The following is a 112,195-nucleotide window of genomic DNA, read 5'->3' on the forward strand; positions in this document are numbered from 1 at the left end:
CCCGGAGCGCCTATGGTACTGCCTTCATCGGTGGGAGAGTCGGTCGCCGCCAACCTTATCATCCATCCAGCCTCGCGGCGTTCCCCCTCACCGGGTGAATGCGCGAGGCTGAATGCGTTTATACCAGGCACATATCTGTCTGCCCGTGGCTGGATAGGTAAGGCGGTAACCCTTGAATTGCTTTTGAGTATATATGCAATTGGTTAACGTTTCTATAAAGGTATACCGCTGTTTGAGAGTAGTAACCGGTGGTCGTAGATGATGGAGGCGTGATTTAACCCCAAACTGTCCACCTTGTATACTATCAGTAGGACCAGCATCAAGACTTGTTACGTGTGTTTGTGTTTATCTTCACGGACTTGCTAACTCGCCTACATGTTATTTACCCATCCCTGGTTTCTCTTAGGACTGCTCGCAATAGTTATTCCGGTAGCTATTCATCTGTTTGAACTGCGTAGGCCGCAACGGATTATGTTCTCCAATGTGGAGTTTATCCGTGAGGTGAAACTAGTGACTGCCCGACAGCGCAGAATTAAGAACTTGCTGGTGCTGTTGTCTCGTGTTGGGCTAATCGTGGCTCTGGCGTTATTGTTTGCGCAGCCATATATACCCGCGCCGGAAAAAATACAGACAAACAATACTGCGGTGCGCGTGCTACTCGATGATTCTCCGAGTATGCAGCAAACAACGGAAAGTGAGCAATCGGTGTTGGAGTACGCTATTGAGCAGAGTGTGGAATTGCCGTTGGCATTTCCGCCGACAACCCGTTACTGGGTATGGCCAGGCAAGCAAGAGGCGTTGAATGCGGCTTCTTATCGAGTACAGGTTGAGCAAACGCAAATCAGTGGCCAAGGCCAAAGTCTTGCTACTACGCTGCTTCAGGCTACACAGCAATCTGGTCGTGTAGCAGGGCCATTATTTGTTTTTTCTGATTTTCAGAAGAATGGTCTTACTGGTTCTGCCTTAACCGGTTTGGATACGGCCCAGCAAATCTTCCTGGTTCCTCTGGCCGGCAAGCCGGGCCCCAATGTATTTGTGGACAGTGTGTGGCTGGATGATGCTTTCGTGCGTACGGGAAGTGACCTGACTGTGCGCGTAAGATTACGCAATGGAGGGCAATTGGCAGCCGAGAATACCCAGATTAAGCTGTTCATTGGAAAGCAACAGGCGGCCTCATTTCAGCTGTCTATACCGGCGCAAAAAGCCGTGACGACTTCAGCTCGTGTTCGGTTGTTGAGTGTTGGGGCGCAGGCGTGCCGTGTAGAGGTGGCGGATCATCCAGTGGACTTTGATAATGCCTACTATTTTACGTTGCAGCCAGCGCAGCAGATCCGGATAACGGAAGTAGGAAACGAAGCACAGTTAGGCGCTTTGTATACCAATGAGCCGTTATTCTCTTACCAATTTACCCCCGCGCAGGCCGCCGATTATCGTAAGCTGGCCACGGCTAATTTGCTGGTGTTGCGCGAGGCAGCAGCAGTAGGGGCGGGGTTGCGCGAAAACCTGCGGCGAGCTGTGCAACAGGGGGCGACGTTGGTTATTGTGCCAGCGGGTAGTACCAATAGCCGGGAATCGTACGGGCAGCTATTCAAGGAACTAGGTCTGGGGACGGTGCAGTGGCAGCCAAACTCCTCAACTGGGCCAGTGCTTCAGGATATTGCGCTGCCAAGCGCGCAGAATCCGTTTTTTCGGGATGTATTTGCCGGAGTGAATCCGCGGGCGGGCATGCCGAAAGCCGCTCCGGTATTGCGGTGGGCCCGCTCGGGAACTGAGGTGTTGCGCCTACGTGATGGGGAGGGCTATCTGGCGGGGTTTCCAAGTGGGAAGGGACAGGTATACGTGTTTACGGCTCCCTTTAGTGCGCCTTATTCCGACTTTGCTCAGCATCCGCTATTTGTGCCGGTACTATACCGATTGGCCATGCAAAGTTATCAGCAGGAGCAGCAGCCGGCGTACCGGCTCAACCAAGGCGTGGTAAACCTACGTCTGCCGAAAGCTGCGGGTAGTGAAAATGAGCCGGCCTACCGGCTGGTACAGGACAGTCTGACGTATATCCCGGTACAACAACTGGTTAATGGCGTACTCCGGCTGGAAGTGCCACCCGGAATGCGGCGGCCTGGGTTTTATACCCTGCAAATAAATGGGAAAACGCTGGCTACACTGGCCTTCAACCTCGATAAGCGCGAGTCAGACCTGCGGAGCTATTCGGCGTCAGAACTGCGGCAGCTGATTGGGCCGAACCGGCCGAACATACAGGTGTACGAAACCGGCCAGAACCAGACGGTAGCGGCCCGCTACAAAGCACAGCGGGTAGGGGTACCGCTGTGGCAGTACTGTTTGTGGGCGGCTTTGGGCTTTTTGCTGCTGGAAGGGTTGTTGCTGCGGTGGAACCGGCGGGCAGCACCGGTGGCTTCCCCGGCAATGGCGGCCTAGCGCGGCGCATTGCCGTGTTAGGGCGTATCTTGCCGCCTTATCAGCTTTTGGCTTTGGAATCTACTTCTTCAACTCCCAACCCCGTACTGCGCACGGCGGTACTGTGCGGGGCCGTAACAGGGGCCTTGTGCGTGGCCTGGGTCCTGTTTCTGTACCTGACTGACAACAATCCGTACGGCCCTAAACGCACGCTGGCCGATTTCTTCACGCCTATTGCGGCTGTGGTCAGTCAGGTTCTGCTGCGCCGCTATTACGTGCCTGAGGGGCCCGGCCTTGGCAAAGCCATTGGCGTAGGGATGCTCACCTCTTTGCTAGCAGCCCTAGTGGCCTCTGCAGGCATGTATACCTTCTCGCGCCTGACCGGCCCAGGAATGATTGAACAGCACTTGGCTGAGGCGCACAAGATGCTGGAAGCTACCAAGGCCATGTACCTGAAAGAGGCCAACGGTGCCCAGCAGTATGCGGCAACGTTACACAACCTGGCCCGCACGCCGGAAGGGTTTGCGCAGGATGAGCTGTTCAAGAAAAGCTTTATCGGGGTGTTGCTGAGTATTCCTGTTGGCGTGTTTTTGCGGAAATAATCTACCTTCCCGCATCCATTCACCTAACCTGTTCTCCGCTATGGAACACACGTCTACGCCCGCTGTTACCCCCGTTGCCACTGGAATCCGATATGGGTTGTTCGTTGGTATTATTGCCTCCATCCTGTCGTTCATCCAGTTTGCGTTCATCAAAGACCCGGAAACTCCCTTTCGGTGGTTGAGTACTGTCGTTTGCATCATCGGCATCTATATGGCGCACAAGCAGTTCAAACAGTCAAATAGTGGCTTTATGTCCTATGGGCAGGGATTGGGAATTGGTACAATTCTGTCGGTCGTAGCGGGTCTTATCAGTGGAGTATTTGGCTACCTCTACGTCGCCTTCATTGACCCGGAGTATATGAACCGCGCAATGGAAGTGCAGCGTGCTAAAATGGAAGCCCAAGGCTTGGATGATGCGCAAATTGAGCAAGGGATGATGTGGGCTCAAAAGTTCAGCACCGGTCCAATAGTGATTCTCTTTAGCCTCATTATCGTAGTAATCATCGGGTTTGTTATTTCCCTCATCATTTCCGCTTTCACCAAAAACACCCGTCCTGAGTTTGAGTAAGCGTCTTTCGCAGTCCTTTCCCGTTGAGCTGTCCCTCGTGATTCCCCTGCTCAACGAAGCCGAGTCGTTACCGGAGCTGACCCGCTGGATCAACCGGGTGCTGACCCAGCACGGGCTGACTTACGAGGTGATTCTCATTGATGACGGCTCGACGGATGACTCCTGGGAGGTTATCGAGCAACTGGCTGCCACCGATACGCACTTGCGCGGCATCCGCTTCAACCGCAACTACGGCAAGTCGGCGGCCCTGAACGTGGGCTTCAAGGAAACCACCGGCCGGGTGGTTTGCACCATGGATGCCGATTTGCAGGACTCGCCGGAGGAACTGCCGGAGCTCTACCGCATGATTACCCAGGACGGCCTCGACCTGGTGAGTGGCTGGAAGAAGAAGCGCTACGATCCGCTCAGCAAAACCATTCCCACCAAGCTCTTCAACGGCGCCACTCGCTGGATTTCGGGCATCCGGCTGCATGACTTCAACTGCGGCCTGAAAGCCTACGACAGCCGGGTGGTGAAAAGCATTGAAGTGTACGGCGAGATGCACCGCTACATCCCCGTCATTGCCAAATGGGCCGGGTTCCGGCGCATCGGCGAGAAGGTAGTGCAGCACCAGGAACGCAAGTACGGTACCACCAAATTCGGGCTGGAGCGGTTCGTGTACGGCTTTCTGGATTTGATGAGCATCACGTTCGTAAGCCGGTTCCGGCGGCGGCCTATGCACTTCTTCGGGGCGTTGGGCACAGTGTCGTTTCTGATTGGGATGCTGATTACGCTGTGGCTGGTGGGGGAGAAGGTGTGGCACTCCTGGATCATGAATTTGGCCACCCGCGACGTTACGGCCCAGCCGCTGTTTTTTCTGGCGCTGGTGGCGGTGGTGATTGGGGTGCAGCTGTTTCTGGCGGGTTTTCTGGCTGAAATGGTGCAACTCAACGGCTCCAACCGCAACGACTACCTCGTGAAGGAGCGGCTGAATCTGAAGTAGATAAATCAACAGCAGCAGAACGTCATGCTGAGCTTGCCGAAGCATCTCTGCCGCAGTGCTAACTTTTTGATTAGCCTCGGTAGAGATGCTTCGGCAAGCTCAGCATGACGTTCTTCTTTTGTAAGTTTCCTGTATGAACGTAGTTATCATCGGGCCAGCATACCCGTTGCGGGGCGGGCTGGCCACCTACAACGAGCGGCTGGCACGGGCCTTCCGCGAGGCCGGCGACGAGGTGCGCCTCGTGACGTTTTCCTTGCAATACCCCGATTTCCTGTTTCCCGGCCAGACGCAGTTCAGCACCGAGCCGGGGCCCGCTGATCTAGATATTGAAGTCAGCCTGAACTCGGTGAACCCCGTGAGCTGGTACCGGGTGGGCAACCGCCTGCGCCGGGAACAGCCTGATCTGGTAATTTTCCGGTTCTGGCTGCCGTTCATGGGGCCGGCCCTGGGCACGGTGGCCCGCCTCATCCGGCGCAACCGCCACACCCGCGTGGTAGCCATTACCGATAACGTCATTCCGCACGAGAAGCGGCCCGGCGACCGGCCGCTCACGCGCTATTTCCTCTCCGCCTGCCACGGCTTCGTGACGATGAGCCGCTCCGTGCTGGCCGATTTGCGCCGTTTGCACTTCCGGCAGCCGGCCCTGTACCGCCCGCACCCGCTCTACGACAACTTCGGACCTCTCAAGCCCAAACCCGAGGCCCTGGCGGCTCTGGGCCTCGACCCTGCGTTTGGTTACCTGTTGTTTTTTGGCTTCATCCGTGCCTATAAGGGCCTCGATATTCTGCTGCAAGCCTTTGCCGATGCGCGGCTGGCCCAACTCCCGCTCAAACTCATCATCGCCGGCGAGTATTACGAGGATGCTGCGCCCTACGAGGCCCTCATCAAGGAACACAACCTGGAAAGCCGCCTCGTGCGCGCCACCGACTTTATCCCGAACGAGCAGGTGGTGGACTATTTCTGTGCCGCCGACATCATTGTGCAGCCCTACAAAAACGCCACTCAGAGCGGCGTCTCGCAGATTGCTTACCATTTCAGCCGCCCGATGCTGGTGACGGACGTAGGAGGCTTGGCCGAGCTGATTCCCAATGGCGAGGTGGGCTACGTGGTGCCGCCCACTCCCCAGTCCATTGCTGATGCGCTGGTGGATTTCTACGAACACCAGCGCGAGCAGGAATTCACCGCCGGCGTGTGGGCCAAGAAAAAAGAGTTTTCCTGGGACGTGATGGTGAAGGCTCTAAAGGAGGCAGCCTGCTAATCTATGGGCATTCCCGATAAAGAACGTCGGCGACCAGTATGGGTAGCACTAGCCGATTTATACTTAGATACTGAGCTGCAGGAGCAGGATTTTCAGCGTATCGCTACTATATGCGCGGAGAGTAGTTTCTCGTGGGCTGAAATTCGGCTAATAAACTACAACGAGGTAACACCAGCGCTGTGGTTTAACGTGCAAGACATAGCAGGTGAGTGGGCTGGCTGGAATGAAGAATGGCTCGTGATGCACATTGAACAGTGTTACAGGCCTGCACCACGTGAGTGGTTTGGCTCTGCGAGGTGCTGGCAGAAACGTGTAGATTTTTTTACGCAACAACCATTGGCCCGCGTAGCTGCTTACTTACGCTAAACGCACACTCGCCCGTACAGCCTCGAATACCTTTTCAGCCGGCAGTTCTTCCATGCAGCTGGTGGGGCCTAGCTTGCACGAGCCCCGGTAAAAGCACACGCACTGCTTATCGGGCTGCACGAGTTGGCCGCGGCCGTAGAGGTCGAATTCGTAGGGGTTGAAGATGTTGTTCATCAGGATGGTGGGCTTGCGCAGGGCAATGCTGATGTGCATGGCCATGGTTACCTGCGTCACGATGCCGTCCATCTGGTGCATCAGGTTGATAAACTGGGGCAGGGAGAAGGTGCCTAGGTAGGCCGCACCGGTGGTGGCGTGGAGGCGTCGGTTGCGTTCCTCCTCGGCCTCGCCGCCCAGTAACACGGGGGCGTAGCCGGCCTGCTGCAGTTGGTTGATAAGGGTAGTCCACTTGTCATCCGACCACAGGCGCGTCGTCCACCGGTCGCCGCAGCCGGTGTTGAGGCCGATGCGGGGGCGGCCCTGGGGCAGCTGGCTCCAGTCGTAGCCTTTGTCCTCGTGGGTGTCGAACACGTACTCCTCGTGCTGGAACTCGTAGCCGCACAGCTCGAAGATTTCCTGCACGTAGGGCTTCTGGTTCTGTTGGCTCAGCTCATCGAACACGCCGGTGAGGTACTTGTGGTTGGCCAGCTCGTTGGCGGGCCAGGCCACGCCGTACTGCGGGTGCAGCTGGTAGCCGAACTTCTGGTGGGCCCGGATGCTGCCCAGCAGCGCGCAGGCCTCCTTGTCTTTGTCGAGGTTAAACAACAAATCGAACTCCCGCTGCTGCAGGTGCAGCACGCTGGTAAGCTCCAGCTTCAGCACCTCATCAATCCAGCCGCCGCTCTGGGGCAGAATGGCGGGGGTGAGCGTGAGCCAGGTGATGCGGGCATCCGGGTACTCCTGGCGCAGCCGCCGCAGCAAGGGCGTGGTCCGGATAACGTCCCCAATGGCCCCGAGCTTGATGATGAGAATGCGCTGCTGGGTGGGCGCGTACATCGGGCAGCCCTGGCACTGGTAGCCGTGCTCCTTATTGGGGCGGCAGGGAATATCACCACGGAAGTGGCGGCAGTCGGGGTGAACGGTTACGCCGTTGAGGTGGGGCATTGGGGGAAATCTTGACGCAAAAAGGAAGGTCTGTCATGCTGAGCGTAGTCGAAGTATCTCTGCCGCTTCGTTGCAATACGAATCAGTTAGTCAGAGGCAGAGATGCTTCGACTCCGCTCAGCATGACGTTCTATATACTATTGGGAACACTAAATCTACACGCCCACGTACGTGCTGGGCGTGATGGCGCGCAGCTCCTGCTTCACGGCTTCGCTCACGTCCAGACCGTCCACGAACTCGCTGATGGTAGACTGGCTGATGGCCGAGCCGGTGCGGGTGAGGGCCTTGAGGGCGTTGTAGGGGTCGGGGTAGTTTTCGCGGCGCAGGATGGTTTGCAGCGCCTCGGCTACCACGGCCCAGTTGTCGTCCAGGTCGCGGCGGACGGTGGCTTCGTCGAGGGCCAGCTTGTCTAGGCCGCGCTGCAGGGCGGTGAGGGCAATGAGGGTGTGGCCCAGCGGCACGCCCAAGTTGCGCAGCACGGTGGAGTCGGTGAGGTCGCGCTGGAGGCGGCTGATGGGCAGCTTGGCCGCGAGGTGCTCCAGCACGGCGTTGGCCAGGCCCAGGTTGCCCTCGGCGTTTTCGAAATCAATGGGGTTCACCTTGTGGGGCATGGCCGAGGACCCCACCTCGCCGGCCTTCACCGTCTGGCGGAAGTAGCCTAGCGAAATGTACTGCCACACGTCCCGCGCCAGGTCAATGAGAATGGTGTTGATGCGCTTGAGGCCGTCGCAGAGGGCGGCCAAGTGGTCGTAGTGCTCAATCTGGGTGGTGGGGTGGCTGCGCTTGAGGCCCAGGCGGCCTTCTACAAATTGCTGGGCAAACTGGTGCCAGTCGGTGCCGGGATAGGCCACGTGGTGGGCGTTGAAGTTGCCAGTGGCCCCGCCGAACTTGGCTCCGAACGGCACCTGGCCCAGCAGCTCCACCTGGGCATCGAGGCGGGCCACAAATACTTCCACCTCCTTGCCCAGGCGGGTAGGGGAGGCCGGCTGGCCGTGGGTGCGGGCCAGCATCGGCACGGCAGCCCAGCTCTGGGCGCGGGTGGCCAGCTGGTTGCGCACCTGTGCGTAGGCCGGCAGCAGCGTATGGATGAGGGCGTGCTGGAGGCTGAGCGGAATGGCGGTATTGTTGATGTCCTGCGAAGTCAAACCGAAGTGGATAAACTCCAGGTACTGGCCCAGGCCCAGCGCCGTGAACCGGTCCCGCAGGAAGTACTCCACGGCCTTCACGTCATGGTTCGTAACCCGTTCGTGGGCCTTCACAGCCTCGGCGTCAGCGGTAGTGAAACTAGTATAAAGGCCGCGCAGCTGCCCGAAAACTGCCGGACCGACGCCCTGCAGCTGGGGCAGCGGCAGTTCGCAGAGGGCAATGAAGTACTCCACTTCCACCAGCACCCGGTACCGGATCAGGGCCAGCTCGGAGAAGTAGGCAGCCAGCGGGGTGGTCTGGCGGCGGTACCGGCCATCGAGGGGCGAAACGGCAGTGAGCGGAGTGAGGGTGCTGTAATCAGGGGCGGCGGACATACGCAGGAAGAAGGAAAATGGCCAGGGACGAGCCAAAGGTAGCGGAAGGCGCGGCGTGGGCCAATCGGGGCGCGGGCCTTTTTCGTTACCTTTGCTATCCGGGCGGCGGCGGGTTCGGCCCGAATCTGGCTCCGGCCCGCCGCCCCTTCCTTTCTCTCCGATCTGTGCGCGTGACTTCAGCTACCAAGAAAAAAATCGGCCTCGGCCTCGGCGTTCTGGCCCTGCTTCTGCTTATTGGCCTCGGTATTTTTCTCGCCAAGCGCCAACAGCTGCTCGATTACGCGCTGCTGCAGGTGAAGGCCAAGGTGGAACGCAAGTTTCCGGTGGTGCTCACGCTGGGCCCGGCCCGCTTCACCGACCTGAACACCGTGCAGCTGGAAGGCGTGAGCCTGACGCCCACTGCCTCCGCCGATACGCTACTGCGCGCCCAGGTAGTGCGCGCCTCCCTGAGCGTGCGCAGCCTGTTTGCGGGCCGCCCCGTATTCAGCAACCTCGAAATCGACAGCGCCCGCCTCACCGCCCGCAAAACGGCCGGCGGTCAGGATAATTACTCCTTCCTCTACAAGACGAAGAAAACCCGGCCCGCCGTTGCGCGCGACACCACCAAGGGCACCAACTACGGCCTGCTCGCCAACCAGCTGCTGGAAGCCACCTTCGACAACATTCCTGAGGAAGCCGATTTCCAGCACTTCCTGGTGACCTACGAAAGCCCCCGCCACCGCGCCCGCCTCACCATGCCGCGCCTGGCCATTGAGGATGGCAACATCAACGGCCAGCTTACGGCCGTTATCGACTCGGTGGAAAACCGCGTGGGCGTGGAAGGCCACATCGACGCCGGCGACTATGAGGTGGATGCCAACGTATTTGGGTTGGACAAGCGTCCGGTGGTGCTGCCCTACGTGCAGAGCCGCTACGGGGCCCGCGTGCAGTTCGACACGGTGCGCGTCAGCCTCTCAGAAAAGGATTTGAGCGGCGACGACGAGCTGCTGCTGAAAGGCACCGCCTCGGCCGCCAATTTCATCGTGAACCACCCCAAACTCTCGGACAGCGACGTGCGTTTCCCGCGTGGGGGCATTGATTTCGTAATGAAGCTGGGCCAGGCCTCATTTGCGCTGGAGAAAGGCACGCGGGTGCTGCTCAACAAAATGGAGCTGTTTCCGGAGTTGACGATGCGCCGCCTGCCGGTGCCGGAGCGCGTGATTGGCAAGGATATCAACGGCCTCACCAACCGCAACCAGCTGCTGGCCGGCGTGCAGGTGAAGCTGAACGTGGAATCCAGCGAAACCAAGGCCAACGACTTCTTCGCCTCCTTGCCCGAAGGCATGTTCGAGAGCCTCGAAGGCACCCAGGCCGAGGGCACGGTGCAGTACCACCTCATGGCCGATCTGGACATGAATCAACTGGACAGCCTCAAGTTCGATTCGGGTTTGCGGGCCACCAAGTTCCGCATCACCCGCTTCGGCCGCGAAAACCTGAACCAACTCAACGAGGAGTTTCTGCACACCGCCTACAACGACAAGGGAGACACGGTGAAGACCTTTCTGGTAGGGCCTTCCAACCCCGAATACACGCCCTATAACCAGGTTTCCGATTACCTAAAGTACGCCATCATGACGGCCGAGGACCCGCGCTTTATGACGCACCGGGGCTTCATGGAAAAGGCGTTTGTGAAGTCGGCCATTCAGAACCTGAAGGAGCGGCGCTTCGCCCGGGGCGGCAGCACCATCAGCATGCAGCTGGTGAAAAATGTGTTCCTGACCCGCAAGAAAACCCTGGTGCGCAAGGCCGAGGAGGCGCTGATTGTCTGGATTATCGAAAATACCCGTTTGGCTACCAAGGAGCGGATGCTGGAGGTGTACCTGAATATTATTGAGTGGGGACCGAAGATTTACGGCGTCCACGAGGCAGCCGAATTCTACTTTGCCAAGGAGCCGCGCAACCTTAATCTGTCGGAAAGCCTGTTTCTGGCCAGCATTGTGCCGCGGCCCAAGTACTACCGCAACGGCTTCAACCAGTACGGTGAGATGCGCGTGAGCGGGCGCTACTTCCACCGGCTCATTGCCCAACTGATGGCCCGCAAAGGCTACATCTCGCAGAGCGAGTACGAGAACGTGGGTACCTCCGTGAACTTCCAAGGCCCGGCGCGCCAGTACATCGTGCGGGCCACCCGCGACACGGTGCGTGCCACCGTCGCGGCCGATTCGTCGCAGTACGAGCCCCTGAACCTAATTGACCTGCTCGGCGGCGACACCGCCCCCGATGCCGGCGTGAACACCAACCAGCCCGCCCCGCCCGCCGCCCCACCAACGGGGAATTAGCACGCGTCATTGCGAGGCGGAGCCGAAGCAATCCTTCCTATACGCCGCTCAAAACGCTGACCTATTTAAAGGCCCCTGACGCCAGCAAGGACGTCAGGGGCTTTTTATATTCTGAAGCTTTGCGCTTGGAAAAGGAAGGATTGCTTCGGCTCCGCCTCGTCATGACGGGCGTTATTCCTGCTCCGCCTCTTCTTTCTTCGGAAACAGCAACGACAGGCCAACGGAGCCGGCCAGAATCAGGCCGACGACGCCCAGGGAAATGCCCATCGGAATGTGCAGGAATTCGGTGGCCAGCAACTTGCCGCCGATGAAGATGAGGATGAGCGAGAGGCCGTAGTGCAGGTAATGAAACAGCCGCATGAGGCTTTCCAGCGCGAAATACAACGCCCGCAGCCCCAGCAAAGCAAACACGTTGCTGGTGTACACGATAAATGTGTCGCGCGAGACGGCCAGGATGGCAGGGATGGAGTCGGCGGCAAATACCACATCGGTGGTTTCGACCATCACCAGCACCACCAGTAGGGGCGTAGCGAACAGCATCCCGTTCTGACGCACGAAAAACCGGCCTTCGTGCAGGCGGTTGGTGATGGGCAAATGGCGGCTCAGGAACTTGACCACCGGGTTATTGTCGGGGTCGATTTCCGGCTCCCCGCCGCTGGTGGCCATCTTTACTCCGGTGTACACGAGGAAGGCGCCCAGTACGTACAGCAGGAAGTGGAACTTAGCCAGTAGCGCCGCCCCCGCCAGAATAAACGCCGCCCGCAACACCAACGCCCCGATAATGCCCCAGAACAGAATCTTGTGTTGATACTGCGGCGGTACCTTGAAGTATGTGAAAATGAGCAGGAACACGAACAGATTATCCACGCTCAACGATTTCTCGATGAGGTAGCCCGTGAGAAACTCCAGGGCCGCCTGTTTGCCCATCCAATGGTACACGGCGTAGTTGAAGCTTAGCGACAGGGCAATCCAGAACGCACTCCAGCCTAGGGCCTCCCGCATGCGCACTACGTGCGCCTTGCGGTTGAGCACGAGCAAATCGAGGAGCAGCAGGGCCACCACGCCCACATTGAAGCCAACCCAGAACAGCGGGGATATTTCCATCGGGGTAAGATACGCGACCCGCTGAAAAAGAACACCCCAAAATCAACTGATTTCGGGGTGTTTACTATTCTGAGGTAGCCGGTAAGGCCGCCAGGGCCGGGGCGGTATCTACCCGCTCAAACTGCCGGAACCAGCTGTGAATTTTCATCTGCAGCACCCCGAAAAAGGCTTCTTTTACGATGCCTTTGCTCATTTTGGAGGAGCCGCGGGTGCGGTCGGTGAAGATGATGGGCACTTCCTTGAGCCGGAAGCCGTACTTGTAGGCCAGCCACTTCATCTCAATCTGGAAGGCGTAACCCACGAACCGGATCTGGTCGAGCGGGATGGTGCGCAGTACGCGAGCCGTGTAGCACTTGAAGCCGGCCGTAGCGTCGCGGATGGGCATGCGGGTAACCAGGCGCACGTAGGATGAGGCAAAATACGACATCAGCACCCGGTCCATCGGCCAGTTTACCACGTTCACGCCCTGAATATAGCGGGAGCCAATGGCCAGGTCGTAGCCCTGGTGGGCGCAGGCGTCGTAGAGGCGAATGAGGTCGTCGGGGTTGTGGGAGAAGTCGGCGTCCATCTCAAACACGTACTCGTAGCCCTGGGCCAACGCCCAGCGGAAGCCGTGAATGTAGGCCGTGCCCAGGCCCAGCTTGCCCGCCCGCTCCTCCAGAAATAGGCGGCCCGGAAACTCACTCATCAGCCCGCGCACGATGGCGGCCGTACCGTCGGGTGAGCCGTCGTCGATGATGAGCACATCGAACGCCTGCGGCAACGAGAAAACCTTACGGATGATCAGCTCCGCGTTTTCTCGCTCGTTATAGGTCGGTATCAGGACAACCCCGTCATTCATTGCCGCAAAGGTAGAAGTTTGTTTTGGTGTACCGTCGCAAATAACGAGGCCCGTTACCGGGGATTTTCAGCATAAAGCAAGGATGCGAAAATGGGGGCAACGGTTGCCGGAGCCCCGTGCCGCTTTCCATAACACGCAGCTGCCGGAATCTGGTTTACGATAGAGCAGTTTTCTGCAACGACCTGGCTACCTGGCGGCCAGGGTGGCGGCTAGCTGCCGGGCGTGGCGGATGCAGTCGGGGACGCCCACGCCGGCCCGCCAGTTGGCCGTGGTGTGCAGGCCCTGGGCCCGCAAGGCATCGGCGGCGGCATGAGCGGCCGGAATGCGCGCGTCGAACTGCGGAATGGCACGCTCCCAGTAGTAGCGGTACTGCCACACCGGCACGGCTCCGGACCGGATACCGTAGAAGCGGCTCAGCTCCTGATGCACGGCGGCTTTCTGTTCGGCCTCGGGCTGGCGGGCCTCGGCTTCGTACTGGCTGCCGCCCACAAAGGTGGTAAATAGCACCTGCCCGGCCGGCGCGCGGTCCGGGAAGATGGAGCTGGTCCAGATGCTGCCGGCCGCGTAGGGCTGCTCCGCTTTCGGATGCAGCGCCCCAAAGCCATCGAGCGGATGCGTCACGTCGGCACGCTGGTAGGCGGTGTAAATGGCCGTCATGGGCGGGTAATACACCGCCGCCAGGGCCGCAGCGGCTTCCGGAAACTGCGCCTGCAATAGAGGGGCAGCGGCATAGGCGGGCAGAGCCAGCACCACGTGCTGGTAGAGGCGCGGCGCGGGGCCGGCGGTGGTTTCCAGCTCCCAGCGGCCGTCATCGGCGCGGCGGTGCAGGTGGGTGGCAGCCTGCCCGAAGTGGGCGCGACGCAGCTTGCGGGCCAGCGTATCGGTGAGCGTCTGCAGGCCGCCGGTCAGCGACACGATACGGCGGCGACCGGCAGGGCTCTTGCTTTTCATCAGCCCCCGGATGACGGAGCCGTGCTGCTGCTCCATGGCCGCTAGCTGCGGAAACGTCTTGTGCAACAGCAGCCGGGCCGGGTCGCCGGCATAGATGCCCGAAATAAACGGATTGAGGGCGTACTCCACCACCTCCGCCCCAAACCGGCGCGTAAAGAACTGGGCCAGGGTTTCCTCCGGGTTAACCGGCGCGGCCGGCTGAAACAGCTCCCGTACCAGCCCCAGCCGGGCCTTCAGGCTGAAGAACGAGCTGGTCAGCAGCTTCGGTGGCGACGCGGGCAGCTGCTGGTAGCGGCCCTGACGCAGCACGTAGCGGTTCTGGCTCATGGCAGCGGCATTCAAGAGCTGATTGGTCAGGCCGAGGCCGTCCACCAGTTCGCGCAGCTCGTCGGAAAGCTGGAGCGAGTTGGGGCCGGTTTCGAGCAGGTAGCCGTCGCGCGCTTCCGTGCGGATGGTGCCACCCGGGCGGGTACTGGCGTCAAACAGGTCGTAATCGAGGCCGGCGCGCTGCAGGTACCAGGCCAGCGTGAGGCCCGAAATACCGCCGCCCAGAATGGCAATGGCCATGAGGAGAAAGTGAGGTGAGGAGCGGGCAAAGATACGCCTTGGCCGCCGGAGCGGAGCGCCGGTTTCCAACCGTCAACCTTCCCATACCTTTGCCCCGTCATTACCTTATCACCCCAACAATGAGCAAAGCAGTATTTCTGGACCGGGACGGAGTGTTGAACCAGGAGATAGGGGAGTACGTGTGGGAGGTGGAGAAATTTGTGGTGCTACCCGGCGTGGCCGAGAGCTTGGCCCGGCTGAAGGCGGCCGGCTTCCATCTCATCGTGGTAACCAACCAGGCCGGCATTGCCAAGGGCCTGTACACGGCGGCGCACGTAGCAGCCTGCCACCAGAAGCTGCAGGAGGCTACCGGCCACCTCATCGAGGCCTTCTATTTTGCGCCCGGCCACCCCAGCGTCTCGGAGACGCTGGCGCGGAAGCCGGGGTCTTTGATGCTGGAAAAGGCCCTGGCCCGCTTCCGGCTGGAGCCGGCCCGCTGCTGGCTGGTGGGCGACCGGCTGCGCGATATGGAAGCCGGGCACCGCGTCGGCGTGCGCGGCATTCTGGTCGGCCCGGACGCCCAGACCGGCTACCAGCCCCACGTAGCCGACCTGGCCGCCGCCACCGACCTGATTCTGGCTGCTGAGGAATAAAGTAGTAAGATATAAGTATTGAGATACATATTTGATAGTCAGGAATTTGGATAAAATATAGCTCCTCGTTATGTATGTCTCGCTACGTTAGATAGCCCAAAAAAGGCCCGGGGCCGCTTTCCAAGTTAAGGAAGCGGCCCCGGGCCTTTAGGTGTGAACGGAAAAAAAGGACGGGTTACTGTTGCACCGGATTGTCGGTAGCCTGGGCCAGGATTGGCGAGGCTACCTGCGTGGCGGGCTTGGTAGCGGAGTAGGCCGGGCATTGGCTGCGGCAGGAAGTAGAGCCCAACGCCAGGAGACTACCCCAAAGAAGAAGTTTTTTCATGGTAAAAGACAAAATGATGGAATTAGCAACGTGAGGCAAGTGCTTCACTAGTAACCACGTTTGTCTTCTAACGATTCCAGATTATCAAAATTGTTTAATTATATACTTATTTCATTGTTGAAAAAATACAAAGGGGCTTTTCTCAAGTGAGAAAAGCCCCTTTGTATATGATATCAGAACAGCCCGGATGGGCTGGCCGGCTTATTGTCGCTCGGTAGTAGTGCCGTATTGGGCCATAACGGGGGACGAAATGCGCGTGGCGTCTTTCGTGCTGGAGTACGCCGGGCACTGAGTCTTTTTGCTGCAAGCGCTCAGCCCGAGGCCGGCTACGCAAGCAAGGAGTAGCATTTTTTTCATGAGAGCAACGAAGTGAATGGGCTCAGCCCGGGTATGATAGGTACGGCAGTAAAGGTAGAGGAAGCAACGGCGGCTTGCAACTGCCCCGGGTTCGGACTCGGCCAACAACCCGCCCGGGCCGCCAAAGCAAAGGGGCGCCCCGACCGGAGCGCCCCTTTGCTGGGCTAGGACTGATAGCCCAGAATCTTCATCATCGATTCGCCGGTCTGCTCCTCGGCAAACACCCGGTCGGTGAGGGTGCCTTCCTCGTCGCGGTCCAGAATGACCATTTTGGGGGCCGGAATCAGGCAATGCTTCACGCCGCCGTAGCCCGAGAGGCTTTCCTGGTAGGCCCCGGTGTGGAAGAAACCCACGTACAGCGGCTTGGCATCCTGGGGCTTGCGCTCGGGCAGGAACACCTGGTAGATGTGCTTTTCGGCGTTGTAGTAGTCCTGGGAGTCGCAGGTGAGGCCGCCGAGCTGGATTTTCTTGTACTGCTTGTTCCAGCCGTTGAGGGCCAGCATGATAAAGCGTTGGTTCAACGCCCAGGTATCGGGCAGGTTGGTGATGAACGAGCCGTCAATCATGTACCACAACTCCTTGTCGTTCTGCAGCTTCTCATCCAGAATCGAGTAGATGGTCGCGCCCGACTCGCCCACCGTGAAGATGCCGAACTCGGTGAAGATATCCGGCTCGGGCACGCCTTCTTCCTCGCAGATGCGCTTGATGGTACGCAGCACCTCGGCAATCATGTAAGGGTAATCGTACTCCTTCTGGATGCTGGTCTGGATGGGCAGGCCGCCGCCGATATCCAGGGTCGTGAGGGTGGGGCACACTTTGCGCAGCTCGCAGTATTTGTGCACAAACCGGCTCAGTTCCGACCAGTAGTAGCTGGTATCCTTGATGCCGGTGTTGATGAAGTAATGCAGCATCGTGAGCTCGAAGCGCGGGTCGTCCTTGATCTTCTGCTCGTAGAGCGGCAGGGCGTCGGTGTAGCGGATGCCCAGGCGGGAGGTGTAGAACTGGAAGCGCGGCTCCTCGTCGGAAGCCAGGCGCATGCCCACGTTGCACTTCTCGCGCACGTTGTCGTGGTAGTAATCCACCTCGTTGGGCGAGTCCAGAATGGGCATGCAGTTCACGAAGCCGTCGTTGATGAGGCGGGTGATTTCGTGCTTGTACTCCTGGGTTTTGAAGCCGTTGCAGATGATGAACGTGTCCTTCTGCACCTTGCCCTTGGCGTGCATGGCCCGGATGATGTTGGTATCAAACCAGGAGGACGTTTCGATGTGCACGCCGTTTTTGAGGGCTTCCTCTACCACAAAGCTGAAGTGCGAGGCCTTGGTGCAGTAGGCGTAGGAATACTTGCCCTGGTAACCGGTCTGCTCAATTCCGAGGCGGAACCATTCCTTGGCCCGCTGAATCTGGGACGAGATTTTGGGTAGGTAGGCCAGACGCAGCGGGGTGCCGTGCTTTTCCACCAGGGCCATCAAATCAATGTCGTGGAAGCGCAGCTCGTTATCCTGTACCTGAAACTCATCGGTGGGGAAATCGAACGTCTGCGAAATCAGGTCGTGGTAGGTATCCATTGAAGGAAAATGGGGGAAGTTGTGAGGGGTTGGGCCGAAAGAACGCCGACTGGTAGCAAGCTCCGCCGTGGACTCTTTTTCTTCGCAAAGCTTTTGCCGAACTTGCGTGGGCAAAGATACCCCCTCGCGGGGGTTTTGGTTGTGCTCTGTTCGTTGGTTGCGCCGGAAGGCCCGCGCGCGTCAAGCCTGAGAGGGACCCCACCCACTCAATCGGCAAGCATCTAAACCACTTAACCCTTTTTCTGCCAATGTAATATGCGACGCATCAAGCTTCTGGAAGTCCGCTCCGAACTCGGGGCCGGAACCCGTGGCGCCAGCCTGGGCGTGGACGCCCTCAAGGTGGCCTGCCTTAACAAAGGGTCTGACTACTTCCGCCGCTTCAACTCGGTGAGTGTGCCCGATCTGAACCACGTGCTCTTCGAGAAAAACCACTTTCCGAAGGCCAAGCACATCGATTCCATTTACACGGTGCAGAAAGGCATTGCCAGCACCGTGGAGCAAACCCTGCGCTTCGGCGAGTTCCCGCTGGTACTGGCCGGCGACCATAGCAACGCCTCCGGCACCATTGCGGGTATCAAAGCGGCCTACCCGCACAAAACGCTGGGCGTGGTGTGGGTTGATGCTCACGCCGATATTCACTCGCCCTACACCACGCCCTCGGGCAACATGCATGGCATGCCGCTGGCTATTTCGCTGGGCGATGATAACCGCGAGTGTCAGCGCAACCAGCCCGAGCCGGAAACCGAGTTTTTCTGGCAGAAGCTCAAGAACCTGGGCGAAGCCGGCCCCAAAGTCACGCCCGAGCACCTGGTGTACGTGGTAGTGCGCGACACCGAGCACGAGGAAGACGCCATCATCGAGCGGCTGGGCATCAAGAACTACAAGCTGGACGAGGTGAAGGAGAAAGGCACCCGTCAGGTAGCCCGCGAGATTTACGAGCGGCTCCGTTTCTGCGATATGGTGTACATCAGCTTCGACGTGGACTCCCTGGATTCGCGCTTCAGCAAGGGCACCGGCACGCCCGTGGTGGATGGCCTGAACGTGGAGGAAGCCATCAGCCTGTGCCGCGCTTTGCTGGATAACGACCGGGTGGTGTGCTTCGAGATGGTGGAAATCAACCCCACGCTGGACTCCGAAAACACCATGGCCCAGAACGCCTTCGACATCCTGGAAGCCGCCACCGACGCCATCCAGAACCGGCTGCGGCTGGAGGAAGTGGTGAGCCGGTAGCCGGCTCGGCGCAAGATTGAACGCGTAATAGCCGTTTATTGCGCGTTCAACCTTGGTTTCTTCTCTATGAAAACGCTTCACTGCCTGGCATTGAGCCTGCCCGTTCTGCTGGCCGGCTGCACCGCAACCCCGTCGACAACCGCCCCACCAGCTGCTGCCGCCGGAGAGCCCGCCACTACTGCCGCTGCCGCCCCGGATTCCGTGACGGGCACCATCACGTACCGTAACCGCATGGCGCTGCCGCCTACGGCCGTGGTGCGGGTGGTATTGCAGGATGTCTCGTTGCAGGACGTAGCCGCCACGGTGCTGGATTCCGTAACTATCCGGCCCAACGGGCGGCAGGTGCCGTTTGCTTTCGGGCTGCACTATGATCCGTCCCTGATCAAGCCGGGCAATACCTACACCGTGCAGGCCCGCATTACCGGCGGCGGCCGGCTGCTGTACCTGAATGACGAGGCCTATCCCGTTATCACCGGCAGCCACCCCAAGCGGGTGGAGATGGTGCTGCGGCTGGCACAGTAGGCTCCGGCAAACTCCCTTGAAAAAGCCCCATCGATGCGCGTCGATGGGGCTTTGGCCGTTATTCCTGAGCCGGCAGTACCAGCACCGGCACCGGGCTGCGGCGCACCACCTCGGCCGTGACGCTGTGGTGAAACAGCTGCCCCAGAAAGCTGCGGCGACGGGCAATGAGCAGCAGCACATCATACTCCGGAGCCAGCTGCAGGATGCCCTCGGCGGGCCGGGCGGCCGTTACCGTGCGGCTGTGCACGGTGAGCAGGTCGGCGGTGAGGCCGGTACGCGTGACGGAATCCAGCGCCGTGGTGTCGGCCGTGGCCGAGTTGTTGGGGGTGACGTGCAGGATGGTCAGCTCGGCGTGCAAAGCGTTGAGCAGGTGGCGGGCGGTGCCGGCAAACTGGCCCAGGGTAAATTCCTCGCCGTCGGTAGCCAGCAGCACGCGGCGGGGCAGGCCGGGGTTGCGCACCGTGTGCGGCACTACCAGCAGGGGGTAGGGAGCCGTGCGCAGAATATCCAGGGCCGTTGTCGTCACCAACTCATCAGGCGTGCCCGACGCATCGTGGCGGCCCAGCACCACCAGGGCCGGATGGTGGCGGCTCACGGCATCGGCCACGGCAAACGCCACCCGGCCGTGCCCTACTTCCGCCACCACCGGCACCGATAGGTCGCGGGCCAGACTGCTTAGGGCCAAATGAATGGCTTCGCGGCTGAGGTTGGAAAGCTGCCCGGTAAACATTTCGGGGTCCAGCACCGAGTCGCGGCGTACGTGCAGCAGCACCAGGCGGGCGTCCAGCGGAGCGGCCAGGTTGGTGGCGTAGTTCAGGGCCGCGTCGGCCGCCTGGAAAAAATCGGTGAGAATCAGCAGGGAAGTGGCCATGATGCGGGGAACAAGCGAAGTGCGTAACGCGGGCAAGTACGCTAACGGCTGGCCGGCACGCAAGCCGAAAAGCCAGGTAAAAGCATGATATTCATCATCTTTCCGCTGAAGGAAAGCCCATGCACCAAGTGCGTCAAGGCAGAGTCGGTATTGGCGGCAACGGCTGAAACCGGGCCGCCAGGATGGTTGACGGGTAAAGCGGGTGGGCCGAAACCGGACCTGCACTTTTTCGGGCAGCTTCCGGCGCAGGTTTCTACCTTTGTAAGGTCGGTGGCTCTGAGTGGAGCCGCTGGCCTTCTGTTATGACTCCGATTTTTGGACTACTCCGGCCCCGACGATTTCGGGCGTAAGCAGCCGCTTGCGCCGGACGCGGCAGGCGTTTCGGCAGCTGCCGGCGCCGCCTGAGTCCGGCGACTTCTCGCGCTTACGCCTGCCGCGCCGCTAGTTATCCAGTCAATCATCCCGAAGCCTGCTTTCAGGCTTCTTTTTCAGCGTTTCGCTCTTCCAGTGCAGCAACTCGAACAAACCCTCAAAGCCGCCCTCGGCACGGCTATCCAGACTGTATTCGGCACCGAGGTGCCCGCCGCCCAGCTCACGTTGCAGCCCACGCGCAAGGAGTTTGCCGGCCAGTTTACGCTCGTCACGTTCCCGTTCACCAAAACCCTGGGCAAAGGCCCCGAGCAGATCGGGCAGGCCGTAGGGGAGTGGCTGGTGGCCAACTCGCCGCTGGTGAGCGGCTACAACGTGGTGAAAGGCTTCCTGAACCTGGAAATTGCCGATGCCGAGTGGCTGAAGCTGTTCACGGCTTTGCGCCAGCAGCCGGCCGGCACGCCCGTCACTACCGACGGCCCGCGCAACGTGGTGGTGGAGTATTCTTCGCCCAACACCAACAAGCCCCTGCACCTGGGCCACCTGCGCAACAACTTCCTCGGCTACTCGGTGGCCGAGATTCTGAAAGCCACCGGCGCCACCGTCACGAAGGCCAACCTGGTCAACGACCGGGGCATCCACATCTGCAAATCCATGCTGGCCTACCAGCAGTACGGCCAAGGCGAAACCCCGCAGAGCGCCGGCATCAAGGGCGACCACCTGGCCGGCAAGTACTACGTGCTGTTTGAGAAGCACTACCGCGAGCAGGTGCGCCAACTGGAAGCCGAAGGCGTAGCCCCTGACGTGGCCAAGCGCCAGGCCCCGATGATGCTGGAAGCCCAGGACATGCTCCGCGCCTGGGAAGCCAACGACGAAGCCGTGGTGAGCCTCTGGAAGCAGATGAACGGCTGGGTGTACGAGGGCTTTGACGCCACCTACACCAACATCGGCGTCGATTTCGATAAGTATTACTACGAATCGGGGACCTACCTGCTGGGCAAGGAGCGGGTAGAGGAAGGCCTGCAGAAAGGCGTGTTCTTCAAGAAAGAAGACGGCTCGGTGTGGGTGGACCTCAAGGAGGAAGGCCTCGACGAAAAGCTGCTGCTGCGCGCCGACGGCACCTCGGTGTACATCACCCAGGACCTAGGCACGGCCGAGCTGAAGTACCAGGATTTTGGCTACGATTTGAGCGTGTACGTCATTGCCGACGAGCAGAACTACCACATGCAGGTGCTGCGGGCGGTGCTCCAGAAGCTGGGCAAGCCCTACGCCGACGCCATCTACCACCTCAGCTACGGCATGGTGGATCTGCCCTCGGGCAAGATGAAAAGCCGCGAAGGCACCGTGGTAGACGCCGACGAGCTGGTGCGCGAAGTGGTGGAAGCCGCCAAAGCTGCCACGCTGGAGAAAGGCAAAACCGAGGGCCTTTCTGACGACGAGTTGGCCCAACTCTACCATATGCTGGGACTGGGCGCGCTCAAGTACTACCTGCTGAAGGTGGACCCTAAGAAGCGCATGCTCTTCAACCCCGAGGAATCGGTGAAGCTGGAAGGCGACACGGGGCCGTTTGTGCAGTACTCGCACGCCCGGATTGCCGCCATCCTGCGCAAAGCCGCCGAAATGGGTATCAGCCCCGCCGCCGACCTGAGCGCCCTCCCGGAGCTGCCCGGAGCTGCCCGCGAGCTGGTGCAGGAGCTGGGCCGTTATGCCGGCGTGGTGCAGGAAGCCGCCCGCACGTTCTCGCCCGCCGTGGTGGCCCAGTACGCCTACGAGGTGGCCCGCGCCTACAACCGCTTCTACACCGACATCAAAATCTTCACCGAGCCCAACGAAACCAGCCGCTCGTTCTACGTGGCCCTCTCGGCCCAAACCGGCCAGACCATCAAAACCAGCCTGGGCCTGCTCGGCATCCAGGTGCCCGAGCGGATGTAGTGTAAACGGCGTGGGACGCGCGCGTCCCCTCAGAACGTCATGCTTTGGCAAGCTCAGCATGACAGTCAACCTTTGTTTGTAGTGCAGCAGCAACGCCCACCACTGGCGTTGCTGCTGTTTTTTTCTTTTGTCACTAATGACGGACGAGGCGTGGCCGAGTCCGGTTTGCTTATGAAAAGCGTAGCCGTGTATTGCGGTGCCAGCAGCGGCACCAACGAATTGTTCACCCAGCAGGCCATTGCCATGGGCCAGGCCCTGGCCGAGCGGGGCTTCACGCTGGTGTACGGCGGCGGCCGGGTGGGCCTGATGGGCGCCGTGGCCGATGCCGTAATGCAGCACGGCGGCAAGGTCATCGGGGTGATTCCCGATTTCCTGGCCGACAAGGAGCTGGCCCACACCGGCCTCACCGAGCTGCATCTGGTGAAAACCATGCACGAGCGGAAGCTGATGATGGCTGATCTGGCCGAGGGCTTCGTGGCCATGCCCGGCGGCTACGGCACCCTGGAGGAGCTGTTCGAAGTGCTGACCTGGGGCCAGCTGGGCCTGCACAAAAAGCCCATCGGGGTGCTCAACGTGGCCGGCTACTACGACCACCTGCTCCGTGCCCTCGACCACATGGCCGACGAAGGCCTGCTGCGCCGCGAAAACCGCAACCAGCTCCTGAGCAACCCCACGCCCCACGGCATCCTCGACGAAATGCTGGCCTACCAGCCCGTCAGCCTCGAAAAGTGGCTGACGCCGCGCACTACCTGATTTCCTGGCGCTATGCCACTACAAAAAAGCCCGGCCCGCTTCTGACGCGGGCCGGGCTTTTTTGTGGTGGAAAATCTTTACTCGGCGGGCACGCGGTACACCACGGCGTTGCAGTTCATGCCCGCGCCTACCGACGCGAATACGATATGCTCGCCGGGCTCGATGGTAGTGCCGGGCAGCTGGTGGCGCAGAATCAGGTCCAGCAGCGTGGGCAGGGTGGCTACCGAGGAGTTGCCGAGCCGGGAAATGGTCATGGGCATGACGCCGGCGGGGATGTTGGGCTCGTTGTAGAGAGCGTAGAGGCGCTTGAGGATGGCCTCGTCCATCTTGCCGTTGGCCTGGTGAATGAGCAGCTTGCTCATGTCGCCGATGGTGAGGCCGGCTTTGGCGAGCGTGTCGTGGATGGCCTGGGGCACGGTTTTGAGCGCGTACTCGTAGAGCTTGCGGCCTTCCATCTTCAGGAATAGCTCCTCGCCCACGTACTCCGGGTTGTACGACTTGGCCATGCGCAGCAGGTGGGCCGCCTGCACGGTGTCGGAGCGGGAGCCGTGGGCCAGGATGCCGATGGGCGTGTCGCTTTCCCGGGCTTCGAGCAGGATGGTCCCGGCCCCGTCGGCGTAGATCATGCTGTCCCGGTCGTGCGGGTCGCAGACGCGGGAGAGGGTTTCGGCCCCGATGACCAGTACGCGCTTGGCGTCGCCGGAGCGCAGGTAGTAATCGGCCTGAATGACGCCCTGGAGCCAGCCGGGGCAGCCGAAGGGCAGGTCGTAGGCAATGTTGTGCGGGTTTTCGATGCCCAGCTTGTGCTTCACGCGGGCGGCCAGCGTGGGCACGAAATCGGAACGGCGGTTGTCCACCGATACGTCGCCGAAATTGTGGGCCACCAGAATGTAGTCCAGCGTTTCGGGGTCGATGTTGTGGGTTTCCAGCAGGTTGCGGGCGGCCAGGTAAGCCAGGTCGGAAGCCACCTGGTCGTCCTCGGCGTAGCGGCGCTCCTGAATATCGGTAATCTGGGCGAAGCGCTCCACAATCTCCGCGCCCGGCTTGGTGAGGGGCTGGCCATTGGCTTCAAAAAAAGCAGAAGCCACGAAGGATTCGTTGGTGACAATACGGGTCGGGAGGTAGCTGCCGGTGCCGGTAATGACCGAATAAAGAGCCGTACGCATGAGCGGAGTGAGGGGTGATTGAGGAAGCGTCAAGGGACGAAAGTAGGGCCTTTTTCAGTAGGGCCGTGTGAGGTTGTATAAAATTCCGGCATCGGTGGGCCTCGCAAGGCCGGGCCGGGCCGCCTTGCTGAACATTGCGGGCCCGCTGGGGTTTTGCTTGAATTCGATTCTTGCCTTATCTGCGTATGCGCTACGGTGTTTTGCTGAGTGCGCTGCTTGCCGGCAGCCCGCTGTTTTTCTCCTGCTCATCTTCCCCCGCCATGTCCTCCGAATCGGCCCAACCTACCGCCGCCACTGGCTCTGTCTACGATTTTACGCTGCCCGCCATTGATGGTCAGCCGGTTGAGCTGCGCCGCTACCAGGGCAAAAAGCTGCTGATAGTGAACACCGCCTCCGAGTGCGGCTACACCCCGCAATACCAGGAGCTGGAGCAGCTGCACCAGCAACACGCCGACAAGGTAACGGTGCTGGGCTTCCCGGCCAACAATTTCGGCGGCCAGGAGCCGGGCTCCGACGCGCAGATTGCCGCGTTCTGCGAGAAAAACTTCGGCGTCACGTTCCCGTTGTTCAGCAAAATCTCGGTGGCCGGGGCCGATGCCGCGCCGCTGTTCCGCTACCTTGGCAGCAAAGCCCAGAACGGCCGCACCGACGAAAAGCCGAACTGGAACTTCTGCAAGTACCTCATCGACGAGCAGGGCCACGTGCTGGCGTTCTACCCCTCTAAGGTAAGCCCCATGAGCCCCGAGCTGCTGGCCGCTATCCAGAAGTAGCGCGCCGGTCCGGCGGCTTACAGCCGTTGGGCCGGTCGTCGGGCGGTTCGTCCGAACGATGCCGGAACAACGTCAGCTTGCGGCAACCGGCCCGACGGCTTCCAGCCGCCGGACCGGGAGGCCGGTTGCGGGCGCGGTAGTGGCCGGCGGGTTGCCTACCTTCGCGGCCGTATCAAGCCTCTACTGCCCATGGTTCGCACGGTTATTTTCGATATGGATGGCGTTATCGTCGACACCGAGCCGGTGCACCGCTACGCCTATTTCCGCCACTTCGAGGAACTGGGCATCGGGGTAACGGACGACGAGTACGCGCAGTTCACCGGCCGCTCGACCAAGAACGTGTACCAGCACCTGCGCGAAAAGCACGGCCTGCCGCACGAGGTGACTGACCTGGTGATGGGCAAGCGCGAGTTCTTCAACCGGGCCTTCGATGAGAAGCCTGATCTGGAGCTGCTCGACGGGGTGCGCCGCCTCATCGAAGACCTGCACCGGCACGGTCTGGAGCTGATTCTGGCGTCGTCGGCCTCGCACTCCACCATTGACCGGGTGATGCGGCGGTTTGCCCTGGGGCAGTACTTCACGCACCTGCTCAGCGGCGAGGATTTCCCGCGTTCCAAGCCCGATCCGGCCATTTTCGTCCAGGCCGCCGCGCTGGCCTCGGCCCCGCCCGCCGAGTGCGTGGTCATCGAGGACTCTGCCAACGGCGTGACGGCCGCCAAAGCCGCCGGCCTCTATTGCATCGGCTACAACAGCATCCACTCGCCCCTCCAGGACCTGAGCCATGCCGACCTGGTCGTGACTCATTTCAACGAGCTGACTGCCGCACGCATCGCCACTCTGGAAACGGGGAAGTCTGAATGATGTAGAGACGCAATATCTTGCGTCTCGTCGTTGAACGACTAGAGTTGCGCTGATTAAACAATACCAGCAACGACGAGACTCCAACTATTGCGTCTCTACATCGTTCAGGCCGCACCTGCCAACACGCATTTCTGAAGAGCTGCGCCTTCGCACGCAACTCAAAAATACTTTCATGGCCACTTCTTCTCCCGCTGCTCCCGTACCTGTTAGCCCCGCCAAAGCCTGGATTTCGGCGTTTCGGCCGCGCACGTTGCCGCTGGCGTTGGCCAGCATCATGGCCGGGGGCTTTCTGGCGGCCAGCCACGGCCAGTTTCGGGGTAGCGTAGTCGGGCTGGCGGCCCTCACCACCATCCTGCTGCAAATCCTGAGCAACCTGGCCAACGACTACGGCGACTCGCAGAACGGCGCCGACAGCGTGCACCGTGAGGGGCCGCAGCGGGCCGTGCAGAGCGGGGCCATCACGCCGGCGCAGATGAAGAAGGGCATGGGCCTATTCGGGGCCCTGTCGTTGCTGAGCGGGCTGCTGCTGCTGTGGGTGGCGCTGGGCGCAGCCGGGGCGTGGGTGTTTCTGGCGTTTTTCGTGCTGGGCCTCTCGGCCATCTGGGCGGCGGTGAACTACACGGCCGGCTCCAAACCCTACGGTTACGCCGGGCTCGGCGACTTGTCGGTGTTTGTGTTTTTTGGGCTGGTGGGCGTGTGCGGCACGTATTTTCTGCAGGCCGGCACGCTGCCGCTACCGGTGCTGCTGCCCGCCGCCGCGCTGGGCTGCTTCGCCACGGCCGTGCTCAACGTGAACAACATCCGCGACATCCGCTCCGACGCGCTGGCCGGCAAAATCACCATTCCGGTGCGCCTGGGGCCGCAGCGGGCCCGCAGCTACCACGTAGTGCTGCTCACGGCCGGCCTAGTGTGCGCCGTGGCCTACGTGCTGCTCACCTACCGCTCGGCGTGGCAGTGGCTGTTTCTGCTGAGCGCCCCGCTGCTGGTGCGCAACGCCCTGGCCGTGTGGCAGCGCCAAGATAGTATGCAGCTCGACCCGCTGCTCAAACAAATGGCCCTCACCACGCTGGTGTTCACGCTGCTGTTCGGGCTGGGGCAGGTGCTGTAAGTGCAATGGAAACTAATGTAGCACAACCACAGGAGCTTCAGCAAAGGCGGCGGTTTTTCGCGGCTGCTTTGCCGGAAATAGAGTGTTGCCTCGATAAGCCAAAGGATGAAGCAGCGAAACTGAATACCTGTCCCGCTTGCGGCTATCCAACACTAAGTGAGCGGGCTGGCTACGAGATTTGCGCCATCTGCGGGTGGGAGGATGACGGGCAGGATGATGCAGCGGCCGATGTGGTTTGGGGCGGTGCTAATGGTGGATATTCGTTGTCAGAGTATCGGTTGCGCGTAGCCGAGGAGCTTGCCAGACTTACCGTTGCCTCCGCTACTCTGGAAGCAGAATACAGGAAAATTGGCCGCGAATTACGTGCGTTGCAACTACTCATAAACCAGTATCAGGCGGAAATGCAAGACAGCGTTATCCAGCAGGTTTTCGTAGTTATCGGGCTATTCAGCGAAAGAGTAAGGCCGAAAAAATAGCGGTTTCGCAACCGTACGCAATCAGTTATTGGGTTAATTACCAATCTTAGCAAAGCCCATCAACCAGGCAGACCAAGCAGCCAGCGGAGTACCAGTTCCGCATCCTCGCGCCAGGTGGGCTGGCCCAGCATGGCGTGGCTGCGGCCGGGTAGCTCGTGATACTCGATGATGGAGGCGGGGTGACGGTAGCGGCGGTAGTTGGCGCGGTTGAGGGCGGCGGGCATGATCCGGTCTGTGCCGCCGGCCAGAAACAGCAGCGGCGCGTGGGGCCGCCGGAAGTTGACGCGCGCCTGCCAGCTGAGCGCGCCCCGAATCGTTCTTTTCGATTCCGGCGCGGCCAGCTTCTCGTAGTACGCCCGTTGGTCGGCCCGGGGCAGGCCGTTGGCAATGGCGTACTGCCACTGCGCGAAGGTGGGCAGAAACGTCGTCTGTAACGACGAAAACAGCCCCAGCATCGGCAGCACCGCCCGCACCAGCGTCCGGCTAGGCACCACCACGCCCAGCGGCGGCGCCGACTCGATGGCCACGCCCGCCGCCACCGTGCCTTGCTGTAACAGCAGCTGCACGATGAGCCCTCCAAAGGAGTGCCCGATAACGATGGGCGGAGCCGGCAGCTGCGCAATAAAGTCGGTGTACACCTTCAGCACGTCGGCCAGGCTGTTCCGGGCGATGGGCGAGTGGGGGTGCTGCCCGCGTAGCACTGCCGCCGGGGCCGCCTTGTGGGGCCAGTCGGGCGCGTAGCAGGTGTAGCCTGCTGCTTCAAAGAACGATTTCCAGTTGTCCCAGCACGCCGCCGTAACAACGGCCCCCGTGATAAAGACGATGGTGGGAGCGGGTGGCGAAGGATTCATGGGACGAGCAAGCGGAGTGAAGTATTCATCCGGGAGAAGTTGTTTGCGAAGTACGTAGCCCTTGCTGCTGAGCGTAGCCGAAACCTCTTTACCGCTTCGCTGCATAGCTCGGGCGGAGCGGTAAAGAGGCTTCGGCTGCGCTCAGCGGCACGTTCTCCTATGCTTCAAGTATCTTCTGAATGGTTTGTTAAAGAGGGCATTACGGCTCATTCTGGCCGCTGCGAATATTTATTTTTTCAAAGCTAACAGAAAAATAAACACTGTTCACTACATTTGCAGTGTAATCAAGAAGGATAATCTGCTGTGGGCATTGCTGATCGAAAGTTGCGCGAGAAAACCGAACGCCGCCAAGCTATTCTGGAGGCGGCTTTGCACCTGTTCACGGAGCAGGGCTTTGAGAAGGTGAGCATGCGCAATATTGCCGATGCCATTGAGTACAGCCCGGCTACTATCTACCTGTATTTCAAGGATAAAAACGAACTGCTGCTGGATCTGCAGACCCAGGGGTTTGGGCAGCTGGCCCAGGAACTGAAGGTGCTGGAAGCCATAGAACACCCCGCCGAGCAGCTGCGGGCCGTGGGCGAGCAGCTGCTTGGGTTTGCGTTTCGCCACCCCGAGCTGTTCGAGCTGATGTTTATCATGAACGGCCCGATGGTAGCGGCCCAGGCCTGCGCCGGGGCCAATGCCTGGCCCGGCGGCGGCTCCGCGTTTGCGCAGGTGGTGAGCATCGTGCAGCGCGGTATTGATACCGGCGTATTCAGGCCGCAAAAGGCTGATAGCGCGGCGCTTATGATATGGGCTAACGTGCATGGACTGGCCGCTTTACACCTGCGGCAGCGGCTGGTGGTGATGCCCGAGGAGCGCCGCGAGGCGGCCATGCACGAGGCGCTGAACTTATTCCACGAGTTGATCAGAAGGGCGCTCTAGCATTTTTTTTGCTCGTTTACTGAACACTGTTCTTTTTATTTTCACTAGTAATAATTCCTGCCAAGCCGGCGGGCCTTTCGCTCACCTCATTTTCCTTGTTCCATGAAAAAGATTCTGATAACCGGTGGTAGTGACGGCATCGGTCTGGCGGCGGCCCGCCTGCTGGCCGCCGAAGGGGCCGTCCTCACCCTCGTGGCCCGCAACCCCGCAAAGCTGCAAACGGCCCTGGTGAGCCTGGCCGGCAGCGGCCACAGCGTGCTGGCCGCCGACCTGGCCACGCCGGACGGCATGCACCTGGTGGCCCGCCACATCGACGAGAACCGTTACGATGCGTTCATCAACAACGCCGGGGCGGGCATCTACGGCCGTTTTGCCGACCTGCCCCTCGATAAGCAACTGGAACTGATGCACCTGAACATGGACGCGGAGGTGGTGCTGGCCCACCACTACCTGCGGCAGGCGCGGCGCGGCGACGCGCTGGTGAATACGGCCTCAACCGTGGGCCTGACCTCGCTGCCCGGTACGGGCGTGTACACGGCCACCAAGGCCTTTGTGGGCATCCTGAGCGAAACGCTGTGGTGGGAAATGAAGGAGAGGGGCGTGTACGTGATGAGCTTCAACCCCGGCGCTACCGGCAGCAGCTTCCACACGGCGGCGGGCGGCGGCAACGACAGATTTTCGGCCATGCAAACCCCGGAGGCCGTGGCCCGGGAGCTGGTGCGGGCGCTGCGCAAGCGCACCCGGCCCCGCGTGGTTTCGGGCGCGATGAACCGGCTGCTCGTGTTCTTCAGCCGGGCGCTGCCGCGCCGTGCTACCATCAACCTGATGGGCCGCTTCAGCCCCGCCAGCGCGGCCTAGCACCAACGGCTTATTCGCATCCTACCAACGACTTGCACCATGAAAGCTTTCGTAGTAACCCGTTACAGCAAAACCGAGAAGCTCCAGCTCACCGACGTTCCCAGGCCCGCCCCGCAGGCCGGCGAGGTGCTGCTGGAGGTACACGCCACCGGCCTCAACGTGCTGGATGCCAAAGTGCGCAACGGGGAGTTTAAGCTGATTCTGCCCTACAAGCCGCCGTTTGTGCTGGGCCACGACGTGGCGGGCGTGGTGGCGGCCGTGGGCGCGGGCGTGAGCCAGTTCAAGATCGGCGACGAGGTGTACGCCCGCCCGGCCGACCAGCACATCGGGACCTTTGCTGAGTTTGTGGCCGTGCCGCAGGCCGACGTGGCCCGCAAGCCCGCTAACCTGAGCATTAACGAGGCCGGGGCCGTGCCGCTGGTGGCCCTCACGGCCTGGCAGGCGCTGGTGGAAGTGGCCCAGCTCAAAAAAGGTCAGAAGGTGTTCATTCAGGCCGGCTCGGGCGGGGTGGGTACCGTGGCCATTCAGCTGGCCAAACACCTGGGGGCTTACGTGGCCACCACCACCAGCGCGGCCAACGCCGACTGGGTCAAGCGCCTGGGTGCCGACCTCGTGATTGACTACAAAACCCAGGACTTCGAAACCCTGCTCAGCGGCTACGACGTGGTGCTCAACAGCCAGGACACCCCGACGCTGCAAAAGTCGCTGCGGATTCTGCGGCCCGGTGGCGTGGCCGTGTCCATCACCGGCCCGCCCGATGGCACGTTTGCCCGCGCGGCGGGGCTGCCGTGGTACCTGCGCCTGGTGTTCGGCCTGCTGAGCTTCGGCATCCGCCGCCAGGCCCGCAAGCTGGGCGTGCGCTACACCTTCCTGTTTATGCGGGCCGATGGCCGGCAGCTGGGCGAAATCACCCGGCTCATCGAAGCGGGCATCATCCGGCCGGTGGTAGATAAGGTTTTCCCCTTCGCCCAAACCAACGAGGCGCTGGCCTACGTGGAAAGCGGCCGGGCCAGGGGCAAAGTGGTGGTGCAGGTGCAATAGCACCGGCGCACCTGCCGGGGCACCAGCTCACCACACTTCCGGCGGCGGGCAGTGCTGTCAGGAGTAGCACGAATACCTGCTGTTACGCAGGACTTTAGCTGCAACGGCGTTGGGGCAGTAGCGCGAACTTTGTGGCTCGCGTCCCCGCGCTACTAACGCCACTCCAACCGCGCGGAGACGCGAACTACAAAGTTCGCGCTACTGCCGCTGCGTGGCAGAGGTAAATGCTTGTCAAACAGAAATTTAAATACTTGTTAATTTTCCTGACCACATGAATATTTCCAACCAAACCGTCCTCATCACCGGGGGCGGCTCCGGCATCGGCCTGGCCATTGCCAAAACCCTCACGGCCACCGGCAACCGCGTTATTCTGGTGGGCCGCAACGAGGCCAAGCTGCGCAAAGCCGCCGAACAGGTGCCCGGCGCGGCCATCATCACGGCCGACGTGAACAGCGCCGCCGACGTGAACCGCCTGGTGCAGCAGGTGCAGGCCCAGTTCGGCGACCTGAGTGTGCTCATCAACAACGCGGGGCAGGCTTCGGCTTACCAGCTGGTGGCCGGGGCCAACGCCTTCGAGAAGGCCAGCGCCGAAATGAACACCAACTACCTGGCCCTGATTCGCCTGACGGAGCTGCTGCTGCCGGTGCTGAGCGCCCAGCCCACGGCGGCTATTATCAACGTCACGTCCATCGTGGCCTACGTACCGTCGGTAGGCGGACCTACGTATTCGGCCAGTAAGGCCGCCGTGCATTCCTACACGCAGTCGTTGCGCCATACGCTGAAGGCCACCAACATCCGGGTGTTCGAGCTGCTGCCGCCGCTGGTAGATACCGAGTTTTCGGCCGAAATCGGCGGGGCCAACGGTATTCCGCCGCAGCAGGTGGCCGATGAGCTACTGGCCGGCCTCGCCCACGACGACGACGAAATCCGGGTGGGCCAGACGGCCCAGGTCTACGAGCTGGAGCGGGCGTCGCGGGCCGATGCTTTTGCGCTGGTGAACAGTTGAAGCTACCCGGCCTGCTACATAGGGTAGCCACCACAGACCGCGCCCCGACTACGCAAGTAGCCGGGGCGCGGTCTGTGGTGGCAAGGAGCTTCCGGCGTGGCAGCAGCCGGCAGGCGGGACGTGGTTACATCTTGTCCATTTTGTGGTCGGCCATTTTAGCTTTGGGGGCTTTCTTGGCGGTTTTTGCCGAACCCATCTTGCCGGTAGCCATCTTGCCATCGGCCATTTTCCCGTCAGCCATCTTGCTGTCGGTCATCTTTCCGTCCGACATCTTACCATCAGCCATCTTTCCGTCGGCCATCTTGTTGTCGGTCATTTTATCGGTTTTCATCTTATCGCCCTGCATTTTGTCGCCCTGGGCTAGGGCGGGGGCGGGCAGGAGCGTGCTGAGGCAGAAAGCGGCGACGAGCAGCAGGGAGCCGGGGGCGAAGAACAGGTTGGTACGCATGGGGAAGAGGGGAAAAGTGAAACGTGAAACATATGTGGTGTTGCCCGGATAGACGCCGCCCGGCGGCGGTCCTTACAGCAGGCGCAGAACTTTTTTTGGCAGCGGCCGAGGCCCGATTACCATTCCACGGCCACCCCAAACGTGAGTTGCTGGCCCGAGTACACGTTGCGCAGCCGGCCGAAACCGGTGGCCCAGTCGGTGGTGAGGCGCAGGTGGCGGGTGGCCTCGAAGCTCACGCCCAGCCCTGCCGTGGAATACGCCACGCCCTCGCCTAGCCCGATGCTGCCCGGCCGGTTAGGGTCGGGTGGGCGCACGTTGTCGAGGGTGCGGAACGTGGCCGTCAGCCAGGCTTTTTTCCGCAGGTGGTAGCCGGCCTGCGCCCCGTAGCTGTACTGGCTGGTGAAGCCGGCGGTGCGCTGGTTGTAGCCCGCTTCCACCGTGAAAAAGGCCGGCCAACGGCTCAGGCTGTGCGAGAGGGCCGCCCGCGTCCAGACGTTCCACTCCCCGTCGCCGGTGGGCAGGGCCACGAATACGCGCGGGTCGGTGCGGTCGAAGCCGCGGGCGCGCGGGTTGCCCAGCGGCGCTTCCACGCTCAGGCCCACGGCCAGCGGCCAGGCCCCGCGCAGCAGCCCGTAGCGCAGGCCCACTTCCGGGTCGCCAACGCCCCGGCCTGGCGTGACGGTAGCGTAGGCGGCGCGCCGGAAAACCGGAAAGTTGAGGGTGGACTCTAGGCGGTCGGTGAGGCCGTACTCGGCGTAGAGGCTGTATACCTGCTGCCGAAACCGGGCCGTTTCGATGGTGGGGCCGCTGAGCGGATGGTAGCGCGTGGTGCTGACGGTGGTTAGGCCGGCCTTGGCGTAGCCGCGCTTCTTTTTGCGCGTCCAGCCGCCACCGGCTTGGGCCTCGGCCGCGAGCAGCAGCGCGGCGGCCAGCAGCCACCCGGCGCGGGCGGCGCGTCTCATTGCAGAGCCGCCGCGCCGAAGTTGTACTGGGCCGGCTCGCAGTGCAGCACCACGTGCGAGAAGCCCGCCGAAGCCGCCGGCACGGCCAGCACCTGCGCCCCCGACTGTGTGATGACGCCCACGCTCAGCACGTTCTCGGCCCCGCGCCCCCGCTGCACCCGAATCAACTCGGCCGACTTGGCTAGGTAGATGGTGAGCGAGCCGGTGTGAAAATCGGTCATGAAATCGGCGTTGAAGCGCAGAAATTCCTTGCCCGCGGTGTCGCGCACCAGGTCCACGGTGCCTGAGCTGGGCACGCCGCCCTGGGGCTGTACAATGCCCTTGCGCACCACCGTGAGCGTGCCGGCCGGGGGCGTGGTGGTGGTAGCGGGGGCAGTGGGTTCGGTAGTTTCCTTTTGGCAGGCGCCCAGGCTCAGGCCGAGCAGCAAGAGGCCTAGTATGCGGGTAGTCATGGGAAAAGCAATGAAGAGTGAACGGTATGCTGAGTTGAAAGCTGCGCAGGTGGCGGCCGTAAGCTGGCCGGGCCTAGCCGGCAGGGCTGAGCGGCAGACTGCCCACGCCCACTACGCGGTGGCTGGCGCGCTCCTGCACCAGCACCACCGCCCGCAGGTGGCTTTGCTGCCATTGCGGCGCCAGCCGGAGCGCGGGCGTGGCCCCAAACGTGCCATCGGCGGCTACCGCACCCAGCGGGCGCAGCTCCCGCACCACGGCGGCGTGGCGCACCAGCCGCCCGGCGTTTTCGCCCCGCCCGATTTGGGTGGTGAGGCCGGTTTCGGTGATGAGCAGCAGCACGTCGGCCGGGCCGGTGCCGACGGGCAGGTCGCGCACCTGCACGCGCAGGGCGGCGGCGGGGCCACTGAGCTGCACGGTGGCGCGCGGCGCGCGGGCCGCCTGCGCAATGGCTTCCAGCAGCTTGGTTCGCTGGCTGCCCACCAGCTCATAGCGGCCATTGATGACGGCCTGGGGCGTGTAGGAGCCCGAGCCGAAGCCGGCGGCGTAGGTGCGCTGGCGCTGGGTGAACTGCTCCGAGGAGAAGGCATCTTTCCAGCCCAGGCGGTTCCAGTAGTCCACGTGCTGGCCCAGGGCCACTATTTCCACGCCCGGCACCGGCTGGCTGGCTTCCAACTCCCGTAGCGCGGCATCGGCGGCGGGGCAGCTGGAGCAGCCCTCGGACGTGAACAGCTCCACGGCCACCGGCACGCGGGCCGGTGCCGGCCCGGCAGGTGAGCCAGGCAGCGGAATGGGGGAGGTGAGCGGCAGACTTCCGAAAGCCAGACCGGCTACAAGCAGTAGTTTCATACAGAAGGCAAACAGGGCCAGCCAACGGCGGCGGCTACCCGGCTAGACGCGCCACCGCTTCCGGCCTTACAACTACCCCCGAAAAATATTTTTTGGCTCCGGTGTAAGGTGGCCGGCGGGCAGGCGTCTATCGGGGTAGCGGCGGCTAGCCGTCTGCTGGTTTCTCCCCTCAAACGCCCTGTGTCCTATGCCTCGCCTCGTTGAAAAGCACCCGTTGGCCATCCGCTGGTTTCACTGGCTCAATTTCCCGGTGCTGGCCCTCATGATCTGGAGCGGCCTGCTGATTTACTGGGCCAACGACGTGTACCGGCTCGGGTGGGGCGATACCACGCTGCTGCGATTTTTCCCGCAGTCGGTGTACGATGTGCTGCACATGGACCACAAGCTGGCCAAGGGCATGAGCTGGCACTTCGTGCTGATGTGGGTGTTTGCCCTCAATGGGCTGCTGTACGTGAGCTACACCCTGATTTCGGGCGAGTGGCGGTACCTGGTGCCGCAGCGGGGCACGCTCCGCAGCGCCTGGCACACCCTGCTGCACGACGTGGGCCTGCGCCGCGACCCGCCGCCGCCCGCCAAATTCAACGGGGCCCAGCAGCTGGCCTACACCTCGGTGGTGCTGATGGGGGCCGGCTCGCTGCTCACCGGCCTGGCCATCTACAAACCCACCCAGCTGGCCGGCCTCACCACTGCGCTGGGCGGCTACGAGTGGGCCCGCCTGGAGCATTTCGCCCTGACCATTGGGTACGTGCTGTTTTTTCTGGTGCACATTGCCCAGGTGGTGCGGGCCGGCTGGAACAACTTCCGGGCTATGGTAGCCGGCTTTGAAGTGGTAGAAGACTCCGCCCCCACGGCCGCGGCTGCCCCGCTCGCCGCCGCGCTGGATGCGGCCTCCGGCAGTGGCAATCCTATGCCAGCTGTGCCGCCGCTGCCCATGCGCCCCTAGCCGGAGGCCCGTTGCTCAGTTCCCCGCCCTTGGCCCGGCCTTGGTAGCAGAACGTGGCTCAGACAGGGTAGCTGACTGCAGCGCGCCACCGTGGTAGTATCACGGTTTCACTTGAGGTGTATCCTGTTGTAGAGACGCAATATTTTGCGTCTCGTCGTTGCTGAAGTTGACCAAAGCGCAGTGCCGTTCAACGACGAGACGCAAAATATTGCGTCTCTACGACGGGGTGAATGGTTCGCAAAAACGCTATAAAATCAACCCTTTTCCAACACTCATTTACCGTACTGCCCGATGCAATCCGAATCATCCCTCCCGCAGCCGCCCGCCACGCCACCCGCTGCTGCTGCTGACGTTGCTCTGGAGCGGGAAGTGACGCGCCGTTCCCGGCGGGCCTTTCTGGTGGGCGGGCTGGCCGCGCTGGCGGGCCTGGGCGGCTGGCGCTGGCTGCTAGGCCAGCCCGAGGTGATGGGCGTGCCAGGGCCATTGCGCGCCAGCCTGGAAGCCAACGCCCGCGTAGCGGCCACCTTGCTCAGCCCTACCCAGCTGGCCCCCGAGTTTCCGCGCAGCCAGGCCCGCACGCCCCGCGCCAACGGCTCGGTAGGCTTGGATCAGCCGCTGGATACGGCCGCGTGGCGGCTGCGGGTGGAAGGTTTCGGCGGGCAGCCGGTTCGGGAGTTCTCCCTGGCCGAGCTGCAGGCGTTGCCCCGCACCGAAATGACCACCGAACTCAAGTGCATTGAGGGCTGGAGCACGGTGGTTACCTGGGCCGGCGTGCGCCTCACCGATTTCCTGGTCCGCTACCCGCTGGCTACCCTTCCCTCCGCTGAAACAGCGCCCTACGTAAGCCTGCGCACCCCCGACGACGCCTATTACGTGGGCCTCGATATGGCCAGCGCCCTGCACCCCCAAACCCTGCTGTGCTACGAGATGAACGGCCGTCCGCTGCTGCCGGAGCACGGTGCGCCGCTGCGCCTCATCACGCCGCGCAAGTACGGCATCAAGCAGCTCAAGCGCATCGGCACGCTGGCCTTCGTGGCGGAGCGCCCGGCCGACTACTGGGCCGCCCGGGGCTACGACTGGCACGCCAGCCTGTAATGGCCGAAGTATACTTGGCAGTGGTCAATCCGCGCTCCAGGATATTTGCGTTACTTGCCGGAGCCCGCCAGATGGGTTTTCCTCACCTTCACCTATCCTTTCCCGCATGGCCCTTTTGGTGCCCGAGCCCGCGCAGTGGCTCGCCCGCTACGGCGACGACCTGTACCGTTTCGCCCTGAGCCGGGTAGCCTCGGCGGAGGAGGCGCAGGAGTTGGTGCAGGACACGCTTTGCAGCGCCCTCGACGCCTTGGCTTCCTTTCGCGGGGAGGCCTCGGAGCGCACCTGGTTGTTTGTGATTCTGCGCCGCAAAGTCGTGGACTTTTACCGGCGGCAGGCCCGCTCACCCTTCGTGCCGCTGCCCGTGTTGCCCGAGCAGGCCCCCGAGGCCGAGTTCTTCCGGCCCGATACCGGCCACTGGCAGCCCGGCCAGGGCCCCGCCGACTGGGCCGCGCCCAGCGGCGAAGACGACCTGGAGCAGCAGGAGTTTCAGGCCGTGCTGCGCAGCTGCCAGCAGCGGCTTTCGCCCCAGCACGGGGCCGTGTTTGTGCTGCGCTTCGCCGAGGAACTATCGGCGGAGGAAATCTGCGCGGCGCTGCAGCTGACGGCCGCCAACTACTGGGTTATCGTACACCGCCTGAAACTTCACCTGCGCCGCTGCCTCGAAAAGAACTGGTTCGGCTCCACTCCCCGTTCGTAACGTATGCGCACCTTCATTTCCGACTGCCAGCGCGCCACCCTGCTCATTGAGCGCCGCGCCGACCAGCAGCTGCCTCTAGCCGAGCGGGTGCAGCTGTGGGCCCACTTGCACCTGTGCGCCTATTGCCGACGCTACGCCGTGCAGAGTCCGGCCCTGGCCCGCGCCGCCCGCCTCACCGCGCAGGCCCCCTCCACCGCCCGCCTGCCCTCCGATTTTGCCGCGCAGCTCCAGCGCCGCCTCGACGAGCCGAGTTAGTTCCTCGCAGATCGGACGGTGTAGAGACGCAATATCTTGCGTCTCGTCGTTGTTGATGTTGTTTAGAATGCACGCTCTCGGTCGTTCAACGATGAGACGCAAAATATTGCGTCTCTACACCGTCCAATGGCCATATATTAACCAGAGGCAAGGGCTAAAATATATTATGGATGCGTAAAGTCCCATGCTGATGTCACCAACCATCCTAAACCAAAAACGGCCCCGCTGCACATGCAACGGGGCCGTTTTGGTGTGGGCTGGCTGAATTATTCAGCGGCCGGGGCTACCGGGGCAGAGGCTTCAGCGGATGCTTCGCCCTCAGGGCGAGGGCCACGGCCGGAGCGGTTGCGGCCCCCGCGCTTGCGGCGACGCTGGCCTTCGGCTTTGTCGCCTTCGGCCCGTGGCTCAGCGGCGGCTTCACCTTCGGGGCGCGGAGCGCGGGGCTCCCGGGGTGGGCGGGCCTCGCCTTCCGGACGCGGAGCGCGGGGCTCACGAGGTGGGCGGGCTTCGCCTTCGGGGCGCGGGGCGCGGGGTTCACGCGGCTCACGGCGGGGGCGGCTTTCGCTGCCCTCGGGGCGGTCTTCGCGGGGTGGGCGCTGGTAGGGCTGGGATGGGGCTTGGCCGGCATCGAGAGCCGCTAGGGCCGCCTGGGCTTTGGCAATGCGGGCCAGCTGGTCGGCGTCGGGCTTGCCGTCGCCACGGTTGGGGCGGCCACCGTCGCGGCTGCCGCCGCCACCTTCGGGACGAGGGCCTCGGTCGCGGCCACCGCCGCCGCCGGAACCGCCGCTGCGGGGGCCACGCTCGGGCCGGCCGCCGATTTTGCCGCGCAGGCCGCTGAAGCGTTTGGGGTCGAATTCGGGGGCTTCGCCCAGGCCCATGGCCTCGGTGATGCTTTGCTTTTCTACCTCGCGCTCAATCAGCTTCTCGATTTTGAGCACGCGGTCCTGGTCCTGGTCGGCAATGAAGGTGATGGCCGTGCCTTTGGTGGCGGCGCGCGCCGTGCGTCCGATGCGGTGTACGTAATCCTCGGCGGCGCGCGGGATGTCGTAGTTCACCACGTGGCTCAAGGAGTCGATATCAATGCCCCGGCTCAGTACGTCGGTAGCGACGAGGATGGGGAACTGCTTGTTTTTGAAGGCGCGCATGATTTCTTCGCGCTCCTCCTGGGTGCGGTCGGAGCTGATGCCCCGGGCCTCAATGCCCAGTTTATTAATGGCCTTCACAATGCCGCCCACAGCAGCTTTCTGGCTGGTAAACAGTACCATGCTTTGCACGTCCTGGGTTTTGATGATGTGCTCGAGCAGGTAGATCTTCTGGCGGTCGAAGGCCATGTAGAACTGCTGGTCGATGCCGGCGGCGGGCTTGGATACGGCCAGGCGGATTTCCTCGGGGCTCTTGAGCAGCTGCTGCGAAAAGTCGCGGATTTTGCTGGGCATGGTGGCCGAGAACAGCAGCGTCTGGCGCTCCTTGGGCAGCTGCCGCACGATGTTGAGGATGTCATCGGAGAAGCCCATGTCCATCATCTTGTCGGCCTCATCCAGCACCAGATACTTCAGGTCCTCGAACTTCACGTAGCCCATCTGCATGTGGGCAATGAGGCGGCCGGGCGTGGCAATGATGATGTCGGCGCCGGAGGTGAGGGCGCGCTTCTGCTGCTCCCAGCCTTCGGATTTGCCCCCGCCGTAGATGGCAATGGAGCTAGCTTCCACGAAGTAGCCGAAGCCCGTTACCTGCTCGTCGATCTGGGTGGCCAGCTCGCGGGTGGGCACCAGCACCAGCGTGGAGGTGGTGCCGTGCTTGGCGTGCGAAATCTTGTCGAGCAGCGGCAGCAGGTAGGCGGCGGTTTTGCCGGTGCCGGTCTGGGCGCAGGCAATCAGATCTTTGCCTTCCAGAATGCGGGGAATGGCCTGCTCCTGAATGGGCGTGGCATTCTGGTAATTCATGGCATCGATGCCCGCGAGCAGGTCATCGTGCAGGTTGAACTCGTGAAACGTCAAGGTACAGCTTCGTTAAGATGATAGAGGGCTGACCTTGCGTCTCGGTCAGCAAACCGCTGGATTGGATTGAAACAAAGATAACGGGATTTGTGTGCGGTTGAGGTTGAGGCAGTAGTAGCGCGAATAGAACGTCATTCCGAGCGGAGCGAGGAATCTCGCGTGCTGACGTTGGATTAGTATTACAACATCAGCACGCGAGATTCCTCGCTCCGCTCGGAATGACGTTCTAATTATGATGACGTTCTTTTTAGCCTTTACCCGCCAGCATCTCCAACTGCCAGCGCAGCTGCTCGGGGCGCACCGGGAAGGGCTGGCCGTGGCGGATGGTCTGATGCACGGCTTCGAACAGATCCTGATACTGGCCCTGGGGCGCGGCAAGGCGGGAAACCTGGGTTTCGCCGGGGGCTGGCACCAGCGTGAGGGTGCCTTCCTGGCCGGCGGGCTCGTGGCCGTAGGTGGCGGCGGTGGGCAGCTGGCCTTGGTCGAGCTGGGCTTCCTGCACGTCGGCGCGGCTTTTCTGGAACGAGCCGAGCGTGCCGTGCAGCACGTAGGCCGGACCGGCCGCGGCCGTGAGCAGGCTGCCGGCCACAAACACATTCAGGCCCTGTGGATACTGCAGGTGCATGTGGAAATAGTCATCAACGCGGGAGCCGGGGCGGTGGCTGGCGCGCGTGACGTGGGCGTGCTCGGGTTGCCCAAACAAGCTTAGGGCCTGATCCAGCACGTGCGGGCCCAAATCGAAGCTCAGGCCGCTGCCCGCTACGGCTGGGTCTTCCTTGAAGGTTTTGGCGTTGAGGGCGGCCTTATACCGGTCGAAGCGGAAGTGCACTTCCGTGAGCTGGCCCAGCTGGCCGCTTTCCACCACCTGACGCACCAGCTGAAAATCGGAGTCCCAGCGGCGGTTCTGGTAGGCCAGCACGTGCCGGTTTTGCGCGGCGGCCAGGGCCAGGAGCTCGTCCAACTCGGCCACGGTGGTAGCCACGGGCTTCTCGATGAGCACGTGTTTGCCGGCCTGTAACGCCTGCCTGGCAAGGGCGAAATGGGTGTCGTTGGGCGTGTTTACTACCACCAGCTCCAGCTGCGGGTCGGCCAGCAACTCAGCCACGCTGTCGTAGCTAATGATGTCAGGGTAGTGCTGGGCCATCTGCTTGCGGCTGCGCTCCACCACGGCCCGCAGCTGAAAGCCCGGGTGCGTGCTCAGAAACGGCGCGTGAAAAATACGGCCCGACATGCCGTAAGCCAGCAGGCCGGTTTGGATGGGGGAGGACATGGGCGTTAATCGTTGTTGGGTAACCACACGTTAGAACGGGTTGGCAAGAACGGCATTCCGTGAACGTCGTTTCAAGAATGTCCCTTTCGGAACGCCATTCCGAGCCTGCGAGGAATCTTGCGTGCTGACGTTGTACTGGTACTCGTCATGCTGAGCGAAGTCGAAGAATCTCTACCGCTTCGTTGCAACCGTATAGCTAACCCTGCAACATCAGCACGCGAGATTCCTCGCAGGCTCGGAATGACGTTCTGTTTATCTCCAATCCACTAGTTCAACCACCCAGCCACCCATGCTCGACCGATTCTCTGCCCAGGCCGACCTCTACGCCCGCTACCGCATCGACTACCCGGCGGCGCTTTACGACTGGCTGCTGCCGCAGGTGCCGGGCCGCGCCCAGGCCTGGGACTGTGCCACCGGCAACGGGCAGGTGGCCGCTGTGCTGGCCGAGCACTTCGGGCAGGTGGAGGCCACCGACATCAGCGCGGCGCAGCTGGCCCAGGCGGACAGCCAGCCCAACATCACCTACCAGCAAGCCCCGGCCGAGCACACGCCGTTTGCTGCCGCCAGCTTCGATCTGGTAACGGTGGCCCAGGCCGTACATTGGTTTGATATGGCCGCGTTCAACGCCGAGGTGCACCGCGTGCTGCAACCCGGCGGCGTGGTGGCCGAGTGGGGCTACGGCCTGCTGCGCATCAGCCCCGCGCTGGATGCGCTGGTGCAGCACTTCCACAACGATACCATGCGGCCCTACTGGGACGACAACCGATGGCACATCACCGACGAGTACGCCCGCCTGCCGTTCCCGTTTGCCGAGGTGCAAACTGCCCGTTTCGAGGTGCGGCGGCAGTGGTCGGCGGAGTGGTTTCTGAACTACCTGCGCACCTGGTCGAGCGTAGTGAAATTCCAGCAGCAGCACGGCCAGGATGCGGTTTTGCTGCTGGCTGACGAGGTAACGCGCCTCTGGGGGCTTGGTGAGCGGGAGGTGGTGTTTCCGGTGTTTGCGCGGGCCGGCTGCCGGTAGATTCGGGCGGGTGCTACGCTGAGGAAAGAACGTCATGCTGAGCGCAGCCGAAGCATCTCTACCGCTTCGGCTGCATGTAAACCCGGGACGGGACGCCGGGTAAAAATCATGCGATACCGAGTAGATTTTACCCGACGTCCTGTGATTTTTACCCGACGGCCCGTCTCAAACACGGGATGCCGGATGATTTTCACTCGACGTCCTGTCGCAAACATGCGACGTCCCGTAGTTTTCACTCGACGTCGGGTAAAAATCATCCGGCATCCCGTCGCAAACACGGGACGTCCCGTGATTTTTACCCGGCATCCTATCCCAAACACGCGGTGTCGGGTGAAATTCAGGCGGCGGCCCGTGAGAACAGGGGGCAGGGCCTGATTCGGGGGCTTTGCGTTTCTTGCGCCGATGATTGAATCCGCATCTGCTTCCGAAGAACTCCCACTGGCTGGCTTGCGCGTGCTGGAGCTGGCCTCGGTGCTGGCCGGGCCGCAGGTGGGCCAGTTTCTGGCCGAGCTGGGGGCCGATGTGCTGAAGCTGGAAGCCCCGGCCGGCGACGTGACGCGCACCTGGCGCACCCCGGCCGAAGACCCCGCTACCACCGTCACGGCCTATTTCAGCAGCGCCAACTGGGGCAAGCGCAGCCAGCCACTGGACCTGACCACCGAAGACGGCCAGGCCGCCCTGCACCAGCTAACCGCCGCCGCCGACATCGTGCTGACCAGCTACAAGCCCGGCGACGCCGAGAAGCTCCGCGCCGACTATTCCACGCTGGCGGCCCTGAACCCGCGCCTGATCTACGGCCACATCACCGGCTACGGCCCCACCGAAACCCGCGCCGGCTACGATGCCGTGCTGCAGGCCGAAACCGGCTTCATGCACCTCAACGCCCCCGGCCCCGGCCAGCCGCCCCAGAAAATGCCGGTGGCCCTCATTGATTTGCTCACCGCGCACCAGCTTAAGGAGGGTGTACTCACGGCCCTCTACCGCCGCGAGCGAACCGGCCGGGGCGCGCTGGTGCAGGTGAGTTTGCTGGATAGCGCACTGGCCTCGCTGGCCAACCAGGCCGCCACCTACCTCGTCACGGGCCGGGAGCCGCAGCCTTTGGGCTCGGGCCACCCCAGCATCGTGCCATACGGCACCGTGTACACGGCCCACGACGGCACGCGCCTGCTGCTGGCCGTGGGTGCCGACCGCCAGTTTCGCCACCTCTGCTCCGTGCTACACCGCCCCGAGTGGGCCGACGACGTCCGCTTCCGCCGCAACCCCGACCGGGTAACGCACCGCGTCGCCCTGGAAGAAATACTGGCCCAGCGTATTGCTGAAGTGCCCGGCCGGGAGCTGCTAACTCAGCTGGAGCAACTGGCGGTGCCGGCCGGCGCGGTGCGCACAGTAGGGGAGGCGCTGGCCCACCCGCTGGCCCGGCCCATGCTGCTGCCGCCCGCGCCCGGCTTCCCGTACGCGGGCGTGCGTACGGTGGCGTTCCGCAGCAGCGCGTGGCCGGTGGCGGCAGCCCTGAGTGCGCCACCGGCCTTCGGGTCAGAGTAGCGCACACAGTAGCGCGAACTTTAGTAGTTCGCGCCCCCGTGCCGTAGAAACGAAACCGTCCGAACGACGCAGTAGCGCGAACTACAAAGTTCGCGCTACTGCGTCGCGCAAAACTTCCGGGCCGCTACTTTGCGTACAGACTACTTTCCGGGTGCGGGCTTCGGCCGCGCCTTTGTTCCACTGGCAGCCGGTCTGGCCGGTTGCCGCTGCGTTGTTACTACATGGACGAACTGCCCCCCATCACTCCCGCCACCCTACCCCAAACTGACGACGGAACGCCCGGCGCCCCCCACGTAGCGTCCGCCACGACTGGTACGCCTAACTCCGAAGGCAACGCGCCGAATGCCCCCGGCGAGCCGGCCCCCTCCCCGCAGGACCGCCTCGACCTGATTTCCGACGGTCTCAAGCAGAAGTCGTCGGTGAAGCAGGCCATTTACCGCAACACGCTGGCCACGTTTGATATGCTGCGCAAGGTGTCGCAGGAGCTGGTGGTGGAGCTGAGCCGCCGCATTTCGCCCGTCGATTCCTCGGTTATCATCGAGTACCGGCCGGTGAACGACATGGAATTTCACATCCGTTTCAGCGGCGATCTGCTGGTGTTTGTGATGCACTCCAACATCGTCACCTTCCCCGACGACTACGGCCCAATGGATACGAAATACGTGGCGGAGGACTTCCGCCGACGGTTTTTCGGCCACATTATGGCCTACAACTTCATGGCCGACAGCATCAAGTACCAGCGCCTCAACGACCCCGGCTACCTGGTGGGCCGCCTGCTCATCAACATCGACAGCCACTATTTCCTGGAAGGCGTGCAGCAGCTGGAGCTGCCCGACAACGATATGTCGGACAACCCCGTGACGCCGGACAGCCTGCGCCTGTTCGTGGAAAGCGCCATGATTGCCGCCGTCAACAACGACCTGATTGCGCCCCCGCTCACCGATATCCAGAAGATTTCGGTGAAGCAGAAGCTGGAAAACCAGCAGGTCAGCCGCGGCAGCAAAGTCGGCTTCAGCTTCTACCACGAGCAGCGCCACCCCACTATCGATGGCCTGCCGTACTGAAAGGTGAAATTGTGAAGTGGTGAGTTTGATGTTCTGTCATTGCGAGGAGGCACGACATTCCGCGCATCAAGCGGCGTCAATCCTTCCTCCCCGAAGTGACAAGCCCTAAATAAGCAGAAAGCCCCTGACGTCAGCACGGTCGTCAGGGGCTTTTGCGTAAGTCGATATTAAGCGCTGCGTGAAGGAAGGATTGCTTCGACACAGGCTTCATTCGCCACATGTTCGCAATGACGGTTACCGCTTCTGGTAGCCTACTTTCTCGCGCACCTTATTGAGCACTTCGGAACCGTAAGCCTGGGCTTTGGCGGCACCTTCGGCCAGCTTGCGGTCCACTTCGGGCAGGTTGTTCATGTAGAAGTTGAACTGCTCCCGCTCGGTGGCAAAACGACTTCGGATAACCTCGTACAAAGCCTGTTTGGCGTGGCCGTAGCCGTAGCCGCCGTTCAGGTAGTTCTGGCGCATCTCGGCGGTTTGTTCGGGCGTGGCCAGTAGGGAGAACAGCTTGAAGGTGGTGTCGGTATCGGGGTTTTTGGGGGCTTCCAGCGGGGTGCTGTCCGATACGATGAGCTTGATATTCTTCAGCAGCGCCTTGTCATCGAGGAAGATGTCGATAATGTTGCCGTAGCTCTTGCTCATCTTCTGCCCGTCGAGGCCGGGGATGGTCTGGATCTGCTCGTCCACCCGCGACTGGGGCAGCACGAAGGTTTCGCCGTAGCGGTTGTTGAAGGCCGAGGCAATGTCGCGGGCAATTTCCAGGTGCTGCACCTGGTCTTTGCCCACGGGCACGATTTCCGCGTCGTAGAGCAGAATATCAGCCGCCATCAGCACCGGATACGTGAACAAACCCGCATTCACGTCGGAAAGCCGGTCGCTCTTGTCCTTGAACGAGTGGGCGTTGGCCAGCATCGGGAAGGGCGTGAAGCAGCTCAGGTACCACGTCAGCTCCGTCACCTGCGGCACGTCGGACTGGCGGTAGAACAGGTTCTTGTCGGTATCGAAGCCGCAGGCCAGCCAGGAGGCGGCCACGGCGTAGGTGTTCTGGCGCAGCAGCTCGGCGTCGCGCACGGTGGTCAAAGAGTGCAGGTCGGCAATGAACAGCAGGCTTTCGTTGGCGCTGCTTTTGGAGAGTTCAATGGCGGGCAGGATGGCGCCGAGCAGGTTGCCCAAATGCGGGCGGCCGGTGCTCTGAATGCCGGTGAGGATGCGGGACATGGGAAGAGGTTTAGCGTACAGAATTAACCTGCCGGTTATAGTGACGCACGTATTCAGGCAAGTTACGGCAAGTAAGATTCTGCTGCCGTAGCAGCTGGCGCAAGTTCGGATTGTTGCTGAATACTTTCAGCAACAGCTTTTGATCGTGAGAAGAAAAGTTGCCATCGTCAAACTCATTACTGTTATCGTGAATGACGATTAGTTTTTTTTCGCCGCGCCTTCTTAAAAGATAAGATCTAGAGGAAAGCTCTGGACTTATCAACAGATCGTGCACCAGCAGGCAGACAGCACCAGTATCCTGAACGATGGCAAAGTCATGAGTTACATGCAAACTTTCTCCACGCTTAACGTGCACAGTAAAATTGGATACTGGTTCAAACCGAAAACGACCCTTCTCAAACCAGAGTACCTGGTCTGGATCTAATAGTAGCTGTTTTGCAGAGTCGGTGTCAATAATAACATTGCGTTTTCCGTTTGGGAAATAACGGACTCTCCCCGAACGTACCATATCATTTTTTAGCTGGTATTGCTGAGCAGTAGCTAAACTTGGAATGATGATCAAGCTAATCCAGAGGTAGTATGGGCGTATATTCATACTGCTAGCTGAATAGAGTATTCCGAGTGATAAAGTGTCTTATCTCCTACACCGCCGCATTAGCGGCGGCTTCCTGCTGCAGCTCGTGGGTAGCTTCGTCGCCCAGGTACCGGTCGATGAGGAAGTGGGCGAGGTAGAGCACGGGCGTAAGCAGGATGGCGGCCGCGAATTTATACCAATAATTGGCGTTGGCCACACTCAGCACCTGGCCCAGCGTCCAGTTGCCGAACGCGTAAAACGCCACAAACAGCACCACAAACGAATCGACGAGCTGGGAAACCAGCGTGGAGCCCGTGGCCCGCAGCCACACGTAGCGGCCTTTGGTAGCCCGGCGCAGCAGCTGAAACACGGTGGCATCGAGCACCTGCCCGATACCAAACGCCGTGATGGAACCCGCAATAATGCCCAGACCCTGCCGGAAAATACTCTGGTAGGCGAAGTCGATGTTGAAGGGCCGGCCCTCGGCGTCGGTTTTGTTGGCATCGAGCCAGAAAGCGGCCGGCGGCAGCTTGGTGGTGGCGTAAATCACGACGAAGGCAAACAGAATCAGGCCCACCGTGAGGTAGCTCACGCGTAGTACGCCGGCCTTGCCGAAGTATTCGTTGATGATGTCGGTGGTCACGAACACCACGGGCCAGATGAGCACGCCCGCTGTGAGGTTGCCGGGCAGCCCCATCAAGGCATCTACCGAGAAAATCTTAACCCCGATAATCTCGGCCAGCAGCGCATTTACGATGAAAATGCCGCTGAGCACTAAGTACAACTGCTGCTTTTTGTGAGATAAAGGTTGGGGCATAGGAGGGGAAACGGAAATCAACGGATGATTTCGGGTACTAAAACAACTGTCATGCAGAGAATGTGGCGCATCAGGCCAGAGACGAAGCATCTTGCCTGCTGCTGCAGAAGTGTCAACTCGACGTCAGTACGCCAGATGCTTCGCGGCATTCTGCCTAGCGTTCGGTTACTCGGCCAGCGAAACCGACAGGCCTTCCACGGCCAGCTCCGTCCATTCAAACTGGGTTTTGGCCTCGGCCAGCAATGGCTCCAGGTCGCGGTAGCGGCTGCTGAAGTGGCCGATGAGCAGGCGATGCACCTGGGCACGGCGCGCCAGCAGGCCGGCCTGCCGGGCGGTGGAGTGGTGCGTCACGGCGGCCCGCTCCCGCATATCATCCATAAAGGTGGCCTCGTGATACAGCAGATCCACACCGCGCACTAAGTCGGCCAGGCTTTCGGTGTACATCGTATCGGAGCAGAAGGCGTAGCTGCGGGCCCGTTTGGGCTCGGCGGTGACGGCGGCGTTGGCTACCAGCAGCTGGCCCTGCTCATCCAGCAGATCCTCACCCAAGGTGAGGGCGGTGAGCTGGGCCGGTGTGAGCCCATCGGGCAGGCGCTCGGCCAGCAGACGGCGGCGTTTGGGTTTCTCCCGAAACAGGTAGCCGCAGCACGGAATGCGGTGGCGCATGGGCAGCGTATGCACCGTCAGGTTCTTGTCCTCGAAAATCTGGAGATGTTGGGTGGTATCCACCGGCGTAAACTCCAGCTCGAAGCTCAGGTGAGTGTAGGAATGCCGAAACTGCGTGGTCAGCACCTCATCGAGGCCGGGCGGGCCGAACAGGCGCAGCGGCTCGGTGCGGCCGTTGAGGTGCATGGTGCCCAGCAGGCCAAACAGGCCAAAAAAATGGTCGCCGTGCAAATGGCTGATAAAGATGGTATGAATGCGCTGATGCCGGATTTTCTGCTCCATCAGCCGGCGCTGGGTGCCCTCACCGCAGTCGATAAGGTATTGAGTGCCGCCCACCGTCAGGACCTGCGCCGTGTGGTGGCGGTCCATGAACGGGGTGGCAGACGCACTGCCCAGAATTTTCAGCTCAAACTCCAAAATCAGCTATTGGCTATCAGCTGTTGGCTGTCAGCTTTTGTTAAGTGGGAGAAGTCGTTTCTGGGAGCCTGATTCGACAGCCAGTACGAAAAAGAAAAAGCTGTTGGCCGGTAGCCATCAGTTGAAAACTAACAGCTAACAGCCAACAGCCAACAGCTCACGAAGAACTATTCTTTGCTGGTCAGGTCCCGCTCGATGGCGTGCAGGAAAATGCGGTCAATACCTTCTTCCACGGTGGGCAGAATGTGCAGTACCGACTCCAGTTTGCTGATGGTGATGAGCTTCATCACATGATCCTGCAGGCCCGTAAGTACCAGTAAGCCACCGGTTGAGTTGCAGAGGCGGTTGGCAATGAGGATGGAGCTCAAGCCCGACGAATCGGTGTACTTTACGTTGCTCAGGTCCAGAATCAGGTTATTAATGCCTTCGGCATTCAATTTCACGAATTCCGATTTCAGGTCCGGCGCAACGGTGGTGTCGAGCTTTTTCTCGTCAATCGTGATAATCGTGTAGGTTTCCTTTTTATCTATGGAGTACTTCATACCGCAGGTTATTCGGTGTTTACGGGAGTTGCGAAGGTAACAAAAAAACTATTTGGGCGTGAGCAGTGGATGAAGTGCCGGAAAAGACCAACAGCTGCAAACTATGGCCGTTTGGGCCCGGCCAGGCCAAAGGTAAGCGTGCTCCAGGTACTCTGCCAGTCAGCAGTGGCGGCAATGGGAGCCGGCTCGATACGTACTGTGCTCACAAGGTACTCACCCGGCTCCGATAAACGAAACAACACGCGTCCATTTTGGTTACTGCGGAGCTTACTGATGAGGGCCTGGGGCAGGGTCCCGCGCCGCCACAAAACCACCTGCTGTCCTGGTAAGGGCTGGCCCGCCAGCAGCACCCGTACCGTAAAGGCTGCCCCCGGTGCCAAGCGGTACGGGTTCTGCTCCGGCACCAGCTCCAACGGCAGCCCCAACGGGCGGGCCCAGGCGCGAGCCGTATCGGCAGCGGTGGCCGGGCCGACCTGGACAAGTGTTTTGGCGCAGCGGCGGTAAGCTTCCCGGCCGGGCTTGTCGGTTTCGTGGCGTTGTTCCCGCTGCGCCACCGCGTAGTCCAGGCCTTCCTCGCGCAGGTAAGCCGTAAAGCCGGGGCCATCCAGCGTGGCGGAAGCGTTATTGGTAGCCAGGGCCAGCAGGTGCGTCCCGGGCTGCAGTAGCTGAACAGTGCTCTGCAACGTATCGGGAGCGGAGGCAGCGGGCAGCAGACTGCGCGCTGCCCCGCCCGGTGCATAATGAGTAAAAAGCATAACGCGGTCCGGCTTACCAGCCCAGGCAGTACCCTGAAAATTTCCGCCCACCACCCGTCGGACATGCACGGCCGCGCCCGGGGCCACCCAGAATCGGGCCGGCTCCAGCCAGAACTCCCGGGCCAGGCCAGTAGTGGTTACGAGCAGCAACCCGGCAAGGAGGTATTTCTGCATTGATAAGCAGTGGGCATGAATGGGAATGCAAGGCAAATAACAGACTCATATCCAAGTGTTGTTTTCGCCCGATATGCGCCTGCATGCCTACCAGAACAGCACGGTTTTACTGCCGTTCCAGGGCCAGCTCGTAAGCCCGGTCGTAGTGTACGCGCAGGTTTTTCCAGTCGAACAGTTCGGCGGAGCTTTCCACGTTGTTGCGCTGCATAATTCGCTCCCGGCGGGTTAGCTGCACAAAGTCCCAGAGCATATCCGTCAGCTCTTCCGCCGCCTCATCGAAGCTCTTTTCCTGGCGCTGCACCACAAAAATGCCCTTGTCTTCGTGGCCGGGCACCGTTTGCATCACATAGTCGCCGAAACCGGACAGGTCGGAAGTAATAGCCGGTACGCCGCGCGCCACGCATTCCAGCGGCGTGTAGCCCCAGGGCTCGTAATAGCTCGGGAAGATGCCCAGGTGACAGCCGCGTACAAACTGCCCGTACTCCATGCCAAACAGCGGCGACGTGGGCGACACAAAATCGGGATGATATACGATTTTCACCCGGTCGTGCTGGTTGTTGACCAGGTTGGCTTGGCGCACAAAGTTGAGGATGTCGTCGTTGGCGTCGTCCACGAGGTTGTGGGTGATGACCGGGGGCAGGTTGGTGGTTTTCCAGCTTTGCAGTGTGCGGCGGTAGCGCAGCTTCCAGTAGTCATCCACCATGCTGCTCAGGTCGGGCAGGCGGTGGTCGGTGCTGGCGGCGGCGGCATAAAACAGCCGCTCTCCCACCTGCTGCTCAATGGCCTCGCAAGTGGCCTGCACTTCTTCCAGCACGGCCCGACTCTGGAGCACCTGCGGGTTGATGCTGTGGAAGGGGCGTTTGGTGATGAAGAACATAACCACGTTGCCTTCCAGGCCGCTTTGCTGCAGGCGGTAGTTGAGGCGGGCCAGCGCTTCCAGGGTGAGGTCGAAGCCCTTGTTATGGTACTCGTAACGGCCCGAGGTGAACAGGTACAGCGTCTTATCCAGGTCGAAGGAATACGACTGGAAGAAGTGCGCCATCACAAACTCATGAATCTTGCTCTTGTACTGCTGATGCAGGTTCTGAAACTCGTGCAGCGCCACAAACCGCTCAATGTTGAGGCCGTTGGGCAGTACCGCGTCCGGAATCCGGTCGAGCAGATAGATACATTCCCGCACCGTCAGCTCGCTCACGGTGGTGAAAACGTGGGCTCCATGCGCGGCGGCGCGCTCCATCGTCACGGCCGGCTCAATGTTAAAATGCTGCGCCTCACCCTGCCACTCCACCTGCATCAGGTGGTCGTAGAAGTTGGGGTCGTTCATGGCCAGGTAGCGCCCCAGCAGGGTAGCGTGGGTGGTGAAGACCACATGCACCGGCACCTGCTCGCGGCGCAGCGCCGGAATGGCAACGCCCGTCATCCACTCGTGGAAGTGGGCCACCAGCCGTTGGGGCGGTACCACTTCGGCCGCCAGAATCTGCAGGAACACTTTGGCCAGATCACCAAACGCCACCACCTGATGCAACAGGTCGTCGTTGTCGGGCATCGGGATGTGGTGGTGGTTCCAGAGGTCAGACTTGATGCGGCCCAGCTGTGGATAGGCCTGGTGCGGGTTGATGAGGACCACCCGGGGGCGGCCCGTTACCAGCCAGATGCCCAAATGAACATCGTAACCCTGCCTGCGCATCTCGCGCACGGCTCCGGCAAACGGGTCGGAAAGGGTAGCCAACTGGTAGTCGTCGTAGGGCTCGAACTCGCCCTGTGCCTGGTGGGCAAAATAGGGGCCGAGCAGGCAGTACCGGTCATCCCAGGCCTGCACGGTGGCGGGTACTTTGCTACGGATAACGGTGTAGATGCCGCCTACCTGGTTACATACTTCCCAGGCCGCTTCCACAAGCAGGGCATCGGGGGCAATAGGTTCGGGCGTGGGAACGGGGACTTGCATTGGCTGCGGAAATACGGATGGGAGTACCGGCAAGATATACGGCCCGCCGGAGTTTCCGGCAGCCTGCGAACAATAAAAAACGGCGTTTCACCGGAGCCTGCAGAGCTTCCGGCAAAACGCCGCTTGGCAAATCAAGCCGTAGGCTGACCTCTACTGCGGGTCCTGCGAGAGAATCAGCACGGAGTAGGGGGCTAGGCCGATGGTGCCGTGGTAGGGCTGGTCATCGTACACGCCTTCCTCGGCGTGCGTGTCCACACTTTCGAAGTTGCCGAACTCCTGGTCGTAGCCCTCCCAGTCGGAGTTGAAGCGTACGCGCCAGCGGCCACCGCGCGGCAGGCCAATGGTATACTCCGGGTGCGAGCGGTCAGCGAAGTTGCAGAGCACAATCGTCGTGTCGCCGGGGCCGCCCTGGTCGCGCCGGATGTAGGCCAGAATCTTATCGTCGTTGTTGAGGTGGTGTACTTCCACGTACTGGCCCAGCAGGCCCCGGGTATGGCCGTCCAGGTTCCGGCGTAACCGGATCAGGTCCTGGTACAGGCGGCCCAATCCCGCGTGTTCGTCGGCGCGGGCCCAATCCAGGGGCTGGTCGTCGGAGAAGGAGCCATCGGCCAGCATGGTCTGGCCCTGAAAAATCATGGGGATGCCGGGCACGGTGAATACCAGGGCGGCACCCAGCGTCGAGCGTTTTTTGGGAAACCAGGAGGCGGCGTTACCGGGCATGATTTCCTCGGCCACGCGCGCTTTACCATTGGCTACCTCGTCGTGGCTTTCCGTGTACACCACGCGCTGGAAGGCGTCGCCGTTGTAGCGGGCTTCCACGGCTTCGGCCACGGCGTGCATGTTCCGGTCGTCGTCGTGGGGCGTTACCAGCGCGTCGCGGATAGGATACACAAAGCGGGAATCCCACTGTGAGGAGAAGCCCTGACCGTCCTGTTCGGGGGCGCGGGTGATGTAGTCATTGCCCATCAGGTCCTCGGCAATGGTGATTTTCCAGGGCATCCGTTCCCGGATTTCCTCGTTGATCCACTTCATCAGGCTCCAGCCGTCGGGCAGGTCGCGGGCCGGGTCGGCGGTGCCGTCCACGTTCCGGATGTGGGCAATGGCGTCGCAGCGCAGGCCATCGAGGCGGAAATCTTCCAGCCACATCAGGGCATTGTCGCGGATGTAGCGGCGCACGGCCTCCCGGCCGAAATCGGGGCGGTTATGGCCCCAGGGCGTTTCGGCGCGCCAGTCGTTGTAGAAGTAGATGCCGCCGCCGTCGTTTTCCTGCCAGCCATCAAACTGCCAGAGGTCCAAGTCACCGGGGCCAAAGTGGTTGTACACCACATCCAGAATTACGGCAATGCCGCGCCGGTGGGCCTGCTTGATAAACTCCTTGAACGCCGTTGGGCCGCCGTAGTCTATTTCAATGGCAAAAGGGTGCGCCGGGTTGTAGCCCCAGCTCAGGCTGCCCGGAAACTCCGTGGCCGGCATAATCTCCACGGCGTTGATACCCAGCCCTACCAGGTGGTCGAGTTTCTCGATGGCATCGTAAAAGTTGCCGGGCCGCGCGGGGTCGGGCGCGTGGAAAGTGCCTACGTGCAGCTCGTAAATCACCAGTTCATTCCAGGCAGGCATCTGGAAGGCATCATCGCCCCACTCGAAGTTAGGGTCGTGCACCACGGAGTTGCCGGCGGAATGCGTCACCTCGCGGGCGTACGGGTCGTTTTTGCGCAACTCGCCGGTGGGAGTGGTCAGGTGAAATTTGTATTCGGTGCCGGGGCCCAGGTCGGCAAAATCAGCGGCCCAGTAGCCGTCGGCTTCGTGCGTGAGCGGGTGCGTGACGGTGTTCCACTCATTGAACGGACCTACCAGGGCTACGGCCGTGGCTGCCGGAGCCCACACCCGGAAGGTAGTGCCCTGCTCGTGCGGAATGGCTCCCATTCCACTTTGCAGCACATTGGCAGAGAGGGGAGTATCTAAATAAGGCATTGGATTGTCGAAGAAAAGCAGCACAAAAGGTCAACAGTGACTGTGCCGTTTACTGAATCCAAAGCATTAAGGTTATTCTATGTATGAGCAGCCGCTTGGCAATGAAGAGGTTGGGGCTTTGTGCGGGCTGAAAGAAGGCCGTCCCTGCGCCGGGCCGTAGCTTTGCGGTGAACCCGCCGTTGCTTGTGGCGGTTACCAGTGCGTTCCTCACCCGCCAATCTGCTTCGCGTGCCACGTCCTAAACCTGTTGTATACGGTCTGTACTCCTGGACGCCCGACTATGGGCTACGGTATATTCATCCGGCCAATCGCCGCACGTTCGAGTGGCTGGAGCCCTTGGGCAAGGTGTTCGAGAAAATCGACGAAACCGACGACTGGATTATGTTGCGCTACGATGAGCAGCAGTTTAAAGTAAGCGGTGAACTGTTCAAGGAACTGTACGCGCGTCCGCCGTTCAGCTTCGGGGACCTAGTGGTGGAAACCGACCCTGCCGACCAGCAGCCCGCCCACGAGGGCCTGATTTCCGACGTGTACTACGACGAAGCTGCCGACACCTTTCGGTTTCAGCTGGTGGAGAAAAAGCGTAAAATAAAGCGGGTGTTTGAGGCCCACGAACTGGAGTTGCAGTAGCAGAGTAATCGTTCTGCGGACCCAAACGGCGCTATCAGCAGAACGATTACTCTGTTACTCAAATACTCCCTACACGCCTACCGCAATGCCCACCACCACGGCCACGGCCCCCAGGGCTAGCAGCAGCAGGTACAGGGGCAGCACAAATTTCCACCACTCATCGAAGCGCACGCCGCAGGCTGCCACAATGGCCATGAGGGCACCGTTGGTGGGCGTTATCAGCTCGCAGAGGCCGGCCCCGTACTGGTAGGCCAGCACCGTAACCTGCCGGGAGAGGCCGATGAGGTCGGAGAGGGGCACCAGCAGGGGCATGGTGAGGACGGCCTGGCCGCTGACGCTGGGCACCGGTAGGTGCAGGGCCGTATGTACACCCATCATGCCCAGGGCCGCCACCCAAGCGGGCAGCCCGGCCAGCGGAGCCGACATGCTGTTGACGATGGTATCGACCACCTGGCCCTGTTCCAGGACTACAAAAATGGCCCGCGCAAAGCCAATCAGCAGGGCCGAAAAGGCAATATCCCGGAAGCCAGCAATGAAGCCTTCAGCAGTGCCCGTAAGGCCTAGGCCACCTACCAGGCCCGCCACTATGCCCAGCGTGAAGAACAGGGCGGCCATCTGCTCAAACTCCCAGCCCAGCTTCAGTACCCCGTAGGCGAAAAAGGCAAACCCCGCGAACAGCAGCAGCAGCACCAGACCGTGGTTGCGGCCGGCTGCGGCCACCCCTGGGTCGGCGGCTTCGGCGGTTTCGGGCGGCAGGCGGTGGCGCAGGGCATAGCGCACGGTGCCGCCAATCCAGATGGTGAGGGCCAGCAGCAGGAATACTAGTCTGAACCCGCCGCCTGACAGCAGCGGCAGTTGGGCCAGCTTCTGGGCAATGCCCACCTGAAACGGGTTAAGTGGACTGAAGGCCGCACCCACCGCCGCCGAGCCAATGCTAACGGCCGCCGCCGTAATGGTAGGGTACCCAATGCGTCGCATCAGAATGAGCAGTACCGGCACCAGCGGCACAATTTCCTCCTGCATGTTTTCCAGCGCGCCCATGGTGGCAAACAGCACTGAGATGATGGGAATCACCACCGCCTCGCGCCCCCGGAATTTCTCCAGCAGCCAATCCACGCCCCGGCGCAGGGCCCCGGTGAGGTCGATTACCGTAAACGCGCCGCCAGCCAGAAATACCAGAAAAATCACGGCCGCCGCATCAATCAGGCCTTTGGGAATATCCACCAGGGCCTGCAATGGACTGACGGGCGTGGCGGGTACGCGGTGGTAAGAGCCGGCCACCACTACCTCGCGGCCGGTAGCCGCATCGGGGTGGCGCTCAAACACACCGGCCGGCAACACGTAGCTCAGGGCGCAGGCCAGCAGAATAAAGCCCACCAGCAAAACCAGCGGGTGCGGAAAGCGAATCGTCTTCATCCCGCGAAGGTAAGGAAGTCATGAAGTGCAGAATGCTTGATACTGCTTCGTTCCGGGCTGCCGGAGGAGTAGCTCTTCGGAACCCTGATGGCGTATCTTCGGGTTCTGAGAGCTGCGTATGAAATACACCGAGTTCAAACAGTTGCACATGTACCGGCAGGCCGAGCACCTGCTCCGGCACGGGCACCTGCTGGCCGAGCGGCGGCAGGACAGCTTCCGGCTGCGGCTGTTTGCTTTGGGCGACTTCTACGCCGAGGAGTGGTGTGAGTGGGATGAAACCCGCATTCTGTTCATTCATCTGTTCCAGCACCCTACTGGCCTGCACGAATACCTGGAAGCCATTCGGCTGCCGAAGGAACTGGGGGCCAGGTAGTACCTTCGGGGCACCTTCCGCACCTTATAGAGTTCCGCGCACATGGCGTTTTTATCAGACTGGCTCAAACGCCTCACGCGGCCGGCGGCAACGCCTAATCAGGCGCAGATAAGTGAGGCTTCGGAGGCAGTATATCCTTCGGAAAGCGAGCAGGCGCAATTGCTGGCCGTTACGCAGACAACTATTGAGCAGTACTACTCCGACATAGAGGCTACGCCGCAAGGCCACCAGCTCCTGCTTCGTCCCTGCGAGTTACGGGTGGAGGTGCGTATTCTGAGCCGGAACGTCTATCCTGCGGCGGTGGTAGAGTGCCAGAGTTTTCACCTGTATCATCCCCGGCTGTTTCCCGGCGGCTTGCTGGATCGGCTGTCCGGTATCGGGCGTAGCGTGACCGAAGCGGCGGAAAACGGCGCGCGACTCTGGGCCGATGGAGCCTTGGAAGTGGCGCTGCAGGTGCTGGAGAACCGGCCCGATCCGGCGCTGAATTTCACGGTTCCGGCCGTTGGTCCGGGCTCCGAACGGTGGCACCAGTTCCTGGGACGGGTGCACGTGCAGGGCGGCTGGCAAAGCCGATTGCCGGAAGTGCATCCCGGGTATTTCTCGCAAATCCTGCTGCCTGTGCTACGGGTCCAAACCAATCTGCCACCGGTAAGCTGGCTGAAAGTATACGTGGCCCGGCAGCCAGATAACAGCCTGCTGGTGGATTGCCTGCTCAACAATGAGCTGTGGCCTGAAGCCCTGCCGCTCCTCGAGGAAGCCGCCCAAAAATGGCCCGGCTCCGGCGAATTCATGGCGCAGCGGCAGTATCTGGCGTTCCGGCAGTGCGGCCTTGGCCTCAACAGTAACCCTGTGCCACCAGCTGTGGAAAGATAATAACAGGTGCTGCTGACGGGCAAACGGGAAGACACAGCGACAAAATGGTATAGCCGACTTGCTATATTCGGCCCCTATGAAGTCCACCCGTTTCCTGCCGCTGCTGCTGGCCCTGCTGAAATTCGCCTCCGGCATGCTACTGGCCAGTCAGGCCTACGACCTGCACCGCGACGAATACCTGTATCTGGACTACGGCCGACACCTAGCCTGGGGCTATCTGGAAGTACCGCCGCTTACGGCTCTACAAAGTTGGTGTACGCTGGCGCTGGGCGGCAGCTGGTTCTGGGTGAAGTGCTGGCCTCTGCTCTGGGGTAGCCTCACGGTGTATGTGGTGGCCCGGGCCGTGCAGCGCTTGGGCGGCGGGTCCTGGGCCGTGGCACTGGCGGGGCTGTGCTACCTGGTGGGCGCGTATGCGCGGCTCAACTTCCTGTTTCAGCCCAACTCGTTTGAGGTGCTGGCTTTCACGGCGGTGTGCTACCTGCTGATCCGGTATCAGCAGGAGCCGGGGTCGCGCTGGTGGTACGGTATGGGCGCATTATTGGGGCTGGCACTGCTGAATAAGTATTCGTCCCTGTTCTTTATTGCTGCCCTGGGCGTTGCCCTGCTGCTCACGCCCATGCGGCGGGTGCTGACTACGCGCGGCTTATGGCTGGGAGCCGGGCTGGCGTTGCTGCTGTGGCTACCCAACCTGCTCTGGCAGCTGGGGCATGGCATCCCGTTCCGGCACCACATGGAGCTGCTGCACGAAACCCAACTGGTCAACGTGTCGGTAGCCGATTTTTGGAAGGACCAGTTACTGATGAATTTTCCGGGCGTGTGGGTGTGGGTGCCTGGGTTGCTGGCCCTGCTGCTGAGCCCCCGCCTGCGGCCCTACCGCGCAGTAGGCCTGACGTACTGCGGCGCGCTGTTGCTGCTGACGGTGCTACACGGCAAAAGCTACTACTCCCTGGGGTATTACCCCATTCTGCTGGCCGTTGGAGCCGTGTGGTGGGAAACGCTGCTGAGATGCCTGCCCCGGGCGGGGCGGGTGCTGCGGCCGGCGCTGCTGCTGGTGCCGCTGGCGTGCAGCGTGCCGGTGCTGCCGCTGCTGTTCACGCTGGAGCCCCCGGCCCGGATGCAGGAAATCGGCCGGCGCTTTCAGGGTACCGGAATTCTGCGCTGGGAAGACGGCCATGACCATCCGCTACCCCAGGATTTTGCCGATATGCTGGGCTGGCAGGAACTGGCCGATAAAACCTGGGCTGCTTACCAGGCCCTGCCCGCCGCCACTCGCGCCCGGACGCTCATTCTCACGGCCAACTACGGGCAGGCCGGGGCCATCAACTATTACAACCGGCACCGGCCCATGCCCGCCGCGCACAGCTTCAACGGCAGCTATCTGTTCTGGCAAAGTCAGGCCCCGCCGCTGCCCTGGCACTACGTATTGCTGATTGATGATGAGCCTGATAACCTGGCCATCCACTTCCGCTCGTTCTGCCGGGTAGAGGAAGTGCGCAACCCTTACGCCCGGGAGCGGGGTACGGCCATTCTGCTGGGCACCGCGCCGGATAGTGCTTTTGTGCGCCGCGTGCAGCGGGAAAGGGGGGAGGAACTGGCTCGGTGGGGCCGGTTTTAAGGCGGTCGGCCCGTTATTTCTTCACGAGCAGGCTGGTTTCCGGACGCTCTACATCCACTATCTCATCCTTTTCCAGCATAATGCTCAGGTCGTAACGCGTGAGTTCCAACGGGTCCGGGGCGTAATTTTCGGGCCGGTTCAGCTCCTGAACTTTGGTTTCGTTATCGATTTCGTAGTTGTTGGCGAGCAGCTTTACGGCGTTGCCGGCCACTTCCTGCACTTTCCAGAGGGAATAGTGGCCGTTGCTGGTGCGGATGTGGTACAGGTCGCCTTTGTGGGGCGTGGTAATGAAGGAGTGGTTGGCCCGCTGGTTGTTGCTGTTGGCCAGCAGAATCCAGCCCAGCGCCGCTACCGCCAGCAAAACACCCGTAAAATGCCACCATGGCGCCCGCGTCCGGTGCTTCAGCTCCTGGAACAGCTGGCGCAGGCCGGGCTCCATCTCCTTAGGCTGCAATACCTGCCGGCAGTGGCCGCATTCCGACGCCCCAACTTTGCCGATGGGAAACAACGGAACCCAATAAATGTGCGCGTAGCGGCCAAATACACTCATTCGCAGCCCGTTGGTGGTTGAACACGCCAGGCAATTGCCCGCTACGGGCTCAGTAAGCAAATGCGAGGAACGGTAGCCGTAGATAATCATGCGGACAGGATGCTGGATAAGCTGCTGCGCCCGCAGAGGATGCGAACGGAATATCCCGGTGGCACCTGAAGCAGCAAGCCCAACGGTTACGCCGTTAATATTCGGAAATTTACCCCGAAAATCATGCAACCCGATTATCATTCCGCGTACTAAGCGGAATCATAACCGGGCTATTGCGCGCTATTTGCTCCCGAAACGCTGCCCAAAAAAGTCCCCCGGGTTCCAGGTGGGCCGTTGCGGGTCCTGGGCCACCAGGTAGCCGATGAGGAAATTAAGCTGCACGTACTTCTGGCCCGCCGTAAAATCGAAGGTGCCGTTGCTGTCATCCTGGGGTTTGTGGTAGGTAACGGCCCGCCACTTCTGCACCTGCTCGGCCAGGTTATTTTTGCCGTCGGGCGTGCGGTTACCGTACTTGATGTGCAACGCCGGAATGCCCTGGGCCACAAAGCTGTACTGATCGGAACGGATAAAGCGGTTCTGGTCGGGCTCGGGGTCTTCCTCCACCGTCAGGTTAAGGTGGCGGGCCGCTTCGGCTACGGGCCGGGCCAGGGAGGAGTGCTGCGCGCCCAGCGGCACCACCGACAACAGCGGGGCAATAATAGTGGGCATGTCGGTATTCACATCGGCCACAAGGCTGGTTTTGGGCACGGTAGGCCGGGCCGCGAAATACGCCGAACCCAGCAGCCCCAACTCCTCCCCGGTTTGCAGCACCAGCAGAATGCTGCGCTTAGGCTTCTGCTTCAGATGGCTGTACAGCCGGGCAATTTCCAGCACCGAGGCCACGCCCGACGCATTATCATGGGCCCCGTTATAGATGGAGTCGCCCTGCACCGGCGCGCCCACGCCCAGGTGGTCGAGGTGGGCCGAATGCACCACGTACTCGTCGCGGAGGCGCGCGTCGGAGCCGGGAATCTTACCTACTACGTTGTAGGAATCAAAGTCCTGGTACGCCGAGGCCCAGCTGGCCGCCAGCGTACCGCGCAGGGCTACCGGCGTGGGCGTACCCTGACGCAGGGCGCCCAGTACCCGGGCGGTATCGGTGGCGGCATTTAGCAGCAAAATCTGCAAACCGGATGCCGAAAGAGTGCCCGTCAACGCTACCCCGGAGCCGCTGACGAAGCCCCGGGCGGCGGCCACCCGGCCATCGGGACCCAGCACGCTGGTGGTGACAAGCGGGCGGGCAGGAGCCGTGGCCGCCGTAGCCGGGGCGGGACGGCCGCTGGCAAACAGTACGCCTATCGCGCCGTGGCGTGCCGCTGTTTGTACCAGCAGGGTTTGGTCTTGGCTGGCGGCGGCCACGGTGCTGGGAAAGCGGCGCGGGGCTCCGCGCACAATCACCACTACTTTGCCTTTCACATCCAAATTCTGGTAATCATCATACCCCTGGTCGGGAGCCGAAATACCGTAGCCAACAAATGCCAGACCGCTTGGTGCAAGCTGGGTCTGGGGCTGCTCGGGATGAGGATACAGGTGGACTTCAGCCGGTGCCAGTACCAGGGAAGCGTTGGCCGGCTGATACGTGACGGTGGCCCCGGGCCGCACGGTAGCGCGCCGCAGCCGCACCTGTTGGGTAAAGCCGCCCTCCTCGCCGGCCGGCTGCACGCCAAAGCTGCGGAGCTGCGCCGTAACGTAGTCCACGGCCAGCTGGTAGCCAGGCGTGCCGGGCTTACGGCCCAGCAGCCGGTCATCGGCCAGGTACTGGATGTGCGCTTTGATATCGTCGGGCCGAACCTGGCGCAGGGCTTTATCGACTTTCTTGGGAATGGCTTGGGCCGGGCTGAATATAGGCAGCAAGGCTAGCCCGGCCGTCAGGAACAGGAAAGGAAGTTTCATTGCCCCAACATACGAAGGTCGCCCCGTTTTGGACAGCGTAGTCCCGGCAACCGGGCTACACCAACTGTTCCAGCTCCTGCAGCAGGTTTTCCATGCGGGTGGCGTGGGCATCGAGCTTTTCCAGGCCGGAGCGGGACTCTTCCAGCTGGCCCCGCTGGTACTGCTGCACCAACTCGCGGCCGGTGAGCAGCATGCGCTACAGCTCCTGCTCCAGCCGCTGGTAGGGCAGACTGGTGCCGTACTGGGGCTTCACTACCGAGTGCAGCCATGCGCCCAGCGGGTTATCGGCCAGCGAAAACAAGGCCGGGTCGGGCTCCCGCACGCCGTATAAAACGGAACGCAGCCGCGACTTGAACAGCACCTGCTTAATGCGGGCCTGCTGAAAATCCAGCTTACTCAGTTCCATACTTTTCTGTGTGTTGGCGCCCGCTTACCGGGAAGATAGCAAACCGGAACCTAGCGTACATCGGAGCCGGGGTTTTCGAGGGCCTTACGTGCCATGACCAGGTCCGTAACATTCACGGCAAAAACCGTAATGCCAGATGTTTGGCCCTGTTCCTGAAACTGCTGATAGGTGAAATTAAAATAGGCCGGTTCTACTTGGCCGGTGTTTTTCCAGTCCAGCAGAATGGGTATCTCATTGCCGATGAACGGCGTGCCGGTCGTATATACCTTGTCCAGCAACTCAAGGACGCCCTGTTCCGCAATTTCAGGCAGGGCTTCGGCTACGGTATAACCCACCAAATCCCGGTTCGGGAATAACTTCTGATACTCCGGATTCACAAACTCGTAGCGGTGCTCCGGCCCCCGCAGAATGCAGATGAGGGCCGGCGTGTGCATAAACAGGTTGTAAAACGTCTCGCGCTGCTGCTGCATCTGCCGGAACGTTTCGTAGGCCTGGTCGGAAAGCGCGGCCTGCTGCTCGTTCTGTTCCAGCAGCTCCTCCACCATCAGCTTCTGGTCATGGATATCGGTACCGCAGCCCACCCACATCAGCAGCTGGCCATCGGGGGCGAAGCGGGGCAAAGCGCGCACCAGCACCCATCGGAACTGGCCGTTGTGGCGGCGCAGGCGGTATTCCGTCTGCAGTTCGGAGCCCTCCAGGCGCGCCTTTGCCCAAAATTTTTCTACCGTGGCAATATCATCCGGATGAATATCCTGCGTCCAGTTCCAGCCGACGGTATCGACTAGGGAGCGGCCGGTGAACTCCAGCCAGCGGGTGTTGAAGTAGTCGGTGGAGCCATCGGGGCGGTTGGTCCAGACCATCACGGGCAGGGCCTCCAGGATAAAGCGGGTGCGTTCCTGCTGCTCGTCCAGCTCCCGCTGCATCTGCTGGCTGCGCAACTCGGCCAGGTGCCGTTCCGTCACGTTCTGGGTACGCTGCAGAATAAACTGCAACTGGCCCTGCTCATCCAGAATGGGGTAGTGGGTGGCTTCCCAGTACATTTCCTCCAGGCCGCCGCCCTGTTCCTCCGACCGCGCCAAATCATACCGGATCAGCGGCATGGTATGCGGCTCCAGATAACGGCGCACGTGCTCATGCGACTCGCGCATAATGTGCGCCGAGGCCTCATTGGTCGCCGGGTAGGCTTCAAATAAAGGCCGGCCTACTACGTCTGCCCGGTTCTTCAATGATGCCGCCGCGTGCCCATCCGTATTGTCCACAATCGTGGCATCGGCATCGGGGGCCATCAGCAGGAAATTATCGGGCAGGGAGTGAAACAGATGCTGATAATCGACTGAAAAAGCGTGGGCAGGCATACGAAACAGGAAAGCAGAAAACGAAAGAAAAACGGTTGACTAAAGGGAATTCAGGGAGAAGGAAGTTCTTCAGTCACCTGAATTTCCGGCAGGCTTTGCGAAAGGACAGTGTTCCGGCCTAACGTAAGCAGCAACAAGCGCGTTGCCTGAAACGGGCGGCAACCGGGGTGTTATGCCGCGGCAGGTGGCTCAGGCCCGCACCATGTGAATGTGCGGAATATCGTCTTCCAGATACCCGGCTCCCACCTGCCGGAAGCCGAAGCTCTCGTAAAAAGCCTGGAGGTACAGCTGCGCGCCAATCTGGATGGGTTGCTCGCCAAACAGCCGGCCCACGGCGGCAATGGACTGGTGGAGTAGCTCCCGGCCCAGGCCGTAGCGTCGGAACCGGGGGCTTACTACTACCCGCCCAATGCTGGCCTCGGGGTAGCTGATGCCGGCCTCGAACAGGCGCGTGTATGCTGCCAGCTCGCCGGTAGGCGCGTAGCCCAGTAAGTGCCAGGCCAGCTGGTCCTGGCCGTCGATATCCTGGAAGGCACAGGTTTGTTCCACCACAAATACTTCGGAGCGCAGTTGCAGCAGAGCGTACAGTTCCGGCGTGGTAAGGTCCGGGAAGGGTTTCAGAATCCAGGTCAGGGTCATGCCGGGCGAAAAAGGGTTCGGTCAGAAGCCGAAGTAATGAAGTAATAAAGAAGTACAGGCTTCCTGCCTGCGCGCTGCAAGGTACGGCTTGCCAAAATTCGGTACTCTGGCCGCTGGCGTGTAGTTTCGTGACCATTGCTAGCTGGTCATGCTTCCTCCCCGCGCTACCCTGCCTGCCACCCGGAGTACCTGCCGAAGCCGGGGCCTGTACGTGGTCCTGGCGGGCGGAACCGTCCTGCTGGGGCTGGCGTCGCGCCGGTTTGGCCCGTGGCTGCCGGCCTTCGTGGCCGCGTACGCCGGGGATGCGCTGTGGGCACTGCTGGTGTTCTGGCTGGTAGGATGGGGGCGGCCCCGCTGGAGCAGCCGCCGGGTAGCGGCATGGGCCCTGGGCTTCGCGGTGCTCATTGAAATCAGCCAGTTGTGGCAGCCGCCCTGGCTGCTGGCCGTGCGCGGCACGATGCTGGGGGGGCTAGTGCTGGGCCACGGGTTTCTCTGGAGTGACCTGCTGTGTTACGCCGCCGGTGTGGCTACCGGCTACGTGGTGGAGCGCGTGGCGGGCTGCCAGCACGTACGGGCTTAGGCGCGCAGCCACCGGTGCATGCGGGGGAAATCAGCGGCCGAAGTCAATCCCATCCATGCCAGTAGCGGCAGGCCCAGGTACTGGCCACTGTCGAACAGCTCTGTCAGCCACTCGCTCTGGCCTTTGTAGCCGGCCGGATGAAACACCACGTTCGTCGGTAGGCCCAGCGCCCAGCCGGCGGCGTAGCTCCAGGCCAGCACGGCCAGTTCCTCGCCTTCTTTCTCGGGGTGGTTTTCGGTGATGTTGCCGCCCACGGTCGGCCGCTCGGCGGCCGGCGTAACCGCCAAGTGGCCCGCCTCGTGCAGAATGTCGCCGGGATACAGCAGCCGTTCCCGGTCGACCACCAGCTGGCCCCGCGCGATGAGCAGGCCTGGCAGGAAGGTGGGCTGCACCAGGGAAGCCTCGTGCACCGTGAGGCCAAGGCCGCGCACAAATTCGATGAGCGTATCGGTCTGGGTAGTTATCGGAGACATAAAATCTGTGCGTGTAGATAAGCGGGAGCTTTCGGTAGAGCCCAAATATAGGATTCTGCCGCCGCGCCGGGGCAGCAGATGTTACCTTATTCAGGGCTTATTCAGCCGAAACCAGTGGTAGTGGTGCCAGGGCAGCGGTTACGGAAACTGCTCCGCAGAATCAGGCTTTTTTGTTGGATATTTGCAGACTGTTCAGCTTCACAAACTGACTGAGAGCGTACCACATAGTCCTTTGGCCAGACCAGTAATTTCTTCTCTGCTACCTGTGCTCAGCCGCCTGGCGGTGCTGCTGCTGCTGTTGCTGCCCCGGCTGGCTTCCGCTCAGGCACCCGGGCCGCGCTGGCATTCGGCCCTCGACAGCCTACAGGCCCTGGAGCGGCTGCCCCAGTCCGACAGCAGCCGGGTGCAGCTGCTGTGCCGCATCAGCGACCAGCTGTGGGCTTCCGATACGGAGGCCGCCGCCGCGTACTCGCGGCGGGCGCTGGCGCTGGCCCGGCGCACTCATAATCGGGCGGGCGAAGGGGCCGCGCTCAACCGTTTAGGCGCAGCGTTGCGGGAAAGTAATTTGGCCCGAGCACTGGAGCTGTTTCAGGAGTCGTGGCGGCTGGGCCGGGAACTGCGCGATACCACGCTGCAAGCCCAGAACCTGCGCAGCATCGGCATTATCTACGTGTATTTGCGCGACCGGCAGCTGGGGCTGTCATATTACTTTGAGGGCCTGCGGCTGGATAGCCTGCTGGGCGATGAGCGCCGGATTGCCGTGGACCTGAGCAATATCGGGCTGGCCTATGATCTGTACGACGAGCTGGACTCGGCCGCCTATTACCAGCAGCGGGCCTACCAGCTGGCCCAGCGGCTGCACGCTTCCACCAACTACATCCTGTACGGGCTGGGCAACGTGGCCCGCAAGCAGGGCCGTTTCGCGGAGGCCCGGGACTACTACCGCCGCAGCGTGGCCGAGTCGAAGCGGCGGCGGCACCTGCGCAGCCTCAACTTCTCCTACCTCGGGCTGGCCGCCCTCTACCAGCAGCAACACCAGCCCGATTCCAGCATTCACTACGCCCGGCTCGGGGCCCAGGCGGCCCGGCAGAACGGGTTTCTGCGCGGGGTGCTCAATGCCAGCGTGCTGCTGACGCAGGATTTCGCCCAGCGCGGCCAGCTGGACAGCGCCTTCCGGTACCAGAAGCTGCTGGTGACCATGAAGGACACGTTGTTCGGGCAGGAGAAGGTGATGCGTCTGCAGAACGTGGACTACCTGGAGCGGCAGCGCGCCCAGGAAGCCGTGGCCGCCCAGCAGGCCATCCACAACCGCTACCAGACCTACGGCCTGCTGGCGGGCCTGGCAGTGCTGGGGCTGCTGCTGGCTCTGCGGCTGCGTCACGGCCGGCGGATGCAGCGTACCAACGCCGCCTTGCAGGCCTCCCTAGCCGACCTCAAACAGGCCCAGCTGATGCTGGTGCAGCGCGAGAAAATGGCCTTCCTGGGCGAAATGACGGCCGGCGTGGCCCACGAGCTGCAAAACCCGCTCAGCTTCGTGAAGCGGTTTGCCGAAGTCAGCACGGAGCTGGTGGACGAAATCAACGGGGCCCAGCAACTGGCCCGCGACGGCAACCTGGAGCGCGACATCCTCGATGGGCTCAAGCAGAACCTGCTCAACATCAGTCAGCACGGGCAGCGGGCCACGGCCATCATTAAGGGCATGCTGGAACACGCCCGCACCGGCCAGGCCCCGCGTGCCCTAACCGACCTCAACGAGCTGGCCCGGGAGCAGCTGGAACTGGCCTACGCGGGCATGCAGCAGCAGTTTCCGGGCTTCGCGGCCGAGGTGCGAACGGAGCTGGAACCCGCCCTGCCCGCCGTGTCGGTGGTAGCGCAGGACCTGGGCCGGGTGCTGCTCAACCTCTGCACCAACGCCTTATACGCCGTGCGCCAGCGCCAGCAGCGCGCCGAAGTGGGCTATAAGCCCACCGTAACCATCGGCAGCCACCGCCTGCCCGACGGCCGCCTGCGCCTGTGGGTGCGCGACAATGGCCCCGGCATTGCGTCCGAGGTATTGCCCCGCATCTTCGAGCCGTTTTTCACTACCAAGCCCGTGGGCGAGGGCACCGGCCTCGGCCTGTCGCTCAGCCACGATATTGTGGTGAACGGCCACGGCGGCCGGCTGGAGGTCACGTCGCAGCCCGGCGAAGGCACCGAGTTCCGGCTGACGCTGCCGGCCAGCTGATGATGCGTCTATGTAGCGAGAGTTGATATTGCGCAGCAGTCTGATACAGAATCGACAAGCAAGCAGACTGAAAAAGACACCCAACAAACGTATACTATGCAGGCAAAAAAGCTTCCGAAGGACTTTGCGTATCTGACAGATATGTATGAGGATGATTACTTTCCTGCGTTTCTGGTCGATAAGATTAAAGCCGCAATTGAAGATGTAGTCGGCTTCCTGGAACAGGGAAATTCATCCAACGCGGAAATTCAGGCTGCACTCGACAAAATGACCTTGAAGATTAATCATCTCCAGGAGGAATTTGAAGAAAATGACAGCGAATTAGAAACGGAGGCTAGGGAATCTATTGGAGCAACGATAGACGAGATTCTACGCTTTTTCGATGTTGATATCGATGGCGAAGAAGCGCTGAGAGAACGGGAATGGTAAAGCTGCTGACGGGATGGTATCCGTTTCTGGCAGCTTGAAGACGCTTCATCCACCGAATCCGACGCTTCGGTAACGGCGAGTTTCAGCGGCGGCAGTAAGAGCCCACTTTCGGGCATCACTTCGCTGCTGCTGCTATGAAACGCCTCCTCTACCTGTTCCTTTTCCTGCTGGCTGGCCTCCCCGCGCAGGCCCAGACCACCACTGTCACCACCCTCAGCGGCACCGTGCGCGACGCGGCGGGCCAGCCGCTGCCGGGCGTGAACGTGTTCCTCAAAACCACCTTCGACGGGGCCAGTACTGACTCGGTAGGCCGGTTCCGGTTCGCTACGGAAGCAGTGGGGCACTATACGTTGCAGGCCAGTCTGCTGGGCTTTGTTACCACGGAGCGGGCCGTGGAGCTGACCGGGCAGCCGCTGCCGCTCACGCTCGTGCTCAAGAGTGAGCCCCACGCGCTGGGCTCGGTGGTGATTACGGCCGGGGCCTTCGAGGCCAGCGACGAGCACCGCAGCGCCGCCCTTAACACCCGCGACGTGCAAACCACCGCCGGCGCACTGGCCGATGTGGCGGCGGCCTTCAACACCCTGCCCGGCACCACCCGGGTGGGCGAGGACGGCATGCTGTTCGTGCGGGGTGGGGCGGCTTCGGAAACCAAAACTTACCTCGACGGGCTGCCCGTGCAGAACCCGTATAACGCCACCGTGGCGGCCGTGCCGGCCCGGGGCCGGTTTGCGCCCACCCTGTTCAAAGGTACCGTGTTCAGTACCGGCGGCTACTCGGCGCTGTACGGGCAGGCGCTGTCGGGCGTACTGTTGCTGAACTCCACCGATCTGGCCCCCGAAACCCAGACCGGCCTCTCGGCTACCTCGGTGTTCCTGGGAGCCTCGCGCACCAAGCGGTGGGAGCGGACCTCGTTGGCCGTCACGGCCGATTATACCAACCTGACGCCCTACACCGGCCTGCTGCCCCAGAACGTGCGCTGGGACCAGGCCCCGCGCGGGTTGGCTACCTCCGTGGCCCTGCACCACCGCACCGGCCAGGCCGGCATGCTGAAAGTGTACGGCACCTGGACCAGCCAGCAGTTCCGGATCGGGCAGCCCAGCCCCGAGCCGGTCGGTACCCAGACGGTGGGCCTGCGCAACGCCAACGGCTACCTCAACACCACTTTGCGCAGCCCATTGCGCCGGGGCTGGAGTCTGCAGACCGGCTTGGCCCTGAGCCGCGACAACCAGCAGCTGCGGCCCGATTCGGTGCGGCTGCGTACGCTGGAGCAGGCGGTGGTGGGCCGGGTGGTGCTCATCAACGACTCGGCGGCCACCCGCTGGAACGTGAAGGTGGGGGCCGAGGTGCTGGCCCAGCAGGTACGGCAGCAGGTGCAGCCCAACGTGGTCGAGGCCACTGTGTACCGCCCCGGTTTCAGCGAAAAGCGGGCGGCGGCCTTCGTGGAATCCGACTTTCAACTGACGGACCGGCTGGCGGGGCGGGTGGGCGCGCGCACCGAGTACTCGGCGGTGCTGCGCCGCTGGAACGCCGCGCCCCGGGTGGCCCTGGCGTATCAGACGTTCGAAAATAGCTCGGTTTCGGGGGCGTACGGGCGGTTTTACCAGACCCCCGACAATGCGCTGCTACTGGTGCAGCCCCGGCTGCGCTTCGAGCAGGCTACCCACGCGGTGCTCACCTACCAGTACACCCACGACCGGCAACTGTTGCAGGTAGAAGCCTACCACAAAACCTACCGCCACCTCACCCGCTTCGAGGGCTCGGCCCCGCGCAACCCGCTGGGCTACGACAACGGCGGCAGTGGCTACGCCCGGGGCCTGGACGTGCTGTGGCGCGACCGGAAAACGGTGAAAAACCTGGAGTACTATATCAGCTACGGCTTCCTGGATACCCGCCGCCAGTACCGCCAGGATCCGGTCGCGGCCGTGCCCACCTTCGCGGCCCGGCACAATGTGTCGGTGGTTGGGAAATACTGGGTGGGCGGGCTGCACACGCTGCTGGGAGCCACGGCCAGCTACGGCAGCCCCCGCCGCTACCACGACCTGAACCAGCCCGAGGCCGGCTATAACCAGGGCCGCCTGCCCAGCTACCAGGAGCTGAGCCTGAACGCCAGCTACATCACCCGCCTGTTCGGCCAGTACACAGTAGTACACGCGGCCGTGAACAACGTGCTGGGCCGCCCGAACGTGTTCGGCTACCGCTACGCCAGCCAGCCCGCCGCCGACGGCCAGTTCAACCGCGTGGCCATCGGCCCCACCGCGCCGCGCATGGTGTTTCTGGGCGTGTTCATCTCCATCAATAAGAAGTCGCCGGGGGATGTGAACGAGCGGCCGGAGTAGCGTTTTTGGTTTTTGGGTGTTGGTTTTTGGTTGGGAGGTCCCGGTCCGGCAGCTGTAAGCTGTCGGGCCGGTTGTCGTATGGTTCATCCGCCCGCCGCCGCAACATCAGCAACTGGCAACCGGCCCGACGGCTTGCCGCCGCCGGACCAGTAGTTCCGCCTTCTCATTCATGTGACAACCTATGTCATCCGTGCAGCAGTCGTTGCCGCCCGCGCAATGCTCTTTGCCACCTGTGTAGCATCCGTTGTCACCCGAACAGTGACCGTTGTCACCCGCGCAATGCCCGTTGTCACCTGTGCGACAGGTCACCAAAAACGAAAAGCAAGCAACGGAAAAACAAAATCCAACGCTTCATCCGGGTAATCCGACGCTTCGGTAACGGCGAATTTCGGGGGTGGCGGGCGGGATGCACCTTTGAAGCATCAATCACCACAAACCCCCTTCGCTATGAAGACTGCCTTGCTGACCCTCGCCTGCGTAACCGCCTCCCTCGCCGCTTTGGCCCAGAACGCCGCCCCGGCTGCTGCCTCTGCCGCTCCGGCCACCACTACCGCAGCTGCTCCGGCTGGCTCCTACGCCGCCCTGCTGGGAACCACTGTGCAGGAGCTGATGAGCACCGGCGAGCCGACCGTGCTCAAGCAGCTGGATGCCCGCCTGGAGCGCGCCGCCACCGTGGCCCCCCAGGACTGGCTGCCCCGCTACTACCAGGCCTACGCCCGCGTGATTACCTGCTTCCAGAGCAAGGAAGACGGCGACGTGAAGGACCAGTACCTCGACCGCGCCGAGGCCGCCCTCACCCAGGCCCGCAAGCTGGGCGGCGACGAAGCCGAGCTGCTAGTGCTGCAGAGCTACATTTACCAGGCCCGCCTTGGCGTGTCGCCCATGCTGCGCTCCATGAAGTATTCGGGGATGGTGAAGGAGGCGCTGGCTCAGGCCAAAAAGCTGAATCCCGCCAACCCGCGCATCTACCTGGTGGAAGCCAACAACGTGTACTACACGCCCGCCATGTTCGGGGGCGGGGCCGAGGTGGCCAAACCCGTGTACGAGGAAGCCAAGGCCCGTTTTGCTGCCTTCCGGCCCGCCTCGGCCCTGGCCCCAAACTGGGGCGAGCGGCAGGTGTTGGGCCGCCTGAAAGCCTACCAAACCGCCACCGCCGCTAAATAGCTGATTGCAACGGCCGGTAGCGCAGTAGCGCGAACTACCAAGTTCACGCTGCTGCGCTACCGGCCGCTGCGTATCTTTTCGCTTCGTTTGTCATGCTGCTTGCTCATGGAACAATCCGCCGTACTGGGGAAACACTACCCGAAATACACCTGGCTGAAAACACTGGGGTTGATGCTGGTGCTGTCGGTTGTACTGAGCTTTGCCTTTTGCCCGGGCTGTGCGGTCTGGAGCGAGGATTTTCTTGTCTCCTTCGGCTACAACTTCTGCTACACCACCGGCCTGTGGTTGGCCAACGGCGTGCCCTCCGAGCTGCTGAACCGCTACGTGGACTGGACGGAGAATCCGCTGCGGCGGTTTCTGACCACGGTGGCCGTGTCGTTGCTGGCCTCGCTGCTGGTTATTCTGGTGGTGACGACGGCGTTCCGGGTGGGCTACTTTCACAAGTCGTTCTGGAGCATCAGCTGGAAGGCGTTTGTGATACCGCTGGGCATTACGCTGGTGGTGTCGTTGTTCATGCACAGCCGCTCGTTTCTGCTGAGCTGGCGCGAAGTATCGGTGCGGGCGCAGCGGCTGGAAAAGGAAAATGCCCAGGCCCAGGCCGACAGTCTGCGCCGCCAGCTCGACCCGCATTTCCTGTTCAACTCCCTGAACGCCCTGACCTCGCTGGTGGAGGAAAACGACCCCGCGCGGGCCTCCCGCTTTATCCGTCAGCTCAGCCAGGTGTACCGCTACGTGCTCGATAGTCAGGATCAGGAAGTGGTACTGCTGGCCGAGGAAATGAAGTTTGGCGAGGCCTACCTGTTTCTGCAGCGCACCCGCCTGGGCGAAGGGTTGCAGGTGCAGCTGCCCCCGCTTACTGCTGCTACCGGGGCGCTGCTGGTGCCGCCGCTGGCGTTGCAGCTGCTGCTGGAAAACGCCCTCAAGCACAACGCCACCTCCCAGCGCGACCCGCTGCGCATCTGCATCGAGCTGGACGAGGCGGCCCGCACGCTCACCGTGCGCAACTCCCGGCAAACCCGCCGTTTGGCCGAGGGCGAATCGATGGGCGTGGGCCTGAAAAACCTGCAAGCCCGCTACGCCTTCCTCACGCCCCGCCCCGTGCTGGTAGAAGCCTCCGAAACCGAGTTTGCCGTAACGCTGCCGCTGCTGGAACTGCAGTAGCGGCCAGGCATCCGGAAACATAACAGCACGTCATGCTTCGACTGCGCCTCTGGCTTCGCTCAGCATGACGTTCTTATCTTTCCCTCCACTCCCGAAAAGTCCCTGTTCGTCCTGTTTTCGCCTATGACCCCGACCACTACCCCGTTGCGCGCTTTAATTGTGGAAGATGAGCCGCTGGCCGCCTCCCGGCTGGCCGGTTTGTTGAAAAAATACCCGCAGCCGGTGGTCGTGGTGGGCACGGCCGAATCGGTGGCGGAGGCCGTGGCGCTGCTGCAAAGCCTGCAGGCCGCCCCGCCCGACGTGCTGTTTCTGGATATCCATCTGGCCGACGGGCTGAGCTTCGAGCTGTTCGAGCGGCTGGAAATCCGCACGCCCGTCATCTTCACCACCGCCTACGACAAGTATGCCCTGCGCGCCTTCAAGGTGAACAGCGTGGACTACCTGCTCAAGCCCATCGACCCGGAGGAGCTGACGGCGGCCCTGGATAAGCTGCACCGCCAGCAGCAGCAGGCCGCGCCCCAGTTCGATGCGGCTTTGCTCACGCGCATGCTGCAGCAGGCCCAGCCCGCGCGGGAGTACAAAACGCGCTTCGTGGTGCGGGTGGGCGAGCACCTGAAGGCCATTCCGGTGGAGCAGATTGCCTACTTCGCCAGCCTGGAGAAAGTGACGCTGCTGCACACCCGCGAAGGTCGCCGCTTCGTGGTGGACTACACGCTGGAGCAGCTGGAAGGTCTGCTCGATCCGCTGGAGTTTTTCCGCCTCAACCGCGCCTACCTAGCCCACGCCGAGGCCATCCACGACATCATCCACTACACTAACTCCCGCCTGCAAACCATCCTCAAGCCCGCCGCCCCCGACAACGACACCGTGCTGGTCAGCCGCGAAAAGGTCAACGCCTTCAAGGCCTGGCTGGATCGGTAAACGTATGCCTGACTCGTTGTTGCTGCGCCGGGTGGCCACGGTGGTGTCGTTGCTGGGGCATCCGCTGATTCTGGCTCCCGTCCTGGTTGCCTTTGTAGCTTATCGGCAGGGCTTGGGGGCTGGTGCCGGATGGGCTATCGGCAGTGTGGTGCTGGTGGTAGTGCTGCCCATAAGCTGGTGGAATTTGCGCCAGACGCGGCGCGGTTCCTATACCAACTTTGATGTGTCGGAGCGGAAACAGCGCAACTCCTTTTATCCGCTGCTGCTGGGGTTGCTGGGGCTGGCTACGCTGGTCGTGTTTTGGCAGCAGCCAGCCGATGGCGGATTTCGGTACGGATTGCTTGCGGCGTGGGCGTTGCTGCTGGGGTGCTATGGGCTCAATTTTTGGCTGAAGGTGTCGTTGCACGCGGCCATGTCCTTCTTTCTGGCCAGCATACTACTGTATATGGAGCCTATCGGGGGTGGCGTAGCCGTGATGGTAGCTGCCTTGATAGCCGCCTCGCGGCTCGTGCTACGCCGACATACGCTACTTGAGTTACTGGTGGGTAGTCTGGTAGGTGCGGCTGCTGGCGGTGCGCTCGTGTGGTTTCTGTCTCAGAGTTGAACCACAGAAACCATCAGGCTCACCCTTCCAGCCAGTTCTTCACGGCCCCGGCTTTTTCCCGGCTCACCAGTACTTCCTCGCTGGGGGCGGGGTGCAAATCCACCAGCAGCTTGCCGTTGAAGTGCGGGTGCAGGCGCTGCACGGCGGGTAGCTGGGCCAGCAACTGGCGGTTGAGGCGGAAGAACTGGGCGGGGTCGAGGAGGGTTTCGAGCTGTTCCAGGGTGTACTCCACCACGAAGCGGCGGCCGTCGAGGGTGCAGAGGGTGGTGGTTTCGTGGCGGCTCTGGAACCAGGCGGCCTGGGTGGCGGCCACCGGCAGCAGCTGCTCGCCGCTGCGCACCAGAAAACGGGTTTTAAACTGCCGCTCCGGTCGGGGCAGGGCATCGAGCAGGCGCTCCAGGCGCTGGGCCGTATCATCGGCGGGGCGGGAGGGGGCGGCCGGGGTGCGCCATTCGTGGAGCTTCGTAAGGGCGGTGGTCAGCTCGGCCAGCTTCACGGGTTTGAGCAGGTAGTCCACGCTGTTGGCCCGGAAGGCCCGGATGGCGTAGGCGTCGTAGGCCGTGGTGAAGATAACCGGACTGCGCACCACTGTTTGCTCAAATACTTCCAGGCTCAGCCCATCGGCCAGCTGAATATCACTCAGAATCAGGTCGGGGGCCGGGTTCGTATCCAGCCAGTGCAGAGCTCCGGCCACGCTATCCAGTACGGCCAGTACCTGAGCTTCGGGAGAGGCTTGGCGCAGCAGGCGTTGCAGCCGCTCGGCGGCCGGGTATTCGTCTTCGAGCAGCAGAACGGTCATGCAGAGGTAGGAGTGAGAAGTTAGTGGGGAGGCAGAATGACGTTCTTTTTTCTAACTCCTCAAAGTAACGGCAGCCGCACCTGAAACCAGCCGTTTTCAGTGCTGACGGCTACCGGGTGGGTGGCTTGCAGCAGCTCGTAGCGGTGGCGCACATTGCGCAGGCCGGTGCCGGTGCCGGGCGCGAGGCCGGCGGTGCGGGGGCGCAGGGTGTTGCGCACCGTGAAGGAGCCAGTGGCCGGGTCGGCGGTGAGTTCCAGTCGCAGCGGGTGTTCCCGGGAGGCCACGTTGTGCTTGAGGGCGTTTTCCACCAGCAGCTGCACGCTGAGCGGAGCCACCCGGGCCGCGTGGGCGGCGGGCGGCACCTGCCACTGCACCCGCAGATTGTCGCGGAAGCGGGCTCTGTGCAGGGCCAAGTAGGTTTCCACGAAGGCCATCTCCTCGCTCAGCGGCACGGTGGTTTGGTCGCGGGCCAGCAGCACGTAGCGGTACACATCGGAAAGCTGCTCCACGAAATCCTGGGCCGCCGCGTTGTCGGGTTCAATAAGGGCCGAGAGGGTGTTGAGGGAGTTGAACAGAAAATGCGGGTCGAGCTGACTTTGCAACGCTTCCAGCTGACTGCGGGTGCTGGCACTCTGCAGCTGCTCGGTGCGGCGCACATTCTCGGCCCACTGCCGGAAATAATTCCAGCTTTCGTAGATGAGCTGCACAATGATGGTGGGTACCATGTTCAGACCGAACTCGGTAAACCATACCGAAACTGGCAGCTGAATGCCGTGCAGTTTCGCTGAAATAGACAGCAGCATCACTGTAACCACGGCCGTAGTAGTGGTATTGATGCTGGCCAGCAGCCACAGTCGCTGCCGCGTTTGGTGCATGCCCGGAAACCGTCGGAACAAGAGAGCCCACAGGGCACGGCCCGATAACCAGAATACCGTAGTAAAGCTCAAGGAAACTGCCCAGGCCACCAGAAACTCAGGTATTGACCGCACCTGCAGCAGCCCCCGGGGCAGCAGCACTAGCAAGGAGCCAATGGGAATGCCCCAGAGCAGCAGCAGACGGTCACGAAACGGCATGAGAGGCATAAGGGGCCATGAAGCGGGGCTCGGCCCGGCGCAACAGGGCCCGCACCACGGCCCGGTGAAACGGGGTAATACCGGCGAAATATACGCGCCCAACCCAGTTGTGAAAATGCACGGCGGTGGTTAGGTCCACCGTGTGGGGCTCGGCCGTCAGCACGGCTACCCGGAAGTTGAGGTGCCGGTCATCAAGGCCCAGCAGAACCTCCGTGGGCTGTACGGCGAATATCCGAAAAGGCCCCAACTGCCCGCCGGCTTCCAGCTGATCGGGCATGGGCCCCGGCCGGAGGGTGGACTTCAAGCCTACCCAGGACGCCAGGGTGTTGCGCAGGGCTAGCAGGCAGCGCACCCAACATGGGGCCGAATCAGGCCCAAACAGCAGGCGGGCCGCCTCTGAAGCCGGCAGAGCAGTTGCTACCGGCAGGCGGTACGTATCGTGGTAGTGCGGTGCGGGCAGAGCCGCGGCCAACAGGCGAGCGGAGGCAGGATACGACATTGGCATAGAGGAATAAAGTGGGTTGCAGCGGGCCGTGCGGGTGCGCCCGGAGCCAGTGCTGTGCAGCAAGGCCGCCGTGTTGTGGTGAATCTTACCGGTTTTTTTGCACGAAGTCCGCTACCACCTGCCGGAACTGCGCGGGCTGCTCCAGAAACGAGTTGTGCTTGCCGGGCAGCGTAACCACCTGCTTGCGGGGGAACTGGTAAGTAGCGGCCGTGGCGCCGGTGGTATGGTCGTCTTCGCCCAGAATTACCAGCGCAGGCATGGTGAGCCGGGCCGTGGCGGGGCCGTAATCCTGACCGTAATCAGCCAGCCGGCCGCTGAATACCTGCTGGGCAAACTCCGGGTTGCCGGGTACGGCGCGGCTGGCGCGCATGGCCCGGGCGGCCAGGGAGTCGTGCGAGAATTGGAGTTGTCCGGCCATTTTTTGCTGTTGCAAAGCGCCCATTACCATGCCAAACCGCTGCATCTGGGGCAGGCCGGGGGCGGGACGGGCGGCGGCAGGTAGCAGGCTGGTACCGTAGGCCAGCATGCTATCCAACGAAGCTACCGGGTTCAGCACGCTGTTCACCAGCACCAGGGCCTGCACCCGCTGGGGGTACTTCTGGGCGTAGGCCGTGGCAATGGTGCCCCCGAAGGAGTGGGCCATCACCACCCATTTCTGTACGCCTAGCTGCTGGCGCAGCTCTTCCATATCCTGCACCATGCGGGCCATGGAGTAGTTTTTGGTGCGGGAACTGCCCGAGCGCCCACTGCCGCGCTGGTCCAGGTACACCATCTGCAGCTTGTCTTCCAGCCGGTTTCCGCCCAGCTTCTCAAACGAGTAGCTACCCGCCCCCGGCCCGCCGTGCACAAACAGGCAGGGCGTACCCTGGCCCGCTACCTGCACAAACAGCTTCACCGAATCGGAAGTGAGTACGGTGCGAGGGCCAGTAGCCAAAGCCGGCTGCTTTTGTGCCTGGGCAATAGTGCCAGACACCAGCAGTACCAGCAGCAGCAAAAAACGGAAGCGAAGAACGGGGGCGGAGAAGTGGCGCATAGTGGTAAGAATGAAGGATGGAAGATTTGGTTGCTGAGCCGTTAACTGAGTCAAACATCCGCATCCTTTGGCATCTATCCTGACACAAACGGGGTGAGCCGGCCCCGGCCCCAGGGTGAAGCGTAAAAGCCACCCGGGTGAATCGTTGGCGTCCGGCCACGAAAAAAGGCCCGGACACCGACAGCAGCTGTCAGCCTTCCGGGCCTTGGGCACCCCTCTCCGGTGCAAGTAGTGGCCGCTGCCTGGTTTCGGCCGATTCTCTACCATCCGGGCTGGCATCCGGCGGAGGCTGAACCGGGCACAGGCACTGTTGCAGCATGCCTGGCCGGTTCAGTTATGCCAGCCCGAACCGTAGAAAACCGTCCGTAGCGGAGCTGTAACGGCTAAATAATGGTGCTCATGCCCAGACGGATGTTGTTGCGGTGCATCTCGCAGTCGGCAATGTCCAGCACGGCGTAGGCAATGAAGCTGCCCACCTGCTCGGTGGTGTAGCGGGTGGCCGGGTTCAGCTCGGGCGTGACAACCTGCTGGTTGAGGGCGTGCTGCACGGCGGCGCGCACGGTGTCGGCTTCTTCGGGCAGCCCGAAGTGGTCCAGCAGCATGGCCGCCGACAGGATGGTGGCAATGGGGTTGGCAATGCCTTTGCCTTTGGCCTGCGGATACGAGCCGTGAATAGGTTCGAACAAAGCCACTGCATCGCCCACCGAGGCGGAGGGCAGCATACCTAAAGAGCCGGCAATAACCGAGGCTTCGTCGGAAATGATGTCGCCGAACATGTTTTCGGTCAGAATCACGTCGAACTGGCGCGGGTTCAGGATGATTTGCATGGCGGCGTTGTCCACGAACAGGTAGTCGAGGGCGACGCTGGGATACTGCGGGGCCAGCTGCTGCACGGTTTCGCGCCAGAGGCGGGAGGTTTCCAGCACGTTGGCCTTGTCGACCAGCGTGAGGTGGTGACGGCGGGTTTCGGCGGCCCGGAAGGCGCGGTGGGTAATCCGCTCAATCTCCGCCCGCGAGTAGGTGCAGTTGTCGTAGGCCGAGTTACCGTCCGCAGAGCGGCCCTTCTCCCCGAAATACACCCCGCCCGTCAGCTCCCGGAAAATCAGCATATCGGTGTCCTGAATGCGGTCGGCTTTGAGCGGGGAGTGTTCCAGCAGCTGGTCGTAGGCCGTGACGGGGCGGATGTTGGCGTACAGGCCCAGCTCCTTGCGCAGGCGTAGTAGGCCCTGCTCGGGGCGCACCGGGGCGGCAGGGTCGTGGTCGTACTTCGGGTCGCCGATGGCACCCAGCAGTACGGCATCGGCCTGGTGGCAGGCATCCAGGGTAAGCTCGGGCAGGGGCGAGCCGGTGGCGTCGATGGCGCAGGCCCCCATCAGGTGGTAGTCGAAGTGAAACTCGTGCCCGAACCGGTCGGCCACGGCCCTCAGCACGCGCACGGCTTCCCTACATACTTCCGGCCCGATTCCATCCCCGGGCAATACCACAATCTGTTTGCTTAAAATACCCATGTCCGTTGCTGCTCGAAGGCGGTAATAGCCGATTCCTGGCTGATAAGAAAATCGATGTCGTCGTACCCGTTGAGGAGGCACTCTTTCTTGTAGGCGTCCAGCTCGAAGCGAATGGGCTCCCGGCGGCCCGGCACGAGCAGCGTCTGGCCGGGCAGCTCCACCGTCACCTCAGCCCGCGCATCCTGCTCCACCAGGGCAAATAGTTCCCGCAGCTCCCCGGGCGTTACCTGCAGCGGCAGCAGGCCGGTATTGAGGGCGTTGCCCCGGAAAATATCAGCGAAGTAGCTGCTGATGACCACTCGAAAACCGGCGTCATACAACGCCCAGGCGGCGTGTTCCCGGCTGGAGCCGCACCCGAAATTCTTGCCCGCCAGTAAGATCCGATGGACCTGGTAACGCGGCTCGTTGAGGACGAAATCCGGTTTGGGCTGGCCGTCGGCGGCGTAGCGCCAGTCGGCAAACAGGTTCTCGCCGAACCCTTCGCGGGTGGTGGCTTTCAGAAAGCGCGCCGGGATAATCTGGTCGGTGTCCACGTTTTCGATAGGCAGCGGAACCAGGCCGGAACGTAGGGTGGTGAATTTTTCCATGGGTGGAGTGAGAGAGGGGCAATTGTTAACGCAGCCCGTCATTCCGAGCGCAGCCGAGGAATGACGGGCTTTTTCTGTTGCTCAGACGTACTCGGCCACGTCCACCAGCCGGCCTTCCACGGCCGTGATGGCGGCTACCAGCGGCGAGGCCAGCAGGGTGCGGGCGCCGGGACCCTGGCGGCCTTCGAAGTTGCGGTTGGAGGTAGACACACAGTAGGCCCCGGCCGGAATCTTGTCCTCGTTCATGGCCAGGCAGGCGCTGCAGCCCGGTTCGCGCAGCTCGAAGCCGGCGGCGGCCAGCACCTGGTCGAGGCCCTCAGCAATGGCCTGCCGGGCCACCTGCTGGGAGCCGGGCACGATGATGGCCTCCACGTGGGCGGCCTTGTGCTTGCCCCGCACGTAGGCCGCCACCGTGCGCAAATCCTCGATGCGGGAGTTGGTGCAGCTGCCGATGAATACGTGGCTGATTTCCTTGCCCAGCAACGACTCGCCCGCCGCAAAGCCCATGTACCGCAACGACTTCTCGAAGCTCGGAGCCTCTGCCGCCTCGGGCAGGGCCGGAATGCTGGCGGCCAACGGCATGCCCATGCCGGGGTTGGTGCCGAAGGTTATCATCGGGCTGATGGCCGCCGCGTCGAAGTGCAACTCCGCGTCGAACTGCGCATCTTCGTCGGAGAACAGGGTTTGCCAGTAGGCTACAGCCCGGTCCCAAGCCTCGCCCTGCGGCGCGAAGGGGCGGCCGTGCAGGTACTGGAACGTAGTGGCATCGGGGGCAATGAGGCCACCGCGCGCGCCCATTTCGATGCTCATGTTGCACACCGTCATGCGGCCCTCTATGCTCAGGCTACGGATGGCGCTGCCGGCGTACTCCACGAAGTAGCCGGTGGCCCCGCCCGTACCCAGTTGGGCAATGATGTGCAGAATAATATCCTTGGCCGATACGCCCGGCTGCAATTCCCCGTCCACGGTAATGCGCATGCGCCGGGGCTTATCCAGCAGCAGGCATTGCGAGGCCATTACCTGCGTCACCTGGCTGGTACCGATGCCGAACGCAATGGTGCCAAACGCGCCGTGGGTGGACGTATGCGAGTCGCCGCAGACGATGGTAAGGCCCGGCTGCGTGAGGCCCAGCTCCGGCCCGATGACGTGCACAATGCCCTGGTAGGGGTGGCCCAGGCCGAATAGCTCTACGCCGTGGCGGGCGCAGTTTTCGGTGAGCTTATCCACCTGGGAGCGGCTGAGCGGGTCCTGAATCGGCTGGTCCTGGTGACGGGTGGGTACGTTGTGGTCGGCGGTAGCCAGGATCTGGCCGGGGCGGCGCAGCGTCAGGCCCCGGGCCGTCAGCTCGTCAAAGGCCTGGGGACTGGTCACCTCGTGAATCAGGTGCCGGTCGATGTAAAACACCGACAGCCCGCCGGCCACCTCGCGCACCACGTGCGCATCCCAGATTTTATCAAATAAGGTGTGGGGCATGAGAGAGGGGTGGGGTGGTTAGGATAGGAGTAAAGGCACTGATCTGTCTCGTGCGCTGACGTTGGGTGTAGAGACGCAATATTTTGCGTCTCCTCGTTGCTGACGTTGTTATATTTAGTGTATCCAAGTTGTTCATTACCTGGTCGTTCAACGACGAGACGCAAAATATTGCGTCTCTACAGCTCATCAGGAGGGGGAATCACCCCGCCGTTACCAGTTGTTGCTGCTCCACCATCACGCGCAAATCCTCGTCCACGACCTCCTTTTGACGGTCGGCCAGGACGAGGAAATGGGTGTAGGCTTTGTTGAGGGCCACGCGGTCGAAGTCGTAGCCGATTTTCTGGAGGCGGTAGGCCAACGCGGCGCGGCCCGAGCGGGCGGTGAGCACAATGCTGGAATCGGGCATGCCCACCTCGCGCGGGTCGATGATTTCGTAGGTTTCGCGGTGCTTAATCACGCCGTCCTGGTGAATGCCGCTGGAGTGGGCAAAGGCGTTGGCCCCCACAATGGCCTTGTTGGGCTGCACCGGCATGCTCATCAGGTGCGACACCATAGCCGAGGTTTCGGCCAGCAGCTTGGTGTTGATGCCGGTGCTGAAGTTGAGGTAGGGGTGCTGGCGGAGCACCATCACGGCTTCTTCGAGGGCCGTGTTGCCGGCCCGCTCGCCCACCCCGTTGATGGTGCATTCTACCTGCCGGGCGCCGCCCAACACGCCCGCAATGGAGTTGGCCGTGGCCATGCCCAAATCGTTGTGGCAGTGGGTGGAGAGGCGGACCCGCTCAATGCCGCGCACGTTATCCACGAGGTACTTGATTTTGGCGCCGTACTCGGCCGGGAGGCAGTAGCCGGTGGTGTCGGGGATGTTGAGCACGGTGGCCCCGGCCCGGATGGCGGCCTCGCACACGCGGGCCAGAAACTCGTTGTCGGTGCGGCCGGCGTCCTCGGTATAAAACTCCACGTCCTCCACAAACGACTTGGCCAGCTTCACGGCCGCCACCGCCCGCTCCAGCACCTGCTCGGGCGTGCTCAGCAGCTTGTACCGAATGTGCGACTCCGAAGTGCCAATACCCGTGTGAATGCGCGGGTAACGGGCCGCTTTCAGGGCCTCGGCCGCCGTGCGAATGTCGTTTTCCACGGCCCGGGAAAGGCCGCAGACGGTGGCCTCGCGGGTCTGGGCCGCAATGGCCGCCACCGCCGCGAAGTCGCCGGGACTGGAAACCGGGAAGCCGGCCTCAATCACGTCCACGCCGAGTAGCTCCAGCTGCCGGGCAATGAGCAGTTTCTCGTCCCGGTTCAGTTTGCAGCCGGGCACTTGCTCCCCGTCGCGCAGGGTAGTATCGAAGATGTGGACTTTCTCGGTAGACATGGGGCAATGACTTCGTGGCAGAAGGAAAGCCCCAAGTACACCCCCAGCCCCGGCCCCCCGAAACCGGTTTTCGGCACGCCTACTATTTCAAAAAGTTGCTAATGTGGCTGTAAGTTGCTGATTTAAAGAAAATTGAATGGTTATTGCTTACGAGGGCCAATACCATTCAGATAAAGGTCACATGCAGTTCTGTGAACGGTGGGTGTAGTCTTCGTTACTAGAGTTATCTTTGAATAGAAATTAATTGCACTCATTGAGTGACTATAACTGCGTTGATAATGACACTGAAAGAGTTTGTGCTGAAAGAGGATAATCATTTTGTTGCTATGGAATATTATAATCTAATCATGAATAGAACATTCTTAGTGCTTGTGACTCATGAGAAGTTAATTGCGCTAAAAGTAAATGGTATGGTTAGTATAGAAAGTGGTGGAAATATTCTCGCAAATGAGATGGTCAAATCATTAGTTGTTAGAGGTGATTTATCAAATCCATACTCATATGTAAAGGAAAAATATATTAGAGATATAGAAAATACAGATTTTCTGAGTGATGAAGTATTGAATAAGCATAAAGGTAGCTTCGTAATTTCAAGAAATGATATCAAATCTGCTTGGCATAATTCGAATAAAAAATGGGGAATGGGATACTATCCTCATGATGGAAGAGTCTATGTTGAAACGGCTCAAGGGGAAAAGAAGGAGCTGATAATATTGGGCAATCAATCGGGAGAAGAAATAGTGAATATGATTTATAAAAAATAGTTACACTTTACACTAGCAAACTCAGAAAATCCTGCTTCCCGTTTAAATATTCGTACGAAAACCCCTCGGCCACCATGCGCTGCTGGATTTCGGCAATGTCGTGGGGGCGCTGCACTTCCAGGCCGACGAAAACGGGGCCTTTTTCCTTGTTGTTCTTCTTGATGTACTGAAACTGGATGATGTCGTCGTCCTCGCGCAGCACGTGGTTCACGAAGCGGCGCAGGGCTCCGGGCTTCTGGTTGAAGGTGACCAGGAAATAGTGCTTGCGGCCCTGGTGGCGCAAAGCCCGCTCCTTGATGTCCTCCATGCGGGTGATGTCGTTGTTGGAGCCGCTGAGGATGCACACCACCGTTTTGCCCCGGATCTGGGCGGCGTACTGGTGCAGCACCGAGAGGCTGAGTGTGCCGGCCGGCTCCAGCACAATGCCCTCCTCATTGTACATGCGCAGCAGGTCCTCGCATACCTGGCCCTCGGGCACCAGCGCCACCTCATCCAGCAGCTCCCGACAGATGGTAAACGTCAGCTCGCCGGGGCACTTCACCGCCGCCCCGTCCACGAAGCTCTCGATGTGCTCCAGCGGCTGGCGCGTGCCCGTCTGGATGGCGCGGTGCATGGAGGGCGCGCCCAGGGGCTGCACGCCTACCAGCCGGGTGGCGGGGCTGAGCTGCCGGAACACGCTGCTCACGCCCGCCGCCAGCCCCCCGCCCCCGATGGGCATAAACACGAAGTCGATGGGAGCGGGGGCGTCGCGCAAAATTTCCAGGCCCACGGTTGCCTGCCCGGCCACCACGGCCGCATCGTCGAACGGGTGCACGTACACGCCCTGGCGCTGCTGGCAAAACTCCTGCGCCGCCCTCGACGAATCATCGAACGTGGCCCCGGTGAGCACAATTTCCACCTGGTCGCGCCCGAACAGGCGCACCTTGTCTACCTTCTGGGCGGGGGTGGCGGCGGGCATGAAGATGTAGCCGCGCCGACCCAGCAGTTGGCAGGCGTAGGCCACGCCCTGGGCGTGGTTGCCGGCCGAAGCGCACACCACCGGCCGGGTGGCCTCATCGGCCGGCAGCCCCGCCATCTTGTTGTACGCCCCCCGAATCTTGTAGGAACGCACCACCTGCAAATCCTCGCGCTTCAGGTAAATATCGGCCCCAAAGGTGGCTGAAAGCCCTAGATTGTGCTGGAGCAGTGTGGGGTAGATGACGCCCTGCAGCGTACGGGCTGCCTGTTCCACCAGTGGCAGTGGCAAGGCGGCGGTGAGGGTGGCGGGTTCGTGCATGCAGCGGAAATATAGCTGTCATCCTGAGCGGAGCGAAGGACCTTACCACACAGGAACGATAATCGTAACCACGACTCGTTCTCACGTAATAAGGTCCTTCGCTCCGCTCAGGATGACAGGAGGTTACGTTCTAATTGCCGTCGGCTGTGAGGGCGTAGCTTTCTTCTTTTTCCACTTTCTCGGCAGCTCTGGAGCGTAGCTCGCGCACGGTGGCGCCGGTCTGCCACAGCTCCGAGTCGCGCACTTCCTTCAGCTCGGCTTCCAGCTCCTGGCGGTAGCCGGGCGTGGAGCCGCGCTGGATGGTGCGGGCGGCTTCCTGGCCCGAGGCCACGCTGTCGTAGAGCTCGTTGAGCACGGGTAGGGTGGCTTCGCGGAAGCGGCCTTTCCAGTCGAGGGCGCCGCGCTGGGCCGTTACGGAGCAGTTGCTGAACATCCAATCCATGCCGTTTTCGCCCACCAGCGGCACCAGGCTCTGGGTGAGTTCCTCCACAGTTTCGTTGAAGGCCTCGGAGGGCGAGTGGCCGCGCTGGCGCAGCACCTGGTACTGGGCCTCAATGATGCCGGCCAGGGCACCCATCAGCACGCCCCGCTCGCCGGTGAGGTCGGAGTACACTTCCTTGCGGAAATCGGTTTCGAACAGGTAGCCCGAGCCCACCCCGATGCCCAAAGCCACCGCCTTCTCGTAGGCATGGCCGGTGGCATCCTGGTACACGGCAAACGACGAATTCAGGCCGCCCCCGGCCACAAACAGCCGGCGCAGACTAGTACCGCTGCCCTTGGGCGCTACCAGCACCACGTCCACGTCGGCGGGCGGAATGATGTGGGTCTGGTCGTTGAAGGTGATGCCGAAGCCGTGGGAGAAGTAGAGGGTTTTGCCGGCCGTGAGGTGCTTTTTGAGCGTGGGCCACACGGCAATCTGGCCGGCATCGGAGAGTAGATTGGCCAGGATGGTGCCCCGCGCGGCTGCTTCTTCCAGGTCGAACAAGGTTTCGCCGGGCACCCAGCCATCGGCCTCGGCCTTGCGCCACGAAGCCGAATCCTGGCGCTGCCCGATGATAACGCGGAAGCCGTTGTCGCGCAGGTTCAGGGCCTGGCCGGGGCCCTGCACGCCGTAGCCCAGCACGGCAATAGTATCGTCCTGCAGAATGGCCCGGGCTTTTTCCAGCGGGAATTCCTCGCGGGTTACTACGTTTTCTTCTACGCCGCCAAAGTTGATGGTTGCCATGTTGGTTGGTGGTTTATGGTGATTTGTTTACGGTTTTTGGTGGGTGGCTCCCACCCCCGGCCCCTCCCCTCCGGGATAGGGGTGCGTTCTGAAATATCTTGCGTCTGGCACCCCTCTCCCGGAGGGGAGGGGCCGGGGGTGGGGTTACATCGAAAACACCTTGTCGCGGCGGCCCAGGAACTCGTTTTCGCTGACTTCCGCGCCGGGCTCCCGACGCTCGAACTCGCGGAGCTTGTGGTGAAACCCCTGGCTGTCCTTGATGATGGCAATGCGGGCCGAGCGCACGAACTCGATGAGGCCGTAGGGGTGCAGCACGGCCAGCAGCTTGTCGGTTTCCTCGCGGTGACCGGTGGTTTCAAACACCGTGTAATCCTTGCGGATGACCACCACGCGGGCCCCGTGCTCCCGAAGCAGCCGCTCCACTACGGCACGCTCGGCAATAATGTCGGTGGGGACTTTGTAGAGGGCCATTTCCTGCCAGATAACCTCCTCGTTGGGGTTGAAGTACACTTTCAGTACTTCCACCTGCTTTTCCATTTGACGGGCAATCTTGCGGACCACATCCTCGGTTTCCACCACCACCATGTTGAAGCGGTGAATCCCCTCAATCTCCGACGGGGAGGTATTCAGGCTCTCCACGTTGATTTTGCGGCGGGAGAAGATAATGGCAATTCGGTTCAGCAGCCCCACTTGGTTCTCGGTATAGGCCGTGATGTTGTATTCCTGGCGGTCATTGGGTTGCTGCGTCATTGCTGTCGTGTGCTGTAGAGACGCAATATTTTGCGTCTCCTCATTGCTGATGTTGGGTAGCTGACCTACCCGATTCCGGCTGTTCAACGACGAGACGCAAAATGTTGCGTCTCTACTTCAGCCTGATTTCGCCTACGCCGCAGCCCTGGGGTACCATCGGGAAAATGTTGTTTTCGCGGGTCACGCGTACTTCCAGCAGGAAGGAGCCAGGGTGCGCCAGCAGCTGGCGCAGGGCCGGCTGCAGGTCGGGGCGGTGCTCGACGCGGCGGGCGGCAATGCCGTAGCCGTTGGCTACCGTCACGTAGTCGGGGCTGGCAATGTCCACGCAGGAGTAGCGCCGCTCGTGAAACAGCTCCTGCCACTGCCGCACCATGCCCAGGAACTGGTTGTTGAGCAGCAGAATCTTTACCTGGATGCCGGTTTGCATGATGGTGCCCAGCTCCTGAATCGTCATCTGAATGCCCCCGTCGCCGATAACGGCCACCACGGTGCGCGCCGGGGCCCCGTACTTGGCCCCGATGGCGGCCGGCAGCGCAAAGCCCATGGTACCCAGCCCGCCGCTGGTAATGCTCAGGCGCGGGTGGTTGAGGCGGGCGTACCGGCAGGCTACCATCTGGTGCTGCCCCACATCCGTCACGATGATGGCCTCGCCCTGGGTCAGCTGGTTGAGCTGGTGGATGACCTCGCCCATGGTCAGCTCGTCCTGGGTCGGGAACAGCTCATCCTGAATCACGGCGGCCACTTCCTCGGCGTCATGGTCGCGGAAGCGTTGACGCCACTCGGGGTGCTGACGGGCGGCTACCAGCTGCGTGAGTAGGGGCAGGGTTTCTTTGCAGTCGCCCCACACCGGCACGGTGGCCGTTACGTTCTTGTCGATTTCGGTGGGGTCGATGTCAAGGTGAATCACCTGGGCCTGGCGGGCGTACTTGTCGAGGCGGCCCGTCACCCGGTCGTCGAAGCGCATACCGATGGCAATGAGCACGTCGCACTCGTTGGTAAGGACGTTGGGGCCATAGTTGCCGTGCATGCCCAGCATGCCCACGTTCAGCGGGTGGTCGGTGGGCAGCGCCCCGGCGCCCAGAATCGTCCAAGCCGCCGGAATGCCGCTTTTCTCCACCAGCGCCCGGAATTCGGCCTCGGCCCGGCCCAGCAGCACGCCCTGCCCCCAGAGAATAAGGGGCCGCTCGGCGCGGTTGATGAGCTCAGCGGCCTGCTGCACGTACTCGGGGCGCACCACGGGCCGGGGCCGGTAGCTGCGAATGTAGGTGCAGGGCACGTAGGCGGCGTGTTCGAACAGCTGCAGCTGGGCATTTTTGGTAATGTCGAGCAGTACCGGGCCGGGCCGGCCGCTGCGGGCAATGTAGAAGGCCTTAGCCAGCGCGGCGGGCAGGTCGCGGGCGTCCGTTATCTGGTGGTTCCACTTGGTAACGGGCGTGGTGATGTTGAGAATGTCAGTTTCCTGGAAGGCATCGGTGCCCAGCAGATGCGCAAACACTTGGCCCGTGATGCAGACCAGCGGGGTGGAGTCAATCTGGGCGTCGGCCAGGCCGGTGACGAGGTTGGTGGCGCCGGGGCCGCTGGTGGCAAACACCACGCCCACCCGCCCCGAGGCGCGGGCGTAGCCCTGGGCGGCGTGAATGCCGCCCTGCTCGTGGCGCACCAGCACGTGGTTCAACTGCTCCTGAAAGTCGTACAGGGCATCGTAAATGGGGATGATGGCCCCGCCAGGGTAGCCGAAAATCGTGTCAACGCCCTCGGCCACCAGACCCTGAAGCAACGCCACGGCTCCGGACACCGGTGACGCGGCCGGGGCCTCAGCGGAGGCCGGCGCGGACTGAAGCTGTGGGTTCGGGAACATGGCTGTCGTCGGCTAAGTCGGTGATGCAGCCGTGGCTGGCATTGCTCACGGTGCGGATGTATTTCAGCAGCACGCCCTGGCTGACCGGGGGCGCGGGCTGCTGCCACTGCTGGCGGCGCAGGGCCAGCAGCTCGTCGCTCAGCTCCACGTCGATGGTGTTGGCGGCGGCGTCCAGCGTAATCCAGTCGCCGTTTTCCACCAGGGCCAGTGGGCCGCCGTCGTAGGCTTCGGGACAGACGTGGCCGATGACGAAGCCGTGGGTGCCGCCCGAAAAGCGGCCGTCGGTTAGCAGCGCTACCTTGTCGCCCAGCCCGGCCCCGATGATGGCCGACGTGGGCTTGAGCATTTCGGGCATACCCGGCCCGCCCTTGGGCCCCACGTACCGAATGACCACCACGTGGCCCGGCTGAATCAGGCCTTGGGTAATGCCCTCATTCAGCTCCTGCTCGGAGTTGAACACAATTGCTGGCCCCGCAAACCGAGTGCCTTCCTTGCCGGTGATTTTGGCTACCGCGCCCTGGGGAGCCAGGTTACCGTACAGAATCTGAATGTGGCCATCGGCCTTGATAGGGTGGCTGGCCGGCCGTAGCACATCCTGCTCGGGCCCCAGCGGAGCCACGTCGGCCAGATTTTCGGCCAGGGTGCGGCCCGTTACGGTCAGCAAATTTCCGTGCAGCAGGCCGGCGTTGAGCAAGGTTTTGAGCACGGCCGGCACCCCGCCCCGGGCCGATAGGTCCTCCATCAGGTACCGGCCGCTGGGCTTGAGGTCGGCCAATACAGGTGTCCGGTCGCTCACGGCCTGGAAATCTGCCAGCGTGAGCCGCACGCCGGCGGCGTGAGCAATGGCAATCAGGTGCAGCACGGCGTTGGTGGAGCCGCCCAGCACGGTGGTCACCACCAGGGCGTTTTCGAAGGCCTCGCGCACCAGAATGTCGCGGGGCTTGAGGTCGAGCTCCAGCAGGCGGCGCAGGTAGGTGCCGGTGTTCAGACATTCGGCGTGCTTCTCGGCACTTTCGGCCGGCGCCGAGGAGGAGGACGGCACGCTCAGGCCCAGGGTTTCGATGGCGGCAGCCATGGTATTGGCCGTGTACATACCCCCGCAGGCTCCCGGCCCCGGGCAGGCATTGTGAATGATGCCCCGGTAATCTTCCTCCGAAATCTGCCCCTGTAATTTCTGCCCGTAGGCTTCAAAACACGACACGATGTTGAGCTGCTGCCCCTTGAACGTGCCGCCCCGGATGGTGCCGCCGTACACCATCAGGCTGGGGCGGTTGAGGCGGGCCATGGCAATCAGGGCCCCGGGCATGTTTTTGTCGCAGCCCACCACGCAGGCCAGGGCGTCGTAGTTGTGGGCCCCGGCCATGGCTTCAATGGAATCGGCAATGATTTCCCTCGACACGAGGGAGTAGCGCATGCCCGGCGTGCCATTGGTGATGCCATCCGAAATGCCAATGGTGTTAAAGCGTAGCCCCACCAGCCCCTGCTGCTGCACGCCCACCTTCACCTCGTCGGCCAGCTGGTTGAGGTGCATGTTGCAGGTGTTGCCCTCGAAGCCTGTGGAGCAGATGCCCACGAACGGCTTGCGCAAATCGGCATCCGTCAGCCCCGAGCCAATCAGCATGGCCTGCGAAGCCGGCAAACTGTCGTCCTGGGTATAGATGCGGCTGTATTTGTTCAGGGCCATGATTGTAGAGTTTAAGGCCTGGTGTGTAGTATGCAGGCGGAAAAAGAACGTCATGCTGAGCCTGCCGAAGCATCTCTGCCGCTTCGTTCGGGTTGCCTCACCCCCCCGGCCCCCTCTCTAGGGGGAGAGGGGGAGCCTGACGATTGGTGGGGGAGGCTGCCATGTTGGTGGTTGTAGAGACGCGATACTTCGCGTCTCGTCGTTGCTGAGGTTGTGGCGTTGGGGTTGACTTACTGTGCAGCCGTTGTTGTTCTGACGCCGAGACGCGAAGTGTCGCGTCTCTACAGCGCCACGCTTACCGACTGCCCCGTTACCAGCGCGTGGTAGTGTTGGGCCAGCATGCCGCCGATGGTTTGCTGGAAGGGGCGCTCGAACACCACCTCATCCACGGAGGCAATGCCGATGACCTCGGCGGCAGTGCCAGTCATGAAGGCGGCCTCGGCGGTGCGCAGCTCTTCGGGGCCGAAAAACTGCTCCGTCACGGTTATGCCGGCCTCGCGGGCCAGGTCGATGATGGTGTTGCGGGTAATGCCGCGCAGGATGCTGCCGGCCGGAGGCGTAACCAGTTCCCCGTCGCGCTCAAAGAAAAAGTTGGCCCCGGGCCCTTCGGCTACGTTGCCGTGCATATCCAGCAGCAGGGCCTCGTCGTAGCCCCGGCCTTTGGCCTCGGTGCTGGCAATGATGGAATTCACGTAGTGCCCCGCCACCTTGGCCTCGATGGGCACGGCCTTGGGGTTGGGCCGCTCGTAGGGCGAAATGGTGAGGCGCAGGCTTTGGTCGCCGAGGTACTTGCCCCATTCCCACACGGCCAGCAGCACGTTGCTGGTGCTGGCCGCCTTCAGACTCATGTTAGGCGCGCCGGCAAACACCAGCGGCCGAATGTAGGCGTCGGTCAGGTTGTTGCGCGTCAGTACCTCGTAGCTCAGGCGCGTAAGTTCCTCCACCGAATACGCCAGCGGCAGGCCAATGGCCCGGCAGGAGTAGTGCAGCCGCTCAAAGTGTTCCTCGGCCTTGAAAATTCGCGTGCCGACGGGAGTATTGTAGGCCCGAATCCCTTCAAACACGGCGTAGCCGTAGTGCAACGATTGGGCATACACGCCGCAGGTAGCCTGTGCGGCCGGAACAAATTCGCCATCCAGGAAGGCAACGGTATCAGCGGAATAATACATGAGCAACGAAAGCGGGAGTAAGAACGAAGCACCATAAAGCCAGTCGGGCGGGGGAAGTCAGGACCGGCTGGCGGCCCTGCTTTTGCCCCCGCTGTCCGCCCGGCCGCCTGCCGGAGTTAGCGGAGCAGGAAGGGAAAGGAGGTGCCCGGTAGTAGTCGGGCGAGGCCTTGGTTTGGTTCTATTCGGGCCAGGGCGAAGCGGCCGTGCACGGCGCAGCCCGCCGGGGCCGCGCTCAGCATGGTGGCGCGCCAGCCGGCTTGAGCGAGAGTAGAAAATAGTGCGGCCCAGGAAGTGGAGAATTGCGCTGACATGGCATCTTTACGGCTGAATGATGCGTGCAAGTACCGCTGTCCGGCAAGCAGGCTAAAACTTTTTTCCAGCAAGCTTACTATTTCTAAAAAACGATTATTTGCAAATAACTATCTGATATACAGAATTTTGATTTTTGAACTTGTACAATGCCCAACGAAAGCACTGACCCGGTTTTCCAGCTGATTAAGTCACTGACCCGCACCGAAAAGCGGCACTTCCGCCTGTTTGCCAACCGCCAGGGCTCCACCGAGGGCCTGAAGTTTCTGCAGCTCTTCGACGCCCTCGACGGGCAGGAACGCTACGATGAGGAGCGGATGCTGGCCCAGGTGCCGGCCATCAAAAAAATGCAAGTAGCCAACCTCAAGGCGAATCTGTACCGGCAGCTGCTCTCCAGTTTGCGCATGTACCACGCCGGGCACAACCTCGATATTCAGCTGCACGAACAGCTGGATTACGCCCGCGTGCTCTACAACCGGGGCCTCTACCAGCACAGCCTGCGCATGCTGGATAAGGTGAAAGCCGTGGCACTGCAGGCCGAAATGCGCCATATTGTGCTGCTGGCCCTGGAGTTTGAAAAGTTGATTGAGGGCCAGTACATCACGCGCAGTATCCGGGGCCGGGCCCGGCAGCTCTCCGATGAGGCCACCGATACCGTGGCGCACGTAGGCCGGGAGCATGAGCTGTCGAACCTGGCGCTGCGCATGTACGGCCGCTACCTCAAGATCGGGCATACCCGCAACCAGCAGGACTACGAGAAGATAACGGCCTATTTCCGGCAGGATCTGCCGCCGCTGGACCCGCGCCAGGCCAGCTTTTTTGAGCAGCTATACTATTACCAGGCCCACGTCTGGTACTACACCATTACCCAGAACTTCCGGCAGTGCTACCGCTACGCCCAAAAGTGGGTGGACCTGTTTGAGCACAACGACCTGATGCGCGAGCAGCAGCCCATGCTCTATATCAAAGGCCTGCATAATGTGCTCATTACCACGTATAACATGCTCTATGGCAGCCGGTTTTCGCAGGTGCTGGAGCAGGTGGAAACCTACGCCGCCGACCCTGACCGGCGTACCAATCCCAACATTGAGGCCCTGCTATTCCTCTACATCTACACCAACCGGCTCAACGGCTACTTCATGCGCGGCGAGTTTACGGCCGGTCTGCAGATAGTGCCCGAGCTACTGGAAAATCTGGACCGGTTCCGCATGCAGCTGGATCTGCACCGCCGTCTGGTATTCTACTACAAAATTGCCAGCCTGTACTTTGGCAGCGGCAACCCGGGCAAGGCCATTGAGTACCTGGAAAAAGTCATCCAGTTCAAGGAAGCCAGCCTGCGCGAAGATATTCAGTGCTTCGCCCGCATCCTCAACCTGATTGCCCACTACGAAGCCGGCCGCGACGAAGCCCTGGAATACCAGATCCGTTCCGTATACCGTTTTCTGGGCAAGATGAACGACCAGCAGCAGATGCAGGAGGCCATTTTTCGGTTCTTGCGCAACCTGGGCGGCGTGGCTCCCTCGCAGCTGAAGGACGCCTTCATCACGCTGAAAGACCAGCTGATCCGCATTGCCGAAAACCCCTACGAGCGGCGCCCGTTCCTCTACCTCGACATCATTTCCTGGCTGGAAAGTAAAATCGAAAACGTGCCCGTACAGGAAATCATCCGCCGCAAATTCAGCCGGTTGAAGTGAGGTGGTGAAATTGTGAAGTAGTGAGGTTGTGAAATGGTGAAATTGTAAGAACGTCATGCTGAGCTTGCCGAAGCATCTCGCGTGCTGACGTTGCAATGGTAAAGCCAACGAAGCGGTAGAGATGCTTCGGCAAGCTCAGCATGACGGTTAGTTTGGCAACATCAGCACGCGAGATTCCTCGCTCGCTCGGAATGACGTTCTTTCAATTTCACCACCTCACCACCTTACCACCGGCACCCCGCGCATGGCCTGGAGGAACAGCGCGGCTACGGCGGCTACGTACACGGCGGCTCCCAGCCAGGTAAGCGCGCCGGCGTGGCGGGGCTGCCAGCGGCTGAGCGCCCAGCCCAGCAGCGGCAGGGCCTGCAACGCGTGCATGCCCAGGAAGTGGGCCAGGCGTAGGTCGCCGGCCCGGGTACTCCAGCCGAGGCCGGGCAGGCCGGGGCCGCCGTCGGGAGCCCCCACGGTGTGCTGGCCCAGCCGGATCATGACGCCCCCCAGCACCGAGCCCACCAGAAACACCAGCAGCCCCAGCCGCACGCCCCACACGTAGCCCGCCGGGCCGTGGGGCTGGTAGTGCCACACCAAATACACGGCCCAGATGGTAGCCAGGGTGTTAACCAGGATAAACAAGCCCATTAGCCCGAATACCAGCCCGTCGAAGGCAGTGGCACCGTTGTAGTGCGAGGTGGTGCCCCGGGCCGCCTGGGTGCAGATGCAGGCCATTTCCACCACCATGCTCAGGGCCGCGGCGGTACTGACGAGGCGCACGGCCCCCGCGGCCGGGGCCGGCAGATCGGCCAATAGCCAGGCCAGCGTCCAGAGGTAGAGCAGACCGGAGAGGGCAAACTTGGCCGGCTTCATCCACACGGGCAGGCCGGTGACGAGGCGCTGATCCAGCAGCAGCCCTGCCAGGGCCAGCAGCAGCAGCGCTACGTGCACCCAACCGGCCCAGGCCAGCACGGGGTTGGCGCGGTGCAGCACGCGCATCCAGGTAGAAACGGACAGAAATGCCGCCGTAGCGGCCGGGGACAGAGGGAGGGCAGCCATCATGATAAGGAAGCGTTAAGCAGGAAGAACCGAAACAGAAACCGCGGCCTCGCGACCGTAAAACCGCCGTGCCAGCGCGTAGAGCAGCAACCCCACCGGCCCGAACAGAAACGTGAGCAGCAGACAGGGCACCAGCAACAGGTGAGGTACGCCGCGCCGCCGGGCATCCCGGCTTTCCCAGATGCCCAGGCACAGATCAAAACACAGGTAATGCACCCAGCCGGCCAGCAGGGCCCAGGGGTTGCGGAACAGCGCGGACACATCGGCGAGGGTACTGAAGCCACCTTCCTGGGCGTGGGCTCCCAGGTAGTGGCTACCGATGAGCAACGCGTAGCAGCCAGCCAGCACCAGTGTCAGCGCACCGCTGAGCACCAGCCCTTGGGTTACGCGCCAGCGCGGAGCCAGTACCAGCAGGGCCCAGCCCAACAAAGCCACCGGGTTGGCGAGGGAAAACAGAAAGTCAGGAGTCAGCGACATGAGCAGCACAATTGGTTTGGTGCTGTAAACATGCACGAAACCACAGAATTGGCCCGCGCAAAACCCGGTGAAGCGCCGTGCTGGGAAGCTGAAGCGGCGGGCCGATAGGGGCGAAACAACAACTACTGCCGCGCCTGCCCGTACCTTTGGGCCGTGGAAGCTGCTTGTTTGCGTACTGTACTGGTTGGAGGTGGGCTGTTGCTGGCCCCGATTGTAGCCCAGGCCGGCCCCCTGCCGGCCGTAGCCGAGGATACTACTTTCGTGCGCCAGTCGCACCGGCGGGCCGTGTTTCAGTTCGACCAGCGCTTTTCCATTCTCAATGGCAAAGTGGTGGGCATCAATGGGGTGAAGGGCGGCATTGAGTGGCGCGGGCGGTGGCGGGCCGGCCTGGGCGTGTACCGCCTCTCGGGCGGCGTACCTACCCGCGTGACCCAACCCGTGGGCACCCCCGCCGGCACCCGCGACGAGGTGCGGTTCCGCTACCTGGCCGGCTACGGCGAGTACGTGTTCATCGGGAACCCGCGTTGGGAGCTGAGTTTACCGCTGCAGGTCGGCATCGGGAATTACTACACCAAGTACACCTTCCCCGACGGTGGCGTACAGCGAACCAACAACCAGATTCTGTATTTAGTAGAGCCCTCCATTGCGGCGCACTACCGCGTATTCCGGTGGGTGGGCATTGGGGCGGGCACGGGGTACCGGCAGGTGTTCGCCTCCGGCGAGCTACCCGAAGACCAGATCAGCGGCTACATCTTCTTCGGCCGCGTTAAGCTCTTCCTCGGCGACTTCATCAAAGTAGTACGCGGCCACGAGCGGCTGTTCTCCCAGAAAGGGCTGGAGCGGAAGTAAAGTCAATGACCCACCTGTCATCCTGAGCGGAGCGAAGGATCTTACTACGCTTGAACGATTGTCATAACAACGGCTCGTGCTTACGTGATAAGATCCTTCGCTCCGCTCAGGATGACAGGTGGGGCATTGACTTTTTACTTTACAACTTCGGCTTCAAACAAATGCTACCGGGGGCTGGCCACGCCTTTGGCCGACAGCGGCCGGCGCAGCACGTAGCGGCGCACGTACTCATTGGGCTGGCCGGCGTTGTAGTTGATGGGCTGCTCCAGAATCTGCACGATTTCCCAGCCCCGGCTACCCATGTAGTTGATGGCGCTGATGGTGGTGGCGAATACCTGAATCTTGCCGGCCTCGCGCACTACCTGCTCCGAGCCGCCCAGCTTCTCGTAGCCGTAGCCGAAGTCCACGTATATGTCGCCGGATTTCTCTTTTTCGGGCTTGCCCACGTTCACGAAGCCCGTGCGCATCAGTTCACAGAACTCATAGCGAACCGGCTCGGGCTGCACCGGGCGCGGAGCCGGGGTCGATTGGGCGCGGGCCTGGGTGGCGCCGCCCGCCAGCGTGGCGGCCAGCAGTAAAGTGGAGAAGATCTGTTTCATGGTGGTGAATGGTTGGGGCGAAAAGTGCGCAAAAAAAGCGGGTTGCAAGCTCGGCGGCAGCTGAGCCTACAACCCGCCGGCTTAGTTGAAGTTGGGCAGCAGGCGATATTTGCGGCCGTAATCCAGCATCTGTTGGGAGAAATCGGTCGGGTATTCCACCTTCACATCCGTGATTTTGCCGTCCTTGACCACGGGCACCAGCCGGGGCTGGATGAAGCCGGCGTAGGGCGCAATGTTGAGCTTCTGGTAACGGGCCAGCACTTCTTTGTGCAGCACGGGGTCCACCTTCACGCCGTAGGTTTCGATGAGGGCCTTACCGGCGGCGTAGTCGCCCTCGCTGGTAATGCGCTGCAACTCCCGCAGCAGCTGCCCGAACAGGCCGCGCAGCTTCTCGTAGTCGTTCACCCGGAAATAGGTGTTACCCTCGCGCGTCACGCGCTCAATCACCTTGTCCTTCTGGCCCTTCTCGAAGGCCCATTTGGCCACCATCTGGCGGTTGCGCATGTGGGCTTCCTCCACGGTTTCGCCCAGCTTGAGGCGCACCAGCTGGGTCAGCAGGCCGTTGCGGATGTAGCTGTCGTACTCGGCCCGGGCCACCTCGCCGCCGGCCGGCAGCACACCTAATTGGGCCAGCTTGGCATCGGGGAGGTAGTACAGGGCCACCAGGTCGGCGCGGGCTTCTTCCAGGGCCGAGGCGTAGCTTTTCAGGGTTTCCTTGGGCGTGCCCACGCCCTTGTTGAGTTGGCCCGAAGCGTGCCCGATGACCTCGTGCATATCGGTGTGGAGCTTGCCGGCCAGGGCCGCGTACTGGCGGGCGCGCTGCTTCTCGGCGTCGTTGAAGGCAAACTCGTCCAGCATCCCGCCCGCGTCGGCGGCACTGTAGGCATCCACAATGTTGCCCAGGTTCACCGATTTCGAGCCGTGCTCCTTCCGGATCCAGCTGGCGTTGGGTAGGTTGATGCCGATGGGCGTGCTCGGGGCCGCGTCGCCGGCCTCTACCACGGTGGTAATCACCTTAGCCGTAATGCCGATGACGTTTTTCTTCCGGTGCTCGGGCTTGATGGGGGAGTTGTCCTCAAACCACTGGGCCTCGTCGCCGATGGCCTTGATGCGCTTGGTGGCTTCCACATCCTTGAACGACACCACCGACTCGTAGCTGGCGCGGTAGCCCAGCGGGTCGCCGTACACCTCAATAAAGCCGTTTACCACGTCGGTAAGGCTCTGGGTATCGTGTACCCAGGCCACGTTGTACTCGTCCCACTTGCGCAGGTCGCCGGAGTGGTAAAACTGCACCAGCTTCTGCAGGGCCAGTTTCTGCTCGGGATTCTCGGCCACGGTAATGGCCTTTTCCAGCCAGAACACTACCTGCGTCAGGGCCTTGTCGTACATGCCTTCGGTCATCCACTTGCGCTCCTGCACGCGGCCCTGGCGGTCTTTCACCAGCTTGGAGTTCAGGCCGTAGGATACCGGCTGCGGGTCCTTGGGGTTGATTTTCTTCTTGTAGAACGCCTCTACCTCGGCCTGGGTCAGGCCCTCGTAGAAGTTGCTAGCGGAAGTTTTTACTAAGTCCTTGCCAGCCTCTTGGTTTACGCGCTTGGGCGCCACGTTCGGGTCGAACAGAATGGGCGTCATGGTGGCTAGAAACTTCGTCACCGATTCGCCCGGCTCCAAAGGCAGCTGCTTGGAGTCGGTGGCGAAAATCAGCTCCTTAAAGTAGGCTGGCGTGCACTCGGGCACAAACTTGCGGGTGCTGTAGTGGTGGTGAATGCCGTTGCTGAACCACACCCGCTTAGTGTAGGTGGCAAACCGGGTGGCCTGGTCAATCTGCTGCTGGTTGGTGCTGGCGGTGCGGCGTTCCTCGTTGGCTTTCCACACGGCGTCCAGCGTGCGGCGTACTCGTAGGTTATGCTTGTAGTTCTGGTCGTAAATAATGTCGCGCCCGCTCAGGGCCGCCTCGTAGAGGTAGTACAGCAGTTCTTTCTGCTGGGGCTCCAGCGCCTCAAAGCCCGGTACCTGGTAGCGCAGAATCCGCAGGTCGGCAAACTGCTCGGTCACTACCTGAAACGGCGGGGTGGGCGGGGTAACGGGCGCGGCTGGAGTAGTTGGGGTAGCTGGTTGCTGCGCGGCCTCGGGGGTAGTGGTGCTAACGGCCTCGGGGGCGGTGGTGCGGGTAGTGCTGGCGCAGCCGCCGCTCAATTGGGAAACAACCAACAGGGCCGCCGCTGATAAACGGGTACGATTCATGAAAGCAGAGCAAGGGGGAGAACTTGCACAAATCAACGGATAATTTCACATACCGAAGAGAATGGGTGAAATGTCATCCATTCACCCTCCGCAAGGTAGCGGGACGATCAAGCTTGCCTGAGGCGGTGGTGCGGAACTCGGGCACGAAGACGAGGGCGCGGGGCACTTCGTACTTGTCCAGGCGCTGGCTGAGCAGGGTTTGCAGGTGTTCCTGTTGGGTGATAGTCAGTTTGGGCCCTTCCAGAAAAGCCGTGACCTGCTCGCCCAGACGCTTGTCGGGGCGGCCGGCCACAAAGGCCCGGCGGCTCAGGTTCAGTTCAGTGAGGGCTACTTCCAGCACCTGTTCCACCTTTTCGGCCTGCACCTTCACGCCGCCCGTGTTTATCACGAAATCCACCCGGCCCAGCCACTCGAAGCTGCGGCCGTCCTCGGCCAGCGTAATCCGGTCGTTGGTGGTGATGAGCTGGTTTTCGGTCACGTCGGCGCGCACCGTGAGGCAACCGCGCGCGTCCTGCGCTACCGTAATGCCAGGTAGCACCTGGTACGTATGCTGCACCGTGGGGCCGTTGAGGCGGCGCAGGGCAATGTGAGAGGCCGTTTCCGTCATGCCATACGTCACGTACACCGGCACCCGCAGCTGCTGAATCTCCTTTTCCAGACTACGTTCCACGGCCGCGCCGCCCACCAGGATACCCTTCATGCGGTTCAGACGCGAGACGTGTCCGGCGGCCAGCACGGCCCGTACTTGCAGGGGCACAAAGGAGGTAAAATCGAAGTCGACGGCCTCCAGCACCAGGGCCAGCGGGTCGGCTTGGGGCTCCACGATGGTCAGGTGCATGCGCCGCTCCAGGCCGCGCACCAGCATCATCAGGCCGCCCACAAACTCGCAGTTCAGGCACACCAGCATCCGGTCGCCGGGGCCCAGGTCGAAGTAGTCGCCGGTGCGGCGGGCCGAGGCTTCCAGCTGCCGCCGTTTCAGCTGGATCAGCTGGGGCTGGCCGGTGGAGCCGGAGGTACGCAGCCCGAATTCCTGGGCCCCGTTCAACCACTGGCGCACGAAATCCAGCACCCGGGCCTCGTAGCCGTTCAGATCCTGAGGGGCGCGGGCGGGGTACTGCTGAATATCGGCGTAGCGGAATTCGCGGCCGTTGAGCAGCAGAGAATCGGGCAGGAGCAGGTCGGCGGAAGCAGCGGGGTCAGGCATAGGAAAGCGGGAAAGAGCAACGATTTGACAGCAAGAACCGCAACTGCCTACGAATCTCCCGGCGGCCGAGGTGGAAAAATCTGCTCGGCCTTGACATTGAGGGGATTAAATCGGTAACTTCCCAGAACACACCAACTCCCTCTGGCCATGAACGTCTCAGCCCCCAGCCCCTTTGCCGGCTTCAAAACCTGCATCTTCCGCCGCTACCTCACGTTCCGGCAGCAGGTGGTAGCCTCGCCTGCCCATGAGACCCTGGAAGCTGCCCGCCGCGCCCGCAAGCAGCGCAAGAAACTAGCGAAGGACGAGCGGCTGCGCAACTTCTTCGGGTGGTGCGCCGGCTGCGAGGCCTATGGGTCGATATTTTAAAACGGCTGGGGCCGGATAGTTGACAAGCTCATCGGAGGGGGCAGCGCGCGGGCGCCAGGCTACTACCGGAGCGGGTAATCGTGCCAGGCCACGTACCGCCACGGGCTGTCCGGCGACTTTACTAAGTACGCAACTATTTCTGCCAGGTCGCCGTGCGATTCACTCTCGGGTGACCACATCAGGCGGCCGGCCAGAAAGCTGGCGGCAAAGCTTTCCCACGAATCGAAGTCGCGCAAAGCCAGGCGGGTGGCGGCATCAATGAATGGCCAGGCCTGCTCCCAGGAGATATAGCCGTAATCGTAGGACCAGCGGGCCACGCATACTGAGCGGACATAATCCCAGGCCGCAATATTTTCAACCGTGCGCACAGCGGGTAAGGGGTGGGATTCAAACTGTCGATGCCAATGCAATGACTGCTGTTTGAGTTGAGCCTGGAATTTTTGGCGGTGGCCTTCCTGCTTCAGCCAGTTGAGAATACTGAGGGCCTGCTCGGTATCAGTAACTCCCCACCATTCTGCCATAGACGCCTTACGCTCAGCAAGCTCAGCCGGCTTGAGCTGGGCAAGGAGCGAAATGGGCACATCGGACCAAAAAAACAGCGGTAGCCCGCCTGCCATTCCCCTGATTTCGGTAGGAGTCAGGAGTTTGGTAGGAGCCGTAAGATCGTAGAAGCCCAGGTCGCGGGCTCCGTATATCCGTAGATTCGTTTTTTCGAGTGCTGCCGCCTGCCTACGCGCCGGGTTCAGGTCAAGGAGAAAATCGATAACGCGCTTCATACAATGATGGGGGTGAGTAGGGGTAGCATAGAAACTCCGCCGTGCTGGCTCCGCGCACTGGCGCCATACGCAGAAGCGGTAATACTACGAAAACAAAAAGACCGGCCTACGTAGGCCGGTCTGCGTGGATAGCTAGGCGGGGTGCGAAAAAGCTGCGTGGTTATTTGACTGCTGTAGGTTCAGGAAGGAGCCGAAAATAAGAGGCTACGAACCGGTTGTTCACTACCTGGCCCTGTACTTCGGCCCGCCGGACAGCCTGGCAGAAGCCGTCCTTGGCGTGGGCGTCGCCGTGGGAATCGATGGTGGTACCGTCCACGAAATAGGCGTGGCCGCCGAAGCGCACGGCCAAGTCGCAGCTTTTGCCGGGCAGCCCCAGGCGGCACTGGCCACAGGAAGCTTCTACCACCTGCACGGGTTTGGCCGGATCGAGAACGGCTGGCGCTACGGTGGCTGGCGCGGCCGACTGTGCCCGGGCCGCGGAGAAAGCAAAAAAAGCGAGCAGCAGCAGCAACAGTTTCATAGGAGAGCGGCAATAAAGTAAGGAGAATCCGGCCGCAAGGTAAGACCAAACGAACAACCCACCGTACGCAAAACAGCCCGCCCCAAAGCCGGAGCGGGCTGTTTTCATTATCAAAATGCAGCCGTAGCGTTACGGGAACTTGGGATACTTCGAGAAGTCGGGCTGGCGCTTCTCCACGAAGGCGTTACGGCCCTCTTTGGCTTCCTCCGAGAGGTAATAGAGCAGCGTGGCGTTGCCGGCCAGCTCCTGAATCCCGGCCTGTCCGTCGAGTTCGGCATTGAAGCTGGATTTGAGCATGCGCAGCGCCAGCGGGCTTTTCTGCAGGATTTTGTGGCACCAGGCCACGGTGGTTTCTTCCAGCTTGTCCAGCGGCACTACTTTGTTCACGAGGCCCATATCGAGGGCTTCCTGCGCATCGTACTGGTCGCAGAGGAACCAGATTTCGCGGGCCTTCTTCTGGCCCACTACGCGAGCGAGGTAAGAAGCGCCGAAGCCGCCATCAAACGAACCCACATTCGGGCCGGTCTGGCCGAAGCGGGCGTTATCGGCGGCAATGCTCAGGTCGCAGACTACGTGTAGCACGTGGCCGCCCCCGATGGCCCAACCGGCCACCATGGCTACCACCGGCTTCGGGATGGAGCGGATGATTTTCTGGAGCTCCAGCACGTTCAGGCGGGGCACGGTGTCCTCGCCCACGTAGCCGCCGTGGCCGCGTACGCTCTGGTCGCCGCCCGAGCAGAACGCCTTACCACCCTCACCGGTGAGGATGATAACGCCGATGTCGGTGCGGTCCTGGCAGATGCGCATGGCCTCAATCATCTCCTGCACCGTGAGGGGCGTGAAGGCGTTGTGCACCTGCGGGCGGTTGATGCTGATTTTGGCGATGCCGCCGTGCTGGGTGAAGAGGATTTCGCGGAACTCCTTAATCGGAGTCCAGGTAAGTTGGTCTGACATAGAATGAACGGGTTTCTGCGCCTTCTGCGAAAACACTGCGCCCTCTGCGGGCTAAAAGACGTAACAACGACATAGCCCGCAGAGGGCGCAGTGTTTTCGCAGAAGGCGCGGTGGGCTAGTGTGAAAAAGAAGTGCGGACCAGGGCCCGGTAGTGTTCAAAGAATTCGGCGTTGGTGGGGCTGTCGGTGGTGATTTCCAGCAGCGCCGCGCCGGTTTCGGCTGCAAAGAAAACCGGTAGCGCCGACTCTAGTTCAGCAAATGTGGAAACAGCGAAGTAGCGCAGCCCAAAATCCCGGGCCGTATTCTCGGCGCGCAGCGGCTGCCGCGTCTCGAAGAACTCCTCCAGCTCCGGCTGCTGGCGCGGCCCGTCAATCAGCCGGAAAATGCCGCCGGCGTGGTTGTTGAGCAGCACCACGCGCAGGTTGGGCGTGGGGTAGTTGTGCCAGAAAGCGTTGCGGTCATAGAAAAAAGCCACGTCGCCGGTAAGCAACACCACGGGCCGTTCGGGGCGGGCCAGGGCCGCGCCCACGGCCGTGCTGGTGCAGCCATCAATGCCGCTGGTGCCCCGGTTGGCAAACACTTCTACCGTGCGGCCGGCTGGCACGCCCAGAATGTTGGCGTAGCGCACGGCCATGCTGTTGGCCAGGTGCAGGGCCGCGCCATCGGGCAGGTGCTGCAACGCCTGGTAAATGGCCGTAAACTCGTTGAAGGGCTGCGTGGGCTGCTGCATAAACTCCTGCAGAAACCCGTTAGCCCAGTTTTCAGCGGCCAGCCAGGGCTTGAGGTAAGCGGCTTTTGCCGTAGCTTCGGTATTGGTAAGCTGGGCGGTGCTGGGCCAAGTCAGGCGGGGCGTACCGGATGCTACGCGGGTAGCATCCGCCCGGGCAATAATGGATGGCTCGAAGGGTTCGAATCCCTGCGGCTCCACGGAATCTGTGGGACCAACTGGAATCGAACCAGCAATTAGTTGTGAAGTAGAGGTAGGCGCACCCACGCTCAACTCGTCAAAGAAACCAGCCGGTTCCATCCGCACAATCTTGGTCAGGGACTGAAACGTATCGGCTACGGCGCCGGCGGCCTGAATGTGCCAGTGCTGGGCTGGCTGAGCATTGCGCAGGTAGAGCTTCAGGGCTTTGGAAATCAACGACTGGCCGAAAGTGATGAGCAACTCCGGCTTCAGGGCTTCTTTCAGGCCCGGCTCCGGCACGGCCATAAACACATCCTGGCGGCCCAGGGGGCGGTTGCGCTGGTCGTAGCTGGCGGCGGCGGGCAGGTGCAGGTTGGCAATCAGGTCGCTCACCACCGGCACTTGGTAGGCGGCGGCAAACCGGCGCACCGCCAGTAGCAAAGCCGCATCGTAGTGGTGCTGGCCCGCCACCACCAGCACCCGGCTGGTGCTGCGGATGGCATCCTGCAACTCCTGCAGAACGGCGGCCGACAGCTGGGGGCGGCCGGGTAGCTCCCGGGTTACGCGCACCGGGCCAAACTGCAGCTCCTCGCCCTGCTTGGGGTAGAAAGGCTCCCGCAGCGGTACGTTTACTTGCACGGGTCCGGCCGGAAATTGCTCGGCCAGTCCAACGGCTTCCGACACCAGCCGCGTAGCGTGCCACTGCGCATCGGGGTGGGAGGTATCGGTGGGGAAGGTGAACGAGCCTTTGGCGTGGGCCCCGTACAAATCAGCCTGCCGGATGGTCTGGCCATCGAGCTGGTCGATCCACTCCGGAGGGCGGTCGGCCGTGAAAACTACCAGCGGAATCTGCTGAAAATAGGCTTCTGCTACGGCCGGGGCATAGTTCAGCCCGGCCGTACCGGAGGTGCACACCAGCGCCACCGCTCGGCGCTGGGTCTGGGCCAGTCCCAGGCCAATGAAAGCCGCCGCGCGCTCATCGGGCACGGTGCGCACCGTAATGGCCGGGTGGCGGGCAAAGGCAATGGTGAGGGGCGCGCAGCGGGAGCCCGGCGAGAGTACCACGTCGGTAATGCCCAGCTGGGCGCAGATTTCGGGGATATTGTGAACAGCTTGGAGAGAGGCCATAGGGGAGAAAGGAGCACGAAGCCAAAGCCGGATACGTTGGAACGGCTGAAGGGGAGGGGCCGGCAGCGGGAAGTTAGAGTTGAATGTCTTCAGGATTCACCCCGACTTCGCGCATGATGTTGCCGGCTACATCGTACAGGAAATCCCGCTCCTCAGTATCAAAGTCATCCGTATCCCACTCCTCCAGGTACGACTGCGCCGCCGCCGTCAACTCCGGGCTGCCCGGTTTGGCTGTGGATAGCGCCGCCTGCAGATGCCGCACGAAACCGGTAACAGCGCCCTGCATTTCCTCCTGGACATCCGCATCGGAAGGGCGCAGCCCCCGCGCGTCCCAGCCTTCCGCCGGAAAATTAGTACGGGTGACGTAGGTTTCGAGCTGGTGGTGAAGGGCAGTAGCCATGGCGGAATGAATGAATGAATGAATGAGTACTATTGATTGGGTTAAATGGAAACCTTAGCTGACTCTCCCAGAATGGCTCCAACCGTGCGCAGCTTCAGCTCGGTTTCCTGCCACTCGCGGGCGGGTTCCGAGTCGGCGGTGAGGCCGGTGCCGGCATAAAGGATGGCTTCCTGGGGCCGCAGCTGCAGGCAGCGCAGGTTCACGTACAGGCGCGACTGGCCGGCGTCGGGCAGGTTCACGGGACCCAGAAACCCGGCGTAGTAGGCCCGGTCGTAGCCCTCATGCCGGCGCAGAAACTCCAGGGCCGGCTGCTTGGGCACGCCGCCCACGGCCGGCGTGGGGTGCAGCAGCCGGAGCATGTCGGTGCCGAGGGAGGGGAACGGGACTTCCCGCAGATGCACGGCGAAATCGGTGCGCAGGTGCAGCAGCTGGCCGGCCGTTACGGTGCGCGGCCCCCGCTCATCATACTCGCGTAGTCGCAGCTGCTTGAAGCAGTTTACAATGTAGCGGGCTACCATGGCGTGTTCCTCCAGGTCTTTATGGGCCCAGCGGGCGGTGGCGGGCTTCATGCCGGGCAGCAGAGGCTGGGTGCCGGCCAGCGCCATTGTCCGGAATACGTGCTGCTCGTCGATTTCCGCCAGTACCTCGGGCGTGGCCCCCAGCCAGGTGCCCGCGCCCGGCGCACTCACCAACGATACAAAGGCATTGGGGTACCGCTCCTGCAACTCATCAAACGCGGCCAGCGCATCGAAACCCGCCGGTAACAGCCGCCGCACGGCCCGGCTCGATACTACTTTTTGAACGGTACCCGCCTCAATGGCCGTCACGCCGGCCGCCACCAGCGCCTCGTACTCCAGCTGGGTAGCCGTGGCCGGTACCGGCTGCGCGCTAACGTGCCAGGGCAGCCCGGCAGCGGTGGGCAGGGCCGTGAAGCGCTGCCGCAACTCCGGGAGGCGGGCCGCTGCCACCGGGCTCACCTGAATTTCATCGGGCCGGCCCAGGTCAAAGAACAGGTCGGCGGGCAGAAACAGCGGCGGGTTGTGGTCGGAGTCGCGGAAGGGAAAAAAGGCGAAACCGGCCGGGGCCGTCGGTTCCAGGGCCGGCGGCAACCCTACGTAGGCCCCATCCACCTTCAACGAGAGGCAGAGGCGCGCGTGCTCAGCGTTGGGCAGCCGCCACAGCGCCACCGGCCGGCCGCTGGTCAGGGCCAGGGCCACCAGCTGCCGCCGCCGCTCAGTGGTACTCAGCGCCGGGTTCCAGGGAATGCGCTGGAGGCTGCTCATGCCTGGGGCTTGGTCTGGGGCAGGTCGATGACGGCCATGGTAATGCGGCTGATGCAGACCAGCGCGCCGGTTTCCTCGTGGGTAATCCGGATTTCCCAGACCTGCGTGCTGCGGCCTATGTGCAGCGGCACGGCCCGCCCGATAACGTGGCCGTCGCGCACGCCTTTCAGGTGGTTGGCGTTGATTTCGAGGCCCACGCAGGCTTGTTTGGTGGGGTCTATTTTGGTGGCCGCGCCCACGCTGCCCAGGGTTTCGGCCAACGCTACCGAAGCCCCGCCGTGCAGCAGGCCCATGGGTTGGTGCGTGCGCCCGTCCACGGGCATGCGGCCTTCCAGATACTCGTCGGTGAGGGCGGTGAGTTCAATGCCGAGAGCGTCGGCCAGGGTCGGGCGCTTACTCACCCAATGATTGATTTGCTCCAGCGTCATGGGGGGCGAAAAGTACGGCGGCACCGGCCGGCAGGGGAGAAGCCGGTGGCCTGATAAAAGGTCAGGAATACGAATGGTATACAACCAAATCGGGGCGAAAAGGTACGGTGCCAGCCGCAGGTTGTTGGCGGCAGGTGGCAGAACCGGAGCATCCGGATAGGGGAAAAGACCGTACTTTAACAACGTAATCAGCAAAAACAGCGGGAAATGGGCGTCAAAAAAATCTACCTCATTCGCCACGGGCAGACGGATTTCAACGTGCGCGGCATTGTGCAGGGCAGCGGCGTCGATTCTTCGCTGAACGAGGCCGGCCACCGACAGGCGGCCCGCTTTTTTGCGGCCTACCGCCACATTGCCTTCGATAAGGTGTACACTTCCAACCTACAGCGCACCCACCAGTCGGTGCGGGGGTTTCTGGAATTGGGCCTGCCCCACGAGCAGCACGCCGGCCTCAACGAAATCAGCTGGGGCACCCGCGAAGGCACGCGCATTACGCCCGAGGAAGATGAGGAATACCACACCGTGCTGCAGGACTGGCGCGCGGGCCGCACTGCTTCCCGCCTGCAGGGCGGGGAAAGCCCCGAGGAAGTAGCCGCTCGCCAGCGCCCGGTCATCGACTTGATTATCAGTCGACCCCACGAGGAAACCGTGCTGGTGTGCATGCACGGCCGGGCCATGCGGGTGTTGCTCTGCCAGCTGCTGGGCTACCCGCTCAGCCAGATGGACAGCTTCGAGCACCACAACCTCTGCCTCTACCAGCTCGATTATACCGGCTCGATGTTCACGGTGCGTAGTTTTCTGGACGTGCGGCACCTGCAGGAAACGATGTGAAGCAGGTTGTGTGCCGTCGTTAATGAACCGGCAGGCCGCATAACAGCCGGGGTCCGGAATTCTGTATGAAGGGCCAGATCAGCCGCCGCTGATAAAACTCCTGACCAGTGGGGACTTACTCAGGCGAAAATTCGCTGTTTTAACGGCCGTTTGCGAAGAACGGCTTTCGTTTGCAGCCCCGAAATTTCGGGCTAATTTTGACCCACTCAACCCAACGACGATACCGATGGCCGAACTCATAAAAATGCCCAAGATGAGCGACACAATGACCGATGGGGTCATTGCTTCGTGGCTCAAAAAAGTAGGCGACAAAGTAAAATCCGGGGACATTCTGGCGGAGGTAGAAACCGACAAAGCCACGATGGAGCTCGAAAACTACGAGGACGGCACCCTGCTCCACATCGGCCCGAAAGAAGGCGAATCGGTGCCCGTTGACGGTTTGCTGGCTATTGTAGGCAAGGAAGGTGAAGATATTTCGGCCCTGCTGAATGGCGGTGGTGCGGCCCCCGCACCCGCTCCGGCCGCCGAAGCTCCCAAAGCCGAAGCAGCTCCTGCCCCGGCCCCCGCGCCTGCCCCGGAAGCGCCTAAAGCAGAAGCGGCTCCGGCGGCCCCGGCTGCTTCCGCAGCTGCACCGGCTGGCAATGGCAAGAAAGCTACCGTCATCCGGATGCCCAAAATGAGCGACACGATGACGGAAGGCACCATTGCCGCCTGGCTCAAAAAAGTAGGCGACAAAGTAAAATCCGGGGACATTCTGGCGGAAGTGGAAACCGATAAGGCCACCATGGAGCTGGATAACTATGAGGACGGCACCCTGCTCTACATCGGTCCCAAAGAAGGGGAAGCGGTAGCGGTAGATGGCGTCCTGGCTATTATTGGCGAAGAAGGTGCCGACGTGCAGGCCCTGCTCGGTGGTCAGTCAGGCGGTAGCGCGGCCCCGGTAGCCGCCGAAGCGGCCCCGGCCGCTGCCACCACCTCGGCACCCGCTCCGGAAGTTGCTGCTGCCCCGGCTCCAGCCGAAGCTCCGGCCCAGAACGGTGGCCGTATCTTCGCCTCCCCACTGGCTAAGAATATTGCCAAAGACAAAGGCATCGATCTGAACACCATCAAAGGCTCGGGTGAAAACGGCCGTATTGTGTCCCGCGACCTAGAGGCTGCTCCGGCCGCTCCGGCTGCCCAGCCCGCTGCCGCCCCGGCTCCGCAGGCTGCTGCGGCTGCTCCCGCTTCGGCCCCGGCTGCTGCTCCGGCTCCGGCTCCCGCCGCTCAGCCCGCCGATGGCACCTACACCGACACGCCCGTGTCGCAGATGCGCAAGGTTATTGCCCGTCGCCTCTCCGAAAGCCTGTTCACGGCCCCGCATTTCTATCTGACGATGGAAATTCTGATGGACAAAGCCATGGACGTGCGCACCCAGCTCAACACCCTGTCGCCGGTGAAGCTCAGTTTCAACGATTTGGTTATCAAGGCTGCCGCCGTGGCCCTCAAGCAACACCCGGCCGTTAACTCCTCCTGGCTCGGCGACAAAATCCGCCAGAACAAGGTGGTTAACATCGGGGTAGCTGTGGCCGTGGACGAAGGGCTGCTGGTGCCCGTGGTGCGCAACGCCGATGGCAAGGGTCTTTCGGCCATTGCTACCGAAGTGAAAGAGCTGGCCGGCAAAGCCAAGAGCAAGAAGCTCCAACCCGCCGAGTGGGAAGGCAGCACCTTCACCATCAGCAACCTGGGTATGTTCGGCATTGAGGAATTCACCGCCATCATCAACCCGCCGGATGCCTGCATCCTGGCCGTGGGCGGCATCAAGCAGACGGCCGTGGTAAAAGACGGTCAGCTGGCTATCGGCAACGTGATGAAGGTGACCCTGAGCTGCGACCACCGCGTGGTGGACGGCGCTACTGGTGCCGCCTTCCTCCAGACGCTGAAAGCCCTGCTGGAAGACCCCATGCGCATGCTCATCTGAGCCTGACGTTAGCGTACATACTGAAGCCAGTCCCTTGCCGGGGGCTGGCTTTTTTGTTGGTCGGTCTGGCGGTGGCAAGTTGTCGGGCCCGGCCTGGTTGCTTTAGTGAAAAGCGCGTTTGGGCTGTCCATCGTGCTAAATCATTCCAAATCCCCTATACTTACCAGCAGCGGAGCTTGCGCCGGCGACTCTGCGGTTTGTGTATGTTCACCAATCAGCAGACTATATGAAGCAGCCTCTATTGGCTCTGACGCTGTGCGTCGCAAGTGTAACTACGGCCTTCGGACAAGGCCAGACTCTCACCGGCCAAGTGCTGGACAGTGCCGGGAAGCCCGTTATCGGGGCGACGGTGGTGGAAAAAGGCACCAACAACGGCACCGCCACCGACAACGCGGGCCGCTTCACCCTCAAAACCCGCTCGGCCAACGCCCGTCTGCAGATCAGCTCCATTGGCTACGGTGCGCAGGAGGTGGCCGCCACCGGCGGTGAGGTGAGCGTGCGCCTGACGGACTCCTCCACCAGCCTCGGCGACGTGCAGGTAGTGGGCTCGCGCAGCCAGAACCGCTCCGTTACTGATTCGCCCTCGCCGGTGGACATTATCGACCTGCGGGAGGTAACTACCAAAACTGGTCAGCTCGATGTGAACCAGCTGCTGCAATTTGTGGCGCCCTCGTTCAACTCCAACCGCCAGACCGGCTCCGACGGGGCCGACCACGTAGACCCGGCCTCGTTGCGCGGCCTCGGCCCCGACCAGACGCTGGTGCTGGTGAACGGCAAGCGCCAACACCAGTCGGCGCTGGTGAACCTGTTCGGCTCCCGGGGGCGCGGCAATACTGGTACCGACCTGAACGTGCTGCCCGCCGCCAGCATCGAGCGGATTGAGATTCTGCGCGACGGCGCGGCGGCCCAGTACGGTTCCGATGCCATTGCCGGCGTAATTAACATCGTGCTGAAAAGCTCCGTGAACGAGCTGACCGCCAGCGCCAACTACGGGGCCTACGACGCCAGCTACCGTCGCGACGACCAGAAATTTGATGGCGGTAACCTCAACGCCAACGTGAACTATGGCGTGGGGCTGGGCGAGCGGGGCAGCTTCGTGAATGTCACCCTCGACCTCAACCAGCGCCAGCACACCCAGCGCGCCAACGTGCCCGCCCCCGACGGCCTTGCCCGCCGCGAGTATGGCGACCCCAAGGTGCAGAACCTGTCGGCCTACCTCAACTCCAAATTCGCCCTTTCGGAGCGCAGCCACATCTACGTGTTTGGGGGCGCCAACAAGCGCAAAGGTGATGCCTACGCCTGGACGCGCTTCGCCGACGACGACCGGAACGTGCCCGCCATCTACCCCAACGGCTTCGACCCCATCATCAGCAGTGACATCTGGGACGCTTCGGCGGTAGTGGGCCTGCGCACCAAGCTGGGCGAGTGGGACCTGGACCTGAGCAACAACTTCGGCTCCAACCGCTTCGAGTACGGGGTGAAGAACTCCCTGAACGCTTCCCTGGGGGCTGCTTCGCCCACATCGTTCAACGCCGGGGGCTTCCAGCTGCAGCAGGACGTGGTGAGCCTGGGCCTTACGCGGAACTACAAAACCGTACTCAATGGCCTGAACGTGGCCGCCGGGGCCGAGTTCCGGCGGGAGTGGTACTCGCTGTTTGCCGGCGAGGAAGCCTCCTACCGCAACTACGACCCCAACCTATTGGGCGGCTCGCAGGGCTTCCCGGGCTACCAGCCAAGCGACGTCATCAAGGCCGACCGGGACAACGTGGGGGCCTACGTGGATGCCGAGCTGAGCGTGACACCGCAGTGGCTGCTGGCCGCCGCGCTGCGCTACGAGCATTACACCGACTTTGGCAGCACGCTCAACTACAAAGCCTCTACCCGCTACAACCTCACGGAGTTTCTCACGCTGCGCGGCACGTACAGCACCGGTTTCCGGGCGCCCTCTCTGGCCCAGATCAACTTCAACTCCACCTTCACCAACTTCATCAAAGGCCAGCCGACAGAGGTGCTGCTGGGGCGCAACAATAACCCCATCACGCGGAAATTGGGCATCCCGGCACTAAAGCAGGAAACCTCCAACAGCGCTAATCTGGGTCTCACCAGCCGCATCGGCTCCTCGTTGAGCCTGACTGTGGACGGTTACTACATCAAGGTAAAAGACCGTGTGGTGCTCACTAGTCCCTTCAAGGCCCGCAACCCTGACCCCAACGACGACGACAATACCATCCTGGACCCGGTTATTGGGGCTGATCTGGAGGCAGCAGGGGTGGGGCAGGCCCAGTTCTTCGCTAACGCCGTGGATACCCGCTCGTTGGGCTTGGATGTGGTGCTGAACCATACGGCCAAGCTGGGAGAAGGCCGGCTGAACTCGTCGGTGGCGGCCAACATCAACCAGCTCAAAATTGACCGGGTGCGGACCTCCGGGCGGCTGGCGGGCCGGGAGGATGACTTCTTTGGGCCCCGGGAGCAGGCCTTCGTGAAGGCCTCGGCCCCGCCTTCCAAAATCAACCTCACCTTCGATTACCAAGTGGGCCGCTTCAGCACGCTGCTGCGGTTCGTGCGCTTCGATAAGGTGCGGCTGGTGGATTTCGACGGCAACGACATGAACTACGACGCACGCATCACTACCGACCTAACGCTGAGCTATGCCCTCACCGACCATCTGCAGTTCTCGGTGGGCAGCACCAACCTGTTCAACCGTTACCCCACATTCTTCAACCCCAACAACACGGAAACCGGCGGCGCCTGGGACCCCGTGCAGATGGGCTCGAACGGCCGCTTCTACTTTGCCAAGCTCCAGGCCCGGTTCTGAGTAGCTGGTAGTGAGTAGGTAGTAATGCGTAGTGCGTACGGCAGAATCAGGAAAGAATATTTCCGGGTTCTGCCGTACTTGCTTACGCTTCTTTGCTCGCGGGACTTCCCTGCCTTCCTTGCTCACTCTTCCTTATTCATTGATTCATGCATAACTATCTGGCGGCCTTTGCGGCGGCGGTGTGGCTGATTCCAGCTTCTGCCACGGCCCAGCAACGGCCCGTTCTCACGGCCCAGGATTACGCCCGGGCCGAGCGTTTTCTCGGCTACAACACCTCGGCTTTGGTAGATGGCAGCGCCGGCCAGCCCACCTGGCTCAGCAACGACCGTTTCTGGTACCGGGTGCTCACGGCCCGGGGTAGCGAGTACGTGCTGGTAGATCCGGCCCGCAAAACCCGCACCGTGGCCTTCGACCAGGCCCGGCTAGCTGCCGCCCTGTCCTCGGCCAGTGGCAAAACCTACGAGGCCAGCCGCCTGCCCATCCGCGGCCTCACGTACTCGCCTGACGAAAAGAATATTGCTTTTGCTGCCGCTGGCAAAGCCTGGAAATATGATGTGCTGAGCGGGCAGCTGACGCCCGACGCCGCCCCGACGAAGCCCAGCGCCAACGCCGACAACGAGGTGGAGTCGCCCGACGGGAAGCTGGCCGCTTTCATCAAGGAGGACAACCTGTGGGTACGCAATACCAGCACCAACCAGCTCACCCAGCTCACTACCGACGGCACCCGGGACTACGGCTACGCCACCGATAACGCCGGCTGGACCCACAGCGACAAACCGGTGCTGC

At 61.9% G+C, this 112,195-nt stretch carries 106 protein-coding genes (1 of these 106 cut by a window edge); 47 read left to right on the top strand and 59 right to left on the bottom strand.

Translation table 11 applies throughout. The features are described 5' to 3' along the window. Positions 1-375 precede the first annotated feature (375 nt). The 6 genes from EI293_RS06145 to EI293_RS22720 all read left to right on the top strand — a co-directional run bounded on the left by EI293_RS06145 (position 376) and on the right by EI293_RS22720 (position 6,188). Positions 376-2,433 (top strand): BatA domain-containing protein, encoded by a 2,058-nt coding sequence (locus tag EI293_RS06145; RefSeq protein ID WP_246010560.1) that lies wholly within the window; start codon positions 376-378, stop codon positions 2,431-2,433. Positions 2,434-2,486: 53 nt separating this feature from the next. Beyond that, a complete protein-coding gene (locus EI293_RS06150) occupies positions 2,487-3,014 on the top strand; it encodes a DUF4199 domain-containing protein (protein WP_170170271.1) in 528 nt (175 codons plus the stop codon). Between the two features lie 40 nt (positions 3,015-3,054). Continuing rightward, the gene (locus tag EI293_RS06155) at positions 3,055-3,582 is read left to right on the top strand and encodes a DUF4199 domain-containing protein (protein ID WP_125436285.1); all 528 of its coding nucleotides are present in this window, start codon (positions 3,055-3,057) and stop codon (positions 3,580-3,582) included. Continuing rightward, positions 3,575-4,564, top strand: a complete 990-nt coding sequence (locus EI293_RS06160) for a glycosyltransferase family 2 protein (protein WP_125436286.1) — start codon at positions 3,575-3,577, stop codon at positions 4,562-4,564. Before EI293_RS06155 ends, EI293_RS06160 begins: the two co-directional genes overlap by 8 nt. 133 nt (positions 4,565-4,697) lie before the next feature. After that, positions 4,698-5,822, top strand: a complete 1,125-nt coding sequence (locus tag EI293_RS06165; protein ID WP_125436287.1) for a glycosyltransferase — start codon at positions 4,698-4,700, stop codon at positions 5,820-5,822. A 3-nt stretch (positions 5,823-5,825) separates the two neighbouring features. Then, the gene (locus tag EI293_RS22720) at positions 5,826-6,188 is read left to right on the top strand and encodes a DUF7079 family protein (RefSeq protein WP_449404888.1); all 363 of its coding nucleotides are present in this window, start codon (positions 5,826-5,828) and stop codon (positions 6,186-6,188) included. Here the strand turns inward: EI293_RS22720 and EI293_RS06170 are convergent. Next, the gene (locus EI293_RS06170; protein ID WP_125436288.1) at positions 6,180-7,289 is read right to left on the bottom strand and encodes a glycosyltransferase family 9 protein; all 1,110 of its coding nucleotides are present in this window, start codon (positions 7,287-7,289) and stop codon (positions 6,180-6,182) included. The two genes, EI293_RS22720 and EI293_RS06170, sit on opposite strands and share 9 nt — an antisense overlap. Positions 7,290-7,444: 155 nt before the next feature. Next, complete coding sequence (purB, locus tag EI293_RS06175; protein WP_125436289.1) at positions 7,445-8,809, bottom strand: adenylosuccinate lyase; 1,365 nt, start codon at positions 8,807-8,809, stop codon at positions 7,445-7,447. 164 nt (positions 8,810-8,973) lie between these two features. On the opposite strand from purB, the gene EI293_RS06180 reads away from it, so the two are divergent. Then, entirely contained in the window at positions 8,974-11,127 is a 2,154-nt protein-coding gene (locus EI293_RS06180) for a biosynthetic peptidoglycan transglycosylase (protein WP_170170272.1), read from the top strand. A gap of 171 nt (positions 11,128-11,298) precedes the next feature. Here EI293_RS06180 and EI293_RS06185 read toward each other — a convergent pair whose 3' ends face one another. From EI293_RS06185 to hemG, 3 genes are all read right to left on the bottom strand, one after another. Then, on the bottom strand, positions 11,299-12,231 hold the full coding sequence (locus EI293_RS06185) for a TerC family protein (RefSeq protein WP_125436291.1): 933 nt from the start codon (positions 12,229-12,231) through the stop codon (positions 11,299-11,301). A gap of 64 nt (positions 12,232-12,295) precedes the next feature. Next, the gene (locus EI293_RS06190; protein WP_125436292.1) at positions 12,296-13,072 is read right to left on the bottom strand and encodes a polyprenol monophosphomannose synthase; all 777 of its coding nucleotides are present in this window, start codon (positions 13,070-13,072) and stop codon (positions 12,296-12,298) included. 186 nt (positions 13,073-13,258) lie between these two features. After that, complete coding sequence (gene hemG, locus EI293_RS06195; protein ID WP_125436293.1) at positions 13,259-14,590, bottom strand: protoporphyrinogen oxidase; 1,332 nt, start codon at positions 14,588-14,590, stop codon at positions 13,259-13,261. 119 nt (positions 14,591-14,709) lie between these two features. Here hemG and EI293_RS06200 point away from each other — a divergent pair, with 119 nt between their 5' ends. Further along, on the top strand, positions 14,710-15,222 hold the full coding sequence (locus tag EI293_RS06200; RefSeq protein WP_125436294.1) for a D-glycero-alpha-D-manno-heptose-1,7-bisphosphate 7-phosphatase: 513 nt from the start codon (positions 14,710-14,712) through the stop codon (positions 15,220-15,222). Between the two features lie 175 nt (positions 15,223-15,397). On the opposite strand, the gene EI293_RS22050 is transcribed toward EI293_RS06200, so the two are convergent. Further along, the gene (locus tag EI293_RS22050) at positions 15,398-15,547 is read right to left on the bottom strand and encodes a hypothetical protein (RefSeq protein WP_170170273.1); all 150 of its coding nucleotides are present in this window, start codon (positions 15,545-15,547) and stop codon (positions 15,398-15,400) included. A 521-nt stretch (positions 15,548-16,068) separates the two neighbouring features. Beyond that, on the bottom strand, positions 16,069-17,469 hold the full coding sequence (locus EI293_RS06205; RefSeq protein WP_125436295.1) for a type III PLP-dependent enzyme domain-containing protein: 1,401 nt from the start codon (positions 17,467-17,469) through the stop codon (positions 16,069-16,071). Positions 17,470-17,724: 255 nt separating this feature from the next. On the opposite strand from EI293_RS06205, the gene rocF reads away from it, so the two are divergent. Both rocF and EI293_RS06215 read left to right on the top strand, forming a co-directional pair. Then, positions 17,725-18,699, top strand: coding sequence for an arginase (gene rocF / locus EI293_RS06210; RefSeq protein ID WP_125436296.1), 975 nt, complete (start codon positions 17,725-17,727; stop codon positions 18,697-18,699). Positions 18,700-18,765: 66 nt separating this feature from the next. After that, complete coding sequence (locus tag EI293_RS06215) at positions 18,766-19,221, top strand: YbaY family lipoprotein (RefSeq protein WP_125436297.1); 456 nt, start codon at positions 18,766-18,768, stop codon at positions 19,219-19,221. A gap of 58 nt (positions 19,222-19,279) precedes the next feature. On the opposite strand, the gene EI293_RS06220 is transcribed toward EI293_RS06215, so the two are convergent. Beyond that, complete coding sequence (locus EI293_RS06220; RefSeq protein WP_125436298.1) at positions 19,280-20,092, bottom strand: universal stress protein; 813 nt, start codon at positions 20,090-20,092, stop codon at positions 19,280-19,282. Between the two features lie 507 nt (positions 20,093-20,599). On the opposite strand from EI293_RS06220, the gene argS reads away from it, so the two are divergent. Together argS and EI293_RS06230 are read left to right on the top strand one after the other, a co-directional pair. Next, positions 20,600-22,393, top strand: coding sequence for an arginine--tRNA ligase (gene argS, locus EI293_RS06225; RefSeq protein WP_125436299.1), 1,794 nt, complete (start codon positions 20,600-20,602; stop codon positions 22,391-22,393). A 171-nt stretch (positions 22,394-22,564) separates the two neighbouring features. Next, positions 22,565-23,146: an LOG family protein gene (locus tag EI293_RS06230; protein ID WP_125436300.1), complete on the top strand. Its 582-nt coding sequence runs from the start codon at positions 22,565-22,567 to the stop codon at positions 23,144-23,146. 77 nt (positions 23,147-23,223) lie between these two features. Here the strand turns inward: EI293_RS06230 and EI293_RS06235 are convergent, their stop codons facing one another. Continuing rightward, the gene (locus EI293_RS06235; protein WP_125436301.1) at positions 23,224-24,312 is read right to left on the bottom strand and encodes a 3-oxoacyl-ACP synthase III family protein; all 1,089 of its coding nucleotides are present in this window, start codon (positions 24,310-24,312) and stop codon (positions 23,224-23,226) included. A 185-nt stretch (positions 24,313-24,497) separates the two neighbouring features. On the opposite strand from EI293_RS06235, the gene EI293_RS06240 reads away from it, so the two are divergent. From EI293_RS06240 to EI293_RS06255, 4 genes are all read left to right on the top strand, one after another. Beyond that, positions 24,498-25,082: a glutathione peroxidase gene (locus EI293_RS06240; protein ID WP_125436302.1), complete on the top strand. Its 585-nt coding sequence runs from the start codon at positions 24,498-24,500 to the stop codon at positions 25,080-25,082. 189 nt (positions 25,083-25,271) lie between these two features. Next, the gene (locus EI293_RS06245) at positions 25,272-25,943 is read left to right on the top strand and encodes an HAD family hydrolase (RefSeq protein ID WP_125436303.1); all 672 of its coding nucleotides are present in this window, start codon (positions 25,272-25,274) and stop codon (positions 25,941-25,943) included. 172 nt (positions 25,944-26,115) lie between these two features. Beyond that, positions 26,116-27,051, top strand: a complete 936-nt coding sequence (locus EI293_RS06250) for a 1,4-dihydroxy-2-naphthoate polyprenyltransferase (protein WP_125436304.1) — start codon at positions 26,116-26,118, stop codon at positions 27,049-27,051. Between the two features lie 5 nt (positions 27,052-27,056). Then, the gene (locus EI293_RS06255; protein WP_125436305.1) at positions 27,057-27,527 is read left to right on the top strand and encodes a CPCC family cysteine-rich protein; all 471 of its coding nucleotides are present in this window, start codon (positions 27,057-27,059) and stop codon (positions 27,525-27,527) included. Positions 27,528-27,586: 59 nt separating this feature from the next. Here EI293_RS06255 and EI293_RS06260 read toward each other — a convergent pair whose 3' ends face one another. Further along, positions 27,587-28,378 carry an alpha/beta hydrolase gene (locus EI293_RS06260; RefSeq protein WP_170170274.1) on the bottom strand — a complete coding sequence of 264 codons (792 nt, stop codon included), beginning with the start codon at positions 28,376-28,378 and terminating at the stop codon, positions 27,587-27,589. A 324-nt stretch (positions 28,379-28,702) separates the two neighbouring features. On the opposite strand from EI293_RS06260, the gene EI293_RS06265 reads away from it, so the two are divergent. From EI293_RS06265 to EI293_RS06280, 4 genes are all read left to right on the top strand, one after another. After that, entirely contained in the window at positions 28,703-29,305 is a 603-nt protein-coding gene (locus tag EI293_RS06265) for a TetR/AcrR family transcriptional regulator (RefSeq protein ID WP_170170275.1), read from the top strand. A 102-nt stretch (positions 29,306-29,407) separates the two neighbouring features. Further along, positions 29,408-30,163 (top strand): SDR family NAD(P)-dependent oxidoreductase, encoded by a 756-nt coding sequence (locus EI293_RS06270; RefSeq protein WP_125436308.1) that lies wholly within the window; start codon positions 29,408-29,410, stop codon positions 30,161-30,163. 39 nt (positions 30,164-30,202) lie between these two features. Then, a complete protein-coding gene (locus tag EI293_RS06275; RefSeq protein WP_125436309.1) occupies positions 30,203-31,204 on the top strand; it encodes an NADP-dependent oxidoreductase in 1,002 nt (333 codons plus the stop codon). A gap of 271 nt (positions 31,205-31,475) precedes the next feature. Next, the gene (locus tag EI293_RS06280; RefSeq protein WP_125436310.1) at positions 31,476-32,210 is read left to right on the top strand and encodes an SDR family oxidoreductase; all 735 of its coding nucleotides are present in this window, start codon (positions 31,476-31,478) and stop codon (positions 32,208-32,210) included. A 124-nt stretch (positions 32,211-32,334) separates the two neighbouring features. Here the strand turns inward: EI293_RS06280 and EI293_RS06285 are convergent, their stop codons facing one another. The 4 genes from EI293_RS06285 to EI293_RS06300 form a co-directional block, all read right to left on the bottom strand. Continuing rightward, positions 32,335-32,658, bottom strand: a complete 324-nt coding sequence (locus tag EI293_RS06285) for a hypothetical protein (RefSeq protein WP_125436311.1) — start codon at positions 32,656-32,658, stop codon at positions 32,335-32,337. Between the two features lie 116 nt (positions 32,659-32,774). Further along, complete coding sequence (locus tag EI293_RS06290; RefSeq protein ID WP_125436312.1) at positions 32,775-33,620, bottom strand: hypothetical protein; 846 nt, start codon at positions 33,618-33,620, stop codon at positions 32,775-32,777. After that, the gene (locus tag EI293_RS06295; protein WP_125436313.1) at positions 33,617-34,072 is read right to left on the bottom strand and encodes a hypothetical protein; all 456 of its coding nucleotides are present in this window, start codon (positions 34,070-34,072) and stop codon (positions 33,617-33,619) included. The genes EI293_RS06290 and EI293_RS06295 overlap by 4 nt, the downstream gene beginning before the upstream one ends. 73 nt (positions 34,073-34,145) lie before the next feature. Next, positions 34,146-34,919: a DUF1223 domain-containing protein gene (locus tag EI293_RS06300; RefSeq protein ID WP_125436314.1), complete on the bottom strand. Its 774-nt coding sequence runs from the start codon at positions 34,917-34,919 to the stop codon at positions 34,146-34,148. 187 nt (positions 34,920-35,106) lie between these two features. On the opposite strand from EI293_RS06300, the gene EI293_RS06305 reads away from it, so the two are divergent. The 4 genes from EI293_RS06305 to EI293_RS06320 all read left to right on the top strand — a co-directional run bounded on the left by EI293_RS06305 (position 35,107) and on the right by EI293_RS06320 (position 37,909). Then, the gene (locus EI293_RS06305; protein WP_125436315.1) at positions 35,107-35,862 is read left to right on the top strand and encodes a cytochrome b/b6 domain-containing protein; all 756 of its coding nucleotides are present in this window, start codon (positions 35,107-35,109) and stop codon (positions 35,860-35,862) included. Between the two features lie 291 nt (positions 35,863-36,153). After that, positions 36,154-36,957: a molybdopterin-dependent oxidoreductase gene (locus tag EI293_RS06310; RefSeq protein WP_125436316.1), complete on the top strand. Its 804-nt coding sequence runs from the start codon at positions 36,154-36,156 to the stop codon at positions 36,955-36,957. 106 nt (positions 36,958-37,063) lie between these two features. Next, positions 37,064-37,654 (top strand): sigma-70 family RNA polymerase sigma factor, encoded by a 591-nt coding sequence (locus tag EI293_RS06315; RefSeq protein ID WP_125436317.1) that lies wholly within the window; start codon positions 37,064-37,066, stop codon positions 37,652-37,654. Between the two features lie 3 nt (positions 37,655-37,657). Beyond that, complete coding sequence (locus EI293_RS06320) at positions 37,658-37,909, top strand: hypothetical protein (RefSeq protein ID WP_125436318.1); 252 nt, start codon at positions 37,658-37,660, stop codon at positions 37,907-37,909. Between the two features lie 266 nt (positions 37,910-38,175). Here EI293_RS06320 and EI293_RS06325 read toward each other — a convergent pair whose 3' ends face one another. Together EI293_RS06325 and EI293_RS06330 are read right to left on the bottom strand one after the other, a co-directional pair. Further along, the gene (locus tag EI293_RS06325; RefSeq protein ID WP_125436319.1) at positions 38,176-39,906 is read right to left on the bottom strand and encodes a DEAD/DEAH box helicase; all 1,731 of its coding nucleotides are present in this window, start codon (positions 39,904-39,906) and stop codon (positions 38,176-38,178) included. A gap of 247 nt (positions 39,907-40,153) precedes the next feature. Then, positions 40,154-41,176 carry a Gfo/Idh/MocA family oxidoreductase gene (locus EI293_RS06330; protein ID WP_125436320.1) on the bottom strand — a complete coding sequence of 341 codons (1,023 nt, stop codon included), beginning with the start codon at positions 41,174-41,176 and terminating at the stop codon, positions 40,154-40,156. A gap of 289 nt (positions 41,177-41,465) precedes the next feature. Between EI293_RS06330 and EI293_RS06335 the strand changes: the two genes are divergently transcribed. From EI293_RS06335 to EI293_RS06345, 3 genes are all read left to right on the top strand, one after another. Continuing rightward, entirely contained in the window at positions 41,466-42,197 is a 732-nt protein-coding gene (locus EI293_RS06335; protein WP_125436321.1) for a class I SAM-dependent methyltransferase, read from the top strand. A 402-nt stretch (positions 42,198-42,599) separates the two neighbouring features. Beyond that, positions 42,600-43,739 carry a CaiB/BaiF CoA transferase family protein gene (locus EI293_RS06340; protein ID WP_246010561.1) on the top strand — a complete coding sequence of 380 codons (1,140 nt, stop codon included), beginning with the start codon at positions 42,600-42,602 and terminating at the stop codon, positions 43,737-43,739. A gap of 221 nt (positions 43,740-43,960) precedes the next feature. Continuing rightward, positions 43,961-44,803, top strand: a complete 843-nt coding sequence (locus EI293_RS06345; protein WP_125436322.1) for a hypothetical protein — start codon at positions 43,961-43,963, stop codon at positions 44,801-44,803. Between the two features lie 234 nt (positions 44,804-45,037). Here the strand turns inward: EI293_RS06345 and trpS are convergent, their stop codons facing one another. The 8 genes from trpS to EI293_RS06385 all read right to left on the bottom strand — a co-directional run bounded on the left by trpS (position 45,038) and on the right by EI293_RS06385 (position 53,876). Beyond that, positions 45,038-46,015, bottom strand: coding sequence for a tryptophan--tRNA ligase (gene trpS, locus EI293_RS06350; RefSeq protein ID WP_125436323.1), 978 nt, complete (start codon positions 46,013-46,015; stop codon positions 45,038-45,040). Positions 46,016-46,025: 10 nt separating this feature from the next. Then, positions 46,026-46,577 (bottom strand): hypothetical protein, encoded by a 552-nt coding sequence (locus EI293_RS06355; RefSeq protein ID WP_125436324.1) that lies wholly within the window; start codon positions 46,575-46,577, stop codon positions 46,026-46,028. A gap of 79 nt (positions 46,578-46,656) precedes the next feature. Continuing rightward, positions 46,657-47,406, bottom strand: a complete 750-nt coding sequence (locus tag EI293_RS06360) for a queuosine precursor transporter (protein WP_125436325.1) — start codon at positions 47,404-47,406, stop codon at positions 46,657-46,659. Between the two features lie 165 nt (positions 47,407-47,571). Continuing rightward, positions 47,572-48,489 carry a ribonuclease Z gene (locus EI293_RS06365; RefSeq protein ID WP_125436326.1) on the bottom strand — a complete coding sequence of 306 codons (918 nt, stop codon included), beginning with the start codon at positions 48,487-48,489 and terminating at the stop codon, positions 47,572-47,574. 167 nt (positions 48,490-48,656) lie between these two features. Beyond that, positions 48,657-49,031 (bottom strand): STAS domain-containing protein, encoded by a 375-nt coding sequence (locus EI293_RS06370; RefSeq protein WP_044002696.1) that lies wholly within the window; start codon positions 49,029-49,031, stop codon positions 48,657-48,659. Positions 49,032-49,132: 101 nt separating this feature from the next. Beyond that, positions 49,133-49,960, bottom strand: a complete 828-nt coding sequence (locus tag EI293_RS06375) for a DUF4198 domain-containing protein (protein ID WP_125436327.1) — start codon at positions 49,958-49,960, stop codon at positions 49,133-49,135. 106 nt (positions 49,961-50,066) lie between these two features. Next, the gene (locus tag EI293_RS06380) at positions 50,067-51,905 is read right to left on the bottom strand and encodes a glycosyltransferase (protein ID WP_125436328.1); all 1,839 of its coding nucleotides are present in this window, start codon (positions 51,903-51,905) and stop codon (positions 50,067-50,069) included. Between the two features lie 150 nt (positions 51,906-52,055). Further along, positions 52,056-53,876, bottom strand: coding sequence for an alpha-amylase family glycosyl hydrolase (locus tag EI293_RS06385; RefSeq protein WP_170170276.1), 1,821 nt, complete (start codon positions 53,874-53,876; stop codon positions 52,056-52,058). Positions 53,877-54,104: 228 nt separating this feature from the next. On the opposite strand from EI293_RS06385, the gene EI293_RS06390 reads away from it, so the two are divergent. Continuing rightward, complete coding sequence (locus tag EI293_RS06390; protein ID WP_125436329.1) at positions 54,105-54,506, top strand: DUF6960 family protein; 402 nt, start codon at positions 54,105-54,107, stop codon at positions 54,504-54,506. Positions 54,507-54,575: 69 nt separating this feature from the next. On the opposite strand, the gene EI293_RS06395 is transcribed toward EI293_RS06390, so the two are convergent. Next, entirely contained in the window at positions 54,576-55,922 is a 1,347-nt protein-coding gene (locus EI293_RS06395) for a YfcC family protein (RefSeq protein WP_125436330.1), read from the bottom strand. A 118-nt stretch (positions 55,923-56,040) separates the two neighbouring features. Here EI293_RS06395 and EI293_RS06400 point away from each other — a divergent pair, with 118 nt between their 5' ends. The 3 genes from EI293_RS06400 (at position 56,041) to EI293_RS06410 (ending at position 58,783) form a co-directional block, all read left to right on the top strand. Continuing rightward, positions 56,041-56,295, top strand: a complete 255-nt coding sequence (locus EI293_RS06400) for a hypothetical protein (protein WP_125436331.1) — start codon at positions 56,041-56,043, stop codon at positions 56,293-56,295. A gap of 42 nt (positions 56,296-56,337) precedes the next feature. Beyond that, a complete protein-coding gene (locus EI293_RS06405; protein WP_125436332.1) occupies positions 56,338-57,168 on the top strand; it encodes a DUF6348 family protein in 831 nt (276 codons plus the stop codon). A 76-nt stretch (positions 57,169-57,244) separates the two neighbouring features. Next, on the top strand, positions 57,245-58,783 hold the full coding sequence (locus EI293_RS06410; protein ID WP_125436333.1) for a glycosyltransferase family 39 protein: 1,539 nt from the start codon (positions 57,245-57,247) through the stop codon (positions 58,781-58,783). Positions 58,784-58,796: 13 nt separating this feature from the next. Here EI293_RS06410 and EI293_RS06415 read toward each other — a convergent pair whose 3' ends face one another. The 6 genes from EI293_RS06415 to EI293_RS06435 all read right to left on the bottom strand — a co-directional run bounded on the left by EI293_RS06415 (position 58,797) and on the right by EI293_RS06435 (position 63,656). Then, positions 58,797-59,423, bottom strand: a complete 627-nt coding sequence (locus EI293_RS06415; protein ID WP_125436334.1) for a hypothetical protein — start codon at positions 59,421-59,423, stop codon at positions 58,797-58,799. A 180-nt stretch (positions 59,424-59,603) separates the two neighbouring features. Continuing rightward, positions 59,604-61,256 (bottom strand): M28 family peptidase, encoded by a 1,653-nt coding sequence (locus tag EI293_RS06420; protein WP_125436335.1) that lies wholly within the window; start codon positions 61,254-61,256, stop codon positions 59,604-59,606. Positions 61,257-61,311: 55 nt separating this feature from the next. Further along, entirely contained in the window at positions 61,312-61,449 is a 138-nt protein-coding gene (locus EI293_RS22055) for a hypothetical protein (RefSeq protein ID WP_170170277.1), read from the bottom strand. A 3-nt stretch (positions 61,450-61,452) separates the two neighbouring features. After that, positions 61,453-61,662, bottom strand: coding sequence for a hypothetical protein (locus tag EI293_RS06425; RefSeq protein ID WP_125436336.1), 210 nt, complete (start codon positions 61,660-61,662; stop codon positions 61,453-61,455). A 50-nt stretch (positions 61,663-61,712) separates the two neighbouring features. Beyond that, complete coding sequence (locus EI293_RS06430; RefSeq protein WP_125436337.1) at positions 61,713-63,017, bottom strand: PAS domain-containing protein; 1,305 nt, start codon at positions 63,015-63,017, stop codon at positions 61,713-61,715. Positions 63,018-63,206: 189 nt separating this feature from the next. Beyond that, positions 63,207-63,656, bottom strand: a complete 450-nt coding sequence (locus EI293_RS06435; RefSeq protein WP_125436338.1) for a GNAT family N-acetyltransferase — start codon at positions 63,654-63,656, stop codon at positions 63,207-63,209. A 148-nt stretch (positions 63,657-63,804) separates the two neighbouring features. Here EI293_RS06435 and EI293_RS06440 point away from each other — a divergent pair, with 148 nt between their 5' ends. Next, the gene (locus EI293_RS06440) at positions 63,805-64,236 is read left to right on the top strand and encodes a ribosomal maturation YjgA family protein (RefSeq protein WP_125436339.1); all 432 of its coding nucleotides are present in this window, start codon (positions 63,805-63,807) and stop codon (positions 64,234-64,236) included. Here EI293_RS06440 and EI293_RS06445 read toward each other — a convergent pair. Further along, the gene (locus EI293_RS06445; RefSeq protein ID WP_125436340.1) at positions 64,233-64,709 is read right to left on the bottom strand and encodes a hypothetical protein; all 477 of its coding nucleotides are present in this window, start codon (positions 64,707-64,709) and stop codon (positions 64,233-64,235) included. The genes EI293_RS06440 and EI293_RS06445 overlap by 4 nt on opposite strands. 265 nt (positions 64,710-64,974) lie before the next feature. Between EI293_RS06445 and EI293_RS06450 the strand changes: the two genes are divergently transcribed. From EI293_RS06450 to EI293_RS06480, 7 genes are all read left to right on the top strand, one after another. Continuing rightward, on the top strand, positions 64,975-66,933 hold the full coding sequence (locus tag EI293_RS06450; RefSeq protein WP_125436341.1) for an ATP-binding protein: 1,959 nt from the start codon (positions 64,975-64,977) through the stop codon (positions 66,931-66,933). Between the two features lie 96 nt (positions 66,934-67,029). After that, positions 67,030-67,362 (top strand): DUF5713 family protein, encoded by a 333-nt coding sequence (locus EI293_RS06455; protein WP_125436342.1) that lies wholly within the window; start codon positions 67,030-67,032, stop codon positions 67,360-67,362. Between the two features lie 134 nt (positions 67,363-67,496). Further along, positions 67,497-69,698, top strand: coding sequence for a TonB-dependent receptor (locus EI293_RS06460; protein WP_125436343.1), 2,202 nt, complete (start codon positions 67,497-67,499; stop codon positions 69,696-69,698). Between the two features lie 447 nt (positions 69,699-70,145). Further along, positions 70,146-70,862: a hypothetical protein gene (locus EI293_RS06465; RefSeq protein WP_125436344.1), complete on the top strand. Its 717-nt coding sequence runs from the start codon at positions 70,146-70,148 to the stop codon at positions 70,860-70,862. Positions 70,863-70,967: 105 nt separating this feature from the next. Continuing rightward, complete coding sequence (locus tag EI293_RS06470) at positions 70,968-72,023, top strand: sensor histidine kinase (RefSeq protein WP_125436345.1); 1,056 nt, start codon at positions 70,968-70,970, stop codon at positions 72,021-72,023. Between the two features lie 123 nt (positions 72,024-72,146). After that, positions 72,147-72,944 (top strand): LytR/AlgR family response regulator transcription factor, encoded by a 798-nt coding sequence (locus tag EI293_RS06475; RefSeq protein WP_246010563.1) that lies wholly within the window; start codon positions 72,147-72,149, stop codon positions 72,942-72,944. 4 nt (positions 72,945-72,948) lie between these two features. Then, positions 72,949-73,548, top strand: a complete 600-nt coding sequence (locus EI293_RS06480) for a phosphatase PAP2 family protein (protein ID WP_125436346.1) — start codon at positions 72,949-72,951, stop codon at positions 73,546-73,548. A 19-nt stretch (positions 73,549-73,567) separates the two neighbouring features. Here EI293_RS06480 and EI293_RS06485 read toward each other — a convergent pair whose 3' ends face one another. The 8 genes from EI293_RS06485 to EI293_RS06520 all read right to left on the bottom strand — a co-directional run bounded on the left by EI293_RS06485 (position 73,568) and on the right by EI293_RS06520 (position 81,892). Beyond that, positions 73,568-74,347, bottom strand: coding sequence for a LytR/AlgR family response regulator transcription factor (locus EI293_RS06485; RefSeq protein WP_125436347.1), 780 nt, complete (start codon positions 74,345-74,347; stop codon positions 73,568-73,570). A 59-nt stretch (positions 74,348-74,406) separates the two neighbouring features. Beyond that, positions 74,407-75,420, bottom strand: coding sequence for a sensor histidine kinase (locus EI293_RS06490; RefSeq protein ID WP_170170278.1), 1,014 nt, complete (start codon positions 75,418-75,420; stop codon positions 74,407-74,409). Continuing rightward, entirely contained in the window at positions 75,407-75,919 is a 513-nt protein-coding gene (locus tag EI293_RS06495) for a DUF2867 domain-containing protein (protein ID WP_170170279.1), read from the bottom strand. Before EI293_RS06495 ends, EI293_RS06490 begins: the two co-directional genes overlap by 14 nt. Before the next feature lie 91 nt (positions 75,920-76,010). Further along, on the bottom strand, positions 76,011-76,958 hold the full coding sequence (locus tag EI293_RS06500) for an alpha/beta fold hydrolase (RefSeq protein WP_170170280.1): 948 nt from the start codon (positions 76,956-76,958) through the stop codon (positions 76,011-76,013). Positions 76,959-77,341: 383 nt separating this feature from the next. Beyond that, the gene (gene leuB / locus EI293_RS06505; RefSeq protein WP_125436351.1) at positions 77,342-78,466 is read right to left on the bottom strand and encodes a 3-isopropylmalate dehydrogenase; all 1,125 of its coding nucleotides are present in this window, start codon (positions 78,464-78,466) and stop codon (positions 77,342-77,344) included. After that, positions 78,454-79,053, bottom strand: coding sequence for a 3-isopropylmalate dehydratase small subunit (gene leuD, locus EI293_RS06510; protein ID WP_125436352.1), 600 nt, complete (start codon positions 79,051-79,053; stop codon positions 78,454-78,456). The genes leuB and leuD overlap by 13 nt, the downstream gene beginning before the upstream one ends. An 81-nt stretch (positions 79,054-79,134) precedes the next feature. Continuing rightward, positions 79,135-80,526, bottom strand: coding sequence for a 3-isopropylmalate dehydratase large subunit (gene leuC, locus EI293_RS06515; protein ID WP_125436353.1), 1,392 nt, complete (start codon positions 80,524-80,526; stop codon positions 79,135-79,137). Between the two features lie 199 nt (positions 80,527-80,725). Beyond that, positions 80,726-81,892, bottom strand: coding sequence for a 2-isopropylmalate synthase (locus EI293_RS06520; RefSeq protein WP_125436354.1), 1,167 nt, complete (start codon positions 81,890-81,892; stop codon positions 80,726-80,728). A 278-nt stretch (positions 81,893-82,170) separates the two neighbouring features. Here EI293_RS06520 and EI293_RS06525 point away from each other — a divergent pair, with 278 nt between their 5' ends. Further along, positions 82,171-82,656: a hypothetical protein gene (locus EI293_RS06525; protein ID WP_125436355.1), complete on the top strand. Its 486-nt coding sequence runs from the start codon at positions 82,171-82,173 to the stop codon at positions 82,654-82,656. Between the two features lie 7 nt (positions 82,657-82,663). Here the strand turns inward: EI293_RS06525 and ilvA are convergent, their stop codons facing one another. The 7 genes from ilvA to EI293_RS06560 form a co-directional block, all read right to left on the bottom strand. After that, positions 82,664-83,932: a threonine ammonia-lyase IlvA gene (gene ilvA, locus EI293_RS06530; RefSeq protein WP_125436356.1), complete on the bottom strand. Its 1,269-nt coding sequence runs from the start codon at positions 83,930-83,932 to the stop codon at positions 82,664-82,666. 130 nt (positions 83,933-84,062) lie between these two features. After that, complete coding sequence (ilvC, locus tag EI293_RS06535; protein ID WP_125436357.1) at positions 84,063-85,157, bottom strand: ketol-acid reductoisomerase; 1,095 nt, start codon at positions 85,155-85,157, stop codon at positions 84,063-84,065. A 144-nt stretch (positions 85,158-85,301) separates the two neighbouring features. Beyond that, positions 85,302-85,907 (bottom strand): acetolactate synthase small subunit, encoded by a 606-nt coding sequence (ilvN, locus tag EI293_RS06540; RefSeq protein WP_125436358.1) that lies wholly within the window; start codon positions 85,905-85,907, stop codon positions 85,302-85,304. A gap of 112 nt (positions 85,908-86,019) precedes the next feature. After that, positions 86,020-87,765: a biosynthetic-type acetolactate synthase large subunit gene (gene ilvB / locus EI293_RS06545; protein ID WP_125436359.1), complete on the bottom strand. Its 1,746-nt coding sequence runs from the start codon at positions 87,763-87,765 to the stop codon at positions 86,020-86,022. Next, entirely contained in the window at positions 87,722-89,449 is a 1,728-nt protein-coding gene (gene ilvD / locus EI293_RS06550) for a dihydroxy-acid dehydratase (protein WP_125436360.1), read from the bottom strand. Before ilvD ends, ilvB begins: the two co-directional genes overlap by 44 nt. Positions 89,450-89,730: 281 nt before the next feature. After that, the gene (locus tag EI293_RS06555) at positions 89,731-90,618 is read right to left on the bottom strand and encodes a branched-chain amino acid transaminase (protein ID WP_125436361.1); all 888 of its coding nucleotides are present in this window, start codon (positions 90,616-90,618) and stop codon (positions 89,731-89,733) included. Positions 90,619-90,734: 116 nt separating this feature from the next. Beyond that, positions 90,735-90,929 carry a hypothetical protein gene (locus EI293_RS06560; protein WP_125436362.1) on the bottom strand — a complete coding sequence of 65 codons (195 nt, stop codon included), beginning with the start codon at positions 90,927-90,929 and terminating at the stop codon, positions 90,735-90,737. Positions 90,930-91,076: 147 nt separating this feature from the next. Between EI293_RS06560 and EI293_RS06565 the strand changes: the two genes are divergently transcribed. Continuing rightward, positions 91,077-92,621: a hypothetical protein gene (locus EI293_RS06565; RefSeq protein ID WP_125436363.1), complete on the top strand. Its 1,545-nt coding sequence runs from the start codon at positions 91,077-91,079 to the stop codon at positions 92,619-92,621. 216 nt (positions 92,622-92,837) lie between these two features. On the opposite strand, the gene EI293_RS06570 is transcribed toward EI293_RS06565, so the two are convergent. Together EI293_RS06570 and EI293_RS06575 are read right to left on the bottom strand one after the other, a co-directional pair. Then, positions 92,838-93,674, bottom strand: a complete 837-nt coding sequence (locus EI293_RS06570; RefSeq protein WP_211339508.1) for a hypothetical protein — start codon at positions 93,672-93,674, stop codon at positions 92,838-92,840. A 12-nt stretch (positions 93,675-93,686) separates the two neighbouring features. Next, positions 93,687-94,148 (bottom strand): ABA4-like family protein, encoded by a 462-nt coding sequence (locus EI293_RS06575; RefSeq protein WP_125436365.1) that lies wholly within the window; start codon positions 94,146-94,148, stop codon positions 93,687-93,689. Between the two features lie 168 nt (positions 94,149-94,316). Between EI293_RS06575 and EI293_RS06580 the strand changes: the two genes are divergently transcribed. Next, positions 94,317-94,997, top strand: coding sequence for a hypothetical protein (locus EI293_RS06580; protein ID WP_125436366.1), 681 nt, complete (start codon positions 94,317-94,319; stop codon positions 94,995-94,997). A 164-nt stretch (positions 94,998-95,161) separates the two neighbouring features. Here EI293_RS06580 and EI293_RS06585 read toward each other — a convergent pair whose 3' ends face one another. From EI293_RS06585 to EI293_RS06595, 3 genes are all read right to left on the bottom strand, one after another. Further along, positions 95,162-95,596: a hypothetical protein gene (locus tag EI293_RS06585; RefSeq protein WP_125436367.1), complete on the bottom strand. Its 435-nt coding sequence runs from the start codon at positions 95,594-95,596 to the stop codon at positions 95,162-95,164. A gap of 81 nt (positions 95,597-95,677) precedes the next feature. After that, on the bottom strand, positions 95,678-97,840 hold the full coding sequence (locus EI293_RS06590; RefSeq protein ID WP_125436368.1) for a dipeptidyl-peptidase 3 family protein: 2,163 nt from the start codon (positions 97,838-97,840) through the stop codon (positions 95,678-95,680). Positions 97,841-97,913: 73 nt separating this feature from the next. Continuing rightward, complete coding sequence (locus tag EI293_RS06595; protein ID WP_125436369.1) at positions 97,914-99,044, bottom strand: AMP-binding protein; 1,131 nt, start codon at positions 99,042-99,044, stop codon at positions 97,914-97,916. Positions 99,045-99,191: 147 nt separating this feature from the next. Here EI293_RS06595 and EI293_RS06600 point away from each other — a divergent pair, with 147 nt between their 5' ends. Then, a complete protein-coding gene (locus tag EI293_RS06600) occupies positions 99,192-99,410 on the top strand; it encodes a hypothetical protein (RefSeq protein WP_125436370.1) in 219 nt (72 codons plus the stop codon). Between the two features lie 62 nt (positions 99,411-99,472). Here EI293_RS06600 and EI293_RS06605 read toward each other — a convergent pair whose 3' ends face one another. The 7 genes from EI293_RS06605 to EI293_RS06635 all read right to left on the bottom strand — a co-directional run bounded on the left by EI293_RS06605 (position 99,473) and on the right by EI293_RS06635 (position 105,806). Then, the gene (locus EI293_RS06605) at positions 99,473-99,991 is read right to left on the bottom strand and encodes a DUF1266 domain-containing protein (RefSeq protein ID WP_170170281.1); all 519 of its coding nucleotides are present in this window, start codon (positions 99,989-99,991) and stop codon (positions 99,473-99,475) included. A gap of 355 nt (positions 99,992-100,346) precedes the next feature. Then, positions 100,347-100,706 carry a DUF6370 family protein gene (locus EI293_RS06610; protein ID WP_125436372.1) on the bottom strand — a complete coding sequence of 120 codons (360 nt, stop codon included), beginning with the start codon at positions 100,704-100,706 and terminating at the stop codon, positions 100,347-100,349. 129 nt (positions 100,707-100,835) lie between these two features. Then, positions 100,836-101,660, bottom strand: a complete 825-nt coding sequence (gene menB / locus EI293_RS06615; RefSeq protein ID WP_125436373.1) for a 1,4-dihydroxy-2-naphthoyl-CoA synthase — start codon at positions 101,658-101,660, stop codon at positions 100,836-100,838. A 115-nt stretch (positions 101,661-101,775) separates the two neighbouring features. After that, positions 101,776-103,695 (bottom strand): 2-succinyl-5-enolpyruvyl-6-hydroxy-3-cyclohexene-1-carboxylic-acid synthase, encoded by a 1,920-nt coding sequence (gene menD, locus EI293_RS06620; protein WP_125436374.1) that lies wholly within the window; start codon positions 103,693-103,695, stop codon positions 101,776-101,778. A 73-nt stretch (positions 103,696-103,768) separates the two neighbouring features. Continuing rightward, entirely contained in the window at positions 103,769-104,095 is a 327-nt protein-coding gene (locus EI293_RS06625) for a hypothetical protein (RefSeq protein ID WP_125436375.1), read from the bottom strand. A gap of 41 nt (positions 104,096-104,136) precedes the next feature. Then, entirely contained in the window at positions 104,137-105,378 is a 1,242-nt protein-coding gene (locus tag EI293_RS06630) for a chorismate-binding protein (protein ID WP_125436376.1), read from the bottom strand. Further along, the gene (locus EI293_RS06635; RefSeq protein ID WP_125436377.1) at positions 105,375-105,806 is read right to left on the bottom strand and encodes a hotdog fold thioesterase; all 432 of its coding nucleotides are present in this window, start codon (positions 105,804-105,806) and stop codon (positions 105,375-105,377) included. The genes EI293_RS06630 and EI293_RS06635 overlap by 4 nt, the downstream gene beginning before the upstream one ends. 207 nt (positions 105,807-106,013) lie before the next feature. On the opposite strand from EI293_RS06635, the gene EI293_RS06640 reads away from it, so the two are divergent. The 4 genes from EI293_RS06640 to EI293_RS06655 all read left to right on the top strand — a co-directional run. Beyond that, positions 106,014-106,637 carry a histidine phosphatase family protein gene (locus EI293_RS06640; RefSeq protein WP_125436378.1) on the top strand — a complete coding sequence of 208 codons (624 nt, stop codon included), beginning with the start codon at positions 106,014-106,016 and terminating at the stop codon, positions 106,635-106,637. A 226-nt stretch (positions 106,638-106,863) separates the two neighbouring features. Continuing rightward, on the top strand, positions 106,864-108,594 hold the full coding sequence (locus EI293_RS06645; protein WP_125436379.1) for a pyruvate dehydrogenase complex dihydrolipoamide acetyltransferase: 1,731 nt from the start codon (positions 106,864-106,866) through the stop codon (positions 108,592-108,594). A 226-nt stretch (positions 108,595-108,820) separates the two neighbouring features. Beyond that, positions 108,821-111,409, top strand: coding sequence for a TonB-dependent receptor (locus EI293_RS06650; protein WP_125436380.1), 2,589 nt, complete (start codon positions 108,821-108,823; stop codon positions 111,407-111,409). A gap of 146 nt (positions 111,410-111,555) precedes the next feature. Next, positions 111,556-112,195: the beginning of a S9 family peptidase gene (locus EI293_RS06655; RefSeq protein ID WP_125436381.1), read on the top strand. 1,694 nt of this gene lie beyond the right edge of the window; the window shows 640 of its 2,334 coding nt (coding positions 1-640); the start codon lies at positions 111,556-111,558; its stop codon lies off the right edge, out of view.

The sequence above is a fragment of the Hymenobacter perfusus genome, assembly GCF_003944765.1.
Lineage (GTDB): Bacteria > Bacteroidota > Bacteroidia > Cytophagales > Hymenobacteraceae > Hymenobacter > Hymenobacter perfusus.

What these genes read in the sequence shown, in the direction of transcription:
- EI293_RS06145 (WP_246010560.1), top strand. Translation starts at nt 376, where the DNA reads ATGTTATTTACCCATCCCTGGTTTCTCTTAGGACTGCTCGCAATAGTT.
- EI293_RS06155 (WP_125436285.1), top strand. Translation starts at nt 3,055, where the DNA reads ATGGAACACACGTCTACGCCCGCTGTTACCCCCGTTGCCACTGGAATC.
- EI293_RS06165 (WP_125436287.1), top strand. Translation starts at nt 4,698, where the DNA reads ATGAACGTAGTTATCATCGGGCCAGCATACCCGTTGCGGGGCGGGCTG.
- EI293_RS22720 (WP_449404888.1), top strand. Translation starts at nt 5,826, where the DNA reads ATGGGCATTCCCGATAAAGAACGTCGGCGACCAGTATGGGTAGCACTA.
- EI293_RS06170 (WP_125436288.1), bottom strand. Translation starts at nt 7,289, where the DNA reads ATGCCCCACCTCAACGGCGTAACCGTTCACCCCGACTGCCGCCACTTC.
- purB (WP_125436289.1), bottom strand. Translation starts at nt 8,809, where the DNA reads ATGTCCGCCGCCCCTGATTACAGCACCCTCACTCCGCTCACTGCCGTT.
- EI293_RS06185 (WP_125436291.1), bottom strand. Translation starts at nt 12,231, where the DNA reads ATGGAAATATCCCCGCTGTTCTGGGTTGGCTTCAATGTGGGCGTGGTG.
- EI293_RS06190 (WP_125436292.1), bottom strand. Translation starts at nt 13,072, where the DNA reads ATGAATGACGGGGTTGTCCTGATACCGACCTATAACGAGCGAGAAAAC.
- hemG (WP_125436293.1), bottom strand. Translation starts at nt 14,590, where the DNA reads ATGGCCATTGCCATTCTGGGCGGCGGTATTTCGGGCCTCACGCTGGCC.
- EI293_RS06200 (WP_125436294.1), top strand. Translation starts at nt 14,710, where the DNA reads ATGAGCAAAGCAGTATTTCTGGACCGGGACGGAGTGTTGAACCAGGAG.
- EI293_RS22050 (WP_170170273.1), bottom strand. Translation starts at nt 15,547, where the DNA reads ATGAAAAAACTTCTTCTTTGGGGTAGTCTCCTGGCGTTGGGCTCTACT.
- EI293_RS06205 (WP_125436295.1), bottom strand. Translation starts at nt 17,469, where the DNA reads ATGGATACCTACCACGACCTGATTTCGCAGACGTTCGATTTCCCCACC.
- rocF (WP_125436296.1), top strand. Translation starts at nt 17,725, where the DNA reads ATGCGACGCATCAAGCTTCTGGAAGTCCGCTCCGAACTCGGGGCCGGA.
- EI293_RS06215 (WP_125436297.1), top strand. Translation starts at nt 18,766, where the DNA reads ATGAAAACGCTTCACTGCCTGGCATTGAGCCTGCCCGTTCTGCTGGCC.
- EI293_RS06220 (WP_125436298.1), bottom strand. Translation starts at nt 20,092, where the DNA reads ATGGCCACTTCCCTGCTGATTCTCACCGATTTTTTCCAGGCGGCCGAC.
- EI293_RS06230 (WP_125436300.1), top strand. Translation starts at nt 22,565, where the DNA reads ATGAAAAGCGTAGCCGTGTATTGCGGTGCCAGCAGCGGCACCAACGAA.
- EI293_RS06235 (WP_125436301.1), bottom strand. Translation starts at nt 24,312, where the DNA reads ATGCGTACGGCTCTTTATTCGGTCATTACCGGCACCGGCAGCTACCTC.
- EI293_RS06240 (WP_125436302.1), top strand. Translation starts at nt 24,498, where the DNA reads ATGCGCTACGGTGTTTTGCTGAGTGCGCTGCTTGCCGGCAGCCCGCTG.
- EI293_RS06245 (WP_125436303.1), top strand. Translation starts at nt 25,272, where the DNA reads ATGGTTCGCACGGTTATTTTCGATATGGATGGCGTTATCGTCGACACC.
- EI293_RS06250 (WP_125436304.1), top strand. Translation starts at nt 26,116, where the DNA reads ATGGCCACTTCTTCTCCCGCTGCTCCCGTACCTGTTAGCCCCGCCAAA.
- EI293_RS06255 (WP_125436305.1), top strand. Translation starts at nt 27,057, where the DNA reads ATGGAAACTAATGTAGCACAACCACAGGAGCTTCAGCAAAGGCGGCGG.
- EI293_RS06260 (WP_170170274.1), bottom strand. Translation starts at nt 28,378, where the DNA reads ATGAATCCTTCGCCACCCGCTCCCACCATCGTCTTTATCACGGGGGCC.
- EI293_RS06270 (WP_125436308.1), top strand. Translation starts at nt 29,408, where the DNA reads ATGAAAAAGATTCTGATAACCGGTGGTAGTGACGGCATCGGTCTGGCG.
- EI293_RS06275 (WP_125436309.1), top strand. Translation starts at nt 30,203, where the DNA reads ATGAAAGCTTTCGTAGTAACCCGTTACAGCAAAACCGAGAAGCTCCAG.
- EI293_RS06280 (WP_125436310.1), top strand. Translation starts at nt 31,476, where the DNA reads ATGAATATTTCCAACCAAACCGTCCTCATCACCGGGGGCGGCTCCGGC.
- EI293_RS06285 (WP_125436311.1), bottom strand. Translation starts at nt 32,658, where the DNA reads ATGCGTACCAACCTGTTCTTCGCCCCCGGCTCCCTGCTGCTCGTCGCC.
- EI293_RS06290 (WP_125436312.1), bottom strand. Translation starts at nt 33,620, where the DNA reads ATGAGACGCGCCGCCCGCGCCGGGTGGCTGCTGGCCGCCGCGCTGCTG.
- EI293_RS06295 (WP_125436313.1), bottom strand. Translation starts at nt 34,072, where the DNA reads ATGACTACCCGCATACTAGGCCTCTTGCTGCTCGGCCTGAGCCTGGGC.
- EI293_RS06300 (WP_125436314.1), bottom strand. Translation starts at nt 34,919, where the DNA reads ATGAAACTACTGCTTGTAGCCGGTCTGGCTTTCGGAAGTCTGCCGCTC.
- EI293_RS06305 (WP_125436315.1), top strand. Translation starts at nt 35,107, where the DNA reads ATGCCTCGCCTCGTTGAAAAGCACCCGTTGGCCATCCGCTGGTTTCAC.
- EI293_RS06310 (WP_125436316.1), top strand. Translation starts at nt 36,154, where the DNA reads ATGCAATCCGAATCATCCCTCCCGCAGCCGCCCGCCACGCCACCCGCT.
- EI293_RS06315 (WP_125436317.1), top strand. Translation starts at nt 37,064, where the DNA reads ATGGCCCTTTTGGTGCCCGAGCCCGCGCAGTGGCTCGCCCGCTACGGC.
- EI293_RS06320 (WP_125436318.1), top strand. Translation starts at nt 37,658, where the DNA reads ATGCGCACCTTCATTTCCGACTGCCAGCGCGCCACCCTGCTCATTGAG.
- EI293_RS06330 (WP_125436320.1), bottom strand. Translation starts at nt 41,176, where the DNA reads ATGTCCTCCCCCATCCAAACCGGCCTGCTGGCTTACGGCATGTCGGGC.
- EI293_RS06335 (WP_125436321.1), top strand. Translation starts at nt 41,466, where the DNA reads ATGCTCGACCGATTCTCTGCCCAGGCCGACCTCTACGCCCGCTACCGC.
- EI293_RS06340 (WP_246010561.1), top strand. Translation starts at nt 42,600, where the DNA reads ATGATTGAATCCGCATCTGCTTCCGAAGAACTCCCACTGGCTGGCTTG.
- EI293_RS06345 (WP_125436322.1), top strand. Translation starts at nt 43,961, where the DNA reads ATGGACGAACTGCCCCCCATCACTCCCGCCACCCTACCCCAAACTGAC.
- trpS (WP_125436323.1), bottom strand. Translation starts at nt 46,015, where the DNA reads ATGTCCCGCATCCTCACCGGCATTCAGAGCACCGGCCGCCCGCATTTG.
- EI293_RS06360 (WP_125436325.1), bottom strand. Translation starts at nt 47,406, where the DNA reads ATGCCCCAACCTTTATCTCACAAAAAGCAGCAGTTGTACTTAGTGCTC.
- EI293_RS06370 (WP_044002696.1), bottom strand. Translation starts at nt 49,031, where the DNA reads ATGAAGTACTCCATAGATAAAAAGGAAACCTACACGATTATCACGATT.
- EI293_RS06375 (WP_125436327.1), bottom strand. Translation starts at nt 49,960, where the DNA reads ATGCAGAAATACCTCCTTGCCGGGTTGCTGCTCGTAACCACTACTGGC.
- EI293_RS06380 (WP_125436328.1), bottom strand. Translation starts at nt 51,905, where the DNA reads ATGCAAGTCCCCGTTCCCACGCCCGAACCTATTGCCCCCGATGCCCTG.
- EI293_RS06385 (WP_170170276.1), bottom strand. Translation starts at nt 53,876, where the DNA reads ATGCCTTATTTAGATACTCCCCTCTCTGCCAATGTGCTGCAAAGTGGA.
- EI293_RS06395 (WP_125436330.1), bottom strand. Translation starts at nt 55,922, where the DNA reads ATGAAGACGATTCGCTTTCCGCACCCGCTGGTTTTGCTGGTGGGCTTT.
- EI293_RS06400 (WP_125436331.1), top strand. Translation starts at nt 56,041, where the DNA reads ATGAAATACACCGAGTTCAAACAGTTGCACATGTACCGGCAGGCCGAG.
- EI293_RS06405 (WP_125436332.1), top strand. Translation starts at nt 56,338, where the DNA reads ATGGCGTTTTTATCAGACTGGCTCAAACGCCTCACGCGGCCGGCGGCA.
- EI293_RS06410 (WP_125436333.1), top strand. Translation starts at nt 57,245, where the DNA reads ATGAAGTCCACCCGTTTCCTGCCGCTGCTGCTGGCCCTGCTGAAATTC.
- EI293_RS06415 (WP_125436334.1), bottom strand. Translation starts at nt 59,423, where the DNA reads ATGATTATCTACGGCTACCGTTCCTCGCATTTGCTTACTGAGCCCGTA.
- EI293_RS06420 (WP_125436335.1), bottom strand. Translation starts at nt 61,256, where the DNA reads ATGAAACTTCCTTTCCTGTTCCTGACGGCCGGGCTAGCCTTGCTGCCT.
- EI293_RS22055 (WP_170170277.1), bottom strand. Translation starts at nt 61,449, where the DNA reads ATGCTGCTCACCGGCCGCGAGTTGGTGCAGCAGTACCAGCGGGGCCAG.
- EI293_RS06425 (WP_125436336.1), bottom strand. Translation starts at nt 61,662, where the DNA reads ATGGAACTGAGTAAGCTGGATTTTCAGCAGGCCCGCATTAAGCAGGTG.
- EI293_RS06430 (WP_125436337.1), bottom strand. Translation starts at nt 63,017, where the DNA reads ATGCCTGCCCACGCTTTTTCAGTCGATTATCAGCATCTGTTTCACTCC.
- EI293_RS06435 (WP_125436338.1), bottom strand. Translation starts at nt 63,656, where the DNA reads ATGACCCTGACCTGGATTCTGAAACCCTTCCCGGACCTTACCACGCCG.
- EI293_RS06440 (WP_125436339.1), top strand. Translation starts at nt 63,805, where the DNA reads ATGCTTCCTCCCCGCGCTACCCTGCCTGCCACCCGGAGTACCTGCCGA.
- EI293_RS06445 (WP_125436340.1), bottom strand. Translation starts at nt 64,709, where the DNA reads ATGTCTCCGATAACTACCCAGACCGATACGCTCATCGAATTTGTGCGC.
- EI293_RS06455 (WP_125436342.1), top strand. Translation starts at nt 67,030, where the DNA reads ATGCAGGCAAAAAAGCTTCCGAAGGACTTTGCGTATCTGACAGATATG.
- EI293_RS06460 (WP_125436343.1), top strand. Translation starts at nt 67,497, where the DNA reads ATGAAACGCCTCCTCTACCTGTTCCTTTTCCTGCTGGCTGGCCTCCCC.
- EI293_RS06465 (WP_125436344.1), top strand. Translation starts at nt 70,146, where the DNA reads ATGAAGACTGCCTTGCTGACCCTCGCCTGCGTAACCGCCTCCCTCGCC.
- EI293_RS06470 (WP_125436345.1), top strand. Translation starts at nt 70,968, where the DNA reads ATGGAACAATCCGCCGTACTGGGGAAACACTACCCGAAATACACCTGG.
- EI293_RS06475 (WP_246010563.1), top strand. Translation starts at nt 72,147, where the DNA reads ATGACCCCGACCACTACCCCGTTGCGCGCTTTAATTGTGGAAGATGAG.
- EI293_RS06480 (WP_125436346.1), top strand. Translation starts at nt 72,949, where the DNA reads ATGCCTGACTCGTTGTTGCTGCGCCGGGTGGCCACGGTGGTGTCGTTG.
- EI293_RS06485 (WP_125436347.1), bottom strand. Translation starts at nt 74,347, where the DNA reads ATGACCGTTCTGCTGCTCGAAGACGAATACCCGGCCGCCGAGCGGCTG.
- EI293_RS06490 (WP_170170278.1), bottom strand. Translation starts at nt 75,420, where the DNA reads ATGCCGTTTCGTGACCGTCTGCTGCTGCTCTGGGGCATTCCCATTGGC.
- EI293_RS06495 (WP_170170279.1), bottom strand. Translation starts at nt 75,919, where the DNA reads ATGTCGTATCCTGCCTCCGCTCGCCTGTTGGCCGCGGCTCTGCCCGCA.
- EI293_RS06500 (WP_170170280.1), bottom strand. Translation starts at nt 76,958, where the DNA reads ATGCGCCACTTCTCCGCCCCCGTTCTTCGCTTCCGTTTTTTGCTGCTG.
- leuB (WP_125436351.1), bottom strand. Translation starts at nt 78,466, where the DNA reads ATGGGTATTTTAAGCAAACAGATTGTGGTATTGCCCGGGGATGGAATC.
- leuD (WP_125436352.1), bottom strand. Translation starts at nt 79,053, where the DNA reads ATGGAAAAATTCACCACCCTACGTTCCGGCCTGGTTCCGCTGCCTATC.
- leuC (WP_125436353.1), bottom strand. Translation starts at nt 80,526, where the DNA reads ATGCCCCACACCTTATTTGATAAAATCTGGGATGCGCACGTGGTGCGC.
- EI293_RS06520 (WP_125436354.1), bottom strand. Translation starts at nt 81,892, where the DNA reads ATGTCTACCGAGAAAGTCCACATCTTCGATACTACCCTGCGCGACGGG.
- EI293_RS06525 (WP_125436355.1), top strand. Translation starts at nt 82,171, where the DNA reads ATGACACTGAAAGAGTTTGTGCTGAAAGAGGATAATCATTTTGTTGCT.
- ilvA (WP_125436356.1), bottom strand. Translation starts at nt 83,932, where the DNA reads ATGCACGAACCCGCCACCCTCACCGCCGCCTTGCCACTGCCACTGGTG.
- ilvC (WP_125436357.1), bottom strand. Translation starts at nt 85,157, where the DNA reads ATGGCAACCATCAACTTTGGCGGCGTAGAAGAAAACGTAGTAACCCGC.
- ilvN (WP_125436358.1), bottom strand. Translation starts at nt 85,907, where the DNA reads ATGACGCAGCAACCCAATGACCGCCAGGAATACAACATCACGGCCTAT.
- ilvB (WP_125436359.1), bottom strand. Translation starts at nt 87,765, where the DNA reads ATGTTCCCGAACCCACAGCTTCAGTCCGCGCCGGCCTCCGCTGAGGCC.
- ilvD (WP_125436360.1), bottom strand. Translation starts at nt 89,449, where the DNA reads ATGGCCCTGAACAAATACAGCCGCATCTATACCCAGGACGACAGTTTG.
- EI293_RS06555 (WP_125436361.1), bottom strand. Translation starts at nt 90,618, where the DNA reads ATGTATTATTCCGCTGATACCGTTGCCTTCCTGGATGGCGAATTTGTT.
- EI293_RS06560 (WP_125436362.1), bottom strand. Translation starts at nt 90,929, where the DNA reads ATGTCAGCGCAATTCTCCACTTCCTGGGCCGCACTATTTTCTACTCTC.
- EI293_RS06565 (WP_125436363.1), top strand. Translation starts at nt 91,077, where the DNA reads ATGCCCAACGAAAGCACTGACCCGGTTTTCCAGCTGATTAAGTCACTG.
- EI293_RS06570 (WP_211339508.1), bottom strand. Translation starts at nt 93,674, where the DNA reads ATGATGGCTGCCCTCCCTCTGTCCCCGGCCGCTACGGCGGCATTTCTG.
- EI293_RS06575 (WP_125436365.1), bottom strand. Translation starts at nt 94,148, where the DNA reads ATGTCGCTGACTCCTGACTTTCTGTTTTCCCTCGCCAACCCGGTGGCT.
- EI293_RS06585 (WP_125436367.1), bottom strand. Translation starts at nt 95,596, where the DNA reads ATGAAACAGATCTTCTCCACTTTACTGCTGGCCGCCACGCTGGCGGGC.
- EI293_RS06590 (WP_125436368.1), bottom strand. Translation starts at nt 97,840, where the DNA reads ATGAATCGTACCCGTTTATCAGCGGCGGCCCTGTTGGTTGTTTCCCAA.
- EI293_RS06595 (WP_125436369.1), bottom strand. Translation starts at nt 99,044, where the DNA reads ATGCCTGACCCCGCTGCTTCCGCCGACCTGCTCCTGCCCGATTCTCTG.
- EI293_RS06600 (WP_125436370.1), top strand. Translation starts at nt 99,192, where the DNA reads ATGAACGTCTCAGCCCCCAGCCCCTTTGCCGGCTTCAAAACCTGCATC.
- EI293_RS06610 (WP_125436372.1), bottom strand. Translation starts at nt 100,706, where the DNA reads ATGAAACTGTTGCTGCTGCTGCTCGCTTTTTTTGCTTTCTCCGCGGCC.
- menB (WP_125436373.1), bottom strand. Translation starts at nt 101,660, where the DNA reads ATGTCAGACCAACTTACCTGGACTCCGATTAAGGAGTTCCGCGAAATC.
- menD (WP_125436374.1), bottom strand. Translation starts at nt 103,695, where the DNA reads ATGGCCTCTCTCCAAGCTGTTCACAATATCCCCGAAATCTGCGCCCAG.
- EI293_RS06625 (WP_125436375.1), bottom strand. Translation starts at nt 104,095, where the DNA reads ATGGCTACTGCCCTTCACCACCAGCTCGAAACCTACGTCACCCGTACT.
- EI293_RS06630 (WP_125436376.1), bottom strand. Translation starts at nt 105,378, where the DNA reads ATGAGCAGCCTCCAGCGCATTCCCTGGAACCCGGCGCTGAGTACCACT.
- EI293_RS06635 (WP_125436377.1), bottom strand. Translation starts at nt 105,806, where the DNA reads ATGACGCTGGAGCAAATCAATCATTGGGTGAGTAAGCGCCCGACCCTG.
- EI293_RS06640 (WP_125436378.1), top strand. Translation starts at nt 106,014, where the DNA reads ATGGGCGTCAAAAAAATCTACCTCATTCGCCACGGGCAGACGGATTTC.
- EI293_RS06645 (WP_125436379.1), top strand. Translation starts at nt 106,864, where the DNA reads ATGGCCGAACTCATAAAAATGCCCAAGATGAGCGACACAATGACCGAT.
- EI293_RS06650 (WP_125436380.1), top strand. Translation starts at nt 108,821, where the DNA reads ATGAAGCAGCCTCTATTGGCTCTGACGCTGTGCGTCGCAAGTGTAACT.